At 46.3% G+C, this 115,343-nt stretch carries 97 protein-coding genes, 1 rRNA gene and 2 pseudogenes (1 of these 100 running past the window's edge); 85 read left to right on the top strand and 15 right to left on the bottom strand.

What is annotated here, in order from left to right; translation table 11 throughout:
* The 3 genes from ACL9RM_RS22125 to ACL9RM_RS22115 all read left to right on the top strand — a co-directional run.
* Positions 1–774: the 3' portion of an ABC transporter permease gene (locus tag ACL9RM_RS22125; protein WP_061830363.1), read on the top strand. Its footprint begins 42 nt before the window's first position; the window shows 774 of its 816 coding nt (coding positions 43–816); its start codon lies beyond the left edge, outside the window; its stop codon occupies positions 772–774.
* A 62-nt stretch (positions 775–836) separates the two neighbouring features.
* Positions 837–1,511 carry a response regulator transcription factor gene (locus tag ACL9RM_RS22120; protein ID WP_250268164.1) on the top strand — a complete coding sequence of 225 codons (675 nt, stop codon included), beginning with the start codon at positions 837–839 and terminating at the stop codon, positions 1,509–1,511.
* Entirely contained in the window at positions 1,508–2,629 is a 1,122-nt protein-coding gene (locus tag ACL9RM_RS22115) for a sensor histidine kinase (protein ID WP_250268165.1), read from the top strand. Before ACL9RM_RS22120 ends, ACL9RM_RS22115 begins: the two co-directional genes overlap by 4 nt.
* 84 nt (positions 2,630–2,713) lie before the next feature.
* On the opposite strand, the gene ACL9RM_RS22110 is transcribed toward ACL9RM_RS22115, so the two are convergent.
* A complete protein-coding gene (locus ACL9RM_RS22110) occupies positions 2,714–3,583 on the bottom strand; it encodes a DUF421 domain-containing protein (RefSeq protein WP_069291788.1) in 870 nt (289 codons plus the stop codon).
* A 271-nt stretch (positions 3,584–3,854) separates the two neighbouring features.
* Between ACL9RM_RS22110 and ACL9RM_RS22105 the strand changes: the two genes are divergently transcribed.
* From ACL9RM_RS22105 to ACL9RM_RS21980, 26 genes and pseudogenes are all read left to right on the top strand, one after another.
* Positions 3,855–4,124: a glutaredoxin family protein gene (locus ACL9RM_RS22105; RefSeq protein ID WP_013310066.1), complete on the top strand. Its 270-nt coding sequence runs from the start codon at positions 3,855–3,857 to the stop codon at positions 4,122–4,124.
* A gap of 41 nt (positions 4,125–4,165) precedes the next feature.
* Positions 4,166–5,506 (top strand): LLM class flavin-dependent oxidoreductase, encoded by a 1,341-nt coding sequence (locus ACL9RM_RS22100; protein WP_013310067.1) that lies wholly within the window; start codon positions 4,166–4,168, stop codon positions 5,504–5,506.
* Between the two features lie 17 nt (positions 5,507–5,523).
* Positions 5,524–6,054, top strand: a complete 531-nt coding sequence (gene ssuE / locus ACL9RM_RS22095) for an NADPH-dependent FMN reductase (protein ID WP_029519116.1) — start codon at positions 5,524–5,526, stop codon at positions 6,052–6,054.
* A gap of 107 nt (positions 6,055–6,161) precedes the next feature.
* Positions 6,162–7,052, top strand: a complete 891-nt coding sequence (locus ACL9RM_RS22090; protein WP_250268166.1) for a LysR family transcriptional regulator — start codon at positions 6,162–6,164, stop codon at positions 7,050–7,052.
* Positions 7,053–7,212: 160 nt separating this feature from the next.
* Entirely contained in the window at positions 7,213–8,064 is an 852-nt protein-coding gene (locus tag ACL9RM_RS22085) for a transporter substrate-binding domain-containing protein (RefSeq protein WP_250268167.1), read from the top strand.
* Between the two features lie 76 nt (positions 8,065–8,140).
* The gene (locus tag ACL9RM_RS22080) at positions 8,141–8,920 is read left to right on the top strand and encodes an amino acid ABC transporter permease (RefSeq protein ID WP_023988355.1); all 780 of its coding nucleotides are present in this window, start codon (positions 8,141–8,143) and stop codon (positions 8,918–8,920) included.
* Complete coding sequence (locus tag ACL9RM_RS22075; RefSeq protein ID WP_061830372.1) at positions 8,917–9,627, top strand: amino acid ABC transporter permease; 711 nt, start codon at positions 8,917–8,919, stop codon at positions 9,625–9,627. The genes ACL9RM_RS22080 and ACL9RM_RS22075 overlap by 4 nt, the downstream gene beginning before the upstream one ends.
* Complete coding sequence (locus ACL9RM_RS22070) at positions 9,624–10,376, top strand: amino acid ABC transporter ATP-binding protein (protein ID WP_025722945.1); 753 nt, start codon at positions 9,624–9,626, stop codon at positions 10,374–10,376. The genes ACL9RM_RS22075 and ACL9RM_RS22070 overlap by 4 nt, the downstream gene beginning before the upstream one ends.
* 15 nt (positions 10,377–10,391) lie before the next feature.
* Entirely contained in the window at positions 10,392–11,408 is a 1,017-nt protein-coding gene (locus ACL9RM_RS22065; protein WP_250268168.1) for an LLM class flavin-dependent oxidoreductase, read from the top strand.
* Positions 11,409–11,464: 56 nt separating this feature from the next.
* Positions 11,465–12,622, top strand: a complete 1,158-nt coding sequence (locus ACL9RM_RS22060; protein ID WP_250268169.1) for an amidohydrolase — start codon at positions 11,465–11,467, stop codon at positions 12,620–12,622.
* Positions 12,623–12,786: 164 nt separating this feature from the next.
* Positions 12,787–12,969, top strand: a pseudogene (locus ACL9RM_RS22055) (dockerin); the annotation flags it as partial.
* A gap of 237 nt (positions 12,970–13,206) precedes the next feature.
* Complete coding sequence (locus tag ACL9RM_RS22050) at positions 13,207–14,616, top strand: discoidin domain-containing protein (RefSeq protein ID WP_250268171.1); 1,410 nt, start codon at positions 13,207–13,209, stop codon at positions 14,614–14,616.
* Between the two features lie 250 nt (positions 14,617–14,866).
* The gene (locus ACL9RM_RS22045) at positions 14,867–15,802 is read left to right on the top strand and encodes an ArsR family transcriptional regulator (protein ID WP_414126554.1); all 936 of its coding nucleotides are present in this window, start codon (positions 14,867–14,869) and stop codon (positions 15,800–15,802) included.
* 202 nt (positions 15,803–16,004) lie between these two features.
* Positions 16,005–17,726 carry an ABC transporter substrate-binding protein gene (locus ACL9RM_RS22040; RefSeq protein ID WP_250268173.1) on the top strand — a complete coding sequence of 574 codons (1,722 nt, stop codon included), beginning with the start codon at positions 16,005–16,007 and terminating at the stop codon, positions 17,724–17,726.
* Between the two features lie 107 nt (positions 17,727–17,833).
* Positions 17,834–18,787, top strand: a complete 954-nt coding sequence (locus ACL9RM_RS22035) for an ABC transporter permease (RefSeq protein WP_013310079.1) — start codon at positions 17,834–17,836, stop codon at positions 18,785–18,787.
* A gap of 15 nt (positions 18,788–18,802) precedes the next feature.
* Positions 18,803–19,729, top strand: coding sequence for an oligopeptide ABC transporter permease (opp4C, locus tag ACL9RM_RS22030; RefSeq protein WP_250268174.1), 927 nt, complete (start codon positions 18,803–18,805; stop codon positions 19,727–19,729).
* 13 nt (positions 19,730–19,742) lie between these two features.
* Entirely contained in the window at positions 19,743–20,726 is a 984-nt protein-coding gene (locus tag ACL9RM_RS22025; RefSeq protein ID WP_250268175.1) for an ABC transporter ATP-binding protein, read from the top strand.
* Positions 20,719–21,687 (top strand): ABC transporter ATP-binding protein, encoded by a 969-nt coding sequence (locus ACL9RM_RS22020; protein ID WP_053325319.1) that lies wholly within the window; start codon positions 20,719–20,721, stop codon positions 21,685–21,687. The genes ACL9RM_RS22025 and ACL9RM_RS22020 overlap by 8 nt, the downstream gene beginning before the upstream one ends.
* Before the next feature lie 262 nt (positions 21,688–21,949).
* Positions 21,950–22,219, top strand: a complete 270-nt coding sequence (rpsN, locus tag ACL9RM_RS22015) for a 30S ribosomal protein S14 (protein ID WP_250268176.1) — start codon at positions 21,950–21,952, stop codon at positions 22,217–22,219.
* A 258-nt stretch (positions 22,220–22,477) separates the two neighbouring features.
* Positions 22,478–23,470, top strand: a complete 993-nt coding sequence (locus ACL9RM_RS22010) for a cation diffusion facilitator family transporter (protein WP_250268177.1) — start codon at positions 22,478–22,480, stop codon at positions 23,468–23,470.
* 206 nt (positions 23,471–23,676) lie between these two features.
* Positions 23,677–25,581 (top strand): heparinase II/III domain-containing protein, encoded by a 1,905-nt coding sequence (locus ACL9RM_RS22005; protein ID WP_250268178.1) that lies wholly within the window; start codon positions 23,677–23,679, stop codon positions 25,579–25,581.
* Between the two features lie 28 nt (positions 25,582–25,609).
* A pseudogene (locus tag ACL9RM_RS22000) lies at positions 25,610–27,519 on the top strand (glycosyl hydrolase).
* Positions 27,520–27,575: 56 nt separating this feature from the next.
* Positions 27,576–28,712 carry a glycoside hydrolase family 88 protein gene (locus ACL9RM_RS21995; RefSeq protein WP_250268180.1) on the top strand — a complete coding sequence of 379 codons (1,137 nt, stop codon included), beginning with the start codon at positions 27,576–27,578 and terminating at the stop codon, positions 28,710–28,712.
* Positions 28,713–29,111: 399 nt separating this feature from the next.
* Positions 29,112–29,606 (top strand): RDD family protein, encoded by a 495-nt coding sequence (locus tag ACL9RM_RS21990; protein WP_250268181.1) that lies wholly within the window; start codon positions 29,112–29,114, stop codon positions 29,604–29,606.
* Between the two features lie 472 nt (positions 29,607–30,078).
* On the top strand, positions 30,079–32,046 hold the full coding sequence (locus ACL9RM_RS21985; RefSeq protein ID WP_250268182.1) for an ATP-dependent DNA helicase: 1,968 nt from the start codon (positions 30,079–30,081) through the stop codon (positions 32,044–32,046).
* Positions 32,040–32,339, top strand: coding sequence for a DUF6509 family protein (locus ACL9RM_RS21980; protein ID WP_061831931.1), 300 nt, complete (start codon positions 32,040–32,042; stop codon positions 32,337–32,339). The genes ACL9RM_RS21985 and ACL9RM_RS21980 overlap by 7 nt, the downstream gene beginning before the upstream one ends.
* Positions 32,340–32,458: 119 nt before the next feature.
* Here the strand turns inward: ACL9RM_RS21980 and ACL9RM_RS21975 are convergent, their stop codons facing one another.
* Positions 32,459–32,821: a hypothetical protein gene (locus tag ACL9RM_RS21975; protein WP_069291804.1), complete on the bottom strand. Its 363-nt coding sequence runs from the start codon at positions 32,819–32,821 to the stop codon at positions 32,459–32,461.
* Between the two features lie 255 nt (positions 32,822–33,076).
* On the opposite strand from ACL9RM_RS21975, the gene ACL9RM_RS21970 reads away from it, so the two are divergent.
* The 3 genes from ACL9RM_RS21970 (at position 33,077) to ACL9RM_RS21960 (ending at position 38,085) form a co-directional block, all read left to right on the top strand.
* A complete protein-coding gene (locus ACL9RM_RS21970; RefSeq protein ID WP_023988377.1) occupies positions 33,077–34,000 on the top strand; it encodes a PLP-dependent cysteine synthase family protein in 924 nt (307 codons plus the stop codon).
* A gap of 1 nt (position 34,001) precedes the next feature.
* Positions 34,002–35,132, top strand: a complete 1,131-nt coding sequence (locus ACL9RM_RS21965; protein ID WP_069291805.1) for a bifunctional cystathionine gamma-lyase/homocysteine desulfhydrase — start codon at positions 34,002–34,004, stop codon at positions 35,130–35,132.
* A 196-nt stretch (positions 35,133–35,328) separates the two neighbouring features.
* Positions 35,329–38,085 (top strand): PHB depolymerase family esterase, encoded by a 2,757-nt coding sequence (locus ACL9RM_RS21960; protein WP_250268183.1) that lies wholly within the window; start codon positions 35,329–35,331, stop codon positions 38,083–38,085.
* Between the two features lie 139 nt (positions 38,086–38,224).
* Here ACL9RM_RS21960 and ACL9RM_RS21955 read toward each other — a convergent pair whose 3' ends face one another.
* Positions 38,225–39,142 (bottom strand): hypothetical protein, encoded by a 918-nt coding sequence (locus ACL9RM_RS21955; RefSeq protein ID WP_250268184.1) that lies wholly within the window; start codon positions 39,140–39,142, stop codon positions 38,225–38,227.
* A gap of 445 nt (positions 39,143–39,587) precedes the next feature.
* On the opposite strand from ACL9RM_RS21955, the gene ACL9RM_RS21950 reads away from it, so the two are divergent.
* The 15 genes from ACL9RM_RS21950 to ACL9RM_RS21880 all read left to right on the top strand — a co-directional run bounded on the left by ACL9RM_RS21950 (position 39,588) and on the right by ACL9RM_RS21880 (position 65,423).
* A complete protein-coding gene (locus tag ACL9RM_RS21950; protein ID WP_250268185.1) occupies positions 39,588–41,390 on the top strand; it encodes a vWA domain-containing protein in 1,803 nt (600 codons plus the stop codon).
* A gap of 24 nt (positions 41,391–41,414) precedes the next feature.
* Positions 41,415–44,804 (top strand): tubulin-like doman-containing protein, encoded by a 3,390-nt coding sequence (locus ACL9RM_RS21945; protein WP_250268186.1) that lies wholly within the window; start codon positions 41,415–41,417, stop codon positions 44,802–44,804.
* A gap of 3 nt (positions 44,805–44,807) precedes the next feature.
* Positions 44,808–47,174 (top strand): transcription initiation factor TFIID, encoded by a 2,367-nt coding sequence (locus ACL9RM_RS21940; protein WP_414126550.1) that lies wholly within the window; start codon positions 44,808–44,810, stop codon positions 47,172–47,174.
* A 45-nt stretch (positions 47,175–47,219) separates the two neighbouring features.
* Positions 47,220–48,509 (top strand): vWA domain-containing protein, encoded by a 1,290-nt coding sequence (locus ACL9RM_RS21935; protein ID WP_103047751.1) that lies wholly within the window; start codon positions 47,220–47,222, stop codon positions 48,507–48,509.
* 18 nt (positions 48,510–48,527) lie between these two features.
* Positions 48,528–49,181: a beta-mannanase gene (locus ACL9RM_RS21930; RefSeq protein WP_165175445.1), complete on the top strand. Its 654-nt coding sequence runs from the start codon at positions 48,528–48,530 to the stop codon at positions 49,179–49,181.
* A 16-nt stretch (positions 49,182–49,197) separates the two neighbouring features.
* Positions 49,198–50,463, top strand: a complete 1,266-nt coding sequence (locus ACL9RM_RS21925) for a TRAFAC clade GTPase domain-containing protein (RefSeq protein ID WP_250268188.1) — start codon at positions 49,198–49,200, stop codon at positions 50,461–50,463.
* On the top strand, positions 50,460–53,489 hold the full coding sequence (locus tag ACL9RM_RS21920) for a hypothetical protein (RefSeq protein ID WP_250268189.1): 3,030 nt from the start codon (positions 50,460–50,462) through the stop codon (positions 53,487–53,489). Before ACL9RM_RS21925 ends, ACL9RM_RS21920 begins: the two co-directional genes overlap by 4 nt.
* Positions 53,490–53,707: 218 nt before the next feature.
* Positions 53,708–54,175, top strand: coding sequence for a MarR family winged helix-turn-helix transcriptional regulator (locus ACL9RM_RS21915; protein ID WP_250261509.1), 468 nt, complete (start codon positions 53,708–53,710; stop codon positions 54,173–54,175).
* Positions 54,176–54,266: 91 nt separating this feature from the next.
* Positions 54,267–55,649, top strand: a complete 1,383-nt coding sequence (locus ACL9RM_RS21910) for an MFS transporter (RefSeq protein WP_250268190.1) — start codon at positions 54,267–54,269, stop codon at positions 55,647–55,649.
* A gap of 80 nt (positions 55,650–55,729) precedes the next feature.
* On the top strand, positions 55,730–56,299 hold the full coding sequence (locus ACL9RM_RS21905; protein ID WP_250268191.1) for a hypothetical protein: 570 nt from the start codon (positions 55,730–55,732) through the stop codon (positions 56,297–56,299).
* A 68-nt stretch (positions 56,300–56,367) separates the two neighbouring features.
* A complete protein-coding gene (gene rpmG, locus ACL9RM_RS21900) occupies positions 56,368–56,517 on the top strand; it encodes a 50S ribosomal protein L33 (protein ID WP_007430271.1) in 150 nt (49 codons plus the stop codon).
* Positions 56,518–56,544: 27 nt separating this feature from the next.
* Positions 56,545–56,961, top strand: a complete 417-nt coding sequence (locus tag ACL9RM_RS21895) for a hypothetical protein (protein WP_235308234.1) — start codon at positions 56,545–56,547, stop codon at positions 56,959–56,961.
* A gap of 64 nt (positions 56,962–57,025) precedes the next feature.
* The gene (locus ACL9RM_RS21890; RefSeq protein ID WP_013310118.1) at positions 57,026–57,271 is read left to right on the top strand and encodes a type B 50S ribosomal protein L31; all 246 of its coding nucleotides are present in this window, start codon (positions 57,026–57,028) and stop codon (positions 57,269–57,271) included.
* Between the two features lie 680 nt (positions 57,272–57,951).
* Positions 57,952–60,825 carry an S-layer homology domain-containing protein gene (locus ACL9RM_RS21885; RefSeq protein WP_250268192.1) on the top strand — a complete coding sequence of 958 codons (2,874 nt, stop codon included), beginning with the start codon at positions 57,952–57,954 and terminating at the stop codon, positions 60,823–60,825.
* Between the two features lie 26 nt (positions 60,826–60,851).
* Positions 60,852–65,423: an S-layer homology domain-containing protein gene (locus ACL9RM_RS21880; RefSeq protein WP_250268193.1), complete on the top strand. Its 4,572-nt coding sequence runs from the start codon at positions 60,852–60,854 to the stop codon at positions 65,421–65,423.
* A 231-nt stretch (positions 65,424–65,654) separates the two neighbouring features.
* On the opposite strand, the gene ACL9RM_RS21875 is transcribed toward ACL9RM_RS21880, so the two are convergent.
* The 3 genes from ACL9RM_RS21875 to ACL9RM_RS21865 are packed head-to-tail and all read right to left on the bottom strand — an operon-like array spanning position 65,655 to position 68,764.
* Positions 65,655–66,758, bottom strand: coding sequence for a CobW family GTP-binding protein (locus ACL9RM_RS21875; RefSeq protein ID WP_250261505.1), 1,104 nt, complete (start codon positions 66,756–66,758; stop codon positions 65,655–65,657).
* A gap of 18 nt (positions 66,759–66,776) precedes the next feature.
* Positions 66,777–67,754 carry a TIGR03943 family putative permease subunit gene (locus ACL9RM_RS21870; RefSeq protein WP_250261504.1) on the bottom strand — a complete coding sequence of 326 codons (978 nt, stop codon included), beginning with the start codon at positions 67,752–67,754 and terminating at the stop codon, positions 66,777–66,779.
* Positions 67,755–67,762: 8 nt separating this feature from the next.
* On the bottom strand, positions 67,763–68,764 hold the full coding sequence (locus ACL9RM_RS21865) for a permease (RefSeq protein WP_250261503.1): 1,002 nt from the start codon (positions 68,762–68,764) through the stop codon (positions 67,763–67,765).
* A gap of 228 nt (positions 68,765–68,992) precedes the next feature.
* On the opposite strand from ACL9RM_RS21865, the gene ACL9RM_RS21860 reads away from it, so the two are divergent.
* The 14 genes from ACL9RM_RS21860 to ACL9RM_RS21795 all read left to right on the top strand — a co-directional run bounded on the left by ACL9RM_RS21860 (position 68,993) and on the right by ACL9RM_RS21795 (position 80,708).
* The gene (locus ACL9RM_RS21860; protein WP_250268194.1) at positions 68,993–69,985 is read left to right on the top strand and encodes a CobW family GTP-binding protein; all 993 of its coding nucleotides are present in this window, start codon (positions 68,993–68,995) and stop codon (positions 69,983–69,985) included.
* Positions 69,982–71,106, top strand: coding sequence for a FecCD family ABC transporter permease (locus ACL9RM_RS21855; RefSeq protein ID WP_250261501.1), 1,125 nt, complete (start codon positions 69,982–69,984; stop codon positions 71,104–71,106). Before ACL9RM_RS21860 ends, ACL9RM_RS21855 begins: the two co-directional genes overlap by 4 nt.
* Positions 71,103–71,891: an ABC transporter ATP-binding protein gene (locus ACL9RM_RS21850; protein ID WP_250261500.1), complete on the top strand. Its 789-nt coding sequence runs from the start codon at positions 71,103–71,105 to the stop codon at positions 71,889–71,891. Before ACL9RM_RS21855 ends, ACL9RM_RS21850 begins: the two co-directional genes overlap by 4 nt.
* Positions 71,892–71,955: 64 nt before the next feature.
* Complete coding sequence (locus ACL9RM_RS21845) at positions 71,956–72,978, top strand: ABC transporter substrate-binding protein (RefSeq protein WP_250261499.1); 1,023 nt, start codon at positions 71,956–71,958, stop codon at positions 72,976–72,978.
* 217 nt (positions 72,979–73,195) lie between these two features.
* Entirely contained in the window at positions 73,196–73,903 is a 708-nt protein-coding gene (locus ACL9RM_RS21840) for a metal ABC transporter ATP-binding protein (RefSeq protein ID WP_250268195.1), read from the top strand.
* Positions 73,849–74,697 carry a metal ABC transporter permease gene (locus tag ACL9RM_RS21835; protein ID WP_023988405.1) on the top strand — a complete coding sequence of 283 codons (849 nt, stop codon included), beginning with the start codon at positions 73,849–73,851 and terminating at the stop codon, positions 74,695–74,697. The genes ACL9RM_RS21840 and ACL9RM_RS21835 overlap by 55 nt, the downstream gene beginning before the upstream one ends.
* Positions 74,698–74,752: 55 nt before the next feature.
* On the top strand, positions 74,753–75,751 hold the full coding sequence (locus tag ACL9RM_RS21830; RefSeq protein WP_250268196.1) for a metal ABC transporter substrate-binding protein: 999 nt from the start codon (positions 74,753–74,755) through the stop codon (positions 75,749–75,751).
* Between the two features lie 336 nt (positions 75,752–76,087).
* Positions 76,088–76,450: a response regulator gene (locus ACL9RM_RS21825; RefSeq protein WP_023988407.1), complete on the top strand. Its 363-nt coding sequence runs from the start codon at positions 76,088–76,090 to the stop codon at positions 76,448–76,450.
* Between the two features lie 84 nt (positions 76,451–76,534).
* Complete coding sequence (locus ACL9RM_RS21820; protein ID WP_039273324.1) at positions 76,535–77,023, top strand: hypothetical protein; 489 nt, start codon at positions 76,535–76,537, stop codon at positions 77,021–77,023.
* 104 nt (positions 77,024–77,127) lie between these two features.
* A complete protein-coding gene (locus ACL9RM_RS21815; protein WP_013310131.1) occupies positions 77,128–77,322 on the top strand; it encodes a hypothetical protein in 195 nt (64 codons plus the stop codon).
* Positions 77,323–77,334: 12 nt separating this feature from the next.
* The gene (locus ACL9RM_RS21810) at positions 77,335–77,670 is read left to right on the top strand and encodes a YolD-like family protein (RefSeq protein ID WP_250268197.1); all 336 of its coding nucleotides are present in this window, start codon (positions 77,335–77,337) and stop codon (positions 77,668–77,670) included.
* A gap of 116 nt (positions 77,671–77,786) precedes the next feature.
* Positions 77,787–78,131 carry a cupin domain-containing protein gene (locus ACL9RM_RS21805; protein ID WP_028542344.1) on the top strand — a complete coding sequence of 115 codons (345 nt, stop codon included), beginning with the start codon at positions 77,787–77,789 and terminating at the stop codon, positions 78,129–78,131.
* A 66-nt stretch (positions 78,132–78,197) separates the two neighbouring features.
* The gene (locus ACL9RM_RS21800) at positions 78,198–78,779 is read left to right on the top strand and encodes a TetR/AcrR family transcriptional regulator (RefSeq protein ID WP_250261497.1); all 582 of its coding nucleotides are present in this window, start codon (positions 78,198–78,200) and stop codon (positions 78,777–78,779) included.
* Between the two features lie 60 nt (positions 78,780–78,839).
* Positions 78,840–80,708 (top strand): alpha/beta fold hydrolase, encoded by a 1,869-nt coding sequence (locus tag ACL9RM_RS21795; RefSeq protein ID WP_250268198.1) that lies wholly within the window; start codon positions 78,840–78,842, stop codon positions 80,706–80,708.
* Between the two features lie 51 nt (positions 80,709–80,759).
* Here ACL9RM_RS21795 and ACL9RM_RS21790 read toward each other — a convergent pair whose 3' ends face one another.
* Positions 80,760–81,629: an aminoglycoside 6-adenylyltransferase gene (locus ACL9RM_RS21790; RefSeq protein WP_250268199.1), complete on the bottom strand. Its 870-nt coding sequence runs from the start codon at positions 81,627–81,629 to the stop codon at positions 80,760–80,762.
* 802 nt (positions 81,630–82,431) lie between these two features.
* Between ACL9RM_RS21790 and ACL9RM_RS21785 the strand changes: the two genes are divergently transcribed.
* The 5 genes from ACL9RM_RS21785 to ACL9RM_RS21765 all read left to right on the top strand — a co-directional run bounded on the left by ACL9RM_RS21785 (position 82,432) and on the right by ACL9RM_RS21765 (position 87,358).
* The gene (locus ACL9RM_RS21785) at positions 82,432–83,127 is read left to right on the top strand and encodes a response regulator transcription factor (RefSeq protein ID WP_235308251.1); all 696 of its coding nucleotides are present in this window, start codon (positions 82,432–82,434) and stop codon (positions 83,125–83,127) included.
* 1 nt (position 83,128) lies between these two features.
* On the top strand, positions 83,129–84,184 hold the full coding sequence (locus tag ACL9RM_RS21780; RefSeq protein ID WP_028541664.1) for a HAMP domain-containing sensor histidine kinase: 1,056 nt from the start codon (positions 83,129–83,131) through the stop codon (positions 84,182–84,184).
* Positions 84,185–84,405: 221 nt separating this feature from the next.
* Complete coding sequence (locus ACL9RM_RS21775) at positions 84,406–85,587, top strand: alpha/beta hydrolase family protein (RefSeq protein WP_250268200.1); 1,182 nt, start codon at positions 84,406–84,408, stop codon at positions 85,585–85,587.
* A 90-nt stretch (positions 85,588–85,677) separates the two neighbouring features.
* Positions 85,678–86,628: an ABC transporter ATP-binding protein gene (locus tag ACL9RM_RS21770; protein WP_039275251.1), complete on the top strand. Its 951-nt coding sequence runs from the start codon at positions 85,678–85,680 to the stop codon at positions 86,626–86,628.
* Between the two features lie 13 nt (positions 86,629–86,641).
* A complete protein-coding gene (locus ACL9RM_RS21765; protein WP_250268201.1) occupies positions 86,642–87,358 on the top strand; it encodes an ABC transporter permease in 717 nt (238 codons plus the stop codon).
* A 303-nt stretch (positions 87,359–87,661) separates the two neighbouring features.
* Here the strand turns inward: ACL9RM_RS21765 and ACL9RM_RS21760 are convergent, their stop codons facing one another.
* From ACL9RM_RS21760 to ACL9RM_RS21750, 3 genes are all read right to left on the bottom strand, one after another.
* Positions 87,662–87,955, bottom strand: a complete 294-nt coding sequence (locus tag ACL9RM_RS21760) for a hypothetical protein (RefSeq protein WP_414126546.1) — start codon at positions 87,953–87,955, stop codon at positions 87,662–87,664.
* A gap of 265 nt (positions 87,956–88,220) precedes the next feature.
* Positions 88,221–89,102: an Hsp33 family molecular chaperone HslO gene (hslO, locus tag ACL9RM_RS21755; protein WP_069291826.1), complete on the bottom strand. Its 882-nt coding sequence runs from the start codon at positions 89,100–89,102 to the stop codon at positions 88,221–88,223.
* A gap of 31 nt (positions 89,103–89,133) precedes the next feature.
* Positions 89,134–89,610 carry an RrF2 family transcriptional regulator gene (locus ACL9RM_RS21750; protein ID WP_250268202.1) on the bottom strand — a complete coding sequence of 159 codons (477 nt, stop codon included), beginning with the start codon at positions 89,608–89,610 and terminating at the stop codon, positions 89,134–89,136.
* A gap of 243 nt (positions 89,611–89,853) precedes the next feature.
* On the opposite strand from ACL9RM_RS21750, the gene ACL9RM_RS21745 reads away from it, so the two are divergent.
* The 8 genes from ACL9RM_RS21745 to ACL9RM_RS21710 all read left to right on the top strand — a co-directional run bounded on the left by ACL9RM_RS21745 (position 89,854) and on the right by ACL9RM_RS21710 (position 100,180).
* A complete protein-coding gene (locus ACL9RM_RS21745; protein ID WP_061831380.1) occupies positions 89,854–90,867 on the top strand; it encodes an LLM class flavin-dependent oxidoreductase in 1,014 nt (337 codons plus the stop codon).
* A gap of 265 nt (positions 90,868–91,132) precedes the next feature.
* The gene (locus ACL9RM_RS21740) at positions 91,133–93,202 is read left to right on the top strand and encodes a bifunctional aldolase/short-chain dehydrogenase (protein WP_250268203.1); all 2,070 of its coding nucleotides are present in this window, start codon (positions 91,133–91,135) and stop codon (positions 93,200–93,202) included.
* A gap of 244 nt (positions 93,203–93,446) precedes the next feature.
* Positions 93,447–94,667: an L-rhamnose isomerase gene (rhaI, locus tag ACL9RM_RS21735; RefSeq protein ID WP_069291829.1), complete on the top strand. Its 1,221-nt coding sequence runs from the start codon at positions 93,447–93,449 to the stop codon at positions 94,665–94,667.
* The gene (rhaB, locus tag ACL9RM_RS21730; RefSeq protein ID WP_250268204.1) at positions 94,664–96,139 is read left to right on the top strand and encodes a rhamnulokinase; all 1,476 of its coding nucleotides are present in this window, start codon (positions 94,664–94,666) and stop codon (positions 96,137–96,139) included. Before rhaI ends, rhaB begins: the two co-directional genes overlap by 4 nt.
* Positions 96,140–96,159: 20 nt before the next feature.
* A complete protein-coding gene (locus tag ACL9RM_RS21725) occupies positions 96,160–96,918 on the top strand; it encodes a DeoR/GlpR family DNA-binding transcription regulator (protein WP_250268912.1) in 759 nt (252 codons plus the stop codon).
* A 268-nt stretch (positions 96,919–97,186) separates the two neighbouring features.
* Positions 97,187–97,915, top strand: coding sequence for a (Fe-S)-binding protein (locus ACL9RM_RS21720; protein ID WP_250261482.1), 729 nt, complete (start codon positions 97,187–97,189; stop codon positions 97,913–97,915).
* A complete protein-coding gene (locus ACL9RM_RS21715) occupies positions 97,912–99,441 on the top strand; it encodes a LutB/LldF family L-lactate oxidation iron-sulfur protein (RefSeq protein ID WP_250261481.1) in 1,530 nt (509 codons plus the stop codon). The genes ACL9RM_RS21720 and ACL9RM_RS21715 overlap by 4 nt, the downstream gene beginning before the upstream one ends.
* Positions 99,425–100,180 carry a LutC/YkgG family protein gene (locus tag ACL9RM_RS21710; protein WP_250261480.1) on the top strand — a complete coding sequence of 252 codons (756 nt, stop codon included), beginning with the start codon at positions 99,425–99,427 and terminating at the stop codon, positions 100,178–100,180. Before ACL9RM_RS21715 ends, ACL9RM_RS21710 begins: the two co-directional genes overlap by 17 nt.
* Before the next feature lie 12 nt (positions 100,181–100,192).
* On the opposite strand, the gene ACL9RM_RS21705 is transcribed toward ACL9RM_RS21710, so the two are convergent.
* The 4 genes from ACL9RM_RS21705 to ACL9RM_RS21690 form a co-directional block, all read right to left on the bottom strand.
* Positions 100,193–101,299 (bottom strand): sensor histidine kinase, encoded by a 1,107-nt coding sequence (locus ACL9RM_RS21705; RefSeq protein WP_250268205.1) that lies wholly within the window; start codon positions 101,297–101,299, stop codon positions 100,193–100,195.
* A 15-nt stretch (positions 101,300–101,314) separates the two neighbouring features.
* Positions 101,315–102,016, bottom strand: coding sequence for a response regulator transcription factor (locus tag ACL9RM_RS21700; protein ID WP_069291836.1), 702 nt, complete (start codon positions 102,014–102,016; stop codon positions 101,315–101,317).
* 110 nt (positions 102,017–102,126) lie between these two features.
* Complete coding sequence (locus ACL9RM_RS21695; protein WP_250261477.1) at positions 102,127–103,317, bottom strand: acyltransferase; 1,191 nt, start codon at positions 103,315–103,317, stop codon at positions 102,127–102,129.
* 254 nt (positions 103,318–103,571) lie between these two features.
* Positions 103,572–103,997 (bottom strand): CHRD domain-containing protein, encoded by a 426-nt coding sequence (locus tag ACL9RM_RS21690; protein ID WP_023988435.1) that lies wholly within the window; start codon positions 103,995–103,997, stop codon positions 103,572–103,574.
* 168 nt (positions 103,998–104,165) lie between these two features.
* Here ACL9RM_RS21690 and ACL9RM_RS21685 point away from each other — a divergent pair, with 168 nt between their 5' ends.
* The 3 genes from ACL9RM_RS21685 to ACL9RM_RS21675 all read left to right on the top strand — a co-directional run bounded on the left by ACL9RM_RS21685 (position 104,166) and on the right by ACL9RM_RS21675 (position 106,418).
* Positions 104,166–104,588 (top strand): hypothetical protein, encoded by a 423-nt coding sequence (locus ACL9RM_RS21685; RefSeq protein WP_061832089.1) that lies wholly within the window; start codon positions 104,166–104,168, stop codon positions 104,586–104,588.
* Positions 104,589–104,818: 230 nt separating this feature from the next.
* Positions 104,819–105,979 (top strand): rhamnogalacturonan acetylesterase, encoded by a 1,161-nt coding sequence (locus ACL9RM_RS21680; protein ID WP_414126545.1) that lies wholly within the window; start codon positions 104,819–104,821, stop codon positions 105,977–105,979.
* A gap of 115 nt (positions 105,980–106,094) precedes the next feature.
* Positions 106,095–106,418: an MGMT family protein gene (locus ACL9RM_RS21675; protein WP_023988438.1), complete on the top strand. Its 324-nt coding sequence runs from the start codon at positions 106,095–106,097 to the stop codon at positions 106,416–106,418.
* 156 nt (positions 106,419–106,574) lie between these two features.
* On the opposite strand, the gene ACL9RM_RS21670 is transcribed toward ACL9RM_RS21675, so the two are convergent.
* A complete protein-coding gene (locus tag ACL9RM_RS21670) occupies positions 106,575–106,763 on the bottom strand; it encodes a hypothetical protein (protein ID WP_013370989.1) in 189 nt (62 codons plus the stop codon).
* 318 nt (positions 106,764–107,081) lie between these two features.
* Between ACL9RM_RS21670 and ACL9RM_RS21665 the strand changes: the two genes are divergently transcribed.
* The 8 genes from ACL9RM_RS21665 to ACL9RM_RS21630 all read left to right on the top strand — a co-directional run.
* Positions 107,082–108,245: a TolC family protein gene (locus ACL9RM_RS21665; RefSeq protein WP_250261475.1), complete on the top strand. Its 1,164-nt coding sequence runs from the start codon at positions 107,082–107,084 to the stop codon at positions 108,243–108,245.
* Positions 108,246–108,258: 13 nt separating this feature from the next.
* Entirely contained in the window at positions 108,259–109,719 is a 1,461-nt protein-coding gene (locus ACL9RM_RS21660) for an efflux RND transporter periplasmic adaptor subunit (protein ID WP_250261474.1), read from the top strand.
* Positions 109,720–109,725: 6 nt separating this feature from the next.
* Positions 109,726–110,445, top strand: coding sequence for an ABC transporter ATP-binding protein (locus tag ACL9RM_RS21655; RefSeq protein ID WP_250261473.1), 720 nt, complete (start codon positions 109,726–109,728; stop codon positions 110,443–110,445).
* On the top strand, positions 110,442–111,653 hold the full coding sequence (locus ACL9RM_RS21650; RefSeq protein ID WP_250261472.1) for an ABC transporter permease: 1,212 nt from the start codon (positions 110,442–110,444) through the stop codon (positions 111,651–111,653). Before ACL9RM_RS21655 ends, ACL9RM_RS21650 begins: the two co-directional genes overlap by 4 nt.
* A 236-nt stretch (positions 111,654–111,889) precedes the next feature.
* A complete protein-coding gene (locus tag ACL9RM_RS21645; protein ID WP_223822107.1) occupies positions 111,890–112,504 on the top strand; it encodes a helix-turn-helix transcriptional regulator in 615 nt (204 codons plus the stop codon).
* Positions 112,505–112,517: 13 nt separating this feature from the next.
* Positions 112,518–113,321 (top strand): pyruvate, water dikinase regulatory protein, encoded by an 804-nt coding sequence (locus tag ACL9RM_RS21640; RefSeq protein WP_069291845.1) that lies wholly within the window; start codon positions 112,518–112,520, stop codon positions 113,319–113,321.
* Positions 113,322–113,468: 147 nt separating this feature from the next.
* Positions 113,469–114,446, top strand: coding sequence for a class II fructose-bisphosphatase (glpX, locus tag ACL9RM_RS21635; RefSeq protein ID WP_013310165.1), 978 nt, complete (start codon positions 113,469–113,471; stop codon positions 114,444–114,446).
* A gap of 835 nt (positions 114,447–115,281) precedes the next feature.
* Positions 115,282–115,343 (top strand): 16S ribosomal RNA (locus tag ACL9RM_RS21630); the annotation flags it as partial.

Raw genomic sequence — 115,343 nt, 5'->3', positions numbered from 1 at the left:
AAGAAGTCTGTGAGTTTCAGGCAAGCGTTCTCCAATTCTATGACGATGGCCTACCGAGGCATTCTGAAGATCCGGCATACTCCCGAGCAATTGTTTGATGTCACGCTCCAGCCGATCATTTTTACCCTTATGTTTACCTATATCTTTGGCGGCGCCATCTCAGGAGACGTGCAGCATTATTTGCCGGTTATTATTCCAGGCATCCTCGTGCAGACTGTGATCTCGACCTCCGTCGTTACCGGCGTCCAACTACGTGAGGATATGGACAAAGGAGTGTTCGACAGGTTCAAGTCACTCCCAATCGCACGTATTGCGCCTTTGGCTGGAGCTCTTCTAGCTGACAGTATCCGGTATACTATTGCAACTGTACTTACCTTCGCCATGGGGTATATTTTGGGGTATCAGCCAGGGGGAGGACTGCTGAGTGTAGCTATCGCCGCGCTTCTGGTCATTGTGTGTTCCTGGGCAGTCAGCTGGATTTTTGCCTTCTTTGGCGTGATTGCCCGCACTGCTTCTAGTGTACAGGGCATCTCCATGATTGTTCTGTTTCCGCTCACTTTTGTTTCCAACGCATTTGTGCCTGTCGGCACAATGCCTGGTTGGCTGCAGTGGTTTGTGAACGCCAACCCGATTTCACATCTTGTGAACGCAGTCAGAGAGCTTGCGAATACGGGAACGATTGGCGGGGAACTGGCGATCTCCCTACTTGGCGCTACAGTCATTGTAGCGATCTTCGCGCCGCTTACGGTGCGTGCTTATATGCGTAAAGCATAAGATGGCAGTCTTCTTGACGAGGACGAGAGATTTAAGGCAGAGTTAGTTAGGGGGGGATTGAAATGACGCGTGTATTGGTCGTTGATGATGATCCGCATATTCGTGAACTGGTCGGACACTTTTTGAGAATGGAAGGTCTGGAGGTAGTCGAGGCGGTGGATGGTTTGGACGCGATGCGCATTTTTGATCAAATCAAGGTCGATTTGCTTGTTCTTGATATCATGATGCCGGGAATGGATGGTTGGGAGCTGTGTCGTAAGCTGCGAGAGCAAACCGACCTGCCGCTGCTTATGCTTACAGCTAAAGGCGAGACGTCACAGATCGTGAAAGGTTTCGCGCTCGGAACGGACGACTATCTTGTCAAGCCATTCGACCCCATGGTGCTTGTCGCACGTGTGAAGGCTTTATTAAAACGTTATTGTATCATGGCTTCAAAATCAGTAACTGTCGGAGATCTTGTCCTGCGCAGCGATACATTTGAGTGTCGGGCTGGAGAGAAGGAGATTACCCTGCCGCTCAAAGAATTTGAGCTGCTCTTCAAGCTGGCCAGCTATCCTGGCAAAACCTTTACCCGCGACCAGCTGATCGAACAGATCTGGGGTTATGATTATGAGGGAGACGAAAGAACGGTTGATGTCCATATCAAACGCCTTCGGGAACGATTTCCGGAGGCAAGCCACTCCTTCCGGATCAGTACGATCCGGGGATTGGGTTATCGGCTGGAGGTACGGCAATGAAGAGGGAACCGGGGTTACTCCATATTCTTGCGAGAGTCCTGCTGGTAGTATTGGTGCTATATCTTAGCTGGGCTACCGCGTACTTTATTATGGAGGCGATCTATTCGCACATGTCATGGGCTCCCCATGGTTTGTTCGTCTTTCTTATGAATACGACGCTAGGCTTTTTCTTCTTCGGTATTATCAGTATGACGGTAAGGCGTTTCTTCCAGCCTAGAGAACAGCACGCTTTTACCGAAATGATCGATGCTTTAAAACGTATTTCGCAAGGAGACTTTCACATTAACCTGGATTGGGACCTCGGCGGGCGGAACGGAAAACATCGGAGGCCGCATCCTTATGTACAGTTGGTGGACAGCATCAATGATATGGCTGCAAATCTGAAGGCTATGGAAAAGCTACGGGAGGAGTTTATTTCGAACGTATCCCATGAAATCGGCTCACCGCTGACCTCGATAATCGGATTCGCCAAAGCGCTCAAGGACGAGAATCTGAATCGTGAGCAGCGAGATCGGTATTTGACGATCATCGAGACGGAGTGTATTCGTCTATCCAAGCTAAGCGATAATCTCATGAAGTTGGCGATTCTGGATTCGGAGCGGCATCCGTTTCGTCCGTCCCTTTATCGGCTGGACAAGCAGCTGATTTCGCTTATTCTCGCCTGCGAACCGCAATGGGAGGCTAAAAAAATCGAGATGACTGTTGAGGTGGATATAGTTGAGGTCAACGCAGACGAGGATCTGATGGGCCAGGTTTGGGTGAATCTTCTTCACAATGCCATTAAATTTACACCGCAGGGTGGAAGCATATCTGTTTCTCTTTCAAGTAACGGTGATCAGGCGGTTATCTGCATTGCGGATACGGGACAGGGCATCAACGAACAGGATCAGCAGCGCATTTTTGAACGATTTTATAAAGCAGACCAGTCACGGGCCCGAACTGCAGGAGGCAGTGGCTTGGGACTGTCCATTGCTTATAAAATAACAGAGATGCATACTGGCTCTATCTCTGTATCCAGCAAGGTGGGAGAAGGAACGGTATTTACAGTTATGCTGCCGCTGCGCCAGAAAGTAATGAAAGGCAGCAACTGTGAAATGTACACCGGCACAGTAAGTTAAAAAGGAGCGTCTTCAAAGCCATAAACGGCTGAAGGATGCTCCTTTTTAGTTCCGCTTCTACTCTTATGGCATATGCGTATGTGCTCAGGACTTAGATGTATTTACCGGCTGCATCTCCTGTATAGCTTCTTTCAAGCTTTGTGAGCATTGCTCATATAGCTGTTTTCTTTGTTGCTCACTGGAACCAGATGCGAGTTTTTGCAACTCCGTTGTGCATTGTTCCAGCAAAGTCAGCACGGCTTGATTCGAATCCTGCACCTTGCTTAGCTGTACATTATCACTATATTGGTCAATGTACAGTTCCCCTTGTGGGTCCACCTGTGCGAAAAACACATCTTTGACCGTTAGGCTCTTTTCCTTTAGCTTAGCATCCAGCCATTGTTGCGTAATTCCCATGTATGCCATTTGCTGCTCCATAACTTGTCCATCCATAATAATGGCTGTTGGTTCCTTCTCCGGCAGCTGCAGCATATTGAGATCTTTAAGCGTCACTGCCTGCTTGTCTTTGGTCAGCAGCACGTTGATCGCACCACTGGTCTCCATAATGGCAAATTCTACGTCTGCTACCTTGAATGCATTTTTGCTCCGCAACTGTTCCATGAGTTCATCCAAGGTAAGCCGCTCCTTTTTCATATTATCCTCTAAAATTTTGCCGTCTTTGATCAGGATTGTCGTCTTTCCATCTGTTATATCTCTGATTTTCTTGCTTTTAATTTGCAAAAATTCAATGCCAAGTGTTGTCAGTACCCATACTGACAAGGCTATGAGGCCTAGGTACCAGGTGGATTCACGCTCCATAGGAATGGTAGCAGCCAGGTTACCTATCGTGATTCCTGTTATATATTCGAACAAGGAAAGCTGGGATACCTGACGTTTTCCAAGAATTTTGGTGATTAAAAATAATATAGCGACAGCCATTAATGTGCGTATAGCAACCTCGGCCCAATCCTGCATTTGCTCAACCTCATTTCATTTCGCCACAAGGGCGCTACTATTCCAAGGATATCCGCGTCAAGGCACATTTAAACTCCAATTCCCCTAAATTTTAATAACCAAGCTGCCAATAAGCGATGAAATACGATATAAAATTAAAATTTTCTATCGATGAATTATCATTCTCTATTGAACAAACGATTGACGGAAAGGAGGGGGGAGGATACATTATAAATATAATTCTTATTTAATTCATCGGAATTATAAACATTAAGCTCACGGAGGTATGTATATGTCGTCCAAACCTAAAGTTGTATTGTGGAGCAAAACCGGCTGTCATTTTTGTGGAGAGATCAAATCGTACCTGGAATCCCAAAATCAGCCGTATGAAAATATCCAAGTGGACGGAAATGATGCGCTGCGTGACGTGCTGGAGACCAAATATGGTATTCGTTATGTCCCTGTCGTCGAGGTAGGCGGCGATAACAAATATGAAGCACTGCTCAACCCAAATCTGGAAGAGTTGGGTAAAGTGCTGGAAAGTTACAATCAAGTGGTATAAGCCGACGGGAAATCATTATTTTCAAGAGAGGTGGAAGAGTTATGGCTAAGAATAGACAAATTAAATTTGGTGCGATTATTCACGGTGTTGGGGGAAGCATGACGACTTGGCGTCACCCTGAAGTACCTGCGGATGCGAGTGTTAACTTTGAATTTTATAAAACGCAGGCGCAAAAGGCAGAGGAAGGGAAGTTTGACCTCGTATTTATCGCAGATGGCCTGTTCATTAACGAAAAATCCATTCCCCACTTTCTGAACCGTTTTGAACCAATTACGATTTTGTCCGCTTTGGCTGGGGTGACGAAGCATATCGGACTGGTCGGCACACTGTCGACTTCCTATAGCGAACCGTTCACGGTAGCACGCCAGTTTTCTTCCATTGATCATATAAGCGGAGGTCGTGCAGGCTGGAATGTGGTGACTTCCCCGCTGGAAGGCTCTGCCCTTAACTTTAGTAAAGGCGAGCACCCGTCGCATCCGCAGCGCTATAAAATTGCAGAGGAATATTTACAGGTTACCAAAGGACTGTGGGACTCGTGGGAAGAGGATGCGTTCGTTCGTGATAAGGAAGCCGGCGTATTCTTTGATCCTGAAAAGCTGCATACATTGAATCATAAAGGCGAGTTTTTCTCTGTGCAGGGTCCGCTGAACATTGGACGATCCAAGCAGGGACAGCCGGTTATTTTCCAGGCAGGTTCCTCGGAGGATGGCAAAAACCTGGCCGCCAAGGAAGCGGATGCTGTATTTACAGGACATGAAACGTTAGAGGAAGCGCAGCAGTTTTATCGTGATGTGAAAGAACGTGCGGTACGTTATGGTAGATCCGAAGAGGATATTGTCATTTTGCCGGGCATTTCGCCGATTATTGGCAGCACGACGGAGGAAGCAGAACGTAAGTATGAAGAGATCACGAATCTGGTGACGATTGAGGCTGCGTTAAAATATTTGGGACGTTTCTTCGATCATCATGATTTCTCACAATATCCGCTGGATGAGCCATTCCCTGAGCTTGATGGTATTGGCAGCAATGCGTTCCGCAGCGGTACAGATAAAATTAAACGAGTAGCCAAGGAACAAAATTTGACCTTACGCGAGGTTGCATTGCGTTCAGCTACACCGAGAACCTCTTTTATCGGAACCGCTGAGCAAGTAGCGGATCGAGTGCAGGAGTGGTTCGAAAGAAAAGGGGCAGACGGATTCATTATTGGTTCTGATGTGCCATCGGGTCTGCATGACTTCGTCAATCTGGTTGTGCCTATTTTGCAGGAACGCGGTATTTACCGTCAGGATTATGAATTTAGCACACTACGTGAAAACCTGGGCGTGCCTATTCCTGAGAACCGCTATACAGCAGCCAGATCCAAAGTGAAGGTTGACGCATAACAGAAGGAGGGAAAAATATGTCCAAGGTTGTCATCCTATCAGGCAGTCCGTCTACACAATCCCGTTTATACGGCTTGATTAACTATACAACGGAGCAGTTGCAGCAGGCTGGAGCGGAGGTCACATTACTGAATGTGGTCGACTTGCCAGCGGAGGATCTGGTCACAGCTAACTTTAACAGCCCCGACGTCACAGCATCACTTGCATTGATTGCAGCAGCGGATGCCGTTATTGTGGCTTCTCCAGTCTATAAGGCGTCCTATTCAGGGCTATTGAAAATATTCCTGGATTTGGTTCCGCAGGAGGGGCTAAGAGGGAAACCAGTCTTGCCTTTATTTATCGGAGGTACACTGGCTCACCTGCTGGTCATTGACTATGCCTTGAAGCCGGTTATTAATGCACTGGGCGGAAGACATATTCTTGGCGGGGTGTATGCAGTGGATCAGTGGGTCGAACGTCTGCCAGATGGAGCATACGGGTTGTCGGAAGAATTGGTTGCACGGTTGGAACGTTCTGTTAAAGAACTAAATGAGCTATTAAAATTATAAATATTTTCAATATTTCCATTGACAGGTCGTTCAGTGAGTTTTATGATACAAAAAACCAAGTTAACTTATTGGATAAATGTATATAAAACTTACTGGGGGACTTGCGTATGAATATCGAGAATATGGAAGCCTTTGTATACGTGAATCATTATGGGAGCTTTAATAAGGCTGCAGAAGCCTTGTTCTTGTCCCAGCCCTCTGTTACAGCCCGGATTCAGACGCTAGAGCGCGAGCTAGAATGCAAGTTGTTCGACCGCCAAAGCAAGCAAACGGTTCTGACGGAGGATGGACGAAAGTTTCTTCCTTATGCGGAGCAGATGCTTCAGGTGCTGCAAAAAGGGAAACAAAAGCTCCAACAGCGTAAGAAAGCCCCTCAGCAAATTCGAATTGGTTGCACGATATTGGTGTCGAACTACATCATTCCTGAAATATTAAAGCAGCTTCGTGCCCGTTATCCAGAGGTTAACTACAAAATTGTGACGGCTACGACGGATCAACTGGTACATAAACTGTTGAACCGTGAGGTAGACATTAGTTTTGTCCGTAAAGTGATGCATCCGGCTATCCGTACGCTTGCTTTTTATGAAGATCCGATTTCCCTGTATGTATACGACGGCCATCCGTTTATGAAGACAGGAAAGGCCAGCATACAGGATATTCAACGTGAAACACTGGTGTTTTTCGAATGCGGATCACTAGATTGGATGAGAATTCATCGCGCTTTTGAATCACTGGAGCAGCCACCGGACATTGCTTTTCAGGTAGACAATGTGGTCACGGCCAAAAAGCTGGTATTGGAAGCAGCGGGTATTGCCTTTTTGCCGGATGTCTGTGTGAACCGTGAAGTAAAAGATCAGAAACTGTTCCGTGTCCATGTTCCAGAGGTAGCTGGGGTGTCGATGCAGATTAGCATAATAGCGACCAAAGAAGACTGTGCAGTGACCTCGGATTTTGCAGATGCACTGACAGAAGGTTTCCGGGGTGCTGTTTTGTTATAGAAAAGTTCTATGGCTTGATGGATTGACGTATAGGTTTCCAGGTGTTAAATTAATCACATCCTAAAACCAATTAAACTTATAGGAATTATTAATTATTGGATGTTGTAGCTACCATGTATGTCGCAAACTGCTGATATACAAAGAGATGAGGGGGATTCATATGAAAAAGTGGTTTGCAATATTGTCTGTTATGGCAATCATCCTGGTGTTGGCAGGCTGCGGTTCCTCAGATAACGCGTCTAGCGCGTCAGGTTCAAGCGGAGACGTGAAGAAAATTATCGTAGGCACAGGTACTCAATTCAAAAATGTATGCTTTATTGACGAAAACGGAAATTTAACAGGTTTTGATGTGGAGCTGATTAAGGAGCTGGACAAGCGCCTGCCTCAATACAAATTTGAATTCAAAACGATGGACTTTGGAAATTTGCTGCTAAGTCTCGATGCCGGCAAGATTGATCTGGTATCGCATCAAATGGAAAAAAACCCGGAGCGCGAGGCCAAGTATCTGTTCAACAAAAATCCGTATAGCATTTTTCTGAACAGAGTCGCTGTAGCGAAGGATAACAATACCATTCATTCAATTGATGATTTGAAAGGGAAAAAGGTACTCACCAGCCCAACCAGTAATGCGGCGTATGTGCTGAAAGAGTATAACAAAACCCACGGAGATGCCCTAAATATCGTTTATACGAGTGGTGCAGCCAATGATACGGTGCAACAAATTACGAGCGGCCGTATAGATGCTACCGTTACGACAGACTTTGCGAACCGTTTTAACACCGATGAAAAAGGAGAAGTAGCTCTGAAAACCGTTGGTGATCCTTTGACTCAATCGGATGTATTGTATGTACTGAACAAAAATGAGCAAGGGTTGGCGGATGACCTCGACAAAGCCATTCAGGAAGTGAAGGACGACGGTACGCTGTCGAAGCTGAGCATTAAATGGCTTGGAGAGGATTTCACTAAGTCTCTGGAAGATGTGAAGAAGGAAGGTAGCAGCAGTAAGAAGTAAGGATAGACGTGGACATTTCAGCGGTCAGGGTACTCTATGTATTCTGGCCGCTGATGTATAGAAAGGAGGCAGGCATATGAGCAGAGAGTTCAATATTGACTATGTTTTTAGCTTTATCCCGAAAATGCTGTCTTACTTACACATCACCTTGTTTATTGTGGCAAGCTCGCTTGTATTGGGGCTTATCATTGGTCTGTTGGTTGCGCTGCCTCGCATGTATAACATTCCATTTCTCAAACGTGTTTCTCAAGTGTATGTTTCCTTTTTTCGCGGAACACCTATTCTAATCCAATTGTTTCTGGTGTATTACGGCCTGCCGGAGCTACTAAAGCTGGTGGATATCAATTCCTCCAGATGGGATGTGCTGTGGTTTGCCGTAGCAACCTACGCGCTCAATAGTGGAGCCTTTATTTCCGAAATTATCAGGTCAGGAGTAGAGGCTGTAGATCGGGGACAAATCGAGGCTGCACAGTCCGTCGGCATGTCAGGCTATCAGACCTTTACACGTATCATTATGCCGCAAGCGCTGGCTGTCGTGGTTCCGGTATTTTCCAATCTGGTGATTGGCAATCTGAAGGATACTTCGCTGGCATTTACGATCGGAGCGATGGAGATGACAGGGAAATCACAGACATTAGGGTCGGCTACCCAACATTTTGTTGAAACCTATATCGCGTTATCCCTTATCTATCTGGTGATCAGTCTGATTTTACAAAAATTGTTCAAGGTGCTGGAAAATACGCTTCTCCGGCATGAGCATCGGGATGCAGTGCAGAAAGAACCCGAAAAACGAAAAAGCTTTGTGGTGCGTTACCTGAGAAGTCCCCGTCTTAGTAAAGGAGGTAAAGGCATATGAGTCTGGATTTTGGCTTTATATATACTGCCTTTTTAGGGTTGTTCTCCGCGTTGCCCAACACCTTAATTATTACGGTGGTTTCCGTACTGGCAGGGTTGGTCATCGGTATTATAACGGCGCTGGCGCGAATCTATAAGGTTCCTGTGTTGTCCCAGATTTCTCACGGTTACGTTACCTTTATCCGTGGCACACCGATGCTGATGCATTTGCTGCTTATTTATTTCAGTTTGCCTTTGTTGATTGATGCGGGAGCGAAGCATTTCGGCTGGCCGCTGCAATCCAAAGATGTTCCTTATATGGTATTTGCACTCATTTCGTTTTCCATTACCAGTGGCGCATATATGTCTGAGGTCGTCCGTTCTGGAATTCAATCGGTCAACAAGGGACAAATCGAGGCGGCTTATGCCGTCGGTATGACGACGTGGCAAGTGCTAAGACGGATTGTATTTCCGCAGGCGTTCGTGGTGAGTTTGCCAAACCTGACGAATTCCGTTATTGGGATGCTTCATGGCTCTACCTTGGCCTTCACGGTTTCGGTCACAGAAATCCAGGCACAGGCTGAGATTCTGGCATCTACCAACTGGAAATATTTAGAGGTATATATTGCAGCTGCACTGCTATTTTGGGGCTTGACGGTACTGATTGAACGAATATCCGGCTTGGTGGAGAAAAAAATCAATGTGTTTAATGGAGGTCGAGCATCATGATCCGTCTGCAAAATATTACGAAGTCGTTCGGCAAACATGAAGTGCTCAAAGGCATTGATTTGACCGTGAACAAAGGCGAGGTCGTCGTTATTTTAGGCCCGAGCGGTTCAGGTAAAACGACTCTGCTACGCTGCATTAATTATCTGGAAAAGCCGAATGATGGGGAAGTTAGCATTGGCGATTTTACAGTGAACTGCAAGCGACCTGCGAAGAAGGATGTTTTGGCTCTACGTCAAAAGACAGCTATGGTTTTCCAGCAATACAATTTGTTCAAGCATAAAACAGCACTGGAAAATGTCATGGAAGGACTTGTCGTTGTCCGCAAGGTCAAGCAGGAGGAAGCGAAAAAAATCAGCATTGAAGTGCTGGAAAAGGTCGGTCTGGGTGAAAAGCTGAATCATTATCCAAGCCAGCTGTCTGGCGGGCAGCAGCAGCGTGTCGGCATAGCACGTGCTTTGGCGCTGAACCCGGAAGTGATTTTGTTCGATGAGCCGACTTCGGCGCTGGACCCTGAATTGGTGGGTGAGGTGCTGTCGGTGATCCGCAAGATTGCAAAGGAAGGCATTACGATGATTGTCGTTACACATGAAATGGGCTTTGCGCGCGATGTTTCAAATCATGTGGTATTTATGGATGGCGGTCATATTATCGAGGAAGGCACACCGGACGACATTTTTAACCACCCCAAAGAGGAACGTACCAAACAATTTCTGAAACGGATTACACCGGAATATAACTATTCAATTTAGACGGGAGAGGGAGACATGAGTATTAAAATCGGAGTATTGGATCAAAGCCCTATACACGAGGGGGAAACGGCAGCGCAGGCCCTTCGTAATACGATTAAGCTAGCACAGCGTGTAGAGGAATTGGGATTTACGCGCTTCTGGGTATCAGAGCATCACGATTCCGAGCAGGTTGCAGGCTCTTCGCCAGAGGTACTCATTTCCCATTTGCTGGCACGCACTGAGCGTATTAAAGTCGGTTCTGGTGGAGTGATGCTTCAGCATTACAGCCCTTATAAAGTAGCTGAAAACTTTAATGTGCTGTCCTCTCTTGCACCGGGTCGCGTAGATTTGGGAATCGGACGCGCACCGGGCGGGTTGCCGAAATCCACACAGGCGTTACAACGAAACATTCATGATGCGCCTTCTCTCGAAGAAAAAATTGATGAAGTAAGTCGCTATATTCATAATATTCCGTCTGAAGAAGGACCGTTAGCCGGGTTACAGGCGAACCCGATTCCAGAAATACCAGCGGATATTTACGTTTTGGGTACAAGTACAGACAGTGCTGGAATTGCTGCGCGCTTGGGGTTGCCCTACGTTTTCTCGCAATTTATCAATAGTAATGAGCAGGTTGCATTGGAATCATTCCGTACGTATCGGGCGTCTTTCGATTATAGTTATGGACGTGAGCCGAAAGCTCTTTTTGCGCTTTCAGTCATCGTAGCGGACACTTCCGAGGAAGCTGCGGAGTTAGCAGGTGAGCACAAGCTGTACAAAATTCATCTGACCAGTGGCAAGACGGCTACGGTGGGCACGCTGGAAAGTGCAGAAGAGTTTGGCAAGCAATCGGGTGAAGAATATACAATTGAAGCTACACAAGCGCAAATTAACAAAGGAAATAAAGACGAAATCTATGCTGTGCTGACGGAAATTCAAGCGAAGTATCAGGCCGATGAGCTGATCGTTACGACAGGAATAAGAGATATACACAAGCGTGTGCGCTCGTTCGAGTTGTTGCATGAAGCTTTTGCCGGATTGCCTGTGCAGTCCTAGATGTTGTTGGTCTGAGAGAATTATAACTATTTTGGGTTCACGAAGGAGGAATAGGGATGAGTGGATCAACCGGGACGAAGGAGCAGATTTTGGAGCAGAAGTTGGTGGACATTCGCCGCCATCTGCATCGAAATCCCGAGCTATCTAACGAGGAGGTTGAAACTACCGCCTTTATCCGCCGTCTGCTGGAAGAACAGAACATAACCATTCTGGATGTGCCGCTGCGTACCGGATTAGTTGCGGAAATCGGAGGACAGCAGGAGGGACCAACTGTCGCGCTTCGTGCAGACATTGATGCGTTGCCCATTCAGGAGGAGACGGGATTGCCTTACGCTTCAGTGCATCCCGGCAAGATGCATGCCTGTGGGCATGATTTTCATACCGCATCCCTGTTAGGAGCAGCCATACTCTTGAAGCAGCGGGAGCAGGAGCTGAAAGGCACGGTTCGGCTGGTGTTCCAGCCAGCCGAGGAAAAGGCCAAAGGCGCTGCCCAAGTGCTGGACAGCGGTGCGTTGGCAGGGGTGCAGGCCATATTTGGCCTGCATAACAAGCCGGACCTGCCCGTAGGCACGGTCGGCATCAAAGAAGGTCCGCTAATGGCAGCGGCAGATGGTTTTTACATCGAGGTGGAGGGTCTGAGCACACATGCGGCAGTGCCGCATGCAGGGATTGACCCCATCGTGGTATCGTCACATATCATTACGGCGCTGCAATCCATTGTGAGTCGGAGCGTTAATCCGCTGGATAGCGCGGTCATTAGCGTCACGAAGCTGCACAGTGGCAACGCCTGGAACATCATTCCAGACCGTGCCCATTTGGACGGAACCATTCGCACATTTGACGAGAATGTTCGCGCCCAGGTGACTGAGCGCTTTGAACAGGTCGTAAAAGGCGTTGCCGATGCTTTCGGCACGAAAGCGACCATCCGCTGGATCGAGGGTCCTCCGCCTGTGCTGAACGACGGTAAGTTGGCCGCCATCGCGGAGGAGGCGGCAGAAGCGGTCGGTCTGGACGTAGTTCGTCCCATACCATCCTCGGCCAGTGAGGATTTTGGGTTTTATCAGAAGAACATCCCCGGTGTATTTGTCTTTGTCGGCACTGCGGGAAGCCAGGAATGGCATCATCCTGCCTTTGATCTGGACGAACGCGCGTTGCCCGGAACAGCGAAGCTACTGGCTTCACTGGCAGATTCGGCATTGATATCCATAGAGTAGGAGTGCGAGCCTAGTCTATGGATACTGATCCCCTCCTTGTAGAGGGGATATTTTTGTTTGACGATATATCATTCCGATGATATTACAAATTGTAATTTTATTCAAAATCAAGAGTGGGTGTAATAAGAGAGTGGGCGTTGTCCTTTTAGATGTCTCGTAAAAATAAAAGTAGCTCAACCAACCGTAAAAATTTGATTTTTGGTCAAATCTATGCGGGAAAAGGAACGCTAAATTATGTAGTGCGTTGGCAATCCTTTAAAAATATCACTCTTCAGCAGCGTAAAGATATGGCTTCCATGCTGAGTCGGCAAATCAATAATTGGAATAAGCAGTTGAAAGGGTATGATAAGGCGGAGCCAGCGGGGATTGTGGAATTGATTTAGTGAATAAACGTTTTTTTCATTTTATAAAATACCAGTTTTGTACATGCAAAGGGTATGTGTATATTCCAAGATACGATTAAAATGACTAATTTAAATCATTAAGGAAAATATTGACGATGCAATAATCCAGTGATAAGGTGATAGAGATCATCGTTTCAAGAAAACTATTGCAATAATACAAATGAATATGGAGGTACATACATGTTGAACAGAAAAGGAATGGTGATGGCTTCTTTTTCAGTAGTCATTGCTAGTTCACTACTGATGGGAAACGCTAGTTTTGTATCAGCGGATTCTCATCTAAACGGGGATTCTGTAATTGCGGCAACGGGTGATTCGACATTGGCTGACATGCCAGCTTATCTCAAATCATCGGTGGAATGGGTTTGGAAGAATAGAATGTTGACCGAAGGCTCGACGGCGCGTAAAAATACGATTTTTGATCAAATTTTTGCGGGAAAAGGGACTCTTAATTATGTTATACGCTGGCAATCCTCTAAGCCCGTTACACTGAAGCAACGTCAGGATATTGCTAGAATGATAGATCGGCAGATGAACCATTGGACAGATCATCTTCAAGGATATGACGGCTGGCCCTATAAGAATATTAAAGTAAAAGTGGTAGGCTGGGCTGTGGCCGATCCTTCACTGCTCCTAGACAAGCAGCCTGACGAGGTCATTTATACGGATACCATTACAGATACACTAGCTTCTGAAAAACCGGAAATTCCTGCCGTGCTTCCCGTTGCACCTAATGAAATATCGCGATTTGAGCATTTTTCGGACCCGAACTATTCGTATCCGGGTGGATTGGATAAACGCTTTGATATGTATCTCTGGGCCACAGAAAATTTTGGAGGGGGAGCCGGCGGCGACTGGGGACAGCGTATGAATGATGAATACGTTCTGAGTACGGTGAATTCGGATGAGATTGAGATTACTGAACATGAAATTGGGCATGGATTTGGATTAAACGATTTTTATGAAGAACATGAGCGTCCACCAGGTGGATTCCCAACGAACACTATTATGTGGGCCGGTAATTCCGATCATATCACCGACTGGGATATCTGGATGCTGCGTTATACCTGGAGTCAGCTCAAAAAAGATACTTCTCGTTTCCCAAGCGTGACTAACGGCGATGAGGGTTCCATCGATCCATCACCTGATGAAAACGTAAACATTGCGCCAGCTGCAACGGTCAGCACTTCTTATACTTCGCCTTGGGAAAATGTGAGCGCGCTTAATGATGGATTTGACCCAACCAGCTCTAATGATCGAAGTCATGCCGTGTATGGTAACTGGCCTGAGACGGGTACACAATGGGTCCAATATGATTTTGATCAAGAATATACGTTATCCCAAACGGATGTCTATTGGTTCCAAGATGGCGCTGGCGTTGATGTTCCTAAATCTTACAAGATTAAGTATTGGAATGGTCGCAGCTGGTCCAATGTCAAGCAGGCTAATGGATTGGGTACTTCGGCAGACCAGTATAATACAACTACTTTTACGCCTGTAAAAACAACGAAATTAAGAATTGAAATGGTATCCAAAGGTTCAGCATCCACAGGAATATTAGAGTGGAAAGTAGCAGCTAACAAACTTTAAACATCATATTATTTGTCCAAAGGTTGTCTCCTACGATATTTGTGGGAGACAACCTTTTCTAATTCATAGCTGAACAGTTAGAGTCTGATGAGATCAGGCTTTTTTTGCGCCTTGATTATGATGCTTGTTACGTTCATATTTGTATCTGTGTTTTGCTACATTCTCGTATGAATGGATCACTAAGAATGAACGGGTGTACGATAGTATGTATAATGGACATCAGATATGAAAGAAAAGAGGACAGAAAGCGATGAGTCACGACGTGAATGCTCCTTACGATGTACATGTAGCATATGGACCGGTGTTTGAGTTGCTCAGCAGCTTACACACCTTTATTTGCCGCAAGGCTTACAAGAAGACCGATTTATCAGCCGAGTGGGTGGAGCAAGTGCGTGGAACGCTATCTCCAGGTTTGTCTGAATTGCTGGAGTCCATGGAAATCAATGCAGATTGGAAGGTTATTTATGGACTCGTCTGTATGCTTTCTGATCAGGGGAACGTTGAAGAGGTCGTAGACCGTCTGGAGAACCGAACTGTACAGGAATTAAACGAACAGGCATCAGCCTATGGGATACCGCTGCCTGACGACATGGAGAAGCTTCGCAAACTTGCTTTGCAGCTGCTATCCGGTTGGGATAAAGAGTATTTTCGTCATGTGGATACAAGGATTCTAAGCGGGCTGAAACAGGAAGCGGAACGCAGAAACCGGGAGAAGGACGCATATAGCTCTATGGAGTGGGTGGATTGTACCACTAATGGCTTCCGATTCGAGCCTTCCGAAGGGTTGACGCAGGTGTTGCTGGTACCGCAATATCATTTTCAGCCGATAAATATTATTTATCGATTTGGGTCGCTCCTGTTGTGCCATTACTCGGCAGGAATTTATGTTCAGGAGGACGATTTTTTATCCCCACAGGAATATCGAATGATCCGAAGCTTGGGGGAGAAGAGCAGGCTCAAGATTTTAAAATATTTGTACCAAAGCCAATCTCCACGCACCTTTATTGAGATTGTCCGTCATCTCAAGCTGTCCAAGGGAATCACGCACGACCATATTTTTAAGCTTTGTGCCTCTGGCTTCATCCATGCACATTTTGATGGTGAAACATTGCTCGGCTATAGCGCACGGCTTTCGGCAGTAGATGAAATGCAACGGAGCATCCTGGGCTATATGGAGCGAAATTAGGCTGTACGCACCAGTTAGACTTTAACACTTTAAACAAATAGACGTCGACCATTTGGAATCCAGATGAGTGGACGTCTATTTTTTTACATAAAAAATGGAGTTCTCTCTTTACAGAACCGGAATAGATTCCTATAATGAGATTTATCTTATTAATTACAACTTGTTCGATCGGAATTTACTAAATTAACTTGGGGGGATTATTTTGAAAAAGGGAATTATTCTACTCAGCAGTCTACTTCTGGCAAGTTCTACCTTATTAGCAGCTTGCTCTAGTGGTGGATCAGATAGCGCTAGCGATGCTGCTTCGCAAAATAGTGATGCCGCACAGACAGCCGCTACAGCGCAGCCATTAACAAGTCTGGTACAAGCTTCTGATTTATCCAAATTGCCGGAAGTGTCCCAAAAGAGAAGCGACACGATTATTGTTGGTCTGACTGACCCAGCTGGGGTGTTTACTCCGTATTTTAACCAAAGCGGCTATGACGGCAACGTGATTTCGCAGTTGTGGACTCCGCTGGTCACGGTAGATGAGAAGGGGCTTCCGCTGCCCAATCTGGCTAAGAGCTGGGATATTTCCAAGGATAATCTAACGTATACGTTTCATCTGGTTCCCGGTACAAAATTCAGTGATGGCTCTCCTTTGACAGCTGAGGATATCGCTTTTACCTGGACGTTGATCTATGACAAAGCCTATCCTGGTGACAGCCAAATCCGAAAGCTGAACATTAAAGGCGGCAAAGACTATACGGAAGGCAAGGCAAAACAAATTGCAGGAATCAAGGTGATTGATGAGCAGACCATTTCTGCGACGTTGGAAAAACCAAACGCGCTTGCTTTGCCGATTCTGGGTGAGTATGTACTGTCCAAAGCCTACTACGGCAAGGATTATAAGTTCGGAGAGCTGGATTATTTTAAGAATCTACATAGTAGTCCTCTGGGAAATGGGGCTTATAAGTTAGAAAAATTCATTCCGGGGCAAGAAGTTCGTCTAGAGGCGAATGATTACTTTTTCAAAGGCAAACCGAAAACACAGCATTTCATTTACAAAACAGCAGAAGGCGACGCTTGGCAATTCATAGAAACAGGCGATACCGATTTTGCTCAATTCACCGCAACTCAGGAAAATATCGACAAACTAAAAGGGCTTGGCTTTTTAAACATTTTGCCTTATACCCCTAGCACTTACGGATATTTGCAAGTAAATCTTGAAAATGAAAAGCTTAAGGATAAAAAGGTTCGTCAAGCATTGACCTATGGACTGGATCGGAAAAGCATTTATGTCGACGCAGCTCAGGGAGCAGGGGCAGTTGCAAACATTCCAGCTTCCCCAATATTCTGGTCTTACACGACCGATGGAATCAATCCATACAACTACGACCCGGAGCAAGCGAAAAAGCTGCTGGATGAAGCGGGTTGGGTAGAAGGTAGTGACGGTATCCGTGAGAAAAACGGACAGAAGCTGACCATTCACCTGCTGACCTCTAAACGTCCAGAAACAGACACCTTTATTGCGCTTGCGGCTGAAAATTACAAAGCGATTGGTGTTGACCTTCAACCGGAAATCTTTGCAGACTTTAATGCAATGGTCGCCAAAGTAGAAGGTAAAGATTATGATCTTGCCGCCTTCTCGACAGGCATGCTGACAGATCCATCAGATGGAATCGAGCAATTCGTCAATGGAGAAGTCAAGGGATATAACAATCCAAAGGTAAAAGAGCTATATGAAAAAGGCTTGTCTACGACGAATATGGAAGAACGGAAGAAAATATATCAAGAATTATATTTACTGCTAAACGATGAACTGCCCGTTATTTTTACCAACTATAAGAAGACGGTGTATGCCTACAATGGTCGGATGGAACATGTAAAGGTCAGTCCGTTCATTGGCTTGTCTGGTAATCTGTTCGAATGGTCCCTTAAATAAGCCACATTTGCGGGCCCCTTGTGAAGAACATCAGGTTCAGATCAAGGGGCCTCCCAAATGGGGGAAACGTAATGAGTAGCCTGACCTTGAATTGAAAGGAGTCTGTCATGAGCTCGTTTTTAACGAAAAGACTGACGTATATGGTTATTATTTTGTTGGCCGCTTCGATGATGATTTTTTTCCTGTATGCCATGACACCGGGAGATTTCATTAGCGGCAATCTGAAGCTGTCGCCGGAGAGAAAAGCGGAGCTGAGGGAAATTTACGGCCTGAATAAGCCTATTCTTGAACGCTATGGAAATTGGCTAGGCAATGCGCTGCACGGCAATTTTGGTTATTCGCTTGCCCAGCAGAAGCCGGTGCTGACCTTATTTAATGAGTACATCTGGAACTCGTTTTTGCTGGCCGTTGTATCGACCTTCCTGACCTGGTTTATCGCGGTCATTATCGGTGTGATTGCTGCTTATAAGCAGTATTCATGGTTTGATACTCTGGTAATGGTGGTGATTTTCGCTGCCATGTCTGTTCCCTCTTTTTTTATCGGGTTGTATCTGATTAAAATCGCAGCGGTTGACCTGAAGTGGTTGCCACCCGGTGGCATGCTCAATACGGGCAGTAACGCTACAGGTATGGAGTATGTGAAGGAGGTTCTCCAGCATATGACCTTGCCAGTGATCGTTATGACGCTGCTGGGACTGGGGTCGTTGACCCGCTACTTCCGTAGCAATATGATCGATGTGATCCAGCAGGATTATATACGCACAGCCCGTGCAAAGGGCTTAAAGGAAAGAAAGGTACTTTTTACGCACGCATTGAGGAATGCATTACTGCCTGCCATTACGCTCGTTGGCTTCGAATTACCTGCGCTGTTTGGCGGGTCCCTGATTATTGAAAAGATTTTTAATTGGCCGGGAATCGGTCAGTTGTACATGCAATCCTTTTCGCTCCGGGATTATCCGCTACTTATGGGCTTTACGATGCTAATTGCCATTTTGAGCGTTATCGGAACACTGTTGTCCGATATTTTGTATCGCATCGCGGACCCGCGTGTGAAAGTGTAAGAAGGGGGCTAAGGAATGTCATCCGTGAGCAGTAATTTGAGCAAGAGCAACGGCAGACTGCGAGCAACTGTTAAATCTTCAATGTGGCAGCAAGCGCTCCGGCAGCTGTTCAGAAACAAGCTTGCTATGGCTGGTCTGCTCGTCGTGGTATTTATGTTTTTGCTCTGTTTTATCGGTCCGTTATGTTCTCCTTATTCCGATAATAAAACAAATATATTAATGATGAACAAGGCGCCCAATATCCATCACTGGTTAGGAACAGACAAACTGGGGCGGGATGTGATGACACGCGTGATGCAAGCAGGTCAAATTTCTCTTACCGTGGGTTTGGCTTCAATGGTATTGTCAGTCTTTTTGGGGGCTACGCTGGGGGTCATATCCGCATATTTTCGCGGGATTGCGGATCAGATTATTATGCGTGTTGCTGATTTGCTGCTGACGATTCCCAGTTTGCCGCTGCTATTTATTATGGGCGCGCTGCTATCTGACTGGAAGGTTCCACCCGATCAACGGATGTATATTGTCATGCTGATGCTTAGTCTGGTCAACTGGCCGGGGATTGCACGGATGGTGAGGGGCCAGATGCTTAGTTTGCGGGAACGTGAATTTATGCAAGCCGCGACGGTACTGGGACTCTCGAATCGTCGAAAGCTGTTCAAACATCTGCTGCCGAATATTTTACCGTTGTTGATCGTTATCGCTACATTGAATATTGGCGGAGCTATCTTGAGTGAATCTGTACTCAGCTTCTTTGGCCTTGGCGTGCTGCCCACGACACCGACTTGGGGCAATATGATTGATGCCGCTAACAATGTGCTGGATTTTCAGCAACGACCGTGGTTGTGGATACCGCCAGGACTGTCTATTTTTGCTACAGTCATCGCTATTAATATTTTTGGTGACGGGCTGCGGGATGTACTTGACCCGAAACATAAGAGGTAGGTGATTATACACCATGGACAATTTACTTTCCATTGAACATTTATGCACTCATTTTTATACAGAAGAAGGAACGGTTAAAGCGGTGGATGATATCAGCTTCCGTGTGAAGCCGGGGGAAACGGTATGCATTGTCGGTGAATCGGGCTGCGGCAAAAGTATTACCGCGATGTCCATCATGGGTCTGATCCAGAGTCCCGGTGGTAAAGTGGCAGGCGGAAGCATCCGCTTTGAGGAAACCGATCTGCTAGAGCTTAGCAGAAATGAGATGCGCACGATTCGCGGACATGAAATATCCATGATCTTTCAGGAGCCGATGTCTTCATTGAATCCAGTCATGACCATTGGTGAACAGCTATCCGAACCACTGATTGAGCATTTGAAAATGGGCCGTAAGGAAGCTCGTAAGCGAGCACTGGAGCTGATCGAACAGGTTGGTATATCCCGGCCGGAGCAGATTTTAAAAAGCTATCCGCATGAGCTGAGCGGGGGGATGCTGCAGCGAATTATGATTGCTATTGCTGTTTCTTGTGGTCCCAAGCTGCTTATCGCGGATGAGCCAACGACGGCGCTGGATGTAACGATTCAGGCGCAAATCCTGGATATGCTGCGTGAATTTAAAGCCCAATCCAATATGTCGCTCATGCTAATCACCCATGATCTGGGTGTTGTCGCCGAAATGGCTGATTACGTCATTGTGATGTATGCAGGCAAGATTGTCGAGGAAGGCGAAGTGGTCCAGCTGTTCAATCATCCCAAGCATCCTTATACACAGGGGTTACTAAAATCCAAACCGGTGCTTAATCAGCGCCAAGAGGAACTGTATTCCATCCCCGGGCAGGTCCCTAATCCGCTGGAGCTGACGACTTCCTGTTATTTTCACGATCGATGTGGGCATTGCATGGACATTTGTCGGATAAAAGAGCCTACGTTAAAAGAAGTTTCAGCTCAGCAGAAAGCATCCTGCTGGTTATATGAGGAGGCGGTTGTTCATGGCTGAGCCGTTGTTGGAAATAGACCGCTTAAAAACGTACTTTCCGGTGAAGTCCGGGTTTATGAACCGTACTTCAGGACATGTGCGGGCAGTAGACGATATCAGCTTTACGATCCGTCAGGGTGAAACTTTCGGATTGGTAGGGGAATCGGGGAGCGGTAAAAGCACGGTGGGCCGCACGATTGTTAGATTGACGGATAAAACGGACGGTACCGTAAAATACAAAGGGGTGGATCTGCACAGCTTGTCTGCCAAAGGGATGCAGGAACTTCGTCCCAAAATTCAGCTGATCTTTCAAGACCCATATAGCTCGCTGAATCCGCGTGTACGGATTGGTGATGCCATTGGTGAGGCGTTACTGGATCACGGTATAGCAACGAAGGAGGAGGTCCGGCAGATTGTGCTGGACGTGCTCAAGCTATGTGGATTGTCAGAGTATCATATCGACCGTTTTCCCCATGAATTTTCGGGAGGGCAACGTCAACGGATCGGCATTGCCCGAGCGCTGGCGCTTCAGCCGGATCTAATTATCGCTGATGAGCCGGTATCAGCGCTGGATGTGTCCATACAGGCGCAGATTATTAACCTATTCGCCAAATTGCAGGCCGAACGGGGTCTGACATATTTGTTCATCTCGCATGATTTGAGCGTGGTAGAACATTTGTGTTCCCGTATTGGCGTGATGTATTTAGGCTCCATGGTCGAAACGGCTTCGCGTGACGAGCTATTCGGGAATCCGTTGCATCCGTATACGAAGGCGTTGCTGTCGGCTGTACCTATTCCGGTGCCGAAGCTGAAAAGAGAACGAATTTTGCTCAAGGGGGATATTCCAAGTCCGGTTAACCCGCCATCGGGCTGTAAGTTCCACACTCGCTGCCCCTTTGCAATCGATCGTTGCTCTAAAGAAATTCCACTCTATCGTGAGGCTCGTCCAGATCACTGGGTGGCTTGCCATTTGGCTGAATGAACAGAGCTAGTCAACAAATTTTAAAGCCGTTGAAACGGCAGACCGTTCACCACAATGAATCGGTTCTACTGTTTCAACGGCTTTTTAATGTTGTGATTCAAACCGCTTGGGTTGACAACCTACCTGGAGCACGTTATATTAAATATTAATCGTAATGATTACTATTTAAGGTGTGAAATCAAGTCCATATCCGTGTTCATCCATCCCGCGGTAGTGAGGGTGAACCTTCATGATTGGCATATATCACAAGGAGGAGCTTTACATGGCTAAGAAGTCAAAAGTCGTAAAAGAGAAGAAACGCCAGGAAATTGTAGCTAAATATGCGGATCTGAGACGTGAATTGAAAGCAAAAGGGGACTACGAAGCTTTGCAAAAGCTTCCGCGTGACTCATCTCCAATCCGCCTGAAAAGCCGTTGCGAGCTGACAGGCAGACCTAGAGGATACTTGCGCAAATTCAAGCTGTCTCGTATCGCGTTCCGCGAGTTGGCACATAAAGGCCAAATTCCAGGAATTACGAAATCAAGCTGGTAAACAGGCACTTATGTCGATCGTCACGCATGGATGTTATCTGTGTTGTTAACCTGAGGGATGTCTGATAGAAGGTTGTAACGGGAATGCTTCATGTCGTAGGGGGACATGGGGCATTCCTTTTCCATGGAAAATATTATCGTTTGTATTGATTCTCCTCAGATGGTTAGGTAGAATATGGACGGGTTAAAAATAATACATAACAAACGATTACATAATGTGGATATATCAGATTATGTATACCTCAGGAGGAGCTACAAGATGGAAGTGAAAGAGAGAGAGGACTCCTTTTGGAGTATGGTCAAAAAAGGAAACAAATCCTCAGGCTCGGCGGCGTTAGGGAATACCGGCATTGCTCTGATTAAGGGAATTGCTTTTGCCTTGACAGGCAGCGGTTCTATGTTTGCTACGATGATGCATTCCATTGCGGATGCAGTGAATCAAATGTTTGTATTCGCGGGCAGTGTACTGGCAGAGAAAAAACCGACAAAACGCTTTCCTACCGGCTTTGGACGAGTGATTAACCTGTTCTGTATGGTTGCCGTTATTGTCGTAACGATTATGGCCTATGAAACCGCATTGGAAGGCATTCATTTGCTGCAGCATCCGGCTGAATCTACACATGGATTTTGGATTAATGTAGTAGTGCTGATTTTGTCACTAGTGGTGGACGGATTTGTATGGAGCAAAGCGATGAAAGAAGTGCTGCATGAATCCAGAGTAGAAGCGAAGGGGTTAGGCATTTTCACCTCTGCGTTCCGCCATGTGGGGCGTGCTGCACCGCCAACCCGGCTGGTGTTTTATGAAGATTTGGTAGCAACAACGGGTGGAGTACTCGCTTTGCTAGCAGTGGTGGTCACATCGCTGACAGATTTTAAACTGCTGGACGGCATTTCAAGTATTCTCATCGGTTGTCTGATGGTCGGTGTTGCTTTCCGGGTCGGTTACGACAACATGGTAGGTTTGATCGGTGTATCTGCTCCTCCTGATATCGAAGAACGTGTGGCTTCCATTATTCTCGCAGATACGCATGTTACGGATATTTATCAAATGCGTATTTTACAGGAGGGACGCTATTATCACGTGGAAGGGTTGATTGAGCTTACGCCGGGCATGACGCTGGCAGATGCTGACGATATTAAATTTAGAGTCGAGGACGCTTTGCTACGTGATCCTAATATCTCAGATGCAGCACTGGGTATTCTGGAGGATGACGGGATTAGAAAGTGGAAACAAGAGAAACCCACAGTTTAGAAAACATGATCAAAGCGAATCTGGACGGAGATTGGCACTAGTGTAAAACAAGAACTTCCATGACCACGGCAACGGGGCATAGAGGTTCTTTTATTTTTTCTCAATTGTTTTGCTACCCCTTTGAATTTACAATGATTGTTAGATACAATGAAAGCGTTAACAAAAAAGAAGGTGAAACAAATGCTTCTCATGAGGAGGAAATGCAGATGAGTCTTCTGAGGGAGGCTTGGCCTGCTTCGCGGCTCGTTAAGGCGTTGGCTGGCGGCATGCAGGATTCAGCAAGGCAACGGTTAAGGAGTAATTGGACAAAAAGGCTACGGACGACTGTCTCTGAGCCGATATACGCCGAGCTTTGGATGGATATTGAGCGTGTCTGTAGAGATAATCGGGAAATATCATGGCCTGAACTGCCGTTGTCTCTGTTTCGGCAATTTGCTAATACAGGAGAGCGCAAGCCGTATGAGGATGTGTACTTTGAACGGCGTGGACGACTGATTGCTATAGTGCTGGAAGCTGTTGTCAAGCCGGAGCCTCGAAAGATGAAAGAGGTGGAAAGCGGTCTGCTGGACATATGCAGTGAGTACACATGGGCGCTTCCTGCACATGTCAATGAAGAGGACACCGTAACACCGCCTTGGCAGCAGGTGGATTTATTCGCGTCCGAAACAGCACAAACGCTGGTTGAAATTTTATTGCTGCTAGGAGAACAACTGGCTAGCCATGTAGTCGCTCAGGTGCACGAAGAGATCGAACGTCGTGTACTGGAACCCGTTTTTTGGAAGCCTCGTCATTTTGGATGGAAAACCGCAGATCATAACTGGTCGGCAGTATGTGCTTCCGGTTGCGGAATTACAGCACTGCTGCTGGTAGAAGATGACTCTTCCAGAGCGGTAGCCATCGAGAGTATGCTGGGCGCGCTGGATTGTTTTTTGGCAGGCTATAGTGAGGACGGGGGATGCCCCGAAGGCGTAGGATACTGGGTGTACGGCTTTGGTTATTTCATTTATTTTGCCGATATGCTGCGTGAATTTACCGAGGGAGCTGTGGATATTCTGAACTCGAAAAAGGTTAGGCAAATTGCAGCCTTTGGGGAGCGGGTTCATCTGTCGAATGGAATTTTCGCTAATTATTCGGACAGTAGTGAAACTGAACGATTGCCTTCCGGACTCATCTCTCATTTGAATTCATTGCAAGAACGACCATCTACACTCCCTTTCCGCGTACCTGGTCTGTTGGAAGACCCCTGTCGCCGCTGGGCTCATGTATTGCGTAACCTGGTTTGGACGAATTCTTTGGCATTTGGGAGCGGTGAGACCGTTGCCAATTATTTGCCGCAACTCGGTTGGCTGATGTGCCGCAGCCGCAGTTCCAGCCATAGTGGACCCAGAAGCCAAAAGGGTGAATCAGGTGTCATGCTTGCTTTTTCAGCGAAGGCTGGGCATAACAATGAACCGCACAATCATAACGATCTTGGACATTTCATCCTTCATGGCGGTGGCGAGAATCTATTGTGTGATCTGGGAGCAGGCTTGTACACGAAAGCCTATTTTTCACCGGGACGAGAGTCAATTATTAATATCTCCTCTAGTGGTCATTCCGTGCCTGTCATCAATGGGACTATGCAGCAATCGGGCGCAAAGGCAAAGGCGGTTGTGCTGGATATTGCTTTGGATGAGCAGGAGGAGGTACAGACGGGCACAAGGCTTAAGCTTGATTTGACATCTGCTTATCCCGTAGAAGAATTGGCGGTCTTCACCCGCTCCTTTATATGGAATGTGCTGGAGGGAAATGAGGGGGCAAGGCTTACCGTCACCGATCATTTTGAGTTTGAAACGTCTGGCGTGAGCATGAAGTCATGGGATGTGAAGGAGTTTTTCATCAGTTGTATTCAGCCTAATCTGGGAGCAGGCTTCGTAGAATGGAAGGGAGCGAACGCAGTCGTCAGGCTAGATTATGATGCCGGCGTGCTGCGGCCGGGGCTCGAGGCTGTGAAGCACATAGATCATGACGGAGCTCCCTTTGTGTTTTATAAAACATCGCTGCAACTAGACTCCAATCACTGGAGCGATTCTGCAAGCGTAGATTGCAATCTGTTTTTTACCATACATTAATTTTCATTTTGAATGGGAGGCAGACAGGATGAATAAGCTGCAGACAGGCAGCGTGTACCCTTGGCAGACGGAGCTGGAGAGATTTATAGAACAGGTGGAAAGCGCGCCAAATCGAGTGAATGACGGATGGACTCACCAACGTAAGCTGGCCGTGCTGGAAAAGCTGGTTCGCGCATATGCCCTGCATCAGGATGATACCGGAGCTATCATTGACCCCCATTCCGAAAGTGAACGGTACTACTCCACCCCGTCCTATGCGTTGGCAGCGGCGGTGTTGGTCAAAGAAGGCCGGCATGATTTACTGGAATCTGCTGCTGCGGCCTTGACGCATAGCATAGCTTGTGTAGTGGAGGAAAAAGCTCCAGATCACCACCCAGACTTTTTTCCAATTATGATGATGGGCGCGTATCGGCTCCTTAAAAATCTGCTGCCAGAGCAAGCCACGGCTTGGAAACAGCAACTGAGCAGGATTCAGCCGGAGCAGACCTACATTTTTACGATGAGCAAAATGAAAAATCCGAACCGGATGATCAACTGGAATGCGATTATGATTTCCGGCGAGTTTTTGCGTGCAGCGGAAGGAATTGCAGCCGATTCGGAATGGATGGAGACGTATATCCGCAGCTACCACCTGCCTCGTTTTACCGGCTTGGGCCTGTACCAGGATGGACCGCTGGATCGGCCCAATAGTCCATTTGCCTACGATATCGTTACACGTTTTCATTTGGGCGTAATGCTGGAGAACGGATATGATGGCAGCTGCGCACTCGAACTGCGTGACCACCTTCGCAGGGGAGCGCTCAGCACATTGCTGGCGCTATCCCCGCACGGGGAAATTCCGCCGCGTGGAAGAAGCGCGCAGCATCAGTGGAACGAAGCGGCCGCGGCCTTTGTCTTTACAACACATGCTCAGCAGGCTTTTACAGCAGGAGAGCATGGGCTCGCAGGTGCGTTCCGACGGGCAGCAGATCTATGCTGGCAAGCGATTAGCCGCTGGCAGACCGATGACGGCAAGCTGCATATCGTCGCAACCATTATTCGTCCGAGGCACGGCATGGCTTTGAGGTGTACTCGAATCATACCTGCTACAGTCTGTGGACGGCGGCTGTGCTGGCCCACACCCTTCTACATGGTGAGGAGATGGATCGCATTTCCCCAACCTTCATCCCGGCGGAGATCGGCAGCCGGGTGTTGGCAACGGACGGTTGGTTCCAGACTGTCATTGCAGCCGTAGAGGGGCAGCAAATGCTTGTGCAAACATCGGTCAACGATCCGTACAATGTTCCGGGCATCGTGCGTATTCAGCAGTCTGCGCTGCCGTCGCTGATCGGTCCATCCTCAGCAGGTCACGCAGACCGCGGCTTTACAGGCTTCGCGGAGGGAGATATTTTCCCGCTAAGCTATACCCCGGCCTGGCAAACGGAGGACGGAAAGTGGCACAGCTTGTCGGAAGGTATTCCCGGTACGCTGGAGTTCGACCGGGATGGAGGGATTGACCCGCAGGATGGTGGAGGAACCGTACAGATGGAACAAAGCTCAGCGTCTGACGGAGCAACGGATTTTACACTTCTGTGGAAAGGCCCATTCCCGGGAGTGAGGGAAATCCGAACGCATTATCGTCAGGTACCCGGCAAAATTGAAGTGGCGTATGAGCTTCAAGGCAATATACAGAATGTAGGGGCGCTTATTCCTTTAATGGCGTATGACGGTCGGGAGCGCAGCGTTATTCATCATGTCATGTCAGCCGGGAAAGAAACGGAAAGCATTCGAGTAGAATACGCAGGTGCAAGCCTCGAAGTCATCCCGACGACGGAAGGAACGAACGTGGTATGGCCGGAAGAATTAGCTTCCGTGGCCTGTCGGAATGGGTTACTTAAGGGAGCGCGTCTGGAATGTGAAAGTAATCGCATTTCCTTTATCATTCGGTTACCTGAATAGATAACGCTGGAGCCATAAATGTGATTTAACATGTGGAAAAAGGAGAGGAAAAAGTAATGACGAAAGCAGAAGCGTGGCTGGAGCAATCGTGGGAGCTGGCTTTGGATAAGACGCTTGCCTTGGCGGCAAGACTGGGAGACGATTTTCCACATGTTGCTGAGGGTGGACGTTATGATAATCGTGAAGAAGCGTGGTGGACAGCAGGTTTTTATCCGGGGCTGCTGTGGCTAGTCAATCGGGCGCGTCCTGACAGTGTGGCTGCCGGGGTTGCACAGCGGTGCGAGGGTCGTTTGGAAAAAATACTCTATAATAGCGAAGCTGTAGACCATGACCTTGGCTTTATTTGGCTGCTCAGCGGTGTGGCCGCCCATCGGATGACCGGAGATTCAGAGTCCAGAAGACGTGGGTTGTTGGCTGCCAATCTGCTGGCTGCCCGTTTTAACGTGAATGGCCGTTTTATTCGCGCGTGGAACTTTCCCTCGAAGGACATGGATACACGGGGCGTTGCGATTATAGACAGTATGATGAATCTACCCTTGCTTTATTGGGCTTCGGAGGAAAGCGGAGATCCGCGTTTTGCCGCTCTCGCTGTGCAGCATGCAGATACCATAGCACGTGAATTTGTCCGTTCGGACGGCTCTATCGCACATGTAGTTGAATTCGATCCGGAGATTGGAAAAAAGGTCGCCGAGCATGGCGGACAGGGATTTGCTCCCGGTTCTGCCTGGGCACGCGGCACGGCTTGGGCCTTGTATGGTTTTACGCTTTCGTACGGGTACACGCGCGATTCGCGTTATTTGAAGGTGGCCGAGAACACGGCTGATTTTTTTCTATCCCAGCTGGGTGATGCTTGCCTGCCTGTGTGGGATTTTAGAGCAGAGGAAGAGCACCGCGGGGCATGGGATTCATCGGCTACGGCAATTGCGGCCAGTGGTTTGCTGGAGCTGGCAAAATATTCGGCGCGTGCGGAGCATTTTACAGAAGCAGCAGAATCTATCCTCGAGGGCTTGCATCATACGTGTACAGCGTGGGGCGAGGAGCATGAGGGATTGCTGTTGAACGGAACCGTACATTATCCTGAGCAAAAATACATCAACGTTCCCATTATCTATGGCGATTATTTCTTTGTCGAGGCATTGGCAAAGCTGCGCGGTGAAGAAGGTTTGTTTAGTGTTGAATGCAAAAAAATATAGTGTATAAGCGTGCAAGAACGAACTTATTTTTAATCGTCCTATAATTAGTCAGATTTACGGAATGAATTGTGAGACAGCGTGTGTGTAATTCCATTTACATATACGCTGTTTTTTTATGCATGAAAAGGCTGGATTTTATTTCGATGCCAAAGTACTACTTATAGAGGGGGAAGAAATTGTAGCTGCGCTTATTTTGTACCCAATCCAAGAAAAATCATTGTATATAAGCTCTTAATTCCTATAAAATTTTCATTTTGATGCATGGAAATAGGTCCTTTTACTTGTTTAAGAGCATTTGCTCGTAAATTGACAATATAGGTGGGTAACCGTATGATATCTTCTTGGATAAAGGGATAAACTGGATTTTAAATCTCATTTGCAAAAGGAGTTATACATATCATGACAGCAACAAGTGATAGTACAAAAAGAATATACGGAGGATTTTGGATAAGAACAGCAGCGTTTTTGATTGATCTAATCATCATGACTTTATTAGTCATTTTAGTAGGGAGTATGCTTTCTATTACTCCAGACCTACTGGGCATAGAGGAGACTGGCTTCATATTAGAGTTTTTAATTTGGATGCCGCTGATTTTTTGGCTCGTGCTACCATGGCTGTATTGTGGTTTATGGGAATCATCGAAAGTACAGGCTACACCGGGTAAGCTTGCGTTCTCTTTGGTTGTCGTGGACAAGGAAGGAAAACGTCTTGGATTTTTACACGCCTCAGGGCGTTATTGGATTAAGGCTATTTCTTTTGTAATTGCTCATATTATTTATATTGTGGTTGCTTTTACTGCTAAAAAACAGGGACTCCACGATCTTTGTACCAACACCTTTGTTGTACATAAAAAAGAATTGCAGCGATATGGGCAGCAATCGTCTTTTCTGTAAGTATTAGAGGAGATCACCAAAGCTTCTGTTTAATGCATATTCTTCAATTAACAAGAAACCAGCTAATGCTTGCAATACATTAGGTGGTTATTTGTTTTTTCATTTTGTTATGGTGTTTTACTTTTTTTGTCAGGAAAGCAAGACATTTTTCATTTATAAAATAACGATACTACGGTGGTGTGCAGCGTAGTGGAGGATTTGAATCTGGAGAAGCGTAGCGTTCGCCTTTGCCATGGGATTCTTACCTTTTAAAGGTTTATGAAAATCTGAGAATCCCGGGGCAACAGCGATCGTAGGATCAAATGCTACACGTAGCGTCTCACTCAGACGAAAGTATGTCCCTTTATTTAAAGGGATTCTTATAGCGAAATAAAAAATGTAAGCTGTTCTTACAGTTTTCATGTTCTTTTTAGCTTGTTTTGCGTTATAATGAAAGGATGCACATTATGAACGAATTGGAGGCACAGCCCGATTGACTACTTACCCTTTTGCCTTTGATCCGTCCAAGCCGTTTATTGAGCAGGCAAGTGACTGGATTGCGGATGTATTTTATGAAGTTTTGCCTGAAGTCGGCTTTGAGGTTCGGGATGAACAAATTTATATGGCATTCCAGCTAGAACGTGCCTATAAGGAAAAAAAGACCATTTTTGCAGAAGCAGGTGTGGGTACTGGTAAAACGCTCGTATACCTGCTGTACGCTATTGCATATGCCCGATACATGAGAAAACCGGCGATTATCGCCTGTGCGGACGAATCGTTAATTGAACAATTGGTAAAGCCGGAAGGGGATATTGCCAAGCTGGCACAGCATTTGAATCTGACGATTGATGCCAGATTGGGGAAGTCGCCGGATCAGTATATTTGTCTGAATAAGCTGGATGAAGTGCGAGGCGGACTGGATGAGGACGCAGATGTTTTCCGTGATATTTATCAGGAACTGCCGGATTTTGTTCATTTTCCAGATACGTTACAATCCTTTACTCCTTACGGGAACCGAAAGGAATATCCCGAGCTAACAGATGGACAGTGGAGCAGACTCGGATGGGATGTATTTCAAGACTGTCTCGTTTGCCATCAGCGGCATCGTTGCGGTCAGACGTTGTCTCGTGATCATTACCGTAAAGCGGCAGATCTGGTCATCTGCTCTCATGACTTTTATATGGAGCATGTATGGACCTACGAAGCGAGAAAGCGCGAGGGTCAGCTGCCGTTGCTGCCGGAGCACAGCTCTGTTGTCTTTGACGAAGGGCATTTGCTGGAGACAGCGGCACAAAATGCGCTTACCTACAAGCTTAAGCACGCTCAGTTTGAATCTATAATTACCCGATTGCTGGAGGGAGAAGTACGGGAATCTTTGGCAATGACGATCGAAGATGCGATCTCCCAAAGTGAGGCTTTGTTCGCTGCGCTTGATAAGAACAGTCAGCCTGTACAGGGTTCTAATCGCAAGGAGTTCATTCTGAATGAGTCACTGATTCGAGAGGTAAACCGCTTTGGTGAACTGATCGGCACGATCGAAGAAGAGCTTGTATTTGAAAGCGGGCTATTCTCTTTGGATGAGTATCAAGTCAAAATTGTGGAAGAACATTTGGAAATGATTCAAACCGCGTTGGCTTTGTTTAAGCGTCCTGAACTTCTCATTTCGTGGGTGATGGAGGATCAGGATGGATTAACGCTTGTGGTTATGCCGAAGATGGTAAAAGAGATTCTCAAAGAACGAGTATTTGCGCAGCATATACCGATCGTATTCTCTTCAGCTACACTTTCCGTAGAGAGCTCTTTTGACTATATGGCGCAGAGTCTCGGTATTGAAAATCCGCTAACGTTTTCTGTTGCTTCACCTTATGACTACAGCGATCAGATGCAAGCTGCCCTGTACCCGTTGCAAGCGGGGGATGATCCAATCCCGAGAGCACTGGCACTGCTGGAGAAATCACAGGGAAGAGCGCTTATCCTGTTTCCTTCACAGGAAGAACTGGCTGCATTCCAGACGGGTCTCGTTGCCTACCCGGAGGCGTCTGCTTATCGTTTTCTGTACGAAGGTTCGGCTGAAATCAGCCATCTGATCTCAGCTTTTCAGAATGATGAGGAAAGTGTGTTGTGCGCTGTTACATTATGGGAAGGATTGGATATTCCTGGACCTTCTCTGTCGCACGTCATTATCTGGTCACTGCCATTTCCTCCGAATGATCCGGTTTTTACGGCTCTGCGCAAGGATGCAGCAGATCCGTTTATTCAGATAGATATGCCTCACATGGCACTTAGACTCAGACAAGGCATAGGGCGTTTAATTCGCTCGCGTAATGATCGAGGCTGGATATCCATCATGGGCCAGGATTTGAGTCGTCAAGAAGTACGTACACAAGTTGAACAACTACTGCCTGCGGGCGTAGAATGCACCGTAATTGAAGGAAACCCGGGGGGAATAAAAACATGTTGAACTTTACAACGTACACAGTAGATCAGATTAAAGATGCTTTTGGTATTTTGACTGGACAGCGTTATGAATTTATCATTGATGTAGAGGTAGAGGAGGACGACGAGCTATACACTGAAAACGGACTGTATATCCGTTGTCTTTATTTAGTAGACGAAGAAAAGACGGGACTGCTAAAGTATGAATTAATTGAAAAAGTAACGAATCGTTACATTGATCTTGAACTTGAAGATGATGAGTTGCAAGCTGTTGAGACCTTCTGTAAAGAACATGTACAGGATGAAACAGTGAAGTAATAGTATAGAACACTTAGCTAGCAAAGCTGGTATATAGCTAACATATAATGAAGATATCAAGGAGTCCTGACATGATCAGGCTCCTTATTTTTATGGCCATTGAAGAGAACTTATTTGCTTTAGCGCAGTCTATCCCACACATTCACCATAAACAGCATAGTCCCCCCCGCGAGTAACACCCATCCTATGACGATCCAAACTCCAGCCTCTGGAACTTTGTAATTTTCACCTATAATCGCCAATATCAACACGGGCAGACCGATATTGTGCATCCAAAAATGGATATGTGCCAAAATAGTAACTGAAAGTGCAGGAAAGGTCACATAGATCAGACCTATTATTCCAAGTGCCATCCAACCCAACAAATGGGTATGAGACTGAACATTGGATAGGCTGTGATCACCCGACACGCCAATAATTACACTAAGCAGCACACTAAGAGCAAAATATACGGCAGCTATCTTCAGAAATTGCTTTCCCATATATGAACTCCTCCTTATGTTGCACAAGGACATTTTGTGACATCTTCTCTATCATATCGAGCAAGTAGGCAGGGGGTGTGGGTATTGTGACTGGTCCATTTGACAAAAGCTTCAAATACACATAAAATCTTATTGCATCAATACTTACCGTATTACTGTGTTTTCTCGGAGATGATAGCGAACTTCTCCGACAATAGGCGTTAATTTTTGACCATTGGTTTATTTTGGATTCGCCATTAAAAGGAGCTTGAAATTATGAATGTATATCAAAATACCCTTGAACTCATCGGACGCACGCCATTAGTGGAGCTGAACAGCTATTCTCTACCGAGAGGAATTCGCCTGTTTGCGAAGCTGGAGTTTATGAATCCCGGCGGCAGCGTTAAGGATCGGGTGGGGAAGGCTCTAATTGAAAAAGCATTAAAAACAGGTCAGCTGAAGCCAGGGGGGACATTAATTGAAGCAACAGCAGGCAACGCAGGTATTGGTCTTGCGATGGCAGCGCTTCATTATAATATCTCGGTTATTTTTGCTGTGCCTGAGAAGTTCAGCCAAGAGAAGCAGGACCTGATGAAGGCATTGGGAGCACGCATCGTTCATACCCCGACAAGTGAGGGGATGAAAGGAGCTATCGAAAAAACAAAAGAATTAGCTGCTGAAATAAAAGATGCATACTTGCCACGGCAATTCAGTAATCCGGATAATCCCGAGGCATACTATACGACAATGGGACCTGAAATATGGAACGATCTGGACGGCAAAGTGGACGTATTTGTGGCAGGTGCAGGCTCGGGGGGAACGTTTATGGGAACCTCGCGTTACCTTAAGGAACAAAATGCAGCCCTTAAAACGGTCATCGTGGAGCCAGAAGGGTCCATTTTGAATGGCGGCGAGTCAGGCCCACATAAAACGGAAGGAATTGGCATGGAATTAATCCCTGAATTTGTGGATAAAGGATATTTCAATGCCATTCACACCATTAGCGATGTCGATGCTTTTGACCGTGTCAAGGAACTGGCTGCACGTGAAGGTCTTCTTGTTGGCAGTTCTTCAGGGTCTGCTTTACATGCCGCTTTACTGGAAGCAGAAAATGCACCGGATGGCGCACATATTGTTACCATTTTCCCGGATAGCAGCGAACGTTATCTGAGCAAAAAAATATATGAAGGTGGGATATAAAATGAAACGCAAAACAAAACTGATTCACGGTGGGCTTCCTACCGATCCCCATACAGGCGCGGTTAACGTTCCTATTTATCAGGTAAGCACTTATGAGCAAGAGGAAATTGGCGTCCATAAGGGATACGAATATTCGCGTACAGGCAATCCGACCCGGTTTGCTCTGGAGGAGCTGATCAAGGATCTGGAAGAAGGAAAGCGTGGTTTTGCTTTCGGTTCGGGTATGGCAGCCATTCATGCGGTATTTTCACTGTTTAACGCAGGGGATCATATTTTGCTGACCGATGATGTATACGGAGGCACCTACCGTATTGTAAGCAAAGTGCTCAGCCGTATCGGAATTGAATCCACATTTGTGGATACGACTGACCTGGAAGCCATCTCCAAAGCAATTCGTCCGAATACGAAGGCATTGTATGTCGAAACGCCAACGAACCCGCTTTTGAAGGTTACTGATATCCGTGCTGTTTCGGAGCTTGTAAAAAAACATGATCTTTTACTGATCGTCGACAACACATTTGCTACCCCTTATTGGCAGACGCCAATTACACTTGGGGCTGATATCGTCATTCACTCTGCTACCAAGTATTTGGGCGGCCACAGCGATGTTGTAGCCGGTCTGGCTGTTGTGAACAGCGACGAGCTGGGAGAGCAACTTCATTTTCTGCAAAACGCCATTGGTGCTATTCTCGGCCCGCAGGATTCTTGGTTATTGATCCGCGGTATTAAAACATTGGGTCTGCGTATGGAAGCGATTGAGCAAAATGCGAAGGAAATTGCAGCCTTTTTGGAAAAACATCCGAAGGTTAGCAAAGTGTACTACCCTGGACTGGAAAGCCATGCACAACATGAACTGTCCAAAACCCAGGCTGAAGGCTTTGGCGGCATCATTTCCTTTGATGTAGGTAGTGACGCTAACGCGGTTGCACTTCTGAAAAAGGTAAAATATTTTACACTAGCTGAAAGCTTGGGAGCGGTTGAAAGTCTGATTAGCGTTCCGGCACGTATGACGCACGCCTCTATTCCGGTAGAACGTCGTGCAGAGTTAGGCATTACCGAAGGTTTGGTACGGATTTCGGTTGGGATTGAAGATCTGGAAGATTTGATCGAAGACTTGCAGGCAGCATTGTAAGAAAATAATCGTAATGATCAAGAGAGGTAGCTGAGGCTGCCTCTTTTTTTGTTTTTTATCATAGCTACTTTTTTGAGAAGAACAGAGGAGTACGTAGAGGTAATAACGAATAGTTTTATATAGTTCAATTGAATGTTAAACGGGATATAACCGCGACTACGTCTCTGAGGAAACAAAAACCTGGAGGGGGAATGTTATGAGGTTCACACATCTGGAAAAAGCAACAACTGTGCTGTCGGATCATCCGGTACGTCTGAGGTCTGCTTATGCAGTCGGTCCGGTCATGCTCCCGGAAAATTGCGGTGTGGGCAGGGAATGGTCCAATTATTTTGCCCATGAGGATTGGAATTTGGAAAAGGCTTGTGGTGAAGAAGGAATAGAGCTTTCAGCCGGAGGAAAGGCAGCGTGCCGATTACTGACCGAGCTAGACCCTCGGACTGCGGAACTGAATCTAGGTGTTTTTCCGCCTTTGGCCGAACAAGAAAGGCTTTTGCTGGTTTCAAATCTTCGTTGTATGGTTGCACAGGAAGTGATTTTCAGACCCTTTGAAGGAACGGGACAAATTTGGATAGATGGCACACTGGTATATGCGGAATCCGGTCCTTTTCGCTTGTATCTGGAGGAAGGCGATCACACGGTAGTTATCATTGCTGCGTTTATTCCTGAGGAGGCCCGCTCTATTCGTATCAGTGGAAATCAGGTATGCAACGAACCAGATGTGGCAGAACTGCATCGTGAATTTGTAGACCGTAATATACGTTTTCATATGGCATGGCTAGAGGTTGAGAAAAGTGCTGGCAGGGAGGGTGAAGACAGCCCGATCTTATTTTATTTACTGCGTAAGGATCGGATAGATCTTCCCTTAGATCAAACGTTATGGGTCGAGGTAACGAATGATGAAGGCATAAAGCTGGATCGCTTTCCAGCACATTGGGAGCAGGAGCAAAGCTATGACTGGGATGAGGAAAAGGCCAGGAATACGGGAATGCTGCACTTCACCGTTACATATCGGGATCATGAGGCTGTGGAGCATCATTTAGTGTATTCGGCACTTGTGCGGCCTTTGTCAGTCGTCGTGGAGGGCTTGCAGGAAGAGTATGACCGGTACATTCAAGCCCGCGCTATAGATATTCTTCCTTCTACGCAGAAAATACAAATAGAGGGCCTGCTTGAAGAATTAAAAAGGTTAACGGATTTGCCGGAAGATCCTTTTGAAATCTGGGATTACCGGATTGTGCGTGAATATATCAAGCTATTAAAACAGATCTTCACAAATGGACATACCGGACAGTCACAGCCCCCATCCTTACTTCAAGAAGAACACATTTTTTTGTCTAATGACGGAATTGGGGAAGGATTTTTTGTCTCCCGTTTGGACAATAGTTTGCAACGTTATACCATTCAGCTTCCTAGAAGCTACTCGACTGACCGACAGTATCCTCTGATCGTTCTGATGCCAGGCAAGCGATATGAGCTGGGTTTGCCGGATTTTCAGAATCGAGGTTTTGGGCAAGGCTGGGAAGAGGAAGCTATATTTGTTACTTTTTCATGCCGTGGTGTAACGTTGGGTAGTTATATTGGAGAAGCTGCTTTTTTGGAGGCGCTGGATGTCATACTGCAAGCATACCGAGTGGACGAAGAGCGGATCTATCTGACGGGTTATTCGAACGGAGCCTATGCGGCCTGGGCGATGGCACAGGCTTATCCTTCTCGGTTTGCGGCTATTGCGGTTATCTCTGGAGCGCCACATCCTAAGCATCTGATAAATCTGTTGAATATGCCAATATTGAATGTATGCGGAGATCAGGATTACTTATTTGCACAAGCATACACAGCCCCTGTAACAGAGCTTCTATCTGATCATTTTAGAGGTGTTGTAGAGCGGCAGTCTAATCACTGGGATACGCATGAGCTGAGACTTCTGGACGGCGTGCTGGGCTGGCTTATGCAATGGAAAAGAGATGTCGTACCTCAGCGTATTGCCTATCGGACGGAACGGGGGAGACATAACCGGGCTTACTGGCTGGAACTGACGCGAATGGATGAAAATGAGGAATATGCCGAGTTGTACGGTGAAATGAGTGCCACAGGTGAGTTGGATATCGAGGCAGTTCACGCCGAAGAATTTATCATTCATCTTTCTCAAGAGGTCATGCCCTTGGAGCTGGCCCAGGTTCGTATCGGAGCCCGTATTTTCGTGTTGGACTTGCGGGAATACAGCCGCTTTCGCTTTGTTAAAACACAGTCACATAAACGCCCCTCACCTGAATACCGTTTGATTGCCGAACGGGAGGAAGAAAGCAGTGGATGCTTTACAAAAGAATTGAATGCCAAAATGAAAACGGTGGATTCGAAAAGCGTGGGAAGAAACGTTTTGAGCCACGGTATGGGTGTGCTTGACGTTTATATGGATCGTCTTCACATTGTCCTTCCATCCAGCTATGCTACACCGGAGGAAGAGCAGGCGGTGAGACGGACGGCGAACGCCTTGGCTAGCCCACGAACAGCAACTTGGAATCCGTATATCGGTGTTCATTATCCCGTGGTGTCTTCTAATGATATTACGGAGGAAGCACTGGCTGATAGCAACGTGATTTGTATCACTTCGGGCTTGTCCAGACATGAGCTGCTTCAGAAGCACCAAGCCGATCTGCAAATTACATGTACGGAGGAAGGGTATACATTGGGCGACGATTTTACGGCAGGCGAGTATTGTCTGTCATATATTCAACCTAGCCCATGGTCTGCAACCCAGCAAATGCTTGTCGTAGCGACCAATTCACCCCGTATGCTGGGTAAAAACCTATTTATGCGCAGACTGATTATGCCAGGATACTTTAATGGCCTACACCCGTATTTGAATAAAGAGATTATTGTGTATGATAGCAAGGGAGTGCGTGCTTTTAACTTTACTTCCATTCGACATGCGCAGCAAAAACTGCAAGGCCAATAAAAAAGATAACAATGTTATAATAATCCATAATTAAAAAAACCGTCTGGAGGCACGTTGGCGATCCTGACGGTTTTTTGCTGGTTCATTGCAGTGATTTGTGATCGAGATGACGTCATATAAAGAAGGGTATTGTGGCAGCTTAGCTTTTATATTGCTCCATCAGGTATATGATCTTTACTTCATCGGCCAAATCTCCAAAGGGTTCTAACGGATTCTCTTGAATGATATGATATAAACGCTGGACTCGTTCCTTTGGCAGTTTGCGTACATATCTGGAAATGAAAGCGGCATGGGTGACTACGTAGCGCTTTTTACGGACAGCTGCACTGGCTACGCGGACGAGAATATCTTCGCCCCCTGCCAATTCCAGAATTCGGCGCTCATAAAAGACTACGTATCGGAATGTCCGGTCCTTGATCAGCTCACGATTGAGTCTGGCAATCTCTCCGATATATCTGACCATAAGCGGCTCGAAGCTCTTGATCAGGAGGGGATCGAGCGTTAATTCCATGTCTTTGCGGAGAACGAAAGATTGCAGCAGGGCGACCTGCTGGAGCCTTATCCGATCATTGTGAATGAGGACAGCCATCTCACGCAGCATTTCATAGGAGACACGCTCACTGAGTTGCCGCAGGGCAATCGCGTTTTTATGATTAACGTTTAGTCCTTCCTGGATCTGCCCTATACGACCTCTGAACAGACGTATAAGCTGCCTACGCTGTTCATAAGGATAAATACCCTGCTGTAGAAGCACTAAGGGCAGCAGAAGAAGCGCACCGACGATACCGCACAAAAGCATTTGTTGCGGTGAGTGGCCGAAAAAGACAGTAGCGGCCAGCAATATGACACTGACAGCAAGGTCTTTACGAAAATAACGTTTGGCTCTGAGTCTGGCATATTGCTCTACAGGAACTAGTGTATCCCGACCACATGATGTGCACTTTTCTTCCCAAAGGGCGGTAAATTGCCCACAACGCTTGCAGACTCTTAGCTTTTGGAAGGCGTGCTCAGTGCGGGTAAATGGGCGAAATTGTACAGCTTGTTTGGAACTATTCATTGCGTTCACTTCTCCGGTTCAGCAGTGCTAGAAGCTCGGTGTCGATTTGTGTAATCGACGGGGCCCGTTTTTTATGTATATAGTAAATTAGTGATTTGATGGCGACAAAAAGAAACATAATCGCCAGACATCCGTATGAGATCATAGTGTACTTCCTCTTTCTACTTGGATTTTTACTTCAATATTTTACATGGGCGGGTTTCGCTACTGTCATTTTTGTCGTATAAAGGAGAAGGCTGGTGCCCGATTGCCCTTGTTGGGGTATAATTATATCATTACTGCAGGATATTGGTAAAATCACGCGGTATAACAGGCTTTTTGGTTGGATTCAGACCATTCGGGCAGTATTTTCAGCTGGCGCTCATGTAAAACTCATTATAATTTAATAGTAGGGGAGTACAACTGTAATTTAGAATGAGAATTAACCGGCAAAGGGGTACAAGCGATGTTTAGTAGAGACAGAAAATGGTTTTTGGTCATCGGAATCATATGTACAATGATCATGACCTCGATTTTGGCATGGCAGCCACAGATGGCGAATGCCGCTTCACCCTCTGCTTCTAAGGTGGATGCGGTACTGGTCGTCGATGTAAGTAATTCGATGAACACCAGTGATCCTGGGAAAATTGGCAATGAAGCCATGAAAATGTTCATTGATATGCTGTCGACGCAAAATGACAAAGTCGGGATTGTAGCGTATACGGATGTCGTACAGCGCGAGAAAGCCTTGCTTAATATTACATCCGAAGCGGATAAGCAGGAACTGAAGACGTTTATTGACGGACTGAACCGGGGGGCGTATACTGACACCTCCGTGGGTGTCAAGGAAGCGATCCGCATTTTGCAAGATGGTAAAACAGCTGGACATGCGCCTATGATCGTCATGCTGGCCGACGGTAACAACGATTTTAATAAGACGACAGGCAGAACCGAAAGCCAATCCGATCAGGATATGGCACAGGCTGTAGCCGAGGCTAAAAATAACGGCGTTCCAATCTACACCATCGGTTTGAATGCAGATGGAAAGCTGAATAAAAACAAGCTCGCCGACATAGCGCAGCAAACGGGCGGCAAATCTTTTATTACAAGCTCAGCGGATGACCTGCCGAACATTTTGAGTGAAATTTTCGCCAGCAATTTGAAGTTGAAAGTGGTGCCTTTGCAGTCTATTACGGCAAACGGTGACTATCAGGATGTAACGGTAACCGTACCGAACGATAGTGTGCTGGAGGCTAACATTTCGATCATGTCCTCAAAACCGGTGGATGCGAGATTGATAGACCCGTCGGGCAACACCAAGCCAATTCCTTCGAGCGATGTGCTGCTGTCCAAGTCCAAAAGCTACTCGCTGATTAAACTACTTAAGCCTGTGGCTGGTGACTGGAAGCTCCAAGTCAAGGGAGTCCAGCAGGATCAGATTGATATTAATCTGGTGTTTAACTATGATTTGGAGTTGAAAATGGACGCACCGTCAGCCAAATCATACAAAAAAGGCGATGCAGTTCAAATTCGTTCCTACCTAACGAGCAATAGCCAGCAGCTCCAGGATCAGGAATTGTATGCGAATATGAATGCTGTTCTGAAGGTCAAGGATCTGGATTCCGGTACAACGAATGAGGTGCCGTTAACCAATGTAGGGGATTCTTTTACCGGTTCCTATACGATTCCAGATGAGCATGACTACGAACTAACCGTTAGAGCAGAGGAGAAGAGCTTTTACCGTGAAACACAGCCTGTAACCATCAGTGCTAAAGCAGGGGCGACGAGCAGTACGAATACGGGCACGACGCAGCCAACAACACCTGCTGAAAAGTCCAAGCTACTGCCACTCATTCTTTTAGGGCTGGGACTGCTCGTTCTGCTGGTTGCCGCGTATTTCATCTGGAAGGCTGTCAAAAAGGCCAACCGTGGCTTTGTCGGTCAAATCGTACTGGAAATCCGGGATGAGAACACCGGCGAAAAAACGTATCCGCAATACAAGAAGCTGAACACCTTCCGGGGCAAATTTAATCTGCACCAGTTGCTGCAACTGGCACCGGAATTTGCTGGAACCGACAAGGTCGTGTTCACACCAGCCAATCAGGATCGTATCATTGTGCGCAGTACCCCCGAGATTACGATTGAAAAATCCGGACGGGCTGTAGACACAGGCAACGGTCTTGAACTCAAAAACGGTGATCGTCTGACGATCCCGTTAGCCAGTGTGGACAAAACCATTTTACTGGAGTTTATTTCAGTAAACAGCTAAACGAACCCTTAGGAGGTCATATCTATGAAACCAGTAGTTAGAGAGCATATCCAACAATTAGACGTATCACTCGGCGGAGGGATCGTAAGCGATAAGATCAGAGTTGATACTATTGATAATCCTATTTTAATTATCGGACTCGGAGGTACGGGGATTGATGCCCTTCTCCGCTTGAAATATCAAATTAACCGTAGATTCAAGCTTCCAGCAGATCCGATTTCCAAGAAAAAGAGCGATAAACCGGACAATGTGGAATTTCTCGCTTTTGAAACGAATGAACAAGACCGCAACAAAAAATACAAGGGGATTGGTTTGGACCCTATCAATGAGTTTGTATTGCTATCCAATGCGGAAATCGGTGGATTGCTGCAAAACCGCAGCATTCTTGAGCCGTACATTACCGATTGGCTGTCTCCCGAACTAAGCATTACCGATGGTATGAATGGTGCGGCAGGGGTGCGGCAGGCAGGACGATTGCTGCTGTTCACCAAAATCAATCAGGTCGTACAAAGCATTGACAAAAAAATCAAAACCCTGTCTGAAGGCACCAACAAGAAGCTTATGGTGTTCCTGCTGTCCGGTTTGTCCGGCGGTACAGGAAGCGGTACCTTCCTCGATATTTCATATATCGTCCGAGGAATTATTGAGCGCGACTATGGCTCTGCAGGCGTAGACCGTGTAAATACATTAGGTTATCTGTTTACACCAGATATTAATTTGGCGAACAAAAGCCTGAGCGAGCATACCCGTGAATATATTAAAAAGAACGGCTATGCTGCACTGAAAGAACTGGACTATTGGATGAATGTAGACAGCCGTGGTGAACGTTTTAAGCAGCAGTACGGCAACATTTTGACCGTGAACTCGCCGCTTCCACCGTTTAATCTGTGCCACCTCATTTCGGCCACGAATACAGAAGGCAAGCTATTGGAAAATGCTTATGATTACTGCATGAATGTCACCGCTGAGAACATCACTAACTTTATGGCGAGTGAGGAAAAACAGTCGGGCGAAGAGTTTGCCATTCATGACTATATCAGCAATATCCGTACCAACATCGCACAAATGAATAAGGCGTATCCGGCAAACTACGATTACAATATTATCGGGGCTTCCTCGGCGGTGTTGCCAATGGAGGAAATGACGACATATCTGGCCTATCGAATGTTTGGCAAAATGTCCAAAATGTTCGAGCAATCGCCAAATCAAGAGGATGTAGAGAAGTTTGCCCGCAAGCTGGGCGTGGATCTGGATAGCATGATCAAAAACTTTGAATCCCGTGTACCTGAGCCGCTTCCGGGCTTTGAAAACAGTGAACGGTTAAGTTATAGCAATGTCGTTAAAATGCAAGTGGTCAATATGGACACCGAGCTGGAGCAAACGTTCCTGACGCGTGCTCGTGAAGAGTATATCAAAGCGAAGAAACAGCTTCCTGGCGAAATTACAGGACAGTTTACGGACCAAATTCGCCGGATGTTTTTGCATCCTGAGCAAGGGCCGTTTTATGTATCCCGTATGATTTATACTGAAAAAGGATTTAGCTTGCTGAAAATGCTGCTTTCATATGTTGAAACGTTGCGTGAATCATTGCACCGTATTCCAACGGACATTGAATGGGCACGTGAGCAGGCGAACGAAAAGCTGGGCGATGCCAAGAGCGCGTTTGTGTCTAAGGATAAAAAGAAAAATGCGTACATCGAAGCGAAAATTAATGAATATTGGCTGCGGGCTGATGTGGAACGTACAGAGCAGCTCATTGAGTTTTATGAAGACCTGTATGACCTGTTGAACAAGGAAAATAGCCGCATTTATAATGTATTTACTGAAATTTTGAACGCGCTGAGCGCAATTTTCGAGAAGAATGGCGATCTGCTGATTAACGGCGAGGAACAGTCCGATCACAAAGGTAACAAAACGTACTATTGGAATCTGGTAAGTGTACCGGATATTTCTGAAGTTGTGACCAAGCTGCTGGATAACCGAAACGGTGATGATTTGATTCGTGATTTTGCCCAAGAATTGCTCGAAAATTCAGATCAATGGGTGAAGGATCAGGATATGGACATCATCAGCTCAATCTCCAATTTCTTGACTGATAAGTTCGGTGATCTCATTACCCGTTCCATGGAAGATTTCCTCGTCATGAAATACGGGCAAGATGAAGCCATTGAAAAATTTGTGGAGCGCTACATTGCGAGCAAACTGGATGAGGAAGCTGTACCTGTGTTTCATCTGAGCAATAGCTCTGGCAACTTGTACTTCCCATCATGGGGATTCGTTTCAGTACCTGTACAGTCACCTAATATCCTGAAAGGCGTTCGCAATTATCAAAATAATGCAATTGGCAAATCACACTTTACTATTAAAGAGAGTGAAGTTCGTAACCGGATTTTCTGGCTCAATACGCGTAATGGTGTTCCTCTGTTTGTATATACGCCGCTCAAAGTGTATGAAGAAAGCTATGAAAAAACGATTCTTGACCGCGAAGGTATTGGCCGCCATCTGGTACAAACAGGTCAGAACAACTGGACTAATCTGCCGTCGCCGATTCCTGAAAAGTCATGGGGCGAAACTTACGTCAATTCGCGTGTGCAAGCTTACAATGCCCGCATTCGTAATGATTTTGACCGTGCCAAGTCACTTGGCGTGATTCGGGAAAAGGATGTCGATCAAAATACGAGCAGCCGCTTCACTGTAATCCGTTCACATGCGCTAGATCTGAATGCGATGCTGGCAGGCTACGATATGCGCTTGCAGGAATCCAAGCCGAATTTGGGTGAGGTGAAAAGAGCATGGTCTGAGTTGAAACGTCTGCTGGCTGAAGGGCTGGAGCAGGCCGGAAGCAAGGACATCTTTGGCAGCATCAATGAAGAGATGGCGAAGGAAAACCTGATCCGTTCACCAGAGTTAACACAGGTGGTTCGTGAAGAACTGGCGAAATATACACAAATTGAAGCGAAAGCAGCTGAACTGGAAGCTTTGCTGGGCAAATATCAGGATGAAGAAAAATGGCTGGATCAGTTCATTCAGGCTCTCTATACAGACACGATTACGAAAAAAGGCGCTTTGTACGTCTATGATCGTGACGAAGAGGAAGAGGCTTGGGAGCCGTTTGCGAACGTCATGAAGAGCCGCAATTATGTGGAGTTTGAAGTGTTTACAAACTTCCGTGGTTTGGAAGAAAAGAAATTTGCTACTCTAATGCGCAAGGCGGATCGCCGTGATGCTGTATTGACTTCATCGGAGGATATTACACCACTGCTGTCGAAGCTGGATGAACTGGCTGCAACTTACACAGAGGCCCGCAATCAATTGGAATATGAAAAGGTTGAGCTGGCTAACGGAGCAGAACTATATGCATTTTATGCTCAAATGGCTGGGAAATTAAACGACATCCGCAGAAAGTTGAAATAAAGTATGAGAGAGCAGCTGTTACGTTATGCGGCTGACTATGCAGCCGCAGAGGACCAATTAATCGGAAGTGGGGATGGACGCAGCAGCATCCATTTCCCGTCCGTGTTTCTTTTTATCGGTGATCGCATGAACCCGGTGATGAACACCATTGCAGATATCAACCGGACCAAGTGGGATAACAGCACGGGAGTAACGTATATTCAGATCCGCTCGCAGGAAGAACATGCAGCTGTAGATCGTTCGGTGGATGCTATTGTTCATACGATAGCGGTACCGGAGGAAAGTGGCCACCAAACGATACGCCGTGACTTGCACCAGGCTTTTTATACACATGAATCGCAGCTAATTGAGCTTAACACCGCGTTGCGCCGGGCTAGTGGACATCTGGCAGATTACGGTCGGTTGTATTCTTCGTTCGAGCGTGTCCATTTGTCGATTTTGACGACAGCGGATGACCCCATGAACGTGTTAATCCCTGAAATTACGCTGTTGGCGGAGTATATTTTTGCACAGTCTTTTAAATCGGTACAAATGGATCTGTATGTGTTGGTGAATGAAAGCGATCAGGCTGTCCAATTCGGCTACAGTAGTGCAACGTCCGTTGCTTTCATGCGGGAGTTGGACTATATCCAGAGTCCAGACTATACGTTTACGGCACCGCTTCATATGACCGAGGACAAATTGACCATTCCAGTAACCCATGCTCCATCACCGTTGTTCGACCTCGTCTATGTGCTGTCCGACAAGAACGAACGCGGCGTAACGGTGCCGAATAGCCTGCGAGAAAGCTGTGACATCATTTGCCATATTCAGCTTCTTAAAAACCGCTATCAGGCAGGAGATTCCTATCGGTCACAGGATGGGGTATACAACAATACATCGTTTAAAAACAACATCATGACGGAATCCGGGCGGCAGGGTTATGTGTCGGCTGGATTTTCCCGAGTCAACCGCCCTAACCAGTCAATCGCACTGACGGTGCTGTATCACTTTTATGTGAAGCTGTTAGAGCGTATGAGAACAGAGCAAGAGTGGGACATACGCGATAAGCTGAATTATTTTGGGTTAGATGCTGCTGAGCGCGGTCGCACGCGAAATGATCTCGTTCCTGGTAATGAAGCGATCACGGACATGAGCGCACTGATGACCAGCGGAGCCAGCTACGGCTCGTTAAAGCGAATGACATTACGTGAGGCGGAGGAAGCTTTGTTTGGTCAGGGCTGCGAAGCCTTTTTCCGCGATAACTGTGAACGGCTTGTCCACAAACGGTTGGGAGATTTTCAGGCGGAATCAGGTCTGCAGTCGGCTGTGAATGCAGCTGCCAAGGAATATCCTGAAATCGGCTTATTCGAGTTGACAGACTGGACGGATGAAAATAAAACAGGGAATGTGCTTACAGCCATTCGTGGACTGATTCGGGATACGTCCAATGACTTGCAGATTAGTGCCGCTGAACTGGACACCCTGTATAGCGGGCGAGTGGAGGACCAACCTTTTCAACGATTGCCACTCATGGATAAGCATAATGTTCGAAGCTTGATTCGTTACCTGACCGAGACGGTTTACGGGCACAAACTGCACATGCTGCGAATTCAAGCCGATTTGGAGCTGCTTCGCCGCTATGAACTGGCACTAGAAAAATGGCATGCGCAGGCGCAGCATATTACAGTACAGCTTTCCAGCCTGGAGCGTGAACTGCATCAAGCTGCAACGGATAGTATTCGGCAGGCCGACAGTTACACAGGTCAAAACCTGTTCGAATATTACGAGCGTGTGACGGAGGATGTCATGCGTGAGCTGGAAAGCAAGCGGGGGAAATCTATATTTTTTGATACCCGGCATATGGGGCCTGTATCCAGATTGCTGGACGGGGGTCTGTCCTCATTGGTGGATCGACTTACGCAGACCTGTCGCACCTTGATTCTCAGTGCACAGCCGTTTAATCAGACCTTCGAAGAAGAATTATTGCGGCGTGCCAATGTGGCTGCTGCATATGAAAATCGGCTGGTTGTTCCGAAGGATGAGCTGTTTAAAAAACTGTATCAAACGTTAGAGGAACATGGCGGAATTAACGTGCGTTTGCTCGACTATACCCATGAGCATCGGTATGAAGAAAAGTACTTCTTTGGTGACTACGAAGGCGAATTTCTTCCTTATGCAATGGATGTGGACATTACTTCGCGTATTTACAAGCTGGGTTTTGTACATGAGCGTCGCAGCAGCGGGGTGGAAAAGCTGCATTTGATGGGCGGCTTCCATCTGGAGGATCTGATGGTTTACCGCAACGGCAAAACGTATTATGAGACATATACTGCGAATGGTTTCGTGTTTCACGGAATCGACGTGGACCGGTTGCCGGAATTGCGGTAACCACATATTCATCCTACTTTATGATGGAAGGAAGCAACGATTCTTATGAAGCAGCGTAAATTTAACGTTCTCCTATTGCTGTTCGGCTTGCTGGGCGCTGTAGTAGGCTTCATCTTGGGAGAGCTTATTCTTCACAAATTGATAGGGCACTGGCCGCATATCGTCGTGATCGGGCTGTATTTTGGCATCATGGCACTGTGTATTGGCCTAGGTTGTCTGATCGGCGAACTAATTTCGCCACAGTTAAATGGACATTCATGGCGGCAGCGCTACTCCGGGTTATCCTGGAAGTTACTGGTGCCTGCTACGCTGGTGATGTTGTTCGTGGCAGGTCTGCTATTGGAGTTGGGCTATCAGGTTAACCCTGAAGGGCGCAAGAGCGTACAGGACCTCGTGCTTGTGATTGATAATTCCGGGAGTATGCAGCAAACAGATCCTGATAATGAACGCCTAACGGCTGCCAAGAGTCTGATTGGCCAAATGGATGGAGACAAGAGGGTAGCCATTGTTTCATTTGATTCTACTGCCCAGTTGGTTCAGCCGTTTACTCCAATTCGCACAGATGCAGAGAAGCAAGCGGTTTATTCCAAAATTGATAGTATGCAGACTATAATGTCAGGCGGTACAGAGATCGGACTTGCTTTGGATGAGACGATCAAGGAGATTGAAACCCAAGGCAATGCAGAAAAAGGTTCTCTCGTTATTATGCTCTCTGACGGCTTTAGCGAGCTGGATACCCAGACGGCATTGGCTCCTTATATCGCCCGCCAGATTCCGATCAATACGATCGGGCTGAAGCTGGCAGAGTCGGATGGTATAGCCTTATTGCAAAATATTGCTGACCTGACAGGCGGAACTTATTCTAATGTAGCCAATGCCCAAGGACTTACTCAGGCGTTCGGTAAAATATATAACAAAATCGGTGATCGCACACTGGTAACGGAGCGGACAGGTGAGTATGCCGACAGTCTGTATTTTGCCATTTATCGCGTAACGGCTCTGGTCATTATCGGCGCTCTATTAGGATTAGCTCTTGGGCTGATGTTTGATAACCGTTTTCTCGCGCGGAATTTTGCGATTGGAGGAGTCCCGGCAGGCTTGCTCGCTGGCTTTATTTTGGAAAAGGGATTATCTGGCTCGCCTATAGGCGACTTGATGATTCGTTTGGTGGCAGCGCTCGTACTGGCGGCCCTTATTGCTGTTTTTTCGCTTGTTCTGCCAATTGCGGAAAATACTCGCCGATCTTCCGGTGGAGGAAGTCAGGGAGCGCCGTCAGGACGCCGGAGAGGGGCACCGGAAGCCCCAACGCGCAATCGACGCAGCAGTGGATTTTAGAACGGGAGGCTGGAACTTATGCAGTATAGGGAAGCACAGCCCGGTGATCCTGTTATTTCGGAGCTGAGCCACAAAATTGATGACAACCGGGTTGTGTTGCGCTGGCAGTGGCCTGAGGGCGCAGCCGTGGTATATATTGCAAAACAATCAGCCGATGCAGGTGTGAATGGGCAAAATGAGGGTGAAGTTTTACCGCCTTTTTCAAGCCTAAAACTGTTTACACGCGAGGAGTATAAGGCTGCTGGTAGCTATCGTGACCGAATTGATGGTATTGGACGCGTGCGGTATATCGTATATCCGGCTGTTCGGGAGGATGGAGACACTTACGTGATCCGTCAGCAAGACGGAGCCAACCAACTGGAGTTGAGTACGGGGAGGGCTAAAATCAGATATGCGGTTCACCATAAAAAAAGCTGGTTTCGCAGCCGCAAAACCGTCCAGATTCAGGTGACAGCCGAAGTTCCTGTCCCGCAGGAGGCGCTTTGCTACGTGAAGAAGCGCGGGGGCTATCCCGCAGACCGGGACGATGGAACCTTGTATCCATTCACGGCACCCTTTGCCGCGGGACGGAATGTTTTACCCGCTGTTGAAGTGGGGGGAGATGAATATGTGCGGCTGTTTTTTACAGACGGCCAGAAATATGGCACGGTATATGAATTAGTTCCTGAATGAAAGGAGGCCGCAACCGATGAGTTTTCTTAGCAATTTATTCAGAAGAAAGCCACAGGCAGCGCCAAGGCCGTTATTTTATGATATTGTGTGCCCTTATTGCTTTAGTAAATTTTCCCCGGAGGACGTGGTATTCCGTGCTTCTCATCAGCGTGAAGATGACGAGGACTACGCTTTGGGTGAAGATGAGCTGTTGAACAAATATCGGGAGCGTTTTGGCTTGGACAGTGTGCATGATATGGAGGCGATTTTGCACCCCCATGATGTCCCTGAGGAACATCGATTGTATTCTGATCATGTACTGACAGGACTGACGGACCGTTATGGCGAGCTGACGCGCCACCGGCTGTGCCCGCACTGCCATAACGAGCTGCCCGTGACCGCGGGTAAGGTGCCTAGCAATATCATTTCGATTATTGGAGCTTCGCAGGCGGGGAAATCTGTCTATATGACCTCCCTGATTCACACGTTGCAGCATGTTACGGCCGATCATTTTGACGCGGCTTGCATGCCGCTCAATGCAGAAATCAGCCGAAAGTTCCGCACTATGTATGAGGAACCCCTATTTGAACGAGGCGATCTGCTTACATCGACACAAAAAGAAAAGATGCAGGAGCCTTTTATCTTCCAGTTTGTATTTAAGGATGAGGAAAAGCCGCCACTGACGCTGGTATTTTTTGATGTCGCCGGTGAGGGAATGGTAGATCAGGACTATCTGGGACTGCATGGACAGCATATTAAGAATTCAGCAGGTATTCTTTTTATGGTCGATCCACTGCAAATCCGCTCTATTCGGGAGCGTATTAAGATTAACCTTGGCGATAAGCCGGGTGAATGGGTCTCGCAATATGATGAACCGCGTGATGTCGTACTTACGATGTTCGGTGATTTTATCGCTTATCAGGAAAAAGGGAAAACGGACATTCCGACCGCTGTCGTCCTGACCAAAAGTGATATGCTTACTGCATTGGCAGATGAAGAAGGCACATACATCAAGACGAATAGCAATATTTTTAATCCGATGGAGCATCGCAAATATATGGATTTGGATGAGTTCGCGAACATTGATGGCGAAGTTCGACGCTTCATCGAAAAGGTGGATAAGCCGTTCAAGGGCACGATGGATGTATATTTTACGGATACGGCCTATTTCGCGGTTTCCGCGCTGGGTAGCAATCCGGTGGAGCAAAAGCTGCAAGGGTTGGTTAGTCCGATCCGTGTGGATGAGCCATTCATTTGGCTGCTTTATAAGTTGAAGTACATTGAGGGGAGAGAATCACAGTGAGTTATTCTACCTCTCATTTGATACAACAGCAGATGTACACACGGGAACGGCGTGGAATTTTCCGTTCTACGGAAGGCTTCGATACAGTGGCTAATTCCAAAGGATTGGATGCTTCTTTTATTAAAAAGGTGCTGCATCCCTTATGTGTATATGATGCGCCTGCTGCCTTGACGACGCGTGGCGAGAAGCAGGAAAGCGTCTATCCGGAAGCCATGCATCTGGTACGGACGGAGTCCGGGGATGTAGTGCTTGGCCGCAGTATTTATAAGGCTGCGGATTTTACTGGGCTGCGGAGCGCCTTTTTCACGCACAACTATGTGATTCCAGCCGGACATGGTGAATCTCCGTCTGACTATAAGCAGTGGCTGAACACATCATTTGTTGATACCTATGATATTGAGCAGGGAACGGATTTACCGGAATTGGAGCGTCTACCGGGTGGAAGTGTATTTCCGGCTGTTGACCCGTCTACAGTGCTGGCTCAATTGCAGCTGAGCGAAGAAGTGTTCAAACAGCTTTTATACGCAGTCATGATGTCCGCAGCGGGTCGCAAAAAGGTATATGTAGCATTGAATGTTCCTGTAGAAGCGGTCGGATCTTCAGCCAAGCAGCTGCTGGGTGTGCTGTATGCGGCACTGCCTTATGCATTTCGGAACAGACTCGGATTTCTTACATATGCACAGGAACCGAACAGCAGAAAAGGCATTCACTTGATGTTCGTTGAGCCTTTTAGTTTGCGTCCCGGTGATCGGAATGTGGAAAAGGACTTTGTATTTGACCTGTCTAACCATAGTCGAATACTTAATGTGGATGCAGAGCAGGTGAGACAGCCGTATTTTGACTGGATTGTCCGCACGTTGCTGAATGGTGAGACGCCGGATGATTTCTTCAAATTTGCCGAGCAAATGCTGACAGGTATGGAGGCAGGGCGTGATTTGACGCCATCCAGCTATCATGAGCTCATTACGTTGTACAGAATTGAGCAGGGAGAGCGGGCATTATACAACGAACAACGAATCGCTGTATTACGAAGCTTGACTGATTATTTATCGCCACCCGATTCGCTGCCACGTAAAATGAGGCTGAATGATCTGTTTCTATCGTTTTTTGATCATGAATTTGATCGGGTGAAGGATGGATATATTCCAGATGTAGGTCTAGTCGATAGTTTCAAGGACTATTATAAAGTTCATGCACGCAGCAGCGAAAATCGGTTGGTGGAATATTTAATCCGTTCGCTAAACAATGCTTATACTGCCAGAAATACGGAAGCAGTCACGTATATTTACCATACGATTGAGGAGAATCCGTCATTAGGCAAGGCATATTTTACGAAAGTGCTGGGTAATCCGGCGCTTACAAAAATGCTGTTCATTCCCTACATGGACAGTCAGATGAAAAGAACACCGGATGCCAAGGGGCTGCTGGCCGTTGTGCATGAATGGGGCAGTCGGTATATCGAAGTGTCGGCGAATGCCGATTTTCAGCTTTTGGCAGAATCTGCACTGATGGGCAGACTGCGTGCCGAAAGAAAACCAGTAGAGGCTGTGGCTGCCATTCACCAACGCTTGCGTCAATGGGACAGCAGCTCTGCCGTAGGCAAACTGTCCCCGCTGGAGCAATCTGGATTGACAGAGCGCCTGCAGGAAGCGTCGGATCGGTATTTACTTACCGAAGTAGAGCTAAAAGAAATATCACCCGATCAGGTCGTACAGATTCCATTTTTTACACGGCCCGATTTGGTGCAGTGGGTTGGAAAGCTGCCTGCTCCCCTCAAGGGACAAGCAGTGCGATTGATTGCGGCTTACGATTGGTTTAATACGGAGGAACCGGAACCGTCGGTGCTGGACGGCCTGGAGCCTGGCGAAGTAGAAAAGGTACAGGATTGGGCTTATGGCTGGCTGCCCCAGCAGCTTGCGGAAAGCCATTTTGCCCGTCTGTTGCCTGCATTCTATCGTTCTGACGGGCCGGGAGAAGGAATATTGGACTTCGCTCGTCTGGTCAGTTCGATCCGCAAATGGGCGAAGGATAACGATACGATGTACCGCTTTATCCGATGGTCGGAAGAACACCCCGAGTTTGCCACTCCACGTGGCGGTTTCGAACCGTCGTATCGACGTGCGCTACTTCTATTCTTCCAAAAGGAAGGACGAGAGGGACTGCATAAAAAAACGCTGTGGCGTCAATATTTTGAACCTGCAAAGCCTGCTTTTAAAAATTTTTATTTGGCAGCAAAGCGGGAGACGGACACACCGTTGGTTAAAACACTTCGTCGTTTTCGTAAAGGTGGGGTGATTTCCGGGATCGTGCTGATTGTCATTGCAGGTACGCTCGGCGGCCTGAAAGCAACCGGGGTGATCGGATCTGGTGACACACCTGCGCCTGTTGCTGCTCCGAAGCCTGTACAACAGCCTGTAGAGCCTACAGTGCCCGTAAAAGAGGAGCCTACGGCGATAGTGACACATGTGCCTAATACCAAGTCCACTACGAAAATGGTCAAGCTGTTGTTTGCGTTTCAGACATCGACAGAGCAGGCAGAATTTAAGCCGAAGAAGCTCGTCATTGTCGGGGCGGACCAACAGGAGCACTTATACGAAAATTTTACGCTTGCTGAACAGAACGACAAGGAAGCTGCCAGTAATGCGAACAATGATCCATCCGGTGACGTAATCACTGGGAGCGCCACTACAAAAAGTTCGACAGCAGATGGACAATCCACGGACAGTGGTTCCACAGCTCGTGGTAGTACATCCAGTGGAACAAGCGGCGATCAGTCTGGAGCAGTGACAGGCAACACGGACGGAGGCTCGACTTCGGAGATTTCTACTGAGGGTAGTGGTATAGCAGCCGATAAAACCATAGGCAGCACGTCCGGTGATGGTACAGAGACAAAGGAGTACGATCTGAAGAAGTATCCTTATCGTACGCTGTTGACCATTTGGCAAAGGCTGGAGCTGAACGATGCTAGCACGGTTACCGTTGATGGAGAAGAATACCCGCTGGTTCAAGTGAAGAGTGCAGACTAAGCAACTATAAAACAGAAATAAAGTAAAAGACGGGCTTCCTTCAAGGGCTCGTCTTTTACTATACATAAATTTCCATAAAGAATGAATTCGTAATTTGAAATTCATCTTATCTAGTAAAGCATTATTTTACGAAAGTATTGACACCAAGTAGGCAGCTGATTAAAATTAGTTGGAATTCAAACTATTAAATTTAGATGGATATGGAGGTTCGTAGTGAGATGGGAAGTGAGGTGTATCCCGTTTGTCTTCCTTGGGAGGAAGAGAGCACGATGTATTTAATTAAATGGATTTTCACTACCGTCCGGCGCGAAATTGAAACGGCACTGCGCCCTTTGGGACTCACCTCCCCACAATCGCAGACGCTCTATATACTGGCGGTGTCGCCTGGAGTCACCAATACGGATTTGGAAAGGCTATTGCTTATTGATAAATCAAGCGTTACCAGCCTGGTTAACGGGATCGTTAAGAAAAACTGGGCAATACGCAAAAGTCACCCGGAAGATGCACGAATGAAGCAAATCTATTTGACTGAGGAAGGCTTAGAGATTCACAAAGTAGCTGAACGTACTATTGAGGCAATTAAAAGCTCGGTAGGTGAAACATTATCTGTAGGAGAATCGGAGACGCTACGCTGTCTGCTTAAAAAAATTCTCCGCGACTACCACCCTGCGGACACCCGCGTTTGAGCGGATATATAGAGAATTTGCCCGGATAGGGGTATCAAAACAGTGAAATATGATCTTAGATAAGAGGTTTACAGGAGAGGGAGACAACCAAATGATAAATGAACAAACTTATCCCAATGCGGATAAGCTTATGCGAGTGCTAGCTTTCACACTTGTTTTTTCAGTGATGAACGCTTTTATGTTTAATGTCGTTATGCCTGTGATTCGAGAGGAGTTTCATATTAGTGCTTCCGATGTAAGTTGGTTGCTGACTGGCTATATGATCGTGTATGCAGTTGGCTCGGTGACCTACGGCAAATTGGCAGATAAATATCGTCTTAAGGATTTGCTGACGTTTGGGATTATCTTTTTTGCACTGGGTTCGCTTATTGGACTGTTGGCCAATCAATTTTGGATGCTCATTGTAGCTCGTTTGCTTCAGGCTGCAGGGGCTGCTGTTATTCCGGCAACTGCTATGATCGTCCCAGTCCGTTATTTCTCGGCTGAAAAAAGGGGACGTGCTTTGGGCGTCACAGCAATCGGCTTGGCGTTAGGTACTGCACTGGCTCCGATTATTTCCGGTTTGATCACAGGCTTTGCAAGCTGGCGTTTTTTGTTCGTCATTTCCATGCTGCCACTGATCGCATTGCCGTTCTTCCGCAAATATTTGGACGATCAGCGTGGAAAGGATCAGAAGTTCGATTTTCTGGGTGGATTATTGCTGGGTGGAACAGTAGCCTTCTTATTACTTTCGATTTCGCAAACCAATATGATGTTCTTTCTGGTCGGTGTGGTGTTATTCGCACTGTTTATATGGCGCATTAACACTGCGCATGATCCATTCATCCAGCCGAAGCTGTTCCGTAACAAGCAATATTCCTACGGGCTCCTTATCGCTTTTTTAGGGACGGGGATTAGCTTTGGATTGCCGTACTTGGCACCGCAGTTTCTGAACAGTCTCAATCAGCTCACGCCGGCAATAATTGGACTGGTTATGTTTCCGGCTGCTATTGCTTCGGCTCTATTGGGTAAAAGAGGAGGGCGTTTGGCGGATAGCAAAGGAAATTCGTTTCTCGTCTATACAGCTGTATCGCTTTTGTTTATCTGTTTTATCAGCTTGTCTACATTTGTGGGTGCCTCTCCGTATCTGATTTTATTTTTGCTTATTTTCGGAAACGTAGGTCAGACCTTCATGCAAATTGCCATGTCCAACACGATTTCTCGTACCTTGTCGAAAGACCAGATTGGTGTTGGAATGGGGCTGCTATCTCTGCTGAATTTCATTGCCGGGGCGATCACGACAAGTATTTTGGGCAAAACGCTGGATAGTTCGTCGTCCTTTCATTTGAATCCTGTCGTATCTAATGTGCAGGTATTCAATTTTAGCAATATTTTTACGGTGCTTGCACTGATTGCGCTTGTGACGATGGGACTTTATGCGTTGCAATTCCGAAGGGGTTCACGCCATAATACGCCTGCTGTTGAGCAAGGATAAACATTTGATGTAAACTCATGCCAAAACAAGGGTATAATATAGAAGGAAAAGTTCATCTATGGAAGGACGGAGTGTCCGGCATGACAAGAAACCTTCAATATGTACCCTATGGTTATGAGCCTCCGATCGAGACGCATAAAGGGACCATGGTCTACTATGATACGTTCGAGCAGATTACAGCCAGAGAGCTGGAGCTTTTTGCCGAAACGGGGGCTGCATTATCTTTTACAAAGCTGGTGTTGTATCCGCTACATGAAGAAACCGTCAGAAGAATGTGGAAGCAGCCGGTACGTTCGTATTACAAGCGGGTGGACGAGCTGGGAGAGTGGCAGCGGGAGCAAGCTTTGAGTGCTGTTGTGATTGAGAACTGGGAAGGTAAGCGTAAAAAGTATACGCCGATTGAAGCAGCCATCCGTTTTTTGGCGGAAAAGTATACGACCCCACTTTTTTTGTACATGAGTCCTGAAACTGCAAATTTGTGCGCTTCCTATGCATCGTTTGGAGAATGGATTAGAAATGTCAGATTGGTGCTTTCGAGCGCCCCCCAGGAACTTCATCCGAAGCTTGCACAGTACCGTAATCGCTGGAACACGGTCGAAGAAGCGACAAACCGTGACTCTAAGGTTGACAAAGCGGAGCATGAATTATAGAATAGAACTAATCGTAAAAATTACTATTGTAATTGTATACCATGTATTCCAATTAAGGAGGAAGAGAAATGCGCGTAATTGTTACCTTGGCATGCACCGAATCCGGTGATCGCAACTATACAACAACCAAGAACAAAAGAAATCATCCGGAGCGTCTTGAAATGAAAAAATACTCTCCGCGTCTGAAAAAGTACACGATCCATCGTGAAACTAGATAATTTGAGGTTTGCTGCATAGCAACCTGAATGATTCTGCTTCCTGAGCGAAGCCTGTTAAGTTTGCAAAAGCCTGCGTTATGGAACCGGCGAAAACTTGAATTAGTCCAGTGGACAGAGCGTCCAAAGTTAAAGCTTGCACCTAAGAAAACGGCTTTTTTTCAAGGCTGTATGATAGATGCGGAGCTACATGGTACGCTTTGCCTTTTGAATCGAAAGCACGTGGCTACCGAGTTCTCCTGTGCTGGTGTCAGCATTTGGGACGAGCCGGAGGACCATTCACTATATGCTTATATAACGATGAAGGCTGACGAAAGATCCGGAGCGTTCGTGCAATGGGCGATGCGTATATGCGGCATCGTTTGCTTGTCGTTTACGAGCTTGAGCGCAACCGTTATGATCTGTCGTCTTTTTTTCTGGGACATAACCGTTCCTTTTGCCAACTGATGGAGTATTGCGCCAGTACGTTTGAGTTTGAAACTAAAACTACATGAAAGATTAGGTGAAACTAATGAAAAAAGATATTCATCCAACATTGAACAAAGTTATCTTTTTGGACCCTAGCTGTGGATTTACTTTCCTGAGTGCTTCCACTAAATATTCGCAAGAAACGATGGAATGGGAAGATGGCAACACATACCCAGTTATCCGTGTAGATACTAGCTCCGCTTCCCACCCGTTCTTCACTGGTAAACAAAGAAACGTGGATATCGGTGGCCGTGTGGATCGCTTTAACAAAAAATATAACCTTAAGTAAGACTCGTCGAGAGCTAGGTTTACGGATTATGCCAATAATTCGTAAACCTAGCTTTTTTATTTTTCACGGATAGTTACATCCGAAACAACGCGAATAACAAATGTATTTTCAAGTCTCGAATTTAACATTCTTCTGGAATAGTCCGTGAAGCTGCTGCTTTTTAATGCTAAATGAAGCTGAACAATAGTCGACGAGGGCTATGATGAAAAAAAGATACGAATATAACGTTTTAAGATATTCAGCAGCGGCATTGCTAATCTTGGCAACTAATCATTTTAAAACGTAATTCTATACTTCGCATAGACTGTCTTAATTTAAAAATAATCGCAGGTATCTAGCCTGCGATTATTTTTTTTATAGCACAGAGTCGCGGTTAAGGGAAGATTCCGATAAATCACTTGCGGAAATAAGTTATTTGAAGGATATAGTTAGAGACTTGATACAACTAGGCATCATTATAGATAAGCTTTTGTTCAGAATTGGTTCAGTGGTTTCATGTATATTAATTGAAAACGACATAAATCACTTATTTTCGACAAATATATGAATAAAAGATTAATATAAACACATTTTTATCGGTAAATACAGTGAATAAGCTTTATTATCTTTGAATTATGTAGAAACATTTCGAAGATCGAATAGGGTCGTTTTACTCAAAAGTAAATTAGGAGGTAGAACCATTGAAAGTTTATTCACTTAAGTGGGCAGCCGCTCTTGTTGCTCTTCAGGCGGCGTTTGGTACTTCTGCTTACGCTGCAACGCCTACCAATAATTTGTTTTCAGATACATCCTATGTGACGAGTGATAAAATGGCGGCCATCCAAGAAGCTGTACGCCAAGGGCTTTTATCGGGAGATCCTCATGGAACTTTTCGCCCTGCAGCAACATTAACTCGTCAGGAACTCGCAGTATTATTGGTCAGAGCCTTAAAATTGGACCCTATTTCGAGTTCTTCTACTTTTAAAGATGTGCAAAGTAAACAATTTGCTGCCCCATATATAGAAGCCGCCCAAAAAGCCGGGTTTCTATCCGGGGATGGATTAGGAAACTTTCGTCCGAACGATCCTGTTACCCGTGAAGAGCTGGCAGCAGTGTTTGTTCGTGCAGTCGGAGGGGTTAATGCAGAGGGCGGATCAAGCATTTTACCCAAAGATCAGTCCTTGGTAAGCCAATGGGCAGCTGGATCGGTAGATACAGCACTTCGCCTGGGTTTAATTGACATTCATGACAGCAAGCTCAATCCCACCGGTGAAGTAAAAAGGGAGGATATTGCTCCTTTCCTGCTGGATATTTTCAAATCTCAAGAGCAAACAGCTACGATCAATAGCATTGATGGGGACATTGTAACAATCGATAATGTTCCTTATTTAATAGAGGGGAATTTGAAAGAGTTAATCGGAAACTCCAATAAAGATGCGCTAAAAGGAGCTAAATTAAAGTTTAATTCGCGCAATCGTAATGTGGACGGGCTGCAACAATTAGAAATCGTGCAAAAAGATGTTGTGTTAAACACCAATGGTCTACCGGAAAGCAGCCTGCTTCGAATTTTAGGTGATGGTGTTCAGATTAAAGGGGATATCAAAGGAGTAATCGAGCTTAATGACGGTGTTTCTAATATCCAGCTGAATGGAAACGTAAACCATCTTAATGTGAATTCCGGCAATGGTATTTCTATTAAAGGAACCGGAACAATCGGGGAGCTTCAAGTTGCCAACGCAAACGCTAAAGTGACCTTGAACCCGAATTTTAAAGTTGAAACGATTCAGCTGCCTAAAGATGCATCCGTTTCACAAGTTATCCAAAATTACAGCGAAGTACAAAAGCAGATTGGACAAATTCAGTCCGCTGACGGAACGGTTCAAGAACCGACTACAGTTACGTCGAGCAGCGTGACATTTTCCTCCGGAGGTGGAACTTCAACAAAATCAGTGACTAACCATGCGCCAGGCGTTACTACCGGGTTTACTGATATTACGTTAAGTACAGCAGATGAGCCTAAAAAGATTAATCTGGCAAATAGTTTTACCGATGCTGATGGAGACACGCTGACCTACACAGCAGAAACTTCAGCCACAAACGTAGCGACGGTATCAGTGAATGGAAGTCAGCTGACTCTCACGCCGATGAACGCCGGAACAGCCACGATCACGGTTACGGCGAACGACGGCAAGGGCGGGACCATAAACAGCCAGTTCAACGTAACGGTTACGCCTGTGATTCCGGAAGCCGTGAACCATGCGCCGACGGTGGAAACGTCGATCAGCAATGTGACGACAGGAGCCGCGGATGGAGTTAAGACGGTGAGCCTTTCGAGTGTGTTTGCAGATGAAGACAGCGACGCGCTGACGTACACAGCAACCTCGACGGATACGGGCGTGGCGACAGTAGCGGTAAACGGAAGCGACCTGAAAATTACGCCAGTGAACGCCGGAACAGCCACGATCACGGTTACGGCGAACGACGGCAAAGGCGGGACCATAAATAGCCAGTTCAACGTAACGGTTACGCCGGTGATCCCAGAAGCCGTGAATCATGCGCCGACGGTGGAAACGTCGATCCGCAATGTAACGACAGGGGTCGCGGATGGAGTTAAAACGGTGAGCCTTGCGAGTGTGTTTGCAGATGAAGACAGCGACGCGCTGACATACACGACAACCTCGACAGATACGGGCGTGGCGACAGCAGCGGTAAACGGAAGCGACCTGAAAATTACGCCAGTGAACGCGGGTACAGTCACGATTACGGTAACGGCAGATGACGGAAACGGGGGTACAGTGGATACGAATTTCACTCTAACGGTGACCCCTCCACCTGCTGCTAATCACGCTCCTGTTGTTCAAAGCACGATTAATGATGTTTCTACAGAAGCAGGTGCTGTGGACACAACTATTGGACTTGCTTCAACTTTTGCAGATGAAGATTTGGACTTACTGACGTATTCCGCTGATTCATCGGACCCTAGCATAGCAACGGTTTCCGTTACAGGCGACCAACTGAGTATTACTCCGCTTGCAGTGGGAAGTGCTACAGTCACAGTTACCGCAGATGATGGGAAGGGGGGAACCGTTCAAACGATCTTCCAAGTCACTGCTGGAGAAAAGAAGGGACTTTTCTTCTCTGAGTTGGCATGGGGGGAGAGCGACTCTATGATGCAGATTATTGAGCTTTATAATGCGGGTTCTGAGGAATTGGATGCTTCAAAAATTAGAATTGAACGCAGTGATAGTGGAAATTCGATCGAAATAAGTCAAGACGCTGGTGCTTTTATTCCAGGTGGAGCTACTTTCGTGATAGGAGATACCATGTATTTTGGTGATGCGCATGTAGATTACTTCACAGACATGGGGTTTTATAACGATGATTCAGCACCTGTTACTTTATCGCTTTATTACGATAATCAGTTGATTGATACGGCAGTGTTTCAGCCTCATACCACTTTAGCTAGACAATCCGATGTTACCCATGGAAATGCAGACTACGAGGCAAGTGAATGGTTTGATGAAGGAACCGATTATACGGATAATATCGGCATCTTTAGTAGTGAGGCACCATAATGAATACAAAGAATAGAGGGAACATCATGAGTTCTAAACCTAATAAATGGCTGATTACATTAGCTTTGGCTGCACTTGTTGCTCCAACGGCTTTGCAGACGATTGCATCTGCTGCCAGCGGTGCATCAAACGGAGCAGCTCTGGCCAGTCTGCCTTTTAAAGACATCAATAATATTGCTTCAGAGCAAAAGACAAACATCCTGCGAGCCATTGAAGCCGGGCTTCTGCATGGCGACCCATCTGGATCCTATCGGCCAACGGAGTTGTTGACCCGTCAAGAAATGGCGGTTCTATTAACTCAAGCTCTGCAACTCTCTATTTCTAAAGCAGCAAGCAGCAGTTTCTCGGATGTAGAACCGAAAAGTTGGTCGAGTCCCTATATTGAGGCTGTACATCGTGCAGGACTCATGAATGGAGACGACGGCTCCAAATTCAGGCCCAAAGCGGCAGTTACCAGAGAGGAGGCTGCGGTTCTGCTTATGCGGGCAGCCGGGCTTCCTATTACAGCTGACGCCACGGAGTCTGCTAAACTTACTGATTGGAATCGGGTCAGTCCGTGGGCACGGCCTTACGTTAATACGGCTTTACAGTCGGGCTCCATGAAGACGGATCAGTCCGGTTTCAAACCTAAATCGTCCGTTCAGCGCCAAGATATAGCCCAGTATATGATGTCTACCTTTTTCCCTAAGGACCATGTAGTCCAACTCCAAAAAGTAGAGGATGGAAAGGCCTGGATTAACGGGATTGAATATAAACTCTCGGATTCAGTTAAAGGAATCCTGCAAACCTCTAACCAAGAGATTCTCAAAGGAGCAGATATTCAATTTGTAGCATCACAGCGGACCATTGAATCGATCACTAAACTGGTCATCCATGCGAGCGGGCAAGCTCCGATAGGGCAAGCTTCCGAATTCAGCGGCAATCTTGTATTAGATGGTCATAACTCCTCGATTGACGGAGATTTAACTATTGACGGTGATTACATTTCGGTTATGAATTTGAATGTCAAAAATAGTTTTACAGTTACGTCAAGCCTTGAACATGATTTCTATGCCTCTAAATTTACGGTACAAGGAAAAACATATATTCAGGGCGGTGACCAGAACACCGTATTGTTTAACACATCTGAGCTGCAGGATGTCGAGGTATCCAAACAGGATGTCCACGTAGTCATTCAAGGAAATTCGACGGTGGATCAAATGTCGTTGATTTCCAATGCAACGATTGAAAATGATTCATCCTCAACGATACAGCAGTTGAATGTTCTTACCGGTGCCAAGCAAGTAGAGTTGCAGGGGATTATTAAGCAATTGTCGGTCAACAGTGACCAGCCCGTAGCTCTGACAGGCCAGGCCTCCATTAATACATTGGCTGTGAACAGTTCCTCTCCGGTCAGTCTGGAGGTAGCTGGAACTATTTCAAATTTACAAGTAAATAACTCTGCAGCAAATATTAGTGTAAGCTCCTCCAGCCAAGTCACGAATACTTCATTTGCAGTAGGTGTGTCTTCTTCGACGGTATCAGGAGTCACTGGAGTCACTACAACTTCTTCTGGTAGCTCGCGTTCTACGGTTGTGACCAATACAGCACCGAAGTTAGTGACCAAATATGACGATCAAGCCGTAACGGTGGGCGATTCTGAACTTCAGATTGACTTACTTGGTCATTTTACGGACGAGGAGCAGTCCGAGCTCAAATATACGGCAGTGTCGTCTAGTACAAAAATCAGTACAGTCCGAGTAGAGGGAACGAACCTGTTTATCAAGGCTGTTGGCAAAGGGACTGCGACCATTACGATCGCCGCAGATGACCAGGCCGGGAAAAAAGCGGGAACGAATTTCAAGGTCCGTGTCAATGAATCTCCTGTTTCATTGAGTATCCCCGATCAAAACGAACAGTTGGGGAGCGGCGATGTAACCTTATCTTTAGGATCGTTTTTTACGGATTCTGAAAATGATCCTATGACCTATGAGGTTGCGATCGATGATCCTTCCATTGCTACCTTTACCCTGACGGGTGATCAATTGGTATTAACTCCGGCAGCTGTAGGACATGTCCAAGTTACCGTCAAGGCATCCGATGGTCGGGGAGGCAGCGCAAGCCAGTCGTTTCAATTGGTGGTAACTGCAGTACCTAATCAAAATCCGGTTGTAAATCAGAAGCCGGGCAACCAAACGCTCACTGTGGGCGATGCGGACTACATCCTGGATTTATCTCCGGTGTTCCTTGATTCGGACAGCAATCCGCTAACCATCTCGGCAGAATCCTCGGATCTATCCATTGCGACGGTCTCCGTTAATGGAAACCAGGCCACAGTTCATGCGGTTTCCTCAGGAACAGCAAACATCCAGCTAAAAGCGACAAATGGCCTTGGAGGCGAGGTTAAGACCGATTTTGATATTACCGTTAATGAACCTCCGGTATCCTTGCGAATTCCGGATCAGACGAAACAAATCAATTCAGACGACATTCAATTATCTTTAAACGACTTCTTTACCGACCATGAGAAGGATTCGTTGTCATACAGCATTGATATTTCCGATTCTTCGGTTGCGACTGCAGTGCTAAATGGGGACACACTTACCATTACACCGTTAAAAATTGGCAGTACATCAGTTTCTGTTAAGGCATCTGATGGCCATGGAGGTAGCACAAGCCAGTCGTTTCAAATGGAAGTAACGGCTGTATCTAACCAAAATCCGGTTATAGACCAGAAGCCGGGTAATCAGACACTGAATCTAGGCGATGTGGATTATATCCTGGATTTATCTTCGGTATTCCACGATCCCGATGGCGACCCTGTGGACGTTTTGGCAGAATCTTCGGATTCGTCAGTTGCTGTTGTATCCGTTAACGGATACATAGCCACGGTCCATGCAGTTTCCTCAGGAACAGCAACGATTCAGCTTAAAGCAAATGATGGCCGCGGGGGCGAGGTCACTACTGATTTTGATGTTACCGTCAATGAATCCCCGACTTCCACAGGGATTCCGGATCAGATGAAAGAAATAAATACAGGCGATATTCAATTGTCCTTAAATGATTTCTTTTCCAATCCTGATAGCGATGTTTTAACTTACGATGTTCATAGCATTTCTGACCCGACTGTTGTGACGGCTGCCGTTTATGGGGATATGCTTACTCTTACACCGTTAACGATCGGTAGCACATCGGTATCGATCAAAGCAACAGATAGCTGGGGAGGGGAAGTGATCGAAACTTTCAAAACCACCGTCACGGCTGGAACTCCACAGAATCAGTATCCAGTAGAAACTAAACCTGCCGACCAGTCGCTTACTGTAGGTGGTGCGGTCTACTCACTCGATTTAGGTTCCGTTTTTACTGATCCTGATGGGGATACGTTGACCTTTAAGGCAACCTCTTCTGATCCGTCCGTTGCTTCGGCGGAAATCACTGGAGCTCAATTGGAAATTCAGGCACTAAGTGCAGGGACGACAATCATAGAAATCAAGGCTATGGATGGCCGCGGAGGGGAAACTTCAACCACCTTCCAGGTCAGTGTCCAATCATCCGGTTCGTCTAACCCATCTTCTAATCAGCCGCCTCAAGTAGATGCGACCATTTATGAACAAGTGTTGACTGCAGGAGTTACGAATGCAAGAAGCTACGACCTATCTCAATTGTTCAGTGATGCTGACGGGGATGCCTTGACGTTTACTTCTACTGTTGAATCAACCGGTATGGTAAATGCAGAGGTTAACGGATCAACGTTGACTCTTACTCCAGGTGATCAGGCAGGAAGTACCAAGGTAACGATTACTGCGAATGACGGGCATGGCGGAACAGCCACCTATAATTTTCAGGTAACGAATGCTCCTCTGGCGACGAATGGAATTGTTCAAATCCGAACCAAGCAAGGGGTCAAAGATCCGATTACTTATGACATGTCAACAGTGTTCCCGGGTGAAACTTCATTTAAAATCTATTCGGGTACGGCAGATTCCACCTTTACTGGGCCAATCCCTCTTAATGGGACGGTTTGGACATGGAACGGGGATATTTTTCAATACTTCTGGGTAATCGGGGCGAACGGATCTGCCGCTATATTCCAAGTGACCTCAAATCCTCAAGGACCGGAGGATCTATATTTTTCCCAGTATCTATCCTTAGATAAAACCCGGACTGCTATTGAGCTGTTTTACAATCCGGTAGGAGATACTTCTAAACCTATAGAAAATGCAGGATACTCACTTGAGATTCATCAATACAATTTAGCTACAAATACTCCCAAGGTGTGGAGCCAGCCTATTAATTCGTTTTGGAAAGGCATGCCTTATATATATATCGATTCCATCTTTTATGACTTTTTCGACATTGTTCCTGCGACATACTATAATGATGAATTGATGTTACTAGAAACGAATACCAATGTAACGACAGGTTATGTCCTGAAAAAGAACGGTGTAACGATCGACGTCTTAGGTGATCCTAACGGAAAAACGCAATTTATGCCGAATAATGGCACTATTATCCGAAAATCGGGGATTAAGTCCGGTTCCTCCTCTTATAATCTTCCAGGAGAGTGGAACTCTTATCCAACCGGAACGCTTCAATATTTTAGTCATCATACTCCATAACATTTTGTTGAATTAACGGGAAGCCCTCCAGCGCCGATGGTACTTGGGCCGAAGGGTCCTGGGAGAGTAGGAGACGTCGCCAAGCAATAAATGTATAACTCTGCATAGTCGTACTCAAGCTGTCGAGACATTCTCGACAGCTTTTTTTATTCCCAATCTTTCAACATGGGATCCTATAAGGTACATACCATACCAAAGGAAACTTTCATCATTACGAGCCGAATATGTCGATTACAGCGACACGAAGCACTGTTCCCATTGATCGGTAATGGAGGCTTTGTCAAGCTGTTCTCCAATGAGTGTGACATATCCCTGGCTCACAGGAAGTGCAGTAGGCTGCCACTCCAAGTGATTTCCTGAAAATTGCAAAAGCATTGTACCTTCCTGAGGAAGCACGCAGTAACCTTTCGCACGAAGCAACGAGGAACCTAACCCGGTCAAAAAGTTTTCCAATCGTTGTTTTTCGAGTGGCTGAGGAGAATATTGATGCAGCGTTAAGCTCTCCAGACGGGAGAACGAATGAGGCTGCTTAGGATCGTGGTTATGACTGTGTGCCGCAATAACTTTGAAAGCCGTACTTCTGGAGACACTACTGGTGCTTCCGATACTTTTGACGGGAATGGAAACGGACGGTACACCTGCATCGGTGGACTGGACTTGTGCAGGTGCAGGTTGAAGTGTCTGTATGGGTTTCGCGGCAACGGATGCGGATGCCAGAACAGGCTCTAGTAGTGGTTCAAGGTCAATCCGGCTATATTCAGTAGTTTGCAGCTTGGCCGTATCGTTGAGCTTGCGGATGCTCTTGACGACCTTCGTCACTTCACGGCTACTTGCTGCATCCGTCTTGTTCACCACAATAAAGTCTGCGGTGCGCAGTTGTCCGTGCAGGGTGCGAACCAGTTCTTTATCAGCCGTAAAGCGGCTATTGTATTCATGGAACAGCTCAGCATCCACAACACTGATGCTGTGAACCAGATAAAGCCGATCTGCCAGTAGAGGGGAGCGAAGCTCCTCCAGTACTTGTTCGGGGTTGGCTACCCCGGTGGTTTCCATGAAGATCAGGTCTGGCTTCTGACTGAGCAGGGTATGCAGAGCCCCTGCCAGCTCATTTCTTTTGCTGCAACAAATGCAGCCTTCTAGCAATCCTTCTACTGTTACGTCAGGCATTTCCTCTGAAATTATAGCGCTGTCTACATCATATTCACCCATTTCGTTCATTAAAACAGCAGCACGAAGGGGAATTTGGCGAGTATGGGCTAACAGGCGTAAAAGCAGTGTTGTTTTGCCGCTTCCAAGAAAACCACTGATTAAAATAACAGGAACTTTGTTCATCATTTTCCCTCCTTGGTGGGTTTAATGTGCTGTGTTCAAGCGATCAAAGGTAGCTACCGAGTCTGCTTGGGTATAGACATAAGGGGATTCTGGCTGCTCGACAGCGGTTATTTTTTCGGATCGAATTTCAAGTACCGGAACGTTGCCCTTTTGTGTGGCATGCAGTGTTCCTTCAATGGTCACCCAGGTATCCTTGTCAAAGGACGGGGCCTTCTGGGATTGGACGATGATCCCGAATGGCATGGCATCGGCAGTACAGCACATGACGAGGAATCTTCCTACTGCAAATAGGCCTTTACCCGGCAGGTTGTCGTCTTTATAGACAAAGCCAGTCACCTGTACTTTTTTTCCTTCAAAAGCTTGTTTATATAACTCAATGGCGCCAATAGTTTCGGAGAAAATCTCCGGCTTGATCTGTATGATAGGTTGCTGATACAGGCGTTTCGCCAGCTCGGCGAATTCTACATTGTACTTGTCAGGCGGAACGAACAGCTTATCCAGCGTTTCCTGACTCCATTTTCCCTCTGGAGGGGGCGAAGTTGGGACAAAAGATGCAGTTGATAAAAGGGAGGAGGTGGATGCTTTCGTGGTCTGTATATCTGTTTTTCGTCGGATATCCGGGTTGGGATACGTGAAGGACATGCCTTTTTTGGCGGCCATATCACTACCAAGTGCCTGATTGGGCAGCAGAGAACCGAACAGGAGCGGGATGAGCAGCATTCCATATACGAGTGTTTTTTTGAACCAGCTTTGCGGCAACGGATGCTCACAATCACATACATCCTCACCGTCCCGCTCTCCGATGATTCCGTGCCATGCCATCGCCAATGCGATGAACAAGAGTGGTACAGGACAGAGTAGGAGCAGCTTTTGCATATGGGGAGCTAGATAGTAATGAAGTGCATTCGTACGGTTTAATGAGATAATGTACACAGCCAATCCGATTAGGAGCAAGGAGCGCATACCATATTGCCAGCGGATGCTAAAGGTTGAATTCACGGTTGTATTCACCTCCCCAATAACCATTCTGCAGCTATAGAACCCACAAGGACGAGTGAAACAATGAGCAAGCCCAGGATGGCGACAAATTTAGTGCGGAAGGTGCTGAGCAGCATGAGCGTGCCTTTGAAGTCTAACATCGGACCGAGTACAAGAAAGGCTGCCAGCGGACCTAGTGTAAAGGTGTGTGAAAAAGCAGTGGCTACAAAGGCATCGGAGGTGGAACATAGCGACAGTATGTAGGCAAAACCCATCATAAAGGCGTACGATCCGACCGTTCCGTTGCTTAACGAAAGCATCTCGTCACGTGGGATGAAGGTTTGAATGCAGGCTGTTAATAATGCGCCGATAGTGAGATATTTACTCATGTCCAAAAACTCGTCACCAGCATGTACAAAAAAGCCCCGCCATGTGCGACTATGCCGATGAGTCTGATTGTTCTGCTTTTGCTGGTTAAAAGAGAGCAACGACCGTTTGAGCGGATGCACCCGCACAAAGGCATACACGATCAGCCCGATGATCGTGGAGACGGCAAAAGCCAAACCCATTCGAACGGCAGTGACCTCGGGATGGGAAGGGAAAGCCATCATCGTCGCAGCCAGTACCACGGGATTGATAATGGGCCCGCTTAAAATAAAAGTGATACCCATATAGGCAGGCATTCCCTTGAGCATTAATTGGCGAACGACAGGGATCATGCCGCATTCACAGATGGGAAACAGCATACCTAGTAAGGAGGCCAGCAGGACACCCGGTACAGGATGCGCAGGCGCTATTTTGCGAATCCATGTCTCCGGTACAAGCCACTGCAAAAGGGATGAGACGAGTACACCGATAAGGAGAAACGGAACAGCTTCCAGAAAAATACCCATAAATACCGTTTTTAACGGTTGCAGCTGGCCCATATCTAACAAACGAAGCCACTGGGGAGATAGCGTGACAAGCACAGGGATGAGAAAGGCAAACGGAATCATAAAAGGCAGCATCTTCAACAGCGTACTGTTTTTCATTCCACGTCTCCTTGGGAATAAGGGTTCTTATCTACATCCTATGTCTGTAGGGGGACAATCATGCCCGCTGGATTGTGCTTGTCTCACCTCCTATATTGACAATTCAAAGAGTGGTCATATATATTTGTTATTAGTAATTATTACGATTAAAATCCGATAAATGATTGCAAGAAGGAAACTTTTACGGTACGATCCATATTAAATGTTGTAAAGACAAGGAGGGGTCATATGATACCGATAGTTGTTTTATCCGGTTTTTTGGGTAGCGGTAAAACCACTCTTCTTCAGCATGCGCTGGCTTACTACAAGGAGAAGGGCCTCAAGCCAGCCATTTTGATGAATGAGTTGGGTGATGTTAATCTGGACGGCAGTTTGGTGAATGGCCAAGCACCCATGAAGGAAATGCTCAGTGGTTGTATATGCTGTACTATTCGCGGGGATTTGGGCGTCGAGCTCATGAATCTTGCTGAAGAATATAAGCCGGACGTGATTATTGTAGAATGTACTGGAGTAGCTAACCCGATGGAAATTGTAGATGCAGTGACAGACGCCTCCATCTATTCCTCTATGATTTTACAATCCGTTATCACGGTCATAGACGCGCGTCAATTTCTGGACTTTGCCTCGGGGAACCAGAGAAGCAAGTCGCTTCGTTTGATGCAGGATCAGCTTCGGTGCGCTTCCAAACTGATTATTAACAAGACCGATTTATTGGCTGCGGGCGAGTTGCAGAAAGTACATGCCCTCGTAAAAGAGTTAAATCCATATGCTCTGACTGTGAGCACGCAACGAAGTGACGTGGACGCGGATATTTTTTTCTCCACTCAAGGAGAGGAGCGTATGGACGTTGACCATCAGTCTCATGATCACCATGATCACGCCCATGACGACGAACATGGGGAGCATTATCATTCCTACGACCACGTAGTGGTTCACACGCATTTCTTTGGACAACCTGTGCCACGCTCCGAGTTTGAACAGTTGTTCCGCAGTTTGCCAGCTGAAATATACCGGGCCAAAGGAATTGTGCGGTTTCTGGAATCAGAGGGTCAGATGATGTTTCAGTTTGCCTATCGGGAGCTGGAAATCATTCCGATCCGCCCGCAAAAGCCAGTGAACGATGTAGCGGTTGTCATGGGTGAGAATTTCTCTGCTTCCGAGATCGAGGAACAATTGAGAAAGTTGGAAGCGGCCGAAAAGCCATTGAGTAGTAGTTCATGACTTCGAGAACGGGCAACCTTAATCCATCAAGATCTAATCCATCACAACATAATCCTCGTGCACACCTAGCTGGCAAGCCTACTTGGGGATTTACAACAATTCTGCTGCTGACTGCTGGGTTGTTGCTTTCGGTCACATTCGCAGTCATGCTCGGTCCTGTAGCTGTCGCACCGGGGACGATATGGCGAATTGCACTGTCTCATCTTCCCTGGCTGGACCAGTGGATACCCGTGACATGGACCAAGCCTGAGCAATATATCGTTTGGGAAATCCGCTTTCCACGCGTGCTGCTAGGTGTTGTCGTAGGAGCAGGACTTGCTGTTACAGGGGCGACTATACAGGCATTAATTCGTAATTCGTTAGCGGACCCCTATATTTTAGGAGTCTCGTCTGGAGCTTCGGTGACAGCCACGTTGGTGATTGTGTTCGGAGCTTTCGGATTTTTAGGACGACTTGCGCTGCCTTTATCTGCTTTTATAGGCTCGTTAGCTGCAATGCTTATGGTGTTCGCGTTAGCCCGTGTGGCTGGGAGCATATCGACGACCCGCTTATTGCTGGCAGGAGTGGCCGTGTCCATGATGCTGTCGGCTGTGACTAGCTTTATCGTTACGATGGCCCCGAATGAAAGAGGCATTCGTGACGCGATGTATTGGATGATGGGAAGTCTGGCAGGTGCTCAATGGGACACGCTTTTCATTCCAAGCCTCATTGTAGCCGTTGGAACGGTAGTCCTCCTGACCCGATACCGTTCGCTGAATGCTTTGCTAACGGGTGAAGAAACCGCGGTAACGCTAGGTGTGAACGTACAGACGTTCCGCGTATTACTGGTTGTTGTGGCGTCTCTTTTAACCGGGGCAGTCGTATCAGTGAGTGGCTCGATTGGCTTTGTCGGGCTTATGATTCCGCACATCGTTAGGCTGATAGTGGGATCAGATCATCGGCGTGTACTGCCCGTCAGTCTGTTGGCGGGAGCTATTTTTGTCGTGTGGGCTGATGTATGTGCCCGGCTCGTGCTGGCTCCACAGGAGCTGCCGATTGGTATTGTGACGGCTGTGTGCGGAGGACCCTTTTTTGTGTGGCTGCTGCGTCGTAGTTCCTACTCGTTTGGAGGCGAAAAATGAATATAGAAGTCGAATGCGTGACCTTCAGTATTCACGACAAACGGCTGATCGACGGCATCTGTCTCCAGGTAAAAGCAGGGGAACTGGTCGGATTGATCGGTCCGAATGGCAGCGGGAAATCGACGTTGCTCAAAAATATGTATCGCGTGCTAAAGCCTGACAGTGGTTTGGTTACGTTGGATGGCCAAGATATGCTGCGGATGAAGTATAAAGAAACGGCCCGACAAATGGCAGTGGTGAGTCAGGATGCGCCGCAAACGTTTGATTTTTCAGTACGGGACATCGTCCTGATGGGTCGCCATCCGCATAAGAAACTGCTGGAAGCAGATACTGTCGCCGATCATGAATTGGTCGAGCAGGCGCTGGAGCGGGTAGGCATGAATGCTCAGGCGGATCAGGGCTTTGCCACCTTGTCTGGCGGCGAAAAGCAACGGGTATTGATCGCCAGAGCTTTGGCCGGGCAGGCGAAATTTCTTGTTTTGGATGAGCCAACAAATCATCTGGACATCCGGTATCAGCTGCAAATTCTGGATTTGGTCAAAACACTTCGGATAACTACGCTAGCTGCACTACATGATTTGAATTTGGCGGCATTTTATTGTGATCGAATGTATGTATTAAAAGAAGGCAAAGTGGTAGCCTCCGGCATAACGGAGGATGTGCTTCAGCCAGACCTGCTGTGGAGTGTATTCGGGGTGGAGACAGAAATCTGTATTCATCCAAAAACCGGGAAGCCGAATATTACCTTTTTACCGGATTCTCTCAGGAGAGGAGGCTATCCATGACGCTAACAGAAAAGGTGATATGATGAGGTAAGATAAACTACAAATAAAAGAGGAGACGATACATATGAAAAAATATAGCAAGCCCGCGTTACCGCTGGTTATGATCGCTTTGGCGATGATGCTGTTGTTATCAGCCTGCGCAGCAGGAAACACGGCTCAAACAAGCGATCCATCGGCAAATGGGCAGCAACCTGCCGCATCGCAATCGGCAACCAATAAGACGTCGGTAGAGCTTGAGAACATGGGCGTTAAAATGGCATTTCCCGAGGCGCCCAAACGCGCGGTTACACTGAACCAGCACGCGACTGAGGTTATGCTGGCTCTTGGACTGGAATCCTCTATGGTAGGAACTGCGTATTTGGATGATCAGATTTTACCGAAATATAAGGCTCAATATGATAAAATCCCGGTACTGGCCGAACAATATCCGTCCAAAGAGGTGTTTATGGCCGCTGCACCGGATTTTGCCTATGCAGGCTGGAAGAGTGCCTTTAATGATAAAAATCTGGGTTCCCGTGAGGAGCTAGCCAAACAAGGGGTGCTGACCTATGTACAGGAGTCCTCAAACAAGCCGGGTCCCATATTAGAAGATGTATATCAGGATATACTAAATATTGGGCGTATTTTCAGGGTTGAGGAGCGTGCAGAAAAGCTGGTAAATGACATTCGTGAACAAGTGAAGTCTATTCAGACTCAAATTGGTACTGTTGAGCAGGCACCCAAGGTGTTTGTTTATGACAGCGGAGAAGACAAGCCCTTTACGGCTGCCAACAATTATCTAACGTCCTTGATTGAAAGTGTGAAGGCGAAAAATATTTTTGATGATATTGACAAAAGTTTCACCGAAGTAAGCTGGGAAGAGGTTGTGAACCGTAACCCTGATGTGATCGTCATTCTCGACTATGGTGATACTTCACTGGCTGATAAAGAGAAGCTGCTCCTGAGCAAGCCTGCGCTGGCTGGTGTGGAAGCGATCAAAAACAAACGGTTTATAGTCCTGCCATTATCCGCGGCAGCTGAAGGTGTACGTGCACCGATTGCACTGAAAACCTTGGCTGAAGGCTTGTACCCGGACAAAATGAAGTAAACAAACAAAAGAGTTGCCAAAACATTGACGAACCTTGCCTAAACTGTTAAACTTGCTAATGCGTAAAGGTTACGTTTATCAAACGCTTATTTTTTTATTACCAAATCGTAATAATTACGGTAGATGGTTTAATGATCATAAACGACCTGGAGAATCTGCGCAAATGATGATCGCTCAGATGGCTCCAGGCTTTTTAAAGGAAAAGGAGATCTGCGTCATGTTATTGGCCTCATTGGAACAGGTCACATTTGGCTACGGAGATGTTCCTAACTTGGTGGATGCCAATGTTGAAATTTTTTCGGGAGAATTTGTGGCTATTACCGGACCGAATGGTGCTTCCAAATCAACCATGCTCAAACTATTACTCGGCTTGCTTCAGCCTTGGAAGGGCAAGGTGTTTATGTCTAGCCGTACAGGTGAAGGCAAAAAGCTTGTTGTCGGCTTTGTATCCCAACAAATTGCTGCTTTCAATGGCGGATTTCCAAGTACGATTTTGGAATTTGTCCGTTCAGGAAGATATACTCATGGCTCTTGGTTACGCCGTATGCGGTCTGAGGATCATGATCTGACTGAGCAGGCGTTGCGTCAGGTAGGCATGTGGGATTTGCGTCACCGTAAAATCGGCGAATTGTCCGGTGGACAGAAGCAACGCATTTGTGTGGCGAGAGCGCTCGCTCAGGAATCGGATTTGCTCATTTTGGATGAGCCCACGACCGGCATGGATCAAGAAAGCCGCCATCATTTCTACGATCTGATGAATCAGCAGGTTAAGGAATATGGAAGAACTGTGGTCATGGTGACCCATGGACTATCGGAAGTACAACATTATCTGGATCGAATTATTGAGCTTGAAAGGAAGGAAGATGGCGGATGGAAATGCTGCACTACGACTTCATGCAGCGGGCATTTTGTGCCGGTGGGGTAATTGCACTGCTGGCCTCGGTGCTTGGAGTATACCTGATGCTGCGGCGTCAGGCTCTCATGGCGGACATGCTATCGCATGTATCGCTGGCAGGGGTGGCAGCGGGTGCCTATTTAGGCATTAACCCGACGATAACCGGATTTATTGTTGCCGTAATCGGCGCGATTATCGTTGAATACGTTCGCAGGTCTTATAAAACGTATAGTGAGATTTCTGTGGCTATTATAATGGTAGGTGGCCTCTCGACGGCTGTTATTTTAATGAATCTGAATCAGAGCATTAACAAAGGATTTTCCGCTTATTTGTTTGGTTCGGTCGTAGCGGTCAATCAGACAGAGCTGATGTTGATGATTGTAGTGGCTGTGATCGGAGGTATTTTCTTTTTTGTATTCCGGCGTCCTTTGTATCAGATTACCTTTGATGAAGAAACGGCGAAGACCAATGGTCTTCCTGTCAAGTCCATCTCGTTTGCATTTAGTATTTTAACAGGGATGATTGTAGCTGCTGCAATGCCGATTGTCGGTGTACTGCTTGTCTCCTCACTCATCGTACTCCCTGCGGCGCTGGCGATTCGAATTGCACCGAGCTTCGCGGCAGCCATCTGGATATCTATGGTCACTGCGTTGATCGGCGTATTTATGGGTTTAACGGCATCATATGAACTCAGTACACCCCCAGGGGGGACGATTGCCATGGTGCTGTTATTATTCCTGATTGTAGGAGCTGGTATTCAAAAGTTGGTCCGTAAGCTGGGCAAGCAACAGGCTTCACGGCGGAAGAATGCGACAGGCCAGTGAGTGTAATTACAGTGAGAATTAACTAAAAAATCTAACGCATAAAGGAGTAATGAATATGAATACATGGTTCAAAAAATCATTTGTATTGTCTGCGGGACTAGCACTTATTTTGTCTGGCTGCGGAGCCAAATCTGATAATGCAGCTACAAATGCTTCCCAAACCGAGCCGAATGCTGCACAAACAGCAGACAGTGGTAAGAAGCTGAATGTAGTCACCACTTTTTATCCAATGTATGAATTCACGAAGCAAGTTGCTGGAGACCATGCTAACGTAACCGCGTTGATTCCTGCTGGTGCTGAACCGCATGACTGGGAACCGAGCGCCAAAGATATGGCACAGGTTAAGGATGCTGACGTGTTTGTGTATAACGGTATTGTCGAAGGTTGGGCAGAACAGGCTTTGAGCAGCGCGTCCAATGACAAGCGTGTAGTAGTGGAAGCAAGCAAAGGGTTGAACCTGATGGAAGGGACTGCTGAGGAGGAAGAAGGAGAAGAAGCACACGCAGAGGAAGGCCATGATCACGATCATGTGCTGGACCCTCATGTATGGCTTGATCCAGTCTTAGCTCAAAAAGAAGTAGAAGCTATAGAAGCAGGGCTTGTAAAAGCCGATCCGGCAAACAAAGCTGATTATGAGAAAAACGCCGATGCTTATATCGCTAAGCTGAAAGAACTGGATACCGAGTTCAAAACGGGTCTGAAAGATGTAAAACGTAAAGACTTTATTACGCAGCATGCTGCTTTTAGCTATTTGGCTAAGCAATACGGTCTAACCCAAGTACCCATTGCCGGTTTATCTCCAGAGCAAGAACCTACACCGGACAAGCTGGCGGGTATTATCAAATTTGCCAAAGAAAATAATGTTAAAACAATTTTCTTCGAAACTCTTGTTGATCCGAAGGTCGCTGAGACCGTAGCTACTGAAATTGGTTCGAAAACGGATGTGCTTAATCCGCTTGAAGGGTTGACAGATGAAGACAAACAGAAGAATCTGGATTACCTTGGTGTAATGAAAAACAATCTGGAGGCTTTGAAAAAAGCCTTGAATGAATAAACAGACCTTAAACGAATAGTACAAAAAAATGACGTTGGGGAACGATACCAGCGTCTTTTTTTATGTCTGTCTAAGAAGATTGTACTTTTTTGGCTAGTGCTCTAGATACAGTAGATATATAGTACTTTGTAATCTTCACACTACATAAATTATTTACGTCATTGTGAAACGTTTTTTTGAAAACTAATGCTGTAGTAGCTAGTTTCAAATTTCTTTTATAATTCATTGGTAGCGTTTTTATTTTTACAGATTCTTTCTATTAATATTACTAGTTTATTCACCGATATTGAAGTTTGGGCGTGCAATATCATTTGACAACGGATTGGAGAGGTTAATTTGGCAACAGTTATAGTAGTGGATGACTCTTTATTTATGCGTTCTGTGCTTAAGGATATTCTTTTGGATTTAGGTCACGCTGTTATCGCGGAAGCAGAAAATGGGTATGATGCTGTTTTGAAATACGCACACTTTCGTCCCGATTTAATCACCATGGATATTAATATGCCTAAGATGGACGGACTTGAGGCTGTTAAAAAGATTGTAGAGCTTGATCCTCAAGCCAACATTTTGATGTGTTCTGCTTTGGGGCAGCAGGAAGCGATTATAAAAGCATTTCAGGCAGGTGCAAAAGACTTTATTGTTAAACCATTTGAGATGGAAAGGGTCGTGAATGCAGTCACAAAAATGCTGGGGAGTTAATGAATCAAGATTTTAATACATAAATATTGAACATGTTAAAGCGAGAATTCCATGCTTATTTTCACGAATATGGAGATGAATAGGATGAGCAATCGAGTGTTGTCTCAAAAAGTATTTATAGACGAATTGATCGCTACGATCAAGAATGGAGGGCTTGTCCCTGTAAATTATGAACACCTCATCAGCGAACAAAGAGAAAGAATGGATGCTCTTAACAATGAACTTACCCTTCGTATTGAGGGATTAGAGACTGATTTGATCTCTGCTTCGACACATTCCATTCCTTTTGCCAATGGCGAAATTATGTTTCTTGCTCGTTATATTGTACTCATTGGGGACCATACCGAGGGATACTTTGTGTTCTATCGAGCAGAAGATTGTGAAAGTCCAGAGGAATATCAGTTTTTAACAAGCTCTTATCAACTTCCACATTTATTACTTGAATTATCTCTTTCTTTAAAAGAACATGGTACTAATGAGCCGATTGATATTCTGACTTATTGGAATGGCCCTGTCTACCCGCTGAAAGATTTGAATAAAGAAGATATTAAGCTATCCACCTATGAATTTTAATTCCCTTGAGAGAGTCAAATCCCTCAGGGGTTTTTTTTACATTGATAATCAAACGCATGTTCGCATATAATACAAACAAACGTTCTGATAAGGAGTGAAGGATCATGTTGGAAAAATACGTGGGGCAGATCGTGGAAATCGTGTATTTGGATCGGAAGGGCAAGCTGTCTCATCGACGTATCGAGGTGCATCGTGTGCAGAATGGCTTGATACGAGCCACCTGTCTACAGACAGGCCAGCCACGTGTTTTTCGATTAGATCATGTATTGGCATGGCATCCGGTAACCAGAACAGCATAGGAGGGGCTTACGATGGGGAGAAAGCTTGAAGGAAATGGCATATGGGAAAGCTCGCGCATGATTTTGCCTGAGCATCGGGAGGCATATTTAAGACTGATGAAGGAGCAAGGAAGGCGCGACAAGCCAGCACTGGACGATCAGGAAATGCAGCAGATTGAACAGGCCATCATCGTATCCTATAACGAACGGAAGCCTATTACGCTAAAAGTGTTCAACCCGTTTGATGATGAGGAGCTTCGTGGATTGGTCACGGTGATTAATACAAGTCGGCGAGAAGTGAAGCTGTCCCGTGGGGAGGAGGATTTTAGCTGGATTAAGTTGGAGGAAATTATCGAGGCGGATATATAAAAAAGTCTGACTAAGTCGGACTTTTTTACATTTGTCCTGCCGTTTTATAATTAAGATTGTAGCTCTATGAATTCATATATAAAATAAACTGTAATTGCAAAAGGAGGAGTTCAATAATGAAAATTAGTAAAAATAATGCCGAACATTATATATGGGGAGATCAATGTGATGGTTGGCGCTTGGTGAAAAATAATGATTTGAGCATTATTCATGAGCGGATGCCCGGAAATACACATGAGGTCAGACATTATCATCATCATGCGCGCCAATTTTTCTTTATTTTATCAGGCACAGCGGTACTTGAAGTAGATGGTGAACGAATCCAATTAGGATCTCAGGAAGGATGTGAGGTTCCTCCTATGGTGCCTCATCAAATGTTTAATGAAACGAATCAGGATGTTGAATTTTTGGTTATTTCTCAGCCTGCGAGCAGAGGTGACCGGGTTCTGGCCGAAAAATAATATTTTGGAGCAGACATGTTCCAGCGAAGGTTGACAAGTCTTTTTTAGTACCGTATAGTGCTAAATATGATGAAAAAAAATAAAATCACGAATCGGGATGTTGTTCTGCGCATCGCCACCTCATTGTTTCTTACCCAAGGATATCATGCAACAAGTATGGATGAAATTGTGGCTGTGAGCAATGTGTCCAAAACGAACATTTACTATTATTTTAAAAGTAAAGAAGAGCTACTTTCAGCCATTCTGGATCAACTGATTCAAACGTATAATGAGATGATTTATGAAGTTGTTTCGCGTAAGGATCAGTCTGTTCAGGAACGTTTTGAAATCCTTCTTCAATTGCTGACAGAGCAAGAGACAGATTGTTTGGGAGGCTGTCCCTTTATTACTCTTTATACGCAAATGCCTCAAGATAGCGCCTTGTTTCGGAATAAAATAAGCCAGTTCTTCCAAAGCCAAATCACTACCGTAGAAATATTGTTGAAGGAGGGAAGGGAAAGATTAGAGATTCAGGCTGAACTTCCTGCGAGGTCGACGGCCCAATTCATCGTCTCGGCCATTGAAGGTGCGCTCTTTCTGCAGCATGCAAGCCAGGACCCGAGCATACTCGAAAATTTAAAATTTACTTTAGCACTTCTGCTAAAGTGATTTTTTTAATCTTTATTAGTGCTACGAAGTACTAAAAATTAAAAAAGGCAGGTTTCGTATATGGCACATATCTTTATCACGGGCGGCACAGGATTTATCGGCATGCATACGTTACGACAACTTTCCAAGGAGGAACACACTATTACCGTCCTGGTTCGTTCGCAGCAGAAGTGGGAACAAATATGCAGGCAAATGGATTTGGAGACAGCATGGCATATCGGGAAATTAACACCGGTTATTGGCGATTTGAGTATACCTGCTCTAGGATTAAATCCTGCTGACAGGCAGCTCGTGGAGACCGCAGATGTGATAATTCATGCAGGAGGTCCGATGGATATTCTGCTGGGAGAGGAGGATGCGAGAGCAGCTTTTCTACAAGCGGCAGAAGAAATGATAACGTTGGCTACATATATTCATGCGAGCAAAGGGTTACGACATTTTATTCATTTGGTTGGGTACAAAAGTCCTTTTAATGATCATAACTGGCTTACTCCCGAGCCGGTCATCGCTCATTTGGAACAGGCACCTCCATATGAACGGATGAAATTTTTGGCTGATTTGCGTATCCGTCAAGGAGCACACAAGGAAGGATTTCCGCTTTCGGTTGTCCATTTGAGCGTTGTCATTGGTGACTCAGAGTCTGGGGATACGCCCCAAACTGGTGGGCTAGGCATTCTCGTAGGTTCTACAGCGCGCAAGCTTATGGGACTTGTCCCCGGCGGAAAATCTCATTGGCTCCCCTTGGTCCATGTAGATCATGCAGCCGAATTGATCAGTGCTCTTACGAAGGAATCACATCCTGCCAGCGAAACATACTACTTGATGGATGACAGACAGCAGAGTCCAACGATGATAGAGCTGGGAACGAATATGGCGAAGGAGCTTCGTGTACGTAAACCGCTCGGTTCGATTTCGCCAGCTTGGCTAACCAGTATACTGGGTACTCCTCTGGGCCAAAAGTTAGGTATTCCGAAGGAATCACTCGATTTTATCGTGGATGTGGACTACCCACTGGATGCAGCACGAGAGATTCAACGTAAATACGGGTTGTCACAGGCGATGAACAAAAGCGTGTTCCCATTTGTCATTACTGATCTTGATTTCAGGATTGCTCATTCCACCATAGATACAGATGGATATGTCCGCAACAGACGTGGGCCATTAGCTACACTGGAGCGAAGGGTGAAGAATGGAAATCCAACGATCGTATTAGTTCACGGTACTTTCAGCGGGGCAGATTGTTTGATACCGCTGGCAAATCAATTTCCGGAATCCTCTGTTTGCTTGGTGGATCTTCCCGGTTTTGGCCGTTCCCCATACCATCATAAGGAGGATGTACTAGAAGGCCACATTGAATCGTTAGTGCAGGCTATTCAGGCTTTGGAAACGCCAATCTGCCTTGTAGGTCATTCGTTCGGCGGACTACTAGCTGCTAAGGCATGGGAACGCGTACCTGAGCGTATCAGTAGCTTACACCTATTGCAGCCTGTATTGCATACTGCTCCGCGCAGATATCGGAGCGCACGAATTACGGAGAGTATGCTAGGCAGATTCAGCGATTCAGGCTTACGCAAGCAATTGCTTACGCAGACTTGTTTTGAAAGTATCGACGATATCCCGCCAGCATACATCACGTATGTTCTTGAAGAAATGCGTTCCCCACGCGTAAGAAAGACGACTGCGCAAGCCCTAGCCATGCTAACGAAGTCCGATAGCTTCCGGTCGGTTCCTGAGATATCCGAAAGAATGTATAAAGAGGAGGTTTCGATTCTATGGGGTGTGAAGGATCAGATCTATAAGTTGCCCGAGTCATTTCATGCCCTGCATACGCTGAATATTCCGGCAGCTCATCATTTTCCGATCTCGCAACCGGAACGAACAGCGCAATATCTAAAGCAGCATATAGGACAGAATAACGTTAGAGTATAAAAATAAAACCAGCCTAGCACATGAAAATCAAGTGCCGACTGGTTTTTTTTATCAATAAATGTCCTTAGCATCTGCTGGGAGAGCTTTTACGTGATGGAGATAGTTCGTAACACGCTGATCGTCCAGAGTCGGATATTCGTAGCCATAATAGTTTGCTACTTCCAAGGCAACTTCTCTAAATAAATTTCCCATGATCAAAAGAGACTGCCACATATGTTCATAATCTGCATCCGCAAACGTTTGGATATAGAGTGTCCAAAGTCCAGGCTCAAGGTGGTTCTCAAAATATTTTCCCTGTTTACCCGGATCTGCCGCGAAGTCTGTTCGTATACCAATATGCCATTCCAGCATCAAGTGGAGCGCATCTCTAACAGGCCGATCTAGCATAAATTTAGCATAGGGCAGCTCCTGTCGCCATAACCCTTTAGCCACATAAGTACTGACCCACCAGAACTCATTACAGGAATCTGCATAGGTTTGGGCGGTTGGAGGGACTGTCTTATAATCTTGAAGATTTGGCGGTGGAAAAGGCTTTACCAGTCCGTCTTTATCCAAGAGCAGTACACTTAAGCTGTCTCGGGGCCAATTGGCGATGTTAGCCACAGGGCAGAGGGTAAGATCTATGCGATTGCCATCCGTAAATAACATAAGAAAAGCAAAGCGATCATGGGACGTCACAGTAGGCTCCACATGCTCACCGGGCGTCTGCATAATGATCAATTCTCCAAAGTGGTGAATCCAGCCACGTTCCTGAATAAAGCTGTCCATGGAAGATACGAGAAAGACGATGTCATAATCCTGAAAAATATCTCGTAGAGCATGTGGATTAGCGCGTGAACCGTTCATAATCACAGCACGTACCCGTTCGTCCTCTTGAGCAAATTGGAGAATGGTATGCAGCATCTCTTGTTCACTTCTCACTATAGTCGTCTCCACAAACGGTATCGAAAGGAAAAAAACGTAGACAAGACAGCAGTAGAAATAAGGACCACCAGTTCAAGGATCATCAAGAAAAACGACCTCCTGTAAGTTCTTTTATCTGGGAAAAGTATCCTATCCTTACAATAGCCTATCCATGGAAGCCATTCAACTGTGCTGCCGAGGCCTTCTTCATTACCCAAAGTACACTTGACCGAATTGTATGTTTTATCCATAATGAAGCGAGGCATCAAGTACAGACCATCCTAGAGCCTAATCCTCTAATACGTTTAAAGGAGTGATGATGTTTGAATACGAACAAACAAATCAAAAAGCTTATGAGAGGTTTATGTATTTAGATGAATAAGAAAGAATCTCTCATAGGCTTATGGGAGGCAAATCAGACAGATGTGTGCTCATCACATGATTCAAGGAATGGAACTCGCGGAATCTTATTTTTATAAGGCATTCGGTCTTTTTAATACAATGAAGCATCACATATCGATTCAAGGTGTCATTAGCGGCACCATACCGGGTAGAATTTTTTTTGTCTAATAATGGGGATAACGCTGTATTGAGCAACCCCCAAGGCATTTTTCTGGGAGGAAGTCCGGACAATAAAGCCTTTTTAAAAGAAATCAACATGTTGCTTCAAGAAATACTATTACCTCAACTGGCATCCAAAGGAGAAATATCCGGAACTGGAGAGGCGCTTTGAGCGCGACTTTTTTTGTCAATTCGAGTCCATGCGGCTCTTGTGTGTTATATAAATGCAGTCCATTTAAAGAGGTTGGGAGGTATAAAGATGCCAAAAACGATATTAGTTGTAGACGACGATGAAGAAATCGTAAAACTCATCACAAAGAGTTTAAGGTACGAGCAATTTGCAATAATTTCGGCATGTTCCGGGAAAGAAGCCTTATCTGCATTGGAAGAAAATCACATTGATTTCATCGTTCTTGATATAGTGATGCCTGATATGGATGGACTTGATGTCTGCAGAAGTATCCGAAATTCTTATAATGTCCCAATTCTGTTTTTAAGTGCGCGTGATAAGGACATTGATAAAATCGTCGGGCTCGAAATAGGAGCAGACGATTACATGACCAAACCTTTCAGTATTCAGGAGCTTGTCTCCAGGATAAAGGCTCACTTCAGAAAAGTAGACAGGCTTTTTAAAGAGTGGGGTGAACTTAGTCCCAGTAACGAAAAGGCGGATGCTCCGCTCATTTTGAACGATAAGACGTTTGAAGCATTTCTGAATAGCAGGAAGCTCGACTTATCAACGAAGGAATTTCAGATTCTGTCTATCCTCATGCGCCACCCCAATCATGTATTGACTCGTGAGCAGATATATGAAAACGTCTGGGGAGACGAATACGGAGAAATAAATACCGTAACGGTTCATATAAAAAATATCCGTAAGAAACTTGGTTCTGAATATGACTTTATTAAAACAATATGGGGCATAGGATATAAATACACGGAAAGAGAGCAATAGTATGAAACTGAAAATAAAGCTTCCTCTTTTGTTCCTGCTGATGTTTATAATATTCATGTTTTCGATTGGAATGTATCTGAAGCTTGTCTTTGCAGTATATTCCCCTATACGCAGTTCATTGCTGGACTCGCGATATATAGCATTGCTCCTGCCCATATTTGCAATTGCCTGTTTCATATTTATTATTCTGATTATCTATATTCATTTTTGCATAGAGAAACCCATTCAGCTTCTGAATACCAGGCTTGAAGAAGTAAATATTGTACATCCACTGCCTCCGCTAGCTCTGAGAAGTAATGATGAGATCGGAGAACTTTATAAGCACTTCAATAAGATGGAGCATCGGCTTCAACTCGCGCACAAAGAGCAGATCGACATGATCGCGGCAATTGCCCACGACTTGAAAACACCCTTGACATCTATTAATGGTTTTACTGAACTGCTGGCTACACACAAGGATTTACCAGAAACTGAAAAGCAGGAATATTATGATTTGATTCAAAGGAAGTCAGGATATATGGTCGAACTCATCAATGATTTCTCCAGTTTCACCAAAGAAAAACTGGAGTTGGAATCTATGGTAGCTAAACCTGTAAAAGCTTCAAAATTATTCGAAAACATTGCCCTTGAATATGAGTATGAGTTGGCGGGACTTGACAACGAGCTTACTTGCCGCCATTCATTCACGGAAAATATATTGCTGATGGTCAATGAACCGATGATACGTCGGGTTTTCGGCAACCTCTTTAGCAATGCTGTAAGATATGGAGGGAAAAATAAACTGAAAGTGTATATGACCGGATACCCGCTAGGACAGTATGCCTTTTTTCAAATCGAAGATAATGGAATTGGAGTGCCGGATAAGGATATATCTTCTCTGTTCCTCAAATTTTTCACTGTGGATAAATCGCGGCAAATCCAAAAGGGCGGGCTGGGTCTAGGTCTTGCAAGCTGTAAATCCATTATTGAACATCATAGGGGCGAAATTTGCGCCTACCCTTCCGAATATGGCGGTTTGGGGATAAGATTCAGCCTTCCCTTGGCCGCACAACACTGATTTTATTTTTGCACATTTTCTTTTACTACAGGAGTTAAAGGCTGCTGCCAGGTGTGAACACCCAGGCAGCAGCCTTTTTTGTTTTTTCAGCGGTTTATAGTTTTTTATATTCTCTTTATAAACATTTATTTTTCTTTTAAAGAAGCTTTATCTTTGTGTTGTAAAAATTACTTGTAGTAAAAAAACTACAATCACTAGAACTGGAAAAGGAGGATGTTGCAATGTCAATTGAGTTCAGCCGTTGGCCCAATCACTACATGATGTCATACCAAGTCACCAAAGCTTTGGGTATGGCAAGCCTCGGTGCTACGGACGTCACCGAGATCTACGAGGCCTGCAAAAAAATCGACCCCGATGACAAGGACACGTGGCACAGGGAATGGCTCATAACGGCTCAGGCATTGGAAAGACACGGCAAGGAGGCCGAAACGGCTGGAAACTGGTATACAGCACGAAACTGCTACATTCGTGCCTGCAATTACTACAGAATTGCGGAATATGCGGTGATGGATGATGACACCGAGAAAATCCGTGTATTTAAGAAAGTAAATGAACTCTTCGAAGCTGCCGGAAAGTACTTCGATGTCCAACCGGAGAAGATCCAAGTCGATTACGAAGATGTCAAGTTGGATGGTTACTTCTTCTCCCCTTCCTGGATAAAAGGTCCGAAGCCGACCCTTTTTGCTCTCAACGGTGGCGACGAGTGGTCAATTGAAAACTATTTCTGGCTAGGTCCCGCTTTTATTTCGTGTGGATATAACTTTCTGGTCTATGACCAGCCTGGGACCGGCCTCTCGCTGTACGAAAAGGGAAAAGGAAGACGAGCGGACAGTGAGGCTTTCCATTCCCGGGCAATCGACTTTCTTCTAACGCGGCCGGAAGTCGATCCCGATAAGATTATCGTGCACGGGGAGAGTTTTGCGGCTTACGACTCGCTGCGATTCGCTTCGTTCGATCACAGGATTGCTGCCGTCATCTCCGACGGCGGTACGCACGCCTTCGACTGGGATGCCATGCTTAAATGGATGCCGCCGAGTCTGGCCGCACACGGCATGAGAATTCTGGGGGCAAAAAGCTTGGAGGATTTTGCGGAGAATCCGCGTTTTGCCTATGATCTTGAGGGCGTGCTCCACCAGATAGAATGTCCGCTTCTTGTAATGCACGGAGCGGAAGAGATATTGGTTCAGCCAAATCCGCTGACACAAGCCTTGAAGAATTACGAGCAAGCGGGTTCGAAAAACAAGACGTTCTACCCGATAGAGGATAGACGACTTGGCGGATTAGAACACTGTCAGGTAGACAACATCAACGTGCTGCATGAGGTAGTGCTGAATTGGCTCTGCTCAATTGGGCTTGGGCCAGCCTCGCCTCGCTTAAACGATTGCCAGGACATCATAAAGTAGATATATTGAAAAATTTCTGATTGAGCTTGTTCAGGAGTGTCGTACTTAGAATCCTGAATAAGCTCTCTGTTTATGGAGGAGTTGAAGGCTATGAGTATTTTATCAAAGGAAAAAAATGGCGGAACGCCCGCCATACAAATTGAGGGAGTGCACAAAAAATTTGGCGACTATATCGTATTGAACAATCTTTCGCTGGAGGTGAGCCGAGGAGAGATATTTGGATTTTTGGGACTGAATGGCGCTGGAAAGACAACGACCATAAAGATGCTCTTGGCGATGCTCAAGCCAACCTCCGGCAAGCTCTATATGTTAGGTGAAAAGGTCGATGCCGGAAACTATAAATTATGGGACAAGGTTGGATATTTGGAGGAGGCTACTTTTTATCCCGATTTAACTGTAGTTGAAAATCTTGACATAGCACGACGCATGCAAGGGGTGCCTGACAAAGATTCCGTAAATCGGGTTATCTATAAGTTGGGGCTTGAGCTGCACAAACAGAAGAAGGCAAAGAATCTTTCTCTAGGAAACAAACAACGCCTGGGACTTGCGAAAGCAATGATTCACAATCCGGAAATTCTAATATTGGATGAGCCGATAAATGGCCTCGATCCCGCAGGCGTGGCGGAGATACGGAATATGTTATATAACCTAGCGAAAAATTTCGGCGTAACTGTTTTTATATCCAGCCATCTGTTAGAGGAACTCTCGAAAGTTTCCACACGCATTGGGATTATTCACAATGGCCATCTTGTTAAAGAAGTCGCAATGGATAAGCTGGAGCAATCGTTACAGAAAAACTTAGTGGTGAATGGCCGCGACAAACATGCCTTAAAGGAGGTGCTTGAAGAGCATGGATATGAATTTGAGGAGATAATAGACGGCTATATTAAACTAACCGATGACCACGCTGCGGATAGTCCTGAACGACTGGCCGAACTGCTGGTTAAATCCAATCAACCGCCAACATTGCTTCGAGTAATTACGGAGGATTTGGAAGGATATTTTCTCCGCACAATTGGTATGACAAGGGGGAATATATAAGGGGGAATATATAATGAATATTTTTTCTGTCTTACATTGTGAGATTCGCAAGATTATCCGCGCCAATGTGTTTTGGTTGGTATTTCTTATTTTTGCATTTGGGCCAATCATGATGGGAGTCGGAATTATTTTATCCAGTGACGCCGGCGGCATCAATTGGAGAATGTATTTAACCGAATTGCTTGATAGTCTTGCCCCGCTGGGACTTATCGGGTACACCTTTATCGCGGCATGGGTATTTGGACGAGAGTTTTCGGATAAAACAATTAAAGATTTGCTTGCAAAGCCCGTTTCCAGATCGAAAATTGTACTGTCCAAATTTCTTGTAATTTTAGCATGGAGCCTATTACTTTCCATGTATATGTTTGCCATAGGTTTTACCGTGGGGGGTATTCTAGGAGTTGCGGGCGGGTTAGCTTCTTTTATTTGGAATATCTTCTTTAAATTCATTATAACATCGCTATTGTTTATTATTGTTACCACACCAGGCACTCTTCTGGCCAATGTGAGCAAGGGATACTTGGCACCATTAGGACTCATCCTGATAATCGTCATTCTCTCAAATGTTTTGGCCTCTTTTGGATTCGCCCCCTATTTTCCGTGGACCATCCCGTCGGTATTTCAAAGCACCGGGTTTTTAAAGTTGAGTAGTATAATCATTCTTGCGTCTACGGGAATAGCCGGAATAGTCGGAACATTTGCCTGGTGGAGATTTGCCGAGCAGCAATAAACGCGCTACATGCACTGAGTTGTAGATATATCAATTATGAAAAGGAACAACAATCTCTCCGCTGCTCGCACGTTCATATTTGACGATAAACTAAGCGCTGGATTGGAGAGTGTACCACAACCGAAGCAGTTCAAAACGCGCGTTTCAAGGGTTGAAACATACACACAGCCCATTCTGGAGGGCAAAGGGTTGAACGATTAGAACGGACAAATGGATCGGATAGTCAAGAAATACGAAAGGCGAGGAACATCTGCCGAAGAGCAGGTGTTTTTTTGCTTAGAATTACAGAGGGAGCAGTAACCCTTAAATTATGAGGGGGATATGATGTGTCCTTATGCTGAATCTGTTTCCGGTGTTCACCGGCATCGGGCTGATCATTCCGTTAATGCCGAAATTCATTAATGAACTGCGGATTGCCGGAAGATGTGTAATGCTCCCATTGAGCCAGTGGACTTCAACGGTAAGTTGACCGACCAGCTTTTCTAGGCGCTCCTGTTTGCTTTCGTATTCCTTTCTCATCTTGTCCGCTTCACTCGTCCCTTTCTCGAACACCATAGACGCCCGGCTCAGAAACTCGGCTTTCCACCAGCTAATCATCACGGACTCATTTCATATTTGGCGGCAATCTCGTTCACGGTCTGCTCTTCCTGCAAGACCTCCAGCACAATCTTCGTCTTAAAATTTCCTGCGTATCTTTTTCGAGCATAGCGCACCTCATTTCAAGTGATTGGAATAATATAACATTATCACTTACATTATGAACAAGTCTACCGTGTTTAGGATTAAGAAATCATCGGAAGCATTGGGAAAGAAAAAAGCTGTTCCCCAGTAGCTAAACCTACTTTTTGGGAACAGCCCATATTTAAATGATGTTTGTTTCCAGCATGCCTTCGAGATCTTCTTTGGTAAGATGGTAGTGTGCGTTACAAAAGTGGCAATGAGCTTCAGCCTGCCCATCGGTATGGATCATATCTTCTATTTCCTTATTCCCTAAGCTGATAATGGCATTGGTAACGCGCTCTTCTGAGCAGGGACAATGAAATTGCACAGGCATGGTTTCCAGTATGTTCAGGTTGCTTTCTCCCAAAATCTGACCCAGAATCTGCTCTGGCGTAAGACCTTCCATGACCATTGCGGAGATGCTTGGAATGCTCTCAATGCGTCTCTCGATAAAACTGATAACCTCCTCCTGCGTATCCGGCATCAGCTGAATAATAAAACCTCCAGCCGCCTGAATAGAGTTATCCGGGTTAACAATAACTCCCGCTCCTACAGAAGAAGGAATTTGTTCGGATTGGACGAGATAAGATGTGAAATCCTCCCCCAGTTCACCCGAAACGAGAGGGACTTGTCCAACAAATGGGTGTTTTAAGCCGATATCTTTAGATACAATTAGCGCTCCATCTGTTCCTACAGCTCTGGCGACATCTAATTTCCCTATCTGATTAAGCTCAAAATGGGTTTGTGGATTTTTTACATAACCTCTAACTTCACCTTTGGAGTTGGTATCGACAAGAATAGTGCCGATAGGTCCGCCGCCATTAATCCTGATCGTCAGTTTATCCTCATCTTTAAGCATGGCTCCCAGCATGACGCCGACCGTCATAGAACGTCCCAATGCAGCCGATGCTGTGGGCCAGGTATAATGACGCCGTTGAGCTTCACTTACCGTTTCCGTTGTTCTCACGGCATAAGCCCGTACCTGGTTATTGTAGGCAAGAGCTTTTACTAAATAATCGTTCATGTTCATATTCCTTTCTGTTCATTAGAGTTCTTTACAAGACCATTTTTTCCTGAATCCAGTTCTCCAAAGAAGTCATTTTGTCATCATATCCTTCTTTAAAAAAGTCAGCGGATAGTGACGCGATGGTTTCTCTTTTCAGAACGGCTTTCCAGGAGGCTTCCGCTTCTTCCATCAAATTTGCCAGTAAACAACACTGATCGTCTTTCTTTAATTCAAGCATATCGTTGTAGATACCGCTGGAAGAATAGAGAGTCTGTTGTCCTTCAATCGCCAGATAAATATCAAATACCCGTATATCCTCAGGTTTTTTCTTTAATTTGAACCCGCCCTTGACACCAGGTACAGAAGTAATCAAATCGGAGCTAACCAATTTACGTAACAGTTTATGAAAATAAGTAGGCGAAGCACCTAACTGCTGGCTAATGGCCTCACCAGGTAAAACAGCTTTGTCCGGCAGCATCGTGAGTAGAAGAAGCGCGTAGACAGATTGTTCGACACCTGTTTTCATATGCACTAGCAATCACCTCAATATTTATAACCAGGCTAATATGGATAATGATTATCCATATAAATGCATGATAGACGAGCTTCTCGTAAAAGTAAACTGTTTTTGAACAAAACTAAAAATTTAAATCATTTGCAATTTATAACGGGACACATTATCATAATTGATGCATCAATTGATGGGTCAAAGAATTAAGGCGTTGAGGAAAATTCATAAAATAATATTTTGACAGGGGGTTTATATATAATGACTACGCGTAACGTTGCACTATCTATATTAGATCTTGCACCTGTCCTTGAAGGCGGCACTCCTGCCGATTCCTTCCGTGACACGGTGGATCTTGCCCAGCATGCTGAACAATGGGGGTACCATCGGTACTGGCTAACGGAGCATCATAACATGCAGGCGGTCGCCAGTGCGGCTACGTCCGTGATCATCGGGCATGTAGCTGCACATACAAACAAAATTCGGGTCGGTTCAGGCGGTATTATGCTGGCTAACCATGCTCCACTCATGATTGCAGAGCAGTTTGGAACCCTAGAGTCGCTCTATCCGGGACGAATTGATCTGGGACTTGGCCGGGCTCCAGGCACGGATCAACCTGCGATGAGGGCACTGCGGAGAGGACTTCACAGTACTGGGGAAGATTTCCCCGAGCAATTGAATGAGCTGCGTTCTTACCTGAATCCAGCACTGAACGGAGCCGTTCCGGGAGTAAGGGCGATTCCTGGAGAAGGGCTGGACATTCCCATCTGGTTACTGGGATCAAGCGGATTCAGCGCACAGCTGGCAGGTCAGCTTGGGCTGCCGTTCGCGTTCGCCAGCCACTTTGCCCCGGCTCATTTGCTTCAGGCTCTGGAGTTGTACCATCGCAATTTTCGGCCATCCAAAGCACTGGATAAGCCATATGTGATGGTCGGTGTTAATGTGCTTGTTGCAGATTCTGATGAGGAAGCAAAATGGCTCTTTACTTCACAAGAACAGCAGTTTCTAAATGTGCTGCGCGGGCACAGCGGAGGACTGAAGCCACCAGTGGATGACATGGAAAAGCTATGGAGTGAGCACGAGAAGGAGATGGTTCGTGGTAATATGCTGGGGTATTCAGCCATCGGCAGTCCTGACACCGTCAAGCAAAAGATGGATTTGATAATCGACCAGACGAGAGCCAATGAGTTGATTACAACCTCTCAGGTATATGACCATCAGGCGCGCCTGCGCTCGTACGAGCTGCTAGCCAAAGTGATGCGTATAGTTGGGTAATTAGATGAGTTAAACGAATGAGGCCGTGCCAGAAAGGTTCTTATAACCGATTCTGACATGGCCTTTATTTTGTGCGTGGCCATGATCGTTTACCAAATGAATATATCCATTTTTTTAGATGGATAAAAATTAAAATTTATTTTTGATTATTTTTGTATTACTCATTTTCAAATTAAAACAAAAGTGTTATAGTCTCCATAAACAAAGAAAAACCACTGTAATAAAGCCTTTCAAAACTAAAACTGAACTTGGAGGTCTTTTTCCTATGGTACAAAGTCTGTGGATTTCTTCACAAGCATCTGAGCAGAAAAGCACGCTGGAAGAGCTCGTATACCGTTCTAACCTGATTGGCACAGATAGGAGTGTGTGCAACTGGGGAGGCGGTAACACTTCGGCCAAAACGATGATACAAGATTTTCGTGGGCGTGAAGTAGAAGTGATGTACGTTAAGGGCAGCGGTTCCGATCTCGCAACAATGAAAGCGCATAACTTCACCGGGCTTCGTATGGAGGATATTCGTCCTTTATTTGAAAGGGAAGATATGTCTGACGAGGATATGGTCGCATATTTGGCGAACTGTATGATAGATGCCAAGCATCCACGGGCTTCAATTGAGACGCTATTGCATGCTTTTCTGCCTTTTACACATGTCGATCATACACACCCAGACGCGATTATTAGCTTGTGTTGTGCGCACAACGGTAAGGAAATGGCTAAGGAAATCTTCGGTGACCGTTTTGTATGGGTGCCTTATATCCGTCCTGGCTTTAAGCTGTCGAAAATGATTGCCCAAGGTGTAATCGATCATCCACAAGCTGAATTGGTATTGATGGAAAAGCATGGTCTGGTTACGTGGGGAGACACATCCGAAGCGGCTTATGCCAAAACAATCCAAATCATTCAAGAAGCAGAAAGCTATATTAAAGCTCGTCAAGAGGAAAAGCAGGCGTTTGGAGGCGTAAAATATAAAGCGCTTACTTATGAAGAGCGCCGAAGCATTGCTTCCCAAGTTATGCCATCCGTCCGGGGTGCAGTCAGTGATGAGAAAAAGATGATCCTCACCTTTGATGACGCGGAGGATGTGTTGGAGTTTGTGAACGGCCGAGATTCTGCTGTTTTATCCCAGGTTGGGGCAGCATGCCCGGATCATCTGGTTCATACCAAGATGAAGCCACTCTATGTAGATTGGACACCGAATGTGGAGGACGTAGAGGGCTTGAAAGTTAAGCTCGCTGAGGGTATAGCGGCCTATAAGGAACAGTATCAAGCTTATTTCGAGCGCAATCGGTATGAGGGAGATGTTATGTTTGAGGCTGCGCCACGTGTAATTTTGATTCCGGGTATTGGTATGATCAACACAGGAAAAAGCTGGAGCAACGCGCAGGTAAGCGGCGCCTTGTATCATCGTGCTATTGCTGTCATGCGAGGAGCAACGGCGTTAGGAGAGTTTGTTTCACTCAGCGAGAACGAGTCATACAACGTGGAATACTGGCCGCTGGAGCTTTATAAGCTGTCACTCGCACCAGCAGAAGCTGAATTTTCCCGTAAAATTGCGTTCATTACAGGCGGTGCAGGCGGGATTGGCAGTGCAACCGCACGTCGCTTGGTGGATGAAGGTGCACATGTCGTACTGGCAGATCTGAATCTGGAAGGCGCGCAAAAGGTAGCCGCAGAGATAAATAGCAGCTACGGAGAAAACCGTGCCATCGCCGTAAAAATGGATGTGACGCAGGAGGAGCAGATTCAGGCTGCCTATGCAGAAACGGCATTGACCTATGGCGGTGTAGATATCATTGTCAACAATGCAGGCCTTGCTACATCCAGTCCGTTCGATGAAACATCGTTAAAGGAATGGAATTTAAATGTGAATGTGCTGGGAACGGGTTATTTTCTGGTTGCACGAGAAGCGTTCAAGCTCATGAAGGAGCAGACACTTGGCGGCAGCATGGTGTTCGTCGGTTCCAAAAACTCGGTCTACGCAGGTAAAAATGTAACAGCCTATAGCTCGGTCAAGGCGCTGGAAGCACATTTAGCCCGTTGTATTGCCGCAGAAGGTGGTGAATATGGCATCCGTGTGAACACCATTTTGCCGGATGCCATTCTGCAAGGCTCGGCAATTTGGAACTCCAATTGGCGCAACGAGCGCGCTGCCGCCTACGGCATCGAGCCCGACCAACTGGAGGAGCATTACCGCAAACGGACGACGCTGTTGGTCAACATTTATCCGCAGGATATCGCTGAGGGCATTGCCTTTTTCGCCTCATCCAAGGCAGAGAAAACGACAGGCTGTATGCTGACCATCGACGGTGGCGTCCCCGCAGCCTTTACACGCTAGCCGAATTAAAATGAACCTATGTAAGCCACATGACGATAGTTTCGAAGGGTTGTAAAACACTTTGGAAAACACGTAAATAAGCAATGTAACGTATTTACGTGTTCTCATCCTTTATATACACACTAACACTTTAAAAATAGAAGTGACTTTATGGGTGGTCAGCAGCGGAGCGATCGGAAGAACAATCCGCACGCGAAGCGGCCTCCCCCCCGTAACTCACTTTATTTTCCAAGGAGGAACCACGATGAGTGACAAAGCGTACGCCTTATTCGAGGAGCAACAGCAACAACGGGGCATTGACCTGGAGCAAGTAAAGGCAAAGCTGAAAGCGCTTAGCATAGAAACACCATCCTGGGGATATGGCGACTCAGGTACACGGTTTAAAGTCTTTCAGAAAACAGGCGTCCCGCGTGATCCGTTCGAAAAGTTGGAGGATGCCGCGCAGGTTCATGCTGTGACAGGCTTATGTCCATCCGTTGCGATCCACATTCCGTGGGATACAGTGGACAATTACGGCAAGCTTCGCGGTCATGCCGAAAGCCTCGGTTTGCAGATTGGGGCCGTGAATCCCAATTTGTTTCAAGATGAGGACTACATGCTCGGCAGTGTCACCAATGTAGACCCGGCCATCCGCCGTAAGGCCATCAACCATTTGCTGGAATGCGTGGATATTGCGAAGGAAACGGGCTCTAACGATTTTAGCTTATGGTTCGCAGACGGAACGAATTATCCCGGTCAGGGGGATATTCGCAAACGGAAAAATTGGATGCTGGAAGCGCTCAGTGAAATGTATAAGGCGCTCACACCTGACATGCGCATGCTGATTGAATACAAGGCGTTCGAGCCAGCCTTTTATCATACGGATATTGCCGATTGGGGCATGGCGTACAATTACGCAACCAAGCTGGGGCCGCAGGCACAGGTGCTGGTGGATACAGGGCATCATCTGCCGGGAGCCAACGTGGAGCATATTGTCGCGTTTCTAATTGATGAGCAGCGACTAGGTGGGTTCCATTTTAATAGCTATAAATATGCAGATGATGATCTGATTGTAGGTTCTACCAATCCGTATGAGTTATTTTTGATCTTTTATCAAATTTTAAATGCCGCTCAGGATGTAGAAGCTGATATCCGCCAAACCGTGGACAAAATCGCATACTTGATTGATCAGTCGCACAATATTGAATCCAAAATCCCGGCCATGATTCGCTCCGTGTTGAATGTACAGACTCAATATGCAAAGGCACTCTTGATTAATCATGCAGAGGTGGAAGATGCAGCAAACCGCCAGGATGTGCTGGGTGCAGAGGATGCTGTACGCCAGGCGTTTGAGTTTGATGTGGCACCATTGCTCAGAGCGATCCGTGAAGAGCAGGGATTACCTACAGACCCGATGAAAGCCTACTTGGCATCTAATTATGGCACGCAGATTTTACAAAGAGGCAAGGGCGGTGCAAGCTGGTGAGTATCCTCGCTTATGATTTGGGGGCAAGCAGTGGCAGGGTTCTACTCGGAGAATTGATAGATTCACGTATCGTGGTGGAGGAAATCCATCGCTTTTCGAATGAACCGGTCAAAGTTGGGGAACGTCTGCACTGGGATCTGTTGCGTCTGTATCACGAGGTTCAGCAAGGATTGCTCAAAGCCAAACATATGGGAGTGAATCCGTCCAGTCTTGCGATTGACTCTTGGGCGGTCGATTTTGGATTGATTGGGGAAACCGGAGAACTGCTAGGCAACCCTTATCATTATCGGGATTGGCACACCCATGGGGTGATGGAAGAAATACAGGGACGGCTAGGGAAAGAGTCCATTTTTCAGCGTACAGGCATTCAGTTTTTGACGTTTAACACGATTTATCAGCTGGCTGCTATGCGAAATGCGAGTTCACCATTGCTGGAGCAGGCAAAGCATTTCTTGATGATTCCAGATCTGCTGCGGTATTTTCTGACAGGTGAAATGTACAATGAGTTTTCGAATGCGACCAGCACGCAATTATATAATCCGTTGCAGCAAAAATGGGATGAAGAGCTTTTGTCTGGAATCGATATCCCCCGTTCCTGGTTTGGTGAGGTCCTAGAACCAGGAAATGTTGTAGGAACGATCCGCTCGTCGGTCATGACCGATCTGGGCATTGGAGCGATTCCTGTGATTGCAGTAGCAGAGCACGATACAGGATCTGCTGTGGCTGCCGTACCTGCGCTGGAGCGCTCGTTTGCGTACTTAAGCTGCGGAACATGGTCCCTGATGGGAACGGAAACGGCACAGCCTGTAATCAATGACGATACGCTTCGTTTTAATTTTACGAACGAAGGTGGGGTTGGTCGAACTTACAGGCTGCTTAAAAACATTATGGGCTTGTGGATTTTACAGGAGGCGCGCAGAGAGTGGAAGCGGCAGGGATACTCCTATTCCTTCCCCGAACTGGTTCATATGGCAGAACAGGCTCCAGCATTCACTTCTTTGATTGATCCGGACGATGAACTGTTCCTGCACGCCGGGGAAATGAAAACACGTATCCGCCAATATTGCCGCAACACTGGGCAGCCGTTGCCGGAGACGCCGGGAGAGATTACGCGCTGTATTTTGGAGAGTCTGGCGTTAAAGTATCGTTACATTTTGGAGCTTACGGAACGGGTGTCAGGACAACGGTTTAATGGTTTGCATATGGTCGGAGGAGGGATTCAAAATCGCTTGCTGTGCCAATGGACGGCCAATTCAATTCAAAAACCCGTGTGGGCTGGACCCGCAGAAGCGAGCGCAATCGGCAATCTTGCGGTACAATGGATGACACAGGGAAAGTTCGCCGATATATGGGAAGCACGCCGGGTCATCGCGGATTCTATTTCCGTGGAGGAATATGAACCTGCCGAGTCAGAAGCGTGGGAGGATGCCTACGGGCAATTCCGGCGAGTGGCGGGACTTTTTGTACATTAAAGATGTGGAGTGAGATTGCCATGCTGGTCGCAGAAAGATATGAGATGATTGTGCAGCTCGTTAATGAAAAAGGAAGCATACGGGTGTCCGAATTGAGTGAGTTGTGCAAAGTAACGGAGGAAACGATCCGCCGTGATCTGGACCGCCTGGAGCAGGCGGGACGACTGCGCCGTTCGCATGGGGGAGCGGTCAGTGTCAAAAACGAGCAACCTGAAACGCCCTATGCGGTACGGGAAATTATGAACGCAGAGGAAAAGCGTAGGATTGCCGAAGAAGCGGTCAAGCAGATTCAGCCGAATGATCGTATTTTGCTGGATGCTAGCACAACCGCCTGGTATATGGCGTCCAGCTTACCGGATATTCCTTTGACAATATTAACAAATTCGATTCGGGTAGCTACAGAGCTGGCGGGTAAGGAAAAAATCGAGGTCATTTCGACGGGGGGGCAGTTGCTTCAACGCTCGTTGTCATATGTAGGCCCGCTCGCAGAGCGTTCACTAGAAACCTATTATGTGGATAAATTGTTTTTCTCCAGCCAAGGGGTTCATCTGGATCGCGGTATTAGCGAATCGAATGAACTGCAAGCTCGCTTGAAGCAGAAAATGGTCAGCATTGCAGACCGTGTGATTTTACTGGCGGATGCGAGCAAATTTGGGCAGCAGGCGTTTACGCATGTCGTGAACCTGTCGCAAGTGTCCGAGATCATTACAGATTCACGGTTGTCGAACCCGATTCGCAGTCAACTTGCGGAGCTGGCGATTCCAGTTACAGTTGTATAAAGCGGGGAGTTTCCAAGGTGAAGGCCGCTTTGCATTTTATTTGATCTTACGATCGCTGTTGCAGGAGGATTCTTTGATGATGTAAAAAAGGTATAATTGAGAATCCCACTGCAAGCTTCTAAATTATCACTTCCCCGGATTTTTAGCAGTGAGTAAAAAATCTGGGGGCAACAGTGATGGGAAGCAACATCCGACTGCGCAGTGGCACTAAAGGTAACTTTTCAGTTATAAAGTAATAGCAATTCCATGGACGGAAGGGGTGTTCCGTATGAAGGTATCTTTATTTATTACCTGTCTGAGTGATGCGATTTATCCCAAGGTGGGGGAAGCGATGGCACGCTTGCTTGCCAGATATGGTGTTCAGCTGGATTTTCCGAAGGTGCAGACATGCTGCGGACAGCCGTCCTATAACAGCGGCTATTGGGATGAAACGAGGGCTGCGGCCAAAACGATTTTGAAAGCGTTTAACGACAGCGATTTTGTCGTATCTCCTTCCGGCTCTTGCACATATATGATTCATCATTACCCGGAGTTGTTTAAGGATGAACCCGAATGGCTCGATTCGGCACGGAGGCTGGAGCAAAAGACGTATGAGTTTACGCAATTTATGGTGCAGGTGCTTGGCGTGACCGATGTGGGCGCGTCTTTTCCGCATACGGTAACCTACCATCCGTCTTGCCATGGCACACGTTTGCTCGGCGTGAAGGAGGAACCGATGAAGCTGCTTGGCAGTGTAAAGGGGCTGCAATTAGTACCACTTCCCTTTGCTGAGGACTGCTGTGGCTTTGGCGGGACTTTCGCGGTAAAAATGCCGGATATTTCGGGAGCGATGGTGACTGAAAAAGTGGACCACATCAGGGAGACCGAAGCCGAGGTACTGGTCGGACTAGATATGGCCTGCTTGATGAACATTGCCGGAAATCTCAGGTATCGGGAGGAGCCAGTTCGGGTCATGCATCTGGCTGAGCTGCTGTACGAAGGGGTGAAGCACGCATGACCGCCGTACACTCACATTCCATGAACCAAAAGGTTAAGAAACGCGCAGAGCTGGCTCTTAATGATGATTTTCTGCGGAATGCAGTTCGTTTCACTACAGAGCGGCTGCGCAACGGTAAGCGGGTGGCCTCAGAGCAGCACGGAAATTGGGAGGAATGGCGTGAGCGCGGGCGCCAAATTCGTCTTCATACCATTGCCCATCTGGACTATTACTTAAATCTATTTGTAGAAAATGCCCGCGCCAACGGGGTGCATATCCATTTTGCCGACACAGCAGCCGATGCCGTACGTATTACACTGGATATTGCTGCGCATAGCCAAGCTCGTTCCGTCGTCAAATCCAAGTCGATGGTGTCGGAGGAGTTACATTTGAATCAGGCGCTGGAGGGGGCGGATATCGAGACGATTGAAAGTGACCTCGGTGAATATATTATTCAACTGGCAGGAGAGCCCCCGTCTCATATCGTCATTCCGGCGATTCACAAAAACCGCTATCAGATTGCCGAGCTGCTGTCCAAAGAAGCAGGGGAGAAACTGTCCGCGGATACGACGATTTTGGCGGGCTTTGTCCGCAAAAAGCTACGTGAGAAGTTTCTAGAAGCAGATATTGGCATGACCGGGTGTAACTTTGCCATCGCCGAGACAGGCTCCATGGTTCTGTTTGAAAATGAAGGCAACGCACGAATGGTATCCACTTTGCCCAAAACGCAAATTACGTTGATGGGCATGGAACGGATTATTCCATCTTGGACGGATTTGGAGGTGATGGCTACATTACTGCCACGATCTGCTACCGGACAGAAGCTGACCATGTACATGTCTGGTATTTCAGGCCCCCGGCGCAGCCAGGATGCCGATGGGCCTGACGAAATGCACATTATCATCGTAGATAACGGACGTTCACTACAGCTAGGCAATCCCGAGTTTCAAGAGCTGTTGAATTGCATTCGCTGCGGGGCTTGCCTGAATGCCTGTCCGGTGTACCGACACATTGGCGGACACGCGTATGGTGGGACATATAGTGGCCCTATCGGTGCAGTGCTTACGCCTGCCCTTCATGGCAACATTGAAGAGTGGAACGATATTGCGAGTGCGTCCAGTCTGTGTGGTGCGTGTTATGAAGCCTGTCCGGTCAAAATACCGCTGCATGATATGCTGGTATATTTGCGTAGACGTAAGGTGGAGGCGGGACAAGGAGATAAGCTGGAAACGGCAGGAATGAAAGGTTTTGCGACAGTGGTTTCCAGCTCGAAGCGATTCGCAGCGGCGATTCGGCTAGGGCAGATTGCACAGAAAGCGGTCGTCCGTAAGGGCGAAATTACCCTTAAGCTGGGCCCGCTAAAGGGATGGAATACGTACCGCGTAGCTCCCTCTCTGGCGAAAAAATCCTTTCGTCAGCAGTGGAACACGCTGGAGCATAAACTGGAGCAGGAACGCAACGTGATGCAGCCGGATGTTCTCAGCCGCATGGAGAAGATTTTGGCAGATAGAAGTAAAGGAGGGACGCAGCATGAGGGAACAGAGTAATCCTTCTGCGCAAGCAAAAGCGGCCCATGAAGCGTGGCTTCAGCAAATGGAAGCAGAATCGCGTGCTAAGCAAGTACGCTTTATGGACGGCATCGCGACGCGGCTCAAGCGTCCACGACAGACGGAGCCGCCAGTTCAGCCGTTTCGCGGGGCACCTGCATTTTGGCACGAATTCGAATGGAGCGCGGAGCAGCGCATCGAGGAGTTCACCGCCAACTTTACAAGTGTTGGCGGGCATGTCGTGCGTCTGCCGGATTTGGAGCAGACCGCAGACTGGATCGCGCTCAAAGCGCGAGAGCTGGGAGCGGCCTATATCGTCCGGCAGAATGAGCCGGACCTGGATGCGCTCCAGCTGGAATCGGCGCTGCCGGAAGTCCGTTTATCGGTGTGGAACACCGATCCAGTCGAGGACTGGAAGGCCCGCGCTGCCGAGGCGGATATCGGCATCGTCATCGCCGACGAAGCGGCTGCTTACACCGGTTCGGTAGCGGTGCTATCCTCGCCGAAGAAAGGCCGTGCGGTAAGCCTTTTGCCAACCGCACTGATTATTCTTCTGCCCGTAGAGCGCTTGCGAACACGACTGGGCGAGATTCTAAGTCGCTTTGACGAAGTCGGGCGTGAGCAACTGCCCGCAGGCATTCATTTTATTACTGGACCGAGCCGCTCGTCGGATATTGAAAATGATTTGACGATTGGCGTGCATGGACCCGGCATCGTCTATACGTTGTTAGTGGGCTAGCGTGTAGACTGCCTAAAGAGCATGATACAGGGGAAAACGGGTTTCAAAATCTGTTTGTCTGCGATTACTCCTAACCGAAATGCGGCCATCGTGCAGCTCAGTAATACTTTTTGTAATCGCAAGGCCCAGTCCGGTGCCCCCAGTTTCCTTGGAACGTGATTTATCCACCCGGTAAAACCGCTCAAACAAGTGCGGGACATCTTCCGCAGGAATTGGGGTGCCGTAGTTGGTGCAGATTACCACCGCCTCGTCGTCTTCGCGTCCTATGGTGATATCGAGGCGTTTGCCGTCTTTTCCGTATCGAATAGCGTTGGAAAACAAATTTTCATACAGGCGTACCAGCTCGTCAGTATCGGCTAGAATCCGAACAGGCTCGACGATTCGGACACGGTAGGACATGCCCGCCTGTTCCAGCGAGGGTACAAATTCCTCAGCAAGCTGAGTGAGCAATTTGCCGACATCTACAGGCTCCAGCTCCAGTGGCAGACTGCCACCGCTCACACGCGTGTATTCAAATAGCTCGTCGATCAGCTTTTTTAGCGTCAATGACTTTTCATAAGCAATGTTCACATAATAGCGCAGCTCAATTTCATCCCGATAGCGGTCGGTTTCAATATATTCCAAAAAACCGATCACGGATGTTAGCGGGGTACGAAGATCATGAGATACGCCGGTGATCAGGTCGTTTTTGGCTTTGGCGGAAGCCCGTTCTTCTTCCAGTGAGAGACGGAGCTTGTCCGCCATGGTGTTCATATTTTTCGCCAAGGTACCCAGCTCGTCCGCTGAAGAAACAGGAATCGTATAGGACAGATCTCCATCAGCAAACTCCTGCATCCCCGTCGTAATTTCGCGAAGGTAGCCAATCGTATTTTTGGTAAAAAGGAAAAAGAAATAGATATATGTAGGTAGCCCGCCCACCAGCATGATCAGTGGGGATCCAATGTGATTTACGGTCCAGCGAACCAGACGGGTGCCAAAAAATGAACGGGAAGGGTTCAGCCATAGCAGCAAAGATGCTCCATAATAAAACACCATCAAAATCAGTCCGGTTAGAGCGAAAGCGGCAAGGCTAAGGGCTGCCAGCTTCCATCCCAATGTGTCATATCGTTTTGCCTTCAAGACGTGAATCCTCCATTAATCGAATTTTTCCATTTTGTAGCCGATGCCCCACACCGTTTTCAGGTATTTGGGTTTTCTCGGATCAGTCTCAATTTTCTCGCGAATTTTACGCACATGAACCATCAGCGTATTGTTGGATTCCAGATATTGCTCTTTCCACACTTTTTCATAGATCTGCTCCATGCTCAGTACTTGACCACGATTACGGGCCAACAGCTCGACAATGGCAAATTCGCGCGGGGTCAGCTTAATGGATTCTCCGGCGAGAGTGATCTCATGCGTAGCAGAATTAATGGTGAGTTCATCCAGTATCATTTCATGCTCCAATGCAGGGGAGGAGTGGGTATATTTCCGTACTCTGCGGAGCTGGGATTTGATGCGTGCCACCAGCTCCAACGGGCTGAATGGCTTAGTGACATAATCATCGGCTCCAACGCTAAGTCCTGTGATTTTGTCCATATCTTGTCCCTTCGCAGACAACATAATAATCGGAAAATGCTCGGTTTCCCTGATCTTCATGCAAGCTTCAACCCCGTCCATATTGGGCATCATCACATCAAGCACCATCACATCTATCGATTCCCGACTGACTTGCTCCAGCGCTTCCAGTCCGTCCCGTGCCATGAGCAGTCGATATCCTTCATTTTCCAAATAAATTTGCATCAGCTTAATAATTTCAGGTTCATCGTCTACTAATAAAATGGTTCCGTTATGCATGGTTGCGCACCCTTTCTGTTCTTTCTAGCAGTAAACAATATGGGCGTATTATATACCTTTTTAAAGATGGAGGCTATGGACACTCATCTCAGTTCGCTTGCTTGGGGTCGTCAGCCTTTGGATAGGGCTGTTTCAGTTGAAGAAATGCGGTTTTCTTGCTTGAATTGTCTTTTTTCTATTCCCGGTAGTTGACCGAACAAGATCCAAGCAAATGGCAGGAAACGAGAGATGATCGACACGACGAGCCAAGAGCAAAGAAGTGCAAAGAGAAAACCTCCGGCATACCACACATGAATAAGCTGCGGAGAACCGATATGTGGTGAAAACTGCCGATACAGGAGCAGGAAGAACGGATGAACCAGATACACACCAAAGGACAGTGTGCCTAGACGTTCCAGTTTGCGAGTGACAAAGGAATGTTGCCGTCTGTACATTAAAAAGGAAATCTGTAGTATTACCAGCGTGCTAGACAGGCTGTACATATTATACATAAGTTCAAAAACTAGCGAATTGTACGAGATTCCGTACATTCTATTTTCGTACCACATATAGACATGCATGGTGGCTGAAATCAGCCATAAACCCCAAATTGCGATCCATGTCAGCACGCCGGCAACACTTCGTTCCCCCTTACGCATCAGAAACCACGTTTTCAGCTGTGGGTAGTAGTAACCGAGAGCAGCACCCAGCATGTAGCAGGCTATATAAGACAGTGCCCAACTGCCCTTATTTTGAACCTGAAATAGAAATTTATTTCCAATAACAAATGACCACTGTACCAATAGCCCAAGGACAATAGACCATTGTGGAAGTTGCCGACAACGCTGGAACAGCCACAGTACGAATGGAAATGCGAGATAGAATTGCATCATGATAAAAATATAATATAAATGAGTATAAGCTTTGCCTGTGGCCAGTTTCAGAGCAAAGCTCTTCGCAAGTGTGGCTATATTCCATGGTTCGGAGCTGCCAGCTATAAGGGACAGAATGAAATAAAACAGAGAGAACATGACATAAGGTAAGAGGATGTACAGCAATCTCTGCTTATAAAAGCGGCTCAAGAGCTGTCGTCCCATCGGACGATCCTTGTAGTTGTAGAACAGCACCATGCTGCTAAGCGCGATAAATACGGGGGTTCCATACTTCATCAACACATTGAGGGCATTGTATACAACATATAGGCTGGAATTTGTAAGCTGAATAGTTGCATAAGAAGTGGCATGTACCATTAAGACGGCTAAAATCGCCATGGCTCTGACCAACTGCAATTCGGGAATTTTTTCTTTGGTTTTAGGCTTCATAAGCTTCATTTCCTTTCAGGATTGAACTATATCTTGTTGAACTCTTTCTATTAAAAGATAAAGTTCTTAACAACCTGAAAGGGAACGGCTTAAGAAACGCTTATGAACTTCTTAACTTTTGTTAAGAATTGAGGATTTTGCAAAAATCCCATAAGCGACTGGAATTGAATCTTGCAAAATCCTGAATTAAAAAGAACTTCCATAGCCTCAAAATGAGTGGCATGGAAGTTCTTTTTTATACTCATGTTCATTCGTTATTTGCAACGTTTGATAGGTGCGCGTCTAATCTGTCCACGAATGGCACCGTTCGGATGACGGATCGTGTGGACATTGACGTAGGCATTGCCCTCTCTAATTTGGCACACCAAATCATAAATGGTTCTGCCTCTGAGTGGACCGGTAAGATCACATGCACGAAGCACGCCGCTAACGACGCCTCTTCTAACGGTTATTCCAAACTTCGAAGGACCAAACAGTGTAGCAACAACAGGGCCATTTTCACCTCTTCGTCCCAGATGAATATGCGCTTCGGTTACCCGTGAAATATTGCGTACAGTCAGTTCAAAGCTTAATTGTTGGCTCGTTGGACGGTAACGAAATTCGGCTGTTCCTGTCGCATTTGTTCTGACAGGAGGCACTTCATTAGCCCCCCTTAAGGTGGCTCTAAACTTATTAGACATGACATCCCTCCTTTCCCAGTGTTGGTTTAGTGTATTCACAGGGCCAGAGAAAGGGCTGTACATTAGCCTATTCATCGGAAGTTGTGTGTTTTACAAGTTATTCAGTCCAAGCACAAAACAAACTTTTTCATAGTCTATGAGTATCTGCTAGAGAGAGGAGGGGAAACCATGGGAACATTTATTGATGGAAGAACATCCCAAAATGCTTCGACAGCCAACTCTATTGCCATTCCGATCACTGTTTTAAATACACCTCAATTGTTCGGGCAGATCGGATTAAACACACAGGGAGCTACAGGTACGCCACGGGTTCTGCTTAAAGGAACCATATCGCTTCAACTTCCGCTTGCTTTAGTCGGGATAACGATCACTATTGTAAGAGGTACCCTGGTCACTGACCCTGTTGTTTATTCGGCTACGTCTACTTTTAGTTTGAGTTTATTAGCTCCACAGGTTATTGCGTTCTCAGCTGATGACTTTAACCCGCCGATTACACCACAATTGGTTTATACAGCTTTTGTTTCTGCTAACCTGCTGGGTACAGTACGAGTAGGTCCAGAGAGCTTTGACGGAATTCTGGTTGCGGATTAATGTAGTAATTTTGATATGACGAAATATGCTTCATAAAGCTTCGCAGTTGTAACTGCGAAGCTTTTTTGTGTACAAGTACAAGTTTCAGCTTAACGAATAAACTACTTTTCTTTTGCATAAGAATTACATAGGCATACCCCTGCAACAATGGGTAGAATTTTATGTATACGCTTACAAAAAACGAAATGTCTTTGCTTCATACAATTAAAAATTTGGAGGAGGAATGAAGAATGAAGTGGAAAAAAGGATTGACTGGTATGCTTTTAGCAGCTTTTTTATGTGGTGTACCAGTTGTAGGCATAGCTACCCCGGCACATGCATCCGCTGGCGAGTACAAGTTTGATTTTGGTGGAGGTACGGTCGAAACGGGTTATACTGGAGTGAGCGCTTCGCTGTCCTATGACTCAGCACGTGGCTATGGCTTTCGTACCCCTGAGAATATGCGTAATGTCAGTGCTTCGGGGACTGGAGTGGCAAGCGATGCGGTACGGTTCCTGGCTACAGGTACGAAAAGCGAGAATACTTTTGACGTTGATCTTCCTCCTGGTTTGTATGAGGTGTCGGTTACTTTAGGAGATACCTCTCGTTCGAGTATTGCGGCTGGAGGGGTGTATCAGGTCATTAATATGACAGGGAATGGGGCCAAGGATCGCTTTCAAATTCCAGTGACAGACGGACAGCTAAATCTGCTGGTTACTGAAGGCAAAGAGGGTGCGGTCTTCACACTCAGTGCATTGGAAATCAGGCAATTATCTAGCAATCCGGTTACGAATCGAACGATTTATATCGGTGGAGATTCTACGGTTTGTAACTATTATCCGCTAGATAGCAGCGTGCAGGCGGGATGGGGTCAACTGCTGCCAGAGTTTGTGAACACGAATACTTTTCAAATTCGCAATATGGCGTCAGGAGGCCAAATTGCTAGAGGCTTCCACCAGGACGGTCAGTTGGAGGCCATCGTCCAATATATCAAGCCGGGGGATTATTTTATTCTCCAATTGGGCATTAATGACACCAATCCAAAGCATAACGAAAGCGAAGCGGAGTTTAAGGACTGGATGCGGGATATGATCCGGCAGGTTAAGGCCAAGGGGGCGACGGTAATCCTGTCAACTCCGCAAGGACGAGCCACTGACTTTAATGCTAACAATGTACACAACGCAGAAAATAGATGGTATAGAAGCGCTATTTTGGCGCTGGCTCAAGAGGAACAAACACCTTTAGTCGATCTGAATGTTCTTAGCTCAGCTTATTTCACTTCTATTGGTAAAGACGCTACACTGGCCTTGTATATGAATGGGGATACACTCCATCCAAACTATGAAGGTGCAAGGGAACTGGCCAGATTGGTAGCACAGGATTTAAAAAGGCAGGGTCTGAGCGGATTCTAAATTTAAATGATGGGTTTTCCCCTGCTTCTTGCATTCGTAGGAGCAGGGGTTTTTAGCCTCTGTTCAAGGTGCTATAATTATTGAAAAAGCAATAGTAATACGGAGGAATTAGAACATGCAGCCTTTCACTGCCCGTGTGCTTCAAATTATACTGTTGATCCCTGAGGGAAAAGTAATGACTTACGGTCAAATTGCGGCAGAGGCCGGAAGCCCAAGAGGTGCCAGGCAGGTGGTGCGAATTTTGCATACATTGAGCCAAAAACACCGACTTCCTTGGCATAGAGTAGTCAACCGCTTGGGGGAGATTGCTTTGCAGGAGGATGAGTCCGCATCCCTGCAGCGTCTGTATTTGGAGGAGGAAGGCATACGTTTTAATGAAAGCGGGCGTATTCCACTAGATCAATATCTCTATGATCCGCAAGCGGAGATGGAAGAATAGGAACGGAACAAGCTATGCGGTTTTATATTAGATTTGATTATCACAAAAATCCGGGACAAATCAATTATCGATTTGTCCCGGATTTTTTTCATCTAGCATACGAAGCAGATAACTAGAGGTAATCTGTTATTTATAGCATAAGATTCACTTTTCATTTTATCCGATAAGATGCTGCTGATCCCGTTGGGCAAGGTGAAAAGAAATGCTGTTCATCAGTGGTATATCGTTATTTTTCCGGGCTTCCCGGATTAGTTGTTTCTTTTTTTGTTCTGATTCACGTAAAAAGCGGGTCATCCACAAATCAGACGGTTCGTTAGTGGTTGTCATGCGAGATTCTTTTATCATCTATTAACCCTCCCAGTGAGCGGCTGTTATTCTTTCTCTAGTATATGTTCCAAACCTTAATAGATGCTGTTGGTTTCCTTAAAATTAGCTGAAAATTAGGTAAAGTTCAGGTAAAAATAGCTTGAATCAATGTCTTATTGGACGAAAAGTAGTATAAAGCGAGTAATCAGGAAGTAAAGGTTACAAAAATGTATTGTTTTGACACCTTGTACCAACATAAACCTGAAAGTACAATTAGAATGCAAAGAGTTCGTGGAAATTTATGTCGAAAAGAATGGAAATGATTCGAAGAATGCACGAAAGGGGAGAGATTCATCTATGAAGCAAAAAGCGGCTGCCGTGCTGCTTGTATTGTCCTTATCATCAGGCTTGGCCTCCACTGTACAGGCTGAGAGTTTACCAGGAAATGTAGCATCAAGTACATCGGTTAGTCCATCTACTGCGGCTACATCGAAGACATCATCCGTAACGGGTCAGGCTTTACCTACATTGACACTCAAGCAGGCTGCGGAATGGGCACAGACGAACAGTTACAATACGCGTACCGCCGAACGGGACGTAGAGCGTCACAGAATGGAACTAAAAAATGCAGAAAAGGATCTGGGGAATGCATTTGTTGATTTTATAGACGGCGAATATGTTGATGATAATACCTCTTGGAGAAGTTATAACTCCTCGACGCTATCTTATCTAGCCAGCAAAAAGCAGGCGCAGTTCGCCAAAGACCAGATTTATTTTAATGTGATGAAAAGCTATCAAAGTGTGTTCGTGGCAGAGAATCAAGTGAAAAATGATCTAGAAGCGCTTGAAATCGCCCAAGCGGAGGAAAAGATTGCACTTGCCAAATTTGCGCGCGGCAAGCTGTCTGAGTATGCAAAAAACGAGAGTACACAGGCCAGAAACCAGGCTCAGCAAACAGTAGAACAGGGGAAAATTGCGTTGCAAAAATCCAGGGATGCTCTGAACTTCCTCATGGGACAACCTAACGGAACAGCCTATGAAATGGTGGATCGACCCGTGTACAAGGAACCTAAAAAACTGGATATCGAATTACATATACAACAGCTGACAGACATGAATCCGAATTTATGGAAGCTGGAGGATAGTATCAAAACTTCGGAGCTCAATGTGAGATACTTCGATTTTAACAGCGGCGCAGGTGCTTACGATCTAGCTAAAATGGATGTCGATACAGCCAAAGAGGAGCTCGACAAAGGCCAAAAGGATTTTGCCGAATCACTCCGCAATTTGTATGCCACGGTTAAGGAAAACCAAAAGAAATACGTACAACTGGAAGAAAGCTTGCGTACGGCAAAAGAGGCCTTGGAGTTATCACGCAAAAAGTGGGCCAGAGGTCTAATTATCGAGACGGAGTTGAAAAATAATCAGCTAAAAGTGAACCAGATTGAACGGCAAATGGAAGAGCTGGCGATCGAGTTGGATCAAAATGAGTATACGTTGAACAAGCCATGGAGCACATAGGGAGGAAAAGGCGTTGGCAGAAACGGTTTTAAATGATGCTTTAATCAAGTTACGGAAAAAACGGAGAAAAAAGTGGATATGGACTGCAATTGTTCTACTGGTTGTAGGTGGAGGCGGAGCGGCAGTATATCTGAATCTGCCCAAGGAGCAGGAGGCACCTTTAGTTCAGGATGAGACGCTTAAAGTAGAGCGCGGCGATGTGAGTGAGAAGCTGGACACGTCCGGCACTGTGCAAGCATCCAAGGAAGTGAAGTTAAACTTCACGAGTGCAGGTGATAACAAGCTGGCAGCGGTAAATGTGAAAGCCGGGGACAAGGTGAAAAAAGGACAGGTGCTGGCTCTTCTGGACAGTTCAGAAATTAAAATGCAAATTCAGACTGCGTCTGATACTTTGGAAATATCCAAAGCCAAGCTGGCTGAATTGGAAAAAGGTCCGAAGGCAGAGGACATTGAAATTCAGAAGACAAATGTACTTCGGGCCAAAATGGCTATCGATACAGCGCAAGAATCATTTGAATTGGAGGAAGCCGAAAGTCAGAAGAAAACTTCCCAAAAGCAGTTGGAACAGGCGCGAAAGGCATATGAAGACCAAAAGTTTTTACATGATGCCGGGGCGGTGTCCAACAGTGAATTGGAGCAGGCAGAGCAAGCACTGGATAAAGCACAGACGGACTATGATGGTCTGGATCTGCAGTTCCGCAAAATCATATCGCAAAAACGTCGCACCATTTCAGAAGCTGAAATCGGATATCGTACGGCAATGGCAGAGCTTCGCAAAATTCAGGTTCCTGCTGATGCATCCAATATTCAAGCCTCACGGATAGAGGTTCGAAGACAGGCGACGGAACTGGAGCAGAAGAAAAATGAATTGAACAAGCTTCAGGTCACAGCACCTTGGGACGGAGTGATCTTGAAGGTGAACGGGGATGTGGGGACCAGTCCGACCGCTCCATTCATTGTCATGAATAACTCGGATTCCAACGATCTTAAGGTAGTTGTAAAGGTAAGTCAGACCGACATTGTCAAAGTAAAGAAGGGTCTTTCAGCCGTGTTGACTACCAATGCCTATCCGGGTGAATCTTTTCCAGGGAAGGTGCAATTCGTCTCACCGGAAGCCTCTACGGATGAAGGGATGACGACGTATCTGATGGAACTGTCTGTCCATGACCCGAAAGGCAAGCTCAAAACGGGCATGATTATGAATGTGGCCGTTATTTTGGGAGTACACAAAAATGTACTGTTCGTACCTGCGACTGCGCTGAGATCCGAAGGAGGACAGGATGGCGTGTATGTTGCCGCTAATAATGCTGCAAATCCAGGGGCGCGCACTTTCAAGCCCGTAGAACTCGGATTTTATACGCCAGATCGAGTCGAACTCAAGTCAGGTGTAAAGGAGGGTGACACGCTTATTGTGCCTGCTCCTGAACCTCCGCCGGATCCTTCCGCTATGGGCGGCATGCAGGGAGGCTTTTAAACGGGTATGAGATACGTCATTCAGATTGAGGATTTGAAAAAAGTGTACCAGGTCGGAGATCAGGAAATTCATGCCCTGCGTGAGGTACAACTTGATATTGCTGACGGTGATTTTGTTGCGATCATGGGACCGTCTGGATCAGGCAAGTCCACGATGATGAATGTCATCGGCTGTCTGGATTTACCTACATCGGGACAATTTTATTTGGATGGCTATTCGATATTAGATGCCCGCGAGGATGAACTGGCTATTATACGTAATCAGAAAATCGGATTTGTATTTCAAAAATTCCATTTGCTCCCGCGAGCAACGGCTTTGGAGAATGTGGAACTGCCTATGATCTATGCGGGTATTTCTGCCAAGGAGCGTCGTTTGCGGGCAATGGAGGCCCTCACTAGCGTAGGTCTAGGCGATCGGCTGAACAATAGGCCGAACGAATTGTCAGGCGGTCAGCAGCAGCGGGTATCCATTGCGCGCGCACTTGTGAACAATCCGGTTATTCTCTTGGCGGATGAACCGACAGGCGCATTGGACTCCAAAACTAGTGTTGAAATCATGGGGATTTTTCAGCGTCTGAATGATCAGGGGAAAACGGTTGTATTGGTTACTCATGATCAGGAGGTTGCGGAATACGCCAAGCGTCTGATTCATTTTCGAGATGGGCGGATTGAAGAGGATCAGCCTGTGGGGAAACGAAGAATGGCGGCAGAGGAAGTGAAGGCATGAAGTTTAAGGAAATTATCCGTGTATCGCTCAATAGTTTGCGAACCAATATGCTGCGATCTTTGCTGACCATGGTGGGCATTATTATCGGAGTGGCCGCTGTGATTATGATTGTAGCCATCGGTAAAGGATCAACGGCTACGATTACATCTCAGATCAACAGTATGGGAAATAATCTGCTGATGATTTATCCTTATGCTCCATATGATGGATCAAGTTCCATGTCGTTTAATCAGACGAAAGGAATATCTCTGGAAGATATCGAGGCGCTAGAGCAGCAAAAAGCAGTAGCCGAGGTGGCGCCAAGTGCGATGACCAATGCAGATATTACATGGAGTCGCAATAAGGTCAGCGGGCAAATTGAGGGGACTTCGCTGGCATTTGTTCATGTGAGAAAGCTGTCGCTAGCTCAAGGTAGGTCCTTTACCCACCATGAAGTGGATAAACGAATGAATGTGGCTGTGCTTGGGAGTGATGCGGCCCGTAATATTTTTGGTCCGGATGCTTCCAGAGCGGTCGGTGAGACGATCATGATCAAACAGCTTCCTTTTAAGGTGGTTGGTGTGCTGGCAAATTCCAATTCCAATATGAGTAACAGTGGTCAGCAGGTATATGTACCGATTACAACGGGGATGGAACGGCTAGGCAATATGAGTATTCAGCAGGTGAACGCCTCCGCAACAACAGAGGAGAAGATTAGTCAGGCAAGTGCTGAAATTCGGCAGGTACTACGTGTCAGACATGAGCTAAAGCCATCAGAGGGTGATGATTTTCAGATTATGACCCAGACGGAAATCTTAAAAACAGTGTCCGGGGTTGATCGGATTATGAATATGTTGCTAGCCGGTGTAGCTGCAATTGCGCTTGGCGTTGGTGGTGTCGGCATTATGAATATTATGCTGGTGTCCGTTACGGAACGCACAAGGGAGATCGGGATTCGCAAAGCGATTGGTGCGCAGCGCAGTGATATTATGTTGCAGTTTGTGGCTGAGGCTGTTTTTCTCAGTCTGATGGGTGGACTGGTCGGCGTAATGGTGGGTCTCGGAGGTGCAAAGCTGCTCGAGAAATTCGTCCAAATGCCGATTGTGTATTCGATAGAGCCCGTGCTGTACTCTTTTCTGTGCTGTATGGCAGTCGGGGTGTTGTTCGGAGTATATCCGGCGCGGAAGGCGTCGAAGCTACGTCCGATTGATGCTTTAAGATACGAATAAGGGAGCGGGTACTTCGCCTTACTCGAAAGAGCAGGGTGTAAGTACCCGTTTTTTGTGTGTAATAAGTGTTTTAAATGATGGAAAGACATGAATAAACACTTTAGTTTTATATATATGATGTTTTATATGATTTTTAAGGTTGATTTATTGTTATATATGACGTATTATATTCAATATCAGATCGAAAGAAAAAAGGAGGGACGTTCATCATCGACCTTACGGCAAGACAAGTAGAAATTTTAAACATTGTACAAAAGCATGCCCCGATTACCGGGGATCAGATTGCGGAAATGCTTAATCTCAGCAAGGCGACCATTCGGACCGACCTATCCAAATTGGGCATTCTGAATTACATAGATGCAAAGCCCAAGGTCGGATATTTTGTTGGTAAGCGGGGCACGCCAAACCGGGAGGAAAAATTCCGGCTGTTGCAAATGAAGGTCGGCGATCTTCATGGGGTTCCAGTCATCGTACGTGAAACAACCACGATTCAGGAAGCTGTAGTGGCTCTCTTTTTGGAAAATGTGAGCAATTTGATCGTCACCGATGAAGACGGAGATTTGGCAGGGGTGGCTTCCCGCAAGGATTTGCTCAAGGTAACGTTAGGCAATCCCAATGCAGCAACCATTCCTGTCAGCCTTGTGATGACCCGACAGGCGAATGTTGTCACCGTTTCCCCAGAGGATACAGTATTAGAGGCAGCGCGCAAAATTATTGCCCGTCAAATCGACAGCCTGCCTGTCGTCGTCCCTTCCGACTCCGACAAACCAGGGGAGCATTGGAAAGTCGTGGGACGCATTACAAAAACGAATATTATTAAAATGTTGCTCGATATGGTAGCAGAGGATTAATGGGAGGAATCGAATGGTTCAGGCGAGCAGTCATTTTATAGCGATCTGTTCAGACTCGATTGGCGAAACGGCAGAAGCTGTCGTACAGGCGACCATGCGCCAATTTGAGTTACCAGACACAGAGATCAAAAGATTTATGAACGTGAGGGATGAAGACGAGCTGAGCCGGGTGATGGAGGAAGTTGCCGAGCGTAAAGGCTTTGTAGCTTATACGCTGGTGCAGCCGGAATTGAGAGAGGCGATGAAAGAGGAGGCTGTCCGGCTGAATGTGCGGGCTGTGGACATTATGGGACCGATGATGCAGGCGTTTGCCGATACGTTCCATGACGATCCCAAAGAGAAGCCTGGTCTGCTACATCGACTGGACGACAACTATTTTCGCCGTGTAGAGGCCTTGGATTTTGCGGTTCAATACGATGATGGCAAAGATGTGAGCGCCATTCTCAAAGCGGATATTGTATTGCTGGGGGTATCCCGTATTTCCAAAACCCCTTTATCCATGTTTCTCGCGCATAAAGGTTATAAAACGGTCAACATACCGGTTGTACCAGAGCTGACACCGCCTGTTCAGTTGAAGGATGTTCAGCGTGGTCGAGTGTTCGGATTAACGATCGAGCCAGAGTTACTGTTAAAAATACGCAGTGAGCGACTAAAGGTTATGGGGCTTCCTAATAATGTGCAGTATGCTACAGCGACGAGGGTGGAAGAGGAAATAGCGTATGCGCAGTCTTTGTTTAAAGAGCTGAATTGTCCGGTTATTGATGTTACAGATAAGGCGATTGAAGAGACGGCAGGTTTGATTATCAGAATGTTATAGAGCCTAGTAGCTGGTCATATAACTAAAAATTAAAATCGTAGGATATAGGAGTTTAATAGATAAATAGAAAGATTGCAGTAAAACTGCCCTAAATAATTCATTTGCTTAAGGGTAACAATTATTTTTAGGAGAGGTGGAGGGATAGGTATGGAGAGTCAAATGGCTTTGGAATTCGTTCGGGTAACAGAGGCAGCGGCACTGCAATCAGCACAATGGACAGGGCGTGGAGATAAGAATAGCGCGGACGAGGCGGCTACGGTAGCCATCCGCACTCATTTTAATGCGGTATCCATGGACGGCACGGTCGTCATTGGCGAAGGCGAAATGGATGAGGCTCCCATGCTGTATATCGGAGAAAGAGTAGGCAATCGTAGAGGACCGGCTATGGACATCGCTGTCGATCCACTAGAGGGAACCGAAACAGTAGCAAATGGTTTGAATAACGCTCTGTCGGTCATTGCTGCTGCACCTCGTGGTAGTCTACTCCACGCTCCAGATATGTACATGCAAAAAATGGCCGTTGGCCCAGCATTGGCTGGAAAGCTGTCACTTGAGGACCCAATCCCAACTACATTGTCAAAAGCTGCACGAGTACTCGGTAAATCCTTGTCTGATCTTACCGTGTCCATTCTGGATCGTACACGGCACGCCGGGATCATCAAGCTTCTGCGGGAAAGCGGCGTTCGAATCAAATTGCTTGGCCATGGGGATGTGATGGGCGCGATTGAAACATGCCTGGATAGCGGTGTGGATTTGCATATCGGTTCTGGTGGCGCTCCTGAGGGTGTATTGGCCGCTGCAGCGCTGAAATGCATGGGCGGAGAAATCCAGGGTCGCCTGCTGCCTCATGGTGAAGAAGAGATTGAGCGTTGCAAACGTATGGGCATTACTGACCCCGGTGCGTTGCTTTCCATGGATGATATGGTCGGACGCCAAGGCGTGATGTTTGTGGCTACAGGTGTGACACCTGGAGAGTGGTTGCAGGGGGTTCGTTCTCTTCCCGGTCACAGAGCGGAAACTCATTCAGTCGTAATGCACTCGGAAACAAAAACGATTCGCTTCGTTCGGAGTATTCATCATACAGCTGATTCTTCCGGTACGCTTGCGGTAGCGGCATCCTCTTGAATATTAAAGTCATGGCTTCCTAATTCTGTCTCCACAGTAGGCAAAAGGTTCCTCTTCACCTTGCATCGTCGAGAGGTGAACTCAAAGCAGGAGTTGCGTATGCTGTAAACACAATACGGAGATTAAGTTTATCGTTTAACAAACGAGGAACGATAGTTCAATAAAACAGCGGTATCTAGGACTCGTCTAAAGATACCGCTGTTTTCCATATTTCGGGATCAATCTAACTGTCATAGAGCAGATGAAGTTATTAACTCTTGGAATACGCATCGAGTAAGCTCATTTTCATTGAGTGATGTAAGCATAATTGTTTTTGCCATAACTACTTGACAAAGCAAATCCTTATGTAAAATTAGAATAACACAGATTTAAGTAATACTTCCGCCTATTGGCATTATGAATTACTTTGGTGTTTATCTATAGTTGTCTATTAAAAGGAATTAATTGCAAGTAGAATTAATTTGGTATACGTGTTAAATTACTAGTCCAGCCGATAAAACAAGATCAAAGAATTTTAATAAGTTTGAACAAGCTGGAAATTTTTACAGGTAGACTTAATTGCTTTAAATTGATATATTGTTAGTCCAGCCCGAAAATGATTATTAAAAATCTGGGTTGGATGAATCGCCTGGAATTATTTACAGGTTGAATGAATCAGATGAAAATGTTATACTATTATTCTGGCTCAAACAAAGCCGCATGAAAATTTGATCTTTGAAAACTGAACAACGAGTGAGTAAACGATTTTGTTCGCAAAATCAAACAAGAGATATTTTATCTCGTCAGTTTCAAAATGAGCTTATCGCTCTTTCTATAAATCAACTTCGGTTGGTCTTTAATGGAGAGTTTGATCCTGGCTCAGGACGAACGCTGGCGGCGTGCCTAATACATGCAAGT

Origin of the sequence: Paenibacillus sp. S29 (genome assembly GCF_049319765.1) — a bacterium.
Classification (GTDB): domain Bacteria; phylum Bacillota; class Bacilli; order Paenibacillales; family Paenibacillaceae; genus Paenibacillus; species Paenibacillus polymyxa_B.
This window is presented reverse-complemented; position numbering and strand designations above follow the sequence as displayed.

What these genes read in the sequence shown, in the direction of transcription:
- ACL9RM_RS22120 (WP_250268164.1), top strand. Translation starts at nt 837, where the DNA reads ATGACGCGTGTATTGGTCGTTGATGATGATCCGCATATTCGTGAACTG.
- ACL9RM_RS22115 (WP_250268165.1), top strand. Translation starts at nt 1,508, where the DNA reads ATGAAGAGGGAACCGGGGTTACTCCATATTCTTGCGAGAGTCCTGCTG.
- ACL9RM_RS22110 (WP_069291788.1), bottom strand. Translation starts at nt 3,583, where the DNA reads ATGCAGGATTGGGCCGAGGTTGCTATACGCACATTAATGGCTGTCGCT.
- ACL9RM_RS22105 (WP_013310066.1), top strand. Translation starts at nt 3,855, where the DNA reads ATGTCGTCCAAACCTAAAGTTGTATTGTGGAGCAAAACCGGCTGTCAT.
- ACL9RM_RS22100 (WP_013310067.1), top strand. Translation starts at nt 4,166, where the DNA reads ATGGCTAAGAATAGACAAATTAAATTTGGTGCGATTATTCACGGTGTT.
- ssuE (WP_029519116.1), top strand. Translation starts at nt 5,524, where the DNA reads ATGTCCAAGGTTGTCATCCTATCAGGCAGTCCGTCTACACAATCCCGT.
- ACL9RM_RS22090 (WP_250268166.1), top strand. Translation starts at nt 6,162, where the DNA reads ATGAATATCGAGAATATGGAAGCCTTTGTATACGTGAATCATTATGGG.
- ACL9RM_RS22085 (WP_250268167.1), top strand. Translation starts at nt 7,213, where the DNA reads ATGAAAAAGTGGTTTGCAATATTGTCTGTTATGGCAATCATCCTGGTG.
- ACL9RM_RS22080 (WP_023988355.1), top strand. Translation starts at nt 8,141, where the DNA reads ATGAGCAGAGAGTTCAATATTGACTATGTTTTTAGCTTTATCCCGAAA.
- ACL9RM_RS22075 (WP_061830372.1), top strand. Translation starts at nt 8,917, where the DNA reads ATGAGTCTGGATTTTGGCTTTATATATACTGCCTTTTTAGGGTTGTTC.
- ACL9RM_RS22070 (WP_025722945.1), top strand. Translation starts at nt 9,624, where the DNA reads ATGATCCGTCTGCAAAATATTACGAAGTCGTTCGGCAAACATGAAGTG.
- ACL9RM_RS22065 (WP_250268168.1), top strand. Translation starts at nt 10,392, where the DNA reads ATGAGTATTAAAATCGGAGTATTGGATCAAAGCCCTATACACGAGGGG.
- ACL9RM_RS22060 (WP_250268169.1), top strand. Translation starts at nt 11,465, where the DNA reads ATGAGTGGATCAACCGGGACGAAGGAGCAGATTTTGGAGCAGAAGTTG.
- ACL9RM_RS22050 (WP_250268171.1), top strand. Translation starts at nt 13,207, where the DNA reads ATGTTGAACAGAAAAGGAATGGTGATGGCTTCTTTTTCAGTAGTCATT.
- ACL9RM_RS22045 (WP_414126554.1), top strand. Translation starts at nt 14,867, where the DNA reads ATGAGTCACGACGTGAATGCTCCTTACGATGTACATGTAGCATATGGA.
- ACL9RM_RS22035 (WP_013310079.1), top strand. Translation starts at nt 17,834, where the DNA reads ATGAGCTCGTTTTTAACGAAAAGACTGACGTATATGGTTATTATTTTG.
- opp4C (WP_250268174.1), top strand. Translation starts at nt 18,803, where the DNA reads ATGTCATCCGTGAGCAGTAATTTGAGCAAGAGCAACGGCAGACTGCGA.
- ACL9RM_RS22025 (WP_250268175.1), top strand. Translation starts at nt 19,743, where the DNA reads ATGGACAATTTACTTTCCATTGAACATTTATGCACTCATTTTTATACA.
- ACL9RM_RS22020 (WP_053325319.1), top strand. Translation starts at nt 20,719, where the DNA reads ATGGCTGAGCCGTTGTTGGAAATAGACCGCTTAAAAACGTACTTTCCG.
- rpsN (WP_250268176.1), top strand. Translation starts at nt 21,950, where the DNA reads ATGGCTAAGAAGTCAAAAGTCGTAAAAGAGAAGAAACGCCAGGAAATT.
- ACL9RM_RS22010 (WP_250268177.1), top strand. Translation starts at nt 22,478, where the DNA reads ATGGAAGTGAAAGAGAGAGAGGACTCCTTTTGGAGTATGGTCAAAAAA.
- ACL9RM_RS22005 (WP_250268178.1), top strand. Translation starts at nt 23,677, where the DNA reads ATGAGTCTTCTGAGGGAGGCTTGGCCTGCTTCGCGGCTCGTTAAGGCG.
- ACL9RM_RS21995 (WP_250268180.1), top strand. Translation starts at nt 27,576, where the DNA reads ATGACGAAAGCAGAAGCGTGGCTGGAGCAATCGTGGGAGCTGGCTTTG.
- ACL9RM_RS21990 (WP_250268181.1), top strand. Translation starts at nt 29,112, where the DNA reads ATGACAGCAACAAGTGATAGTACAAAAAGAATATACGGAGGATTTTGG.
- ACL9RM_RS21980 (WP_061831931.1), top strand. Translation starts at nt 32,040, where the DNA reads ATGTTGAACTTTACAACGTACACAGTAGATCAGATTAAAGATGCTTTT.
- ACL9RM_RS21975 (WP_069291804.1), bottom strand. Translation starts at nt 32,821, where the DNA reads ATGGGAAAGCAATTTCTGAAGATAGCTGCCGTATATTTTGCTCTTAGT.
- ACL9RM_RS21970 (WP_023988377.1), top strand. Translation starts at nt 33,077, where the DNA reads ATGAATGTATATCAAAATACCCTTGAACTCATCGGACGCACGCCATTA.
- ACL9RM_RS21965 (WP_069291805.1), top strand. Translation starts at nt 34,002, where the DNA reads ATGAAACGCAAAACAAAACTGATTCACGGTGGGCTTCCTACCGATCCC.
- ACL9RM_RS21960 (WP_250268183.1), top strand. Translation starts at nt 35,329, where the DNA reads ATGAGGTTCACACATCTGGAAAAAGCAACAACTGTGCTGTCGGATCAT.
- ACL9RM_RS21955 (WP_250268184.1), bottom strand. Translation starts at nt 39,142, where the DNA reads ATGAATAGTTCCAAACAAGCTGTACAATTTCGCCCATTTACCCGCACT.
- ACL9RM_RS21950 (WP_250268185.1), top strand. Translation starts at nt 39,588, where the DNA reads ATGTTTAGTAGAGACAGAAAATGGTTTTTGGTCATCGGAATCATATGT.
- ACL9RM_RS21945 (WP_250268186.1), top strand. Translation starts at nt 41,415, where the DNA reads ATGAAACCAGTAGTTAGAGAGCATATCCAACAATTAGACGTATCACTC.
- ACL9RM_RS21940 (WP_414126550.1), top strand. Translation starts at nt 44,808, where the DNA reads ATGAGAGAGCAGCTGTTACGTTATGCGGCTGACTATGCAGCCGCAGAG.
- ACL9RM_RS21935 (WP_103047751.1), top strand. Translation starts at nt 47,220, where the DNA reads ATGAAGCAGCGTAAATTTAACGTTCTCCTATTGCTGTTCGGCTTGCTG.
- ACL9RM_RS21930 (WP_165175445.1), top strand. Translation starts at nt 48,528, where the DNA reads ATGCAGTATAGGGAAGCACAGCCCGGTGATCCTGTTATTTCGGAGCTG.
- ACL9RM_RS21925 (WP_250268188.1), top strand. Translation starts at nt 49,198, where the DNA reads ATGAGTTTTCTTAGCAATTTATTCAGAAGAAAGCCACAGGCAGCGCCA.
- ACL9RM_RS21915 (WP_250261509.1), top strand. Translation starts at nt 53,708, where the DNA reads ATGGGAAGTGAGGTGTATCCCGTTTGTCTTCCTTGGGAGGAAGAGAGC.
- ACL9RM_RS21910 (WP_250268190.1), top strand. Translation starts at nt 54,267, where the DNA reads ATGATAAATGAACAAACTTATCCCAATGCGGATAAGCTTATGCGAGTG.
- ACL9RM_RS21905 (WP_250268191.1), top strand. Translation starts at nt 55,730, where the DNA reads ATGACAAGAAACCTTCAATATGTACCCTATGGTTATGAGCCTCCGATC.
- rpmG (WP_007430271.1), top strand. Translation starts at nt 56,368, where the DNA reads ATGCGCGTAATTGTTACCTTGGCATGCACCGAATCCGGTGATCGCAAC.
- ACL9RM_RS21895 (WP_235308234.1), top strand. Translation starts at nt 56,545, where the DNA reads ATGATTCTGCTTCCTGAGCGAAGCCTGTTAAGTTTGCAAAAGCCTGCG.
- ACL9RM_RS21890 (WP_013310118.1), top strand. Translation starts at nt 57,026, where the DNA reads ATGAAAAAAGATATTCATCCAACATTGAACAAAGTTATCTTTTTGGAC.
- ACL9RM_RS21880 (WP_250268193.1), top strand. Translation starts at nt 60,852, where the DNA reads ATGAGTTCTAAACCTAATAAATGGCTGATTACATTAGCTTTGGCTGCA.
- ACL9RM_RS21875 (WP_250261505.1), bottom strand. Translation starts at nt 66,758, where the DNA reads ATGATGAACAAAGTTCCTGTTATTTTAATCAGTGGTTTTCTTGGAAGC.
- ACL9RM_RS21865 (WP_250261503.1), bottom strand. Translation starts at nt 68,764, where the DNA reads ATGAAAAACAGTACGCTGTTGAAGATGCTGCCTTTTATGATTCCGTTT.
- ACL9RM_RS21860 (WP_250268194.1), top strand. Translation starts at nt 68,993, where the DNA reads ATGATACCGATAGTTGTTTTATCCGGTTTTTTGGGTAGCGGTAAAACC.
- ACL9RM_RS21855 (WP_250261501.1), top strand. Translation starts at nt 69,982, where the DNA reads ATGACTTCGAGAACGGGCAACCTTAATCCATCAAGATCTAATCCATCA.
- ACL9RM_RS21850 (WP_250261500.1), top strand. Translation starts at nt 71,103, where the DNA reads ATGAATATAGAAGTCGAATGCGTGACCTTCAGTATTCACGACAAACGG.
- ACL9RM_RS21845 (WP_250261499.1), top strand. Translation starts at nt 71,956, where the DNA reads ATGAAAAAATATAGCAAGCCCGCGTTACCGCTGGTTATGATCGCTTTG.
- ACL9RM_RS21840 (WP_250268195.1), top strand. Translation starts at nt 73,196, where the DNA reads ATGTTATTGGCCTCATTGGAACAGGTCACATTTGGCTACGGAGATGTT.
- ACL9RM_RS21835 (WP_023988405.1), top strand. Translation starts at nt 73,849, where the DNA reads ATGGAAATGCTGCACTACGACTTCATGCAGCGGGCATTTTGTGCCGGT.
- ACL9RM_RS21830 (WP_250268196.1), top strand. Translation starts at nt 74,753, where the DNA reads ATGAATACATGGTTCAAAAAATCATTTGTATTGTCTGCGGGACTAGCA.
- ACL9RM_RS21820 (WP_039273324.1), top strand. Translation starts at nt 76,535, where the DNA reads ATGAGCAATCGAGTGTTGTCTCAAAAAGTATTTATAGACGAATTGATC.
- ACL9RM_RS21815 (WP_013310131.1), top strand. Translation starts at nt 77,128, where the DNA reads ATGTTGGAAAAATACGTGGGGCAGATCGTGGAAATCGTGTATTTGGAT.
- ACL9RM_RS21810 (WP_250268197.1), top strand. Translation starts at nt 77,335, where the DNA reads ATGGGGAGAAAGCTTGAAGGAAATGGCATATGGGAAAGCTCGCGCATG.
- ACL9RM_RS21805 (WP_028542344.1), top strand. Translation starts at nt 77,787, where the DNA reads ATGAAAATTAGTAAAAATAATGCCGAACATTATATATGGGGAGATCAA.
- ACL9RM_RS21800 (WP_250261497.1), top strand. Translation starts at nt 78,198, where the DNA reads ATGATGAAAAAAAATAAAATCACGAATCGGGATGTTGTTCTGCGCATC.
- ACL9RM_RS21795 (WP_250268198.1), top strand. Translation starts at nt 78,840, where the DNA reads ATGGCACATATCTTTATCACGGGCGGCACAGGATTTATCGGCATGCAT.
- ACL9RM_RS21785 (WP_235308251.1), top strand. Translation starts at nt 82,432, where the DNA reads ATGCCAAAAACGATATTAGTTGTAGACGACGATGAAGAAATCGTAAAA.
- ACL9RM_RS21780 (WP_028541664.1), top strand. Translation starts at nt 83,129, where the DNA reads ATGAAACTGAAAATAAAGCTTCCTCTTTTGTTCCTGCTGATGTTTATA.
- ACL9RM_RS21775 (WP_250268200.1), top strand. Translation starts at nt 84,406, where the DNA reads ATGTCAATTGAGTTCAGCCGTTGGCCCAATCACTACATGATGTCATAC.
- ACL9RM_RS21770 (WP_039275251.1), top strand. Translation starts at nt 85,678, where the DNA reads ATGAGTATTTTATCAAAGGAAAAAAATGGCGGAACGCCCGCCATACAA.
- ACL9RM_RS21765 (WP_250268201.1), top strand. Translation starts at nt 86,642, where the DNA reads ATGAATATTTTTTCTGTCTTACATTGTGAGATTCGCAAGATTATCCGC.
- ACL9RM_RS21760 (WP_414126546.1), bottom strand. Translation starts at nt 87,955, where the DNA reads ATGATTAGCTGGTGGAAAGCCGAGTTTCTGAGCCGGGCGTCTATGGTG.
- hslO (WP_069291826.1), bottom strand. Translation starts at nt 89,102, where the DNA reads ATGAACGATTATTTAGTAAAAGCTCTTGCCTACAATAACCAGGTACGG.
- ACL9RM_RS21750 (WP_250268202.1), bottom strand. Translation starts at nt 89,610, where the DNA reads ATGAAAACAGGTGTCGAACAATCTGTCTACGCGCTTCTTCTACTCACG.
- ACL9RM_RS21745 (WP_061831380.1), top strand. Translation starts at nt 89,854, where the DNA reads ATGACTACGCGTAACGTTGCACTATCTATATTAGATCTTGCACCTGTC.
- ACL9RM_RS21740 (WP_250268203.1), top strand. Translation starts at nt 91,133, where the DNA reads ATGGTACAAAGTCTGTGGATTTCTTCACAAGCATCTGAGCAGAAAAGC.
- rhaI (WP_069291829.1), top strand. Translation starts at nt 93,447, where the DNA reads ATGAGTGACAAAGCGTACGCCTTATTCGAGGAGCAACAGCAACAACGG.
- ACL9RM_RS21725 (WP_250268912.1), top strand. Translation starts at nt 96,160, where the DNA reads ATGCTGGTCGCAGAAAGATATGAGATGATTGTGCAGCTCGTTAATGAA.
- ACL9RM_RS21720 (WP_250261482.1), top strand. Translation starts at nt 97,187, where the DNA reads ATGAAGGTATCTTTATTTATTACCTGTCTGAGTGATGCGATTTATCCC.
- ACL9RM_RS21715 (WP_250261481.1), top strand. Translation starts at nt 97,912, where the DNA reads ATGACCGCCGTACACTCACATTCCATGAACCAAAAGGTTAAGAAACGC.
- ACL9RM_RS21710 (WP_250261480.1), top strand. Translation starts at nt 99,425, where the DNA reads ATGAGGGAACAGAGTAATCCTTCTGCGCAAGCAAAAGCGGCCCATGAA.
- ACL9RM_RS21700 (WP_069291836.1), bottom strand. Translation starts at nt 102,016, where the DNA reads ATGCATAACGGAACCATTTTATTAGTAGACGATGAACCTGAAATTATT.
- ACL9RM_RS21695 (WP_250261477.1), bottom strand. Translation starts at nt 103,317, where the DNA reads ATGAAGCCTAAAACCAAAGAAAAAATTCCCGAATTGCAGTTGGTCAGA.
- ACL9RM_RS21690 (WP_023988435.1), bottom strand. Translation starts at nt 103,997, where the DNA reads ATGTCTAATAAGTTTAGAGCCACCTTAAGGGGGGCTAATGAAGTGCCT.
- ACL9RM_RS21685 (WP_061832089.1), top strand. Translation starts at nt 104,166, where the DNA reads ATGGGAACATTTATTGATGGAAGAACATCCCAAAATGCTTCGACAGCC.
- ACL9RM_RS21680 (WP_414126545.1), top strand. Translation starts at nt 104,819, where the DNA reads ATGAAGTGGAAAAAAGGATTGACTGGTATGCTTTTAGCAGCTTTTTTA.
- ACL9RM_RS21675 (WP_023988438.1), top strand. Translation starts at nt 106,095, where the DNA reads ATGCAGCCTTTCACTGCCCGTGTGCTTCAAATTATACTGTTGATCCCT.
- ACL9RM_RS21670 (WP_013370989.1), bottom strand. Translation starts at nt 106,763, where the DNA reads ATGATAAAAGAATCTCGCATGACAACCACTAACGAACCGTCTGATTTG.
- ACL9RM_RS21665 (WP_250261475.1), top strand. Translation starts at nt 107,082, where the DNA reads ATGAAGCAAAAAGCGGCTGCCGTGCTGCTTGTATTGTCCTTATCATCA.
- ACL9RM_RS21655 (WP_250261473.1), top strand. Translation starts at nt 109,726, where the DNA reads ATGAGATACGTCATTCAGATTGAGGATTTGAAAAAAGTGTACCAGGTC.
- ACL9RM_RS21650 (WP_250261472.1), top strand. Translation starts at nt 110,442, where the DNA reads ATGAAGTTTAAGGAAATTATCCGTGTATCGCTCAATAGTTTGCGAACC.
- ACL9RM_RS21640 (WP_069291845.1), top strand. Translation starts at nt 112,518, where the DNA reads ATGGTTCAGGCGAGCAGTCATTTTATAGCGATCTGTTCAGACTCGATT.
- glpX (WP_013310165.1), top strand. Translation starts at nt 113,469, where the DNA reads ATGGAGAGTCAAATGGCTTTGGAATTCGTTCGGGTAACAGAGGCAGCG.